This is a genomic window from Vibrio iocasae (assembly GCF_042245395.1).
GTDB lineage: Bacteria > Pseudomonadota > Gammaproteobacteria > Enterobacterales > Vibrionaceae > Vibrio > Vibrio iocasae.
In genome coordinates, this window is sequence record NZ_CP145311.1 from 286,736 (window position 1) to 402,078 (window position 115,343).

Consider the following 115,343-nt stretch of genomic DNA (forward strand, 5'->3'; position numbering starts at 1 on the left):
CCATCTAGTGGATCCATTAGTACGACATATTTTGCGTTTTTGTTGAGCTCCTTGTTAAACGCAACAGCTTCATCTTCTTCTTCACTGGCAACACCACAAACTTGATCTCGGGCTTCCAAAGCAGCTTTAAACTTGTCGTTAGCGTATACGTCCAGTTTTTGCTGTTCTTCACCCTGAATGTTCTCGCCACCAACTGCTCCAGTGATATCCGCAAGTCCGGCCTTGTTGATTTCACGGTTTACAATCTTTGCAGCAAGTCGAATAGAAGCTAATAATGATGATAATTCACCGCTTGCGTGCGGGAATTCACTTTGTTTCTCTACAATAAATTCGCCGAGGGTGCGAAATTCAGACATCTTATATCCTTAACATTTTCTGATTTAGGTAGGAATTCGTTACAATAGAAAAAACAGGAAAGAATAGTTATTAGAGTGTTTTTTGATGTAACCCTTTCAATTGTATGGGATACGATTTTTTACGAGTAACGAAGTAATTCATTAACATTCAAATATTTTTACAAGATGATCACTTTTTTTGAAGCAACGAGTCATAGTATTGCGTATTTTAAGTGATCTTGGTCACTCTAATGGGCATAAGCAGGAAAATTTAATGCATATTCATATCTTAGGTATTTGCGGCACTTTTATGGGTGGCGCAGCGATTCTAGCGCGTCAGCTGGGACATAAAGTGACCGGTTCCGATCTTAATGTTTATCCCCCAATGAGTACTTTGTTGGAGTCTCAGGGTATTGAAATTATCGCTGGGTTTGACACTTCCCAGCTTGAGCCCAAACCAGATCTAGTTGTTATCGGCAATGCAATGAGCCGGGGCAATCCATGTGTTGAGTACGTATTGAACAACAACCTTAAATACACTTCGGGACCGCAGTGGTTGCAAGAATTTTTGCTCCATGATCGTTGGGTTCTGGCGGTATCAGGTACCCATGGGAAAACGACGACTGCAAGTATGCTTTCATGGGTATTGGAAGATTGCGGATACGCACCGGGCTTTTTGGTTGGTGGCGTGTTGGGTAACTTTGGTGTATCGGCTCGCCTTGGCGATAGTATGTTTTTTGTTGTAGAGGCGGATGAGTACGACAGTGCCTTCTTTGATAAGCGTTCTAAGTTTGTCCACTACCACCCAAGGACTTTGGTGATGAACAACCTTGAGTTCGACCACGCAGACATTTTTGATGATCTTGCTGCAATTAAAAAACAGTTTCACCACTTGGTAAGAACTGTTCCCGGTAATGGTCGGATTTTTGCTCCTAAGTCGGAAACCGCGCTTCAGGAAGTGCTAGATATGGGGTGCTGGAGTGAACTTGAGTTCTCTGGCCCAGAGCAGGATTGGGATACGAAAAAGATTCAGAAAGATGGCAGTCATTTCGAAGTGTACTTTAAAGGAGAGCTAGTTGGACAGGTTCAGTGGAACCTGGTTGGCGATCACAATGTAAGCAACGCTTTAATGGCAATAGCCGCAGCAAGACACGTCGGTGTTACACCTGACTTAGCCTGTGAAGCTTTGGGTAAGTTTATCAACACTAAACGCAGATTAGAGCTAAAAGGTGAGGTTAACGAGGTTGCTGTTTACGACGATTTTGCTCACCATCCCACAGCGATTGATCTCACTCTAGGTGGGTTACGTAATAAGGTTGAAGATAAGAAAATCATTGCCGTCCTTGAACCAAGATCAGCGACTATGAAGATGGGTGTTCACAAGGAGACATTAGCAAACTCTCTGGTGAAAGCAGACTCTGTATACCTATACCAACCAGACAACATAAAATGGGATGTCAAAGAGGTTGCCGGACATTGTTCACAACCTTCATACGTGAGTGACGATATCAATGTATTGGTTGAGAAAATTGTCGAAGAATCAAAGCCGGGTGACCAGATTTTGGTTATGAGTAATGGTGGATTTGAAGGTATTCACGGTAAGTTGCTAGGCAAGCTTAAGGAAAAATAATGAGCCACCATGATAAGTCCATTACCCTTGCATTTACTGGTGCATCTGGCGCTCCATACGGGCTTCGCTTACTCGAATGTCTTATCAAAGCTGAGTATAAGGTATTTCTGTTAGTTTCTTCTGCTGCTCGTGTTGTGCTTGCAACAGAGCATGACCTTAAGTTGCCAGCAAGTCCTGACAAAATGAAACAGACTTTGGTCGATTATCTAGGTTGTGAACCTGACTTATTGCAGGTATGTGGTAAAGAGGACTGGTTTTCACCCGTCGCATCCGGTAGTGCTGCACCTAAACAAATGGTTGTATGTCCATGTTCAACCGGAAGTGTTGCGGCAATTGCGCATGGTATGTCGGACAACCTGATTGAGCGCGCTGCTGACGTTGTTATGAAGGAACGCGGGCAATTGCTTCTGGTAGTAAGAGAGACCCCATTTTCTACCTTGCATCTGGAAAACATGCATAAGCTATCCCAGATGGGGGTCACTATCATGCCAGCAGCCCCTGGTTTTTATCACCAGCCAGAATCTATTGAAGACTTAGTGGACTTTATGGTCGCGAGAATTCTGGATCATCTAAACATCGAGCAAGGATTAGTGCCTAGATGGGGATATGACCAAAGGTTGTAAACATTTGGTGACATCACTCTCTGGTGGATTGATTGAAATCAGATTACAATTCGAAACTCTTATGTGTTGCTATCAACACATAAGTTGTACTCAACGGGGTGCTAAGCGAAATATATAAGTGAGGCTGAGAAAATTACCCGTAGACCTGAACCAGATAATACTGGCGTAGGAATTGAGCATGAATCCTATCAAGTTTTCCGCTTTATCCTGTGCCGCTCATAAAGGAGAGCGCTCGGTGAAATACACTATTTCTGCTTTGGCTTTAGCCATGTCATTTTCAGCTTTAGCGGCTGACAACACACTTACCGTTTATACATATGACTCGTTTGCGGCTGATTGGGGCCCAGGGCCAAAAATCGAAAAAGCATTCGAAGATAAGTGTGGATGCAACCTAGAGTTTGTCGCTTTGGATGATGGTGTATCAATACTCAACCGCCTTCGCCTTGAAGGTTCGAGCAGCAAAGCAGATATCATTCTTGGACTCGACACCAATTTGATGGCAGAAGCAAAGAAGAGTGGTTTGCTGACTGAGCATATCGTCGATACCAAAGTAGTAAACCTACCAAACGGTTGGGCTGATACAACATTTGTACCATTCGATTACGGTTACTTTGCCTTTATCTACAACAAAGAAAAACTTCAAAATCCGCCAACAAGTTTGAAAGAGCTGGTGGAAGAGCGAGATGATCTTACGGTTATCTACCAGGACCCTCGTACGTCAACACCAGGACAAGGTTTGATGTTATGGATGAAGTCTGTTTATGGTGACGATGTTAAACAGGCCTGGAAGCAACTAGACAAAAAGAAAGTGACGGTTACAAAAGGTTGGTCTGAAGCTTACTCAATGTTCCTTGAGGGAGAGTCTGATTTGGTTCTGTCTTATACCACTTCTCCTGCGTATCACATGATTGCAGAGGGTGATAACAAATATGCGTCAGCGAATTTTTCTGAAGGCCATTATATGCAGGTAGAAGTTGCTGCTAAGGTGAAAGGCTCAAAAAATGAAGCGCTGGCCGACCAGTTTATGAGCTTTATTCTGAGTGAAGAGTTCCAGTCTGTTATTCCTACCGGAAACTGGATGTACCCAGTAACCAATGTTGCTCAGCCTGAAGGTTTTGAATCATTAAACGTACCAGTTAAATCTTTAGAATTTGCGCCTGAAAAAGTGGCTGAAAACCGTAAAGCATGGATTCGTGAGTGGCAGACTGCTGCGGTAGAGTAGAAATAACAAGATGCAGAAAGCACCTAAAACGGGCCTGATTGTTGGTCTTATCATTCTGGCTTTTGTGTTTTCTGCATTGTCGGCTCTTATCACCTATGCTCCATCATTAAATCTGAGTCAGATTTTTTCTGACTCTTATTACCGACATGTCACCCGTTTTAGCTTCTATCAGGCCACGCTTTCTACTTTACTGAGCGTGTTGTTTGCCATTCCTGTTGCTCATGCTATTTTTCGACGAAATTTCCCCGGTAAGAACATGCTGCTCAGGCTGTTTGCATCTACCTTGGTTCTTCCAGTGTTAGTAGGGGTGTTTGGCATTGTCGCTATCTACGGAAATAGCGGACTATTAGCTGATTGGTTTCAGTGGTTTGATGCCAAGCTGCCTTTTTCTATTTATGGTCTGGGGGGCATTTTACTTGCGCATGTGTTCTTTAATCTCCCTTATGCGGCCCGATTATTTATCCAGTCTTTGGAGAGTATTCCACTAGAGCAACATAAGCTTTGCGCGCACTTAGGGATGAGTCACTGGGACAAGTTTAAATGGGTTGAATGGCCAAGAATAAAGCAGCAGCTACCACAGGTTTGTGGGTTGGTGTTTATGCTTTGCTTTACCAGTTTTGCCACCGTAATGGCGCTTGGTGGAGGACCTGTATCAACCACAATTGAAGTCGCGATTTATCAGGCGATAAAATTTGATTTCGACCTGCAAGCAGGAGCCATACTCGCTATCTGGCAAATGCTGATATGTACCATTCTGTATTTGATGGTGCATCGCTTGTCGAAAACAGAGAAAGTATCCTCAAGTTACAGAAACAATCGTGCATTGATGATTAGGGATCATTGGAAGTCCAGAGTATGGGACTGGTTCTGGATTGGGATGTCGATGTTATTGGTGCTTCCGCCAATGTTGATGGTTGTACTTAGCGGGATGAACCAAAAGTTAGTTGTGGTGTTTTCTGATTTTAGGTTTTGGGACGCACTAAGAAATTCAGTCACCATTGCTGGTTTATCCAGCACCATTGCTCTGATGGCGGGGATAGCGCTACTTTTAACAAGTCGTGCCTGGCGGAGTAATGGGAAGGGTAGGTTATCGGACAGACTTGAGTTTGTCGGCATGATTATTCTTGTGACTCCTGGGCTAGTTATCAGCTCAGGTGTATTTTTGTTGCTGAGGGATATAGGAAATGTGTTCAGTTATGCAATCTATATCGTCATTGCAGTTAACAGCCTGATGGCGTTGCCTTATGTGATTAAAACCCTTGCTCAACCTATGTTGCATATTTCTCAACAATATCAAGTGCTTTGTTCGAGCCTCGGCATGAGTGGGTGGCAACGATTATGGTTGGTCGAAGGCAAAGCGCTTAGAAAGCCTTTGTCTCATGCTTTTGCTCTGGGCTTTATGGTCTCAATCGGTGATATCAGTGCAATTGCTCTGTTTGGCAGTCAGGATTTTCGTACGCTTCCACTTTACCTATATCAGCTAATGGGAAGTTATCAGATGGAAGCGGCTGCTGTTGTTTCCTTATGTCTTCTTGGCTTAAGCCTAGGATCATTCACGCTGATTGAAAAACTGTTTCGGAGAGCTTCTGATGCTTAAAATTAAAGATGTGCAATACCGATATCATCAGTCGACTTTTCACTTTGATACGATTGTTCGGCCTGGCTCTATTACAGCCATCATGGGGCCTAGCGGTGCAGGGAAGTCTACTTTGTTGGCTTTAATTGCTGGTTTTATTACTCCGTTGAATGGTGAGATATCTGTGAATGGGGAAAGCATATTAGCTCTGGAACCGTATGAGAGACCATTTTCTATGTTGTTTCAGGAGCACAATCTGTTTAGTCACTTGACGGTGCGAGAGAACATTAGCCTGGGCTTACATCCTGGGCTCAGGCTGAGTGAAGCTCAAAAATTGCAAGTAGAGCAGGCAGCGGAACAGGTTGGAATCAAAGAGCTTCTAGATAGGTTGCCCGAACAGTTATCCGGAGGGCAAAAACAGCGCATAGCCTTAGCTCGATGTTTTGTTCAACCACATCCTATCTGGCTGCTTGATGAGCCGTTTTCTGCTTTGGATCCGGTTCTTCGCTCCGAGATGCTGGCATTGGTAAAAGTTTTGGCTAAAGAACGTGGAATTACTGTGTTGATGGTAACTCATCATATTAGTGATACGAGAGCAATCGCTAGTGACTATCTGTTTATCGATGATTACAAACTGCAGTTGAATGAGCCAGTAGAGAAACTAGGCATTCAGCACCCTCATCAGGGGCTTCAGGCATTTGTTAAGGCGGCAGAGTAAAAGGCTATAAGCCCTTTACTCTTCGTCATTTTCTAGTGAATAGTAATTTCTGATATTTGATACCAGCCATCAGCTTCCTGACCAAAGTTGGCCAGCTGTATTACAGCATCTCCAAATCTGTTTAACATTGCGACCTGAATTTTATATTCACCAGTCGCTAAGGACTTGGGAACGTACATACTGGTATTCAGTTTATGGCTTCCAGGTAACCACTTGGTGATATCTTGAGTTAATTTCTGGAAGACAACAGTATCTCCCTGATCATCTACAATACGATATGTCAGTATGTATGGGTGATAAACAGGTGCAACTCCTTCGTTTAACCAGTTGGTTCTAATGTTAAAAGTGGTCCCTGCATGAACAGAGCTTGGGTGCGTCATAGATTCAACCCTGAAGCGATAGCCCATCTTTTCTAGGGCATCGTCCAGCAAGTCTCTATATTTAGCTGGTATCTTACTGGATTTTAAATTGATTGAACTTGTATGTTGTTCAAGCGCCCAGTCAAGGGAGCGCTTTACCTCTTCCCGGGTATAGTTATTAGTTGTATCCCAAACTTGCATGTCATAGCAGATTTCCATAGAAATCGGGGCTGTTTTCCATGCGTCAGGGAAGTCAGGGTTTTGTTGTGTCGCAAGATTTATACGGTATGGGTAATCATGATCCATATGACTCCAGGTTTCGGAGAAATTTCTCCAGTCACCCCAGCAGTCAGCTCGCCAACCCGCTCCTTTAGATGTTGCATATGAGAGTGCCTCATATCCACTGATTAACATGATCTTAGGTGTTTCGGGGAACGCTTTGAAATGCAAATCGACATATTCATTTTGTACTTCATCACTGTATGCTTGCTCTATGTTTTCTATAGAAGAAAAATTGCTTTGATGCCACTCTCCCCAGGAACCGACCATACCAATGTCTACATAAGCGATATTAGGGTTACCATCATATCTTTCTCCAAATATATTTAATAGTTTTTCTACATAATATAAATAGGTTTTATCAGATATATCTGGAACAAATGTTTTTTTATTATTTACCCAATCACCTTTTATTCCTTTATTTATTAACCAGTCTGGGATCTTGCTTCCACTCCATGGTTCGTCTTGCGTCATAAATCTAAATGCTACCTGAACCGGCCAGTCTTTATCTTCGATTTCTTTTATTTTCGCATCAATTAACTCGAAGTTATATTGCCCTTCTTCTGGCTCTACATCGTTCCAATAAAAACGAACGTAATTTATTCCACCTTCCGGGTACTCTTCGTTTGTATGGGTTGAACCGAATCCACTGTGAAACTCTTCTATACCAATGCCCGGATTTACTATAACACCAGAAAACGGCACTGGATGTACCGTGGTTAACTCTTGTGCACTTATAAAGCCAGAGACTAACATTAATGAAAGAGGTATTTTATTTAATTTAAATTTTTTATTCATGATAATTCCCTTCTGAACAATGAAGGTATATTACATGATATTAAATTATTTTTTCTTTAAACCAATCCCATAAACCGAGAGAGTAATTATCAAAAATGTCGACCCCTGCGGCAGATTTAATTAAATACGTTATTATAAATAAACCGACAGTGAGAGAACCAAGAGATATTATCGTCAATAAAATAAAAAATATTATGGATATAATAGAGTTTTTATATTGATGCCGGTAATCTTTTCCGAACAACAAAACATAATAATACCTTTTATTAAAAATCGATATTGTATTTCTTATATCAACTTTATGTGTTCTTGATACTGCTAATGAAAGCACCGCTTCATCAATATGCTTTTTTTGCTCTGCCGTCAGACTATCTGCGACCTGTTCATCCAGTGCTGAGTTAAACCGGCCCAGATAGTAGCTTCCGGCTTTGGAAGCTACTCTGCTGGAGTTGTGCTTAGGTGCGGTTAGTTTTTCAGACATTTTTTATAAACCTGAATTGTCTGAGTTGCTATTTTTTCCCAGTCATAGCGCTGAAGAAATGAAGAATAGTCTGCTTCAAGAATGTCTACTCTCTTGCAAAGCTTCTCTGATAACTCATCTACATTACCTGTTTGATAATAAATATCAGAGTCCAAACCAATTTCACTGTTTGCCGGAATATCGCTGACAACGCAAGGAAGAGAGTAGGAGAGAGCCTCAAGCAACGATATTGGCAGCCCTTCATGATAAGAGCTCATTGCATACAATCGGGCCTGAGAGAAAACCGCTTGTAACTCGTCTCCTGACAAGAAGCCTGTCATGACAACCCCTTTGGTTTTTTGGGCCATCGCTTTAAGTTTTTGGCTGTACTCTGTTTCGTGGTCGGCATCGCCAGCGATAACAAGTGGGTACTCAATTCCACTTTTCTCATAAGCTTTAATGAGGTCATGGAAGCCCTTCTCTTCAACTAAGCGGCCAACGGCAACAATGTACTTCTTGCTTTCCAGATTAAACTTCATCATTGCATTATCAATAACTGACTGTTGAAGCTTTTTGGGCTCAAGAACGCCGTTGTATATTAAATTTGCATCGTGTCGGTTATACATTCTTTTAATTGAAGAGTTTATAACGTCTGAAATAACAATGACTTCAGTGGCGTATTTTACCGCAAACTTTTCACCGAGCTTTAGGATTGTTTTCGCCGCTTTTCCCCATTTTTGGCGGTCATAATCGGGACCATGATGAGTGAAAACAACTTTTTTACCCAGCAGGCGAAGTAGTGGTACAACCAAACCTGGCCCGATAGCATGGACATGCACTATCTGAGAACCATCAAACAGAGTCTTAAAGGAAGCTAGTGTGGAGTGGATGATAGCTTCCAGTGATTTTTTCTTTGGAGCCCAGACTGTCTTAGTCTTCACTCCTTTGTACACCGATTCGTCATACTCAACATAAGGAGAACGCGCGATTACGGTAATATCACTTTCTGATTGTTTTTTAATTTCTGGATATAAGTTCTGGCAGTGAGTTTCTACACCACCAAGAACATCAGGAATACCTCGGGTACCCAGTACAGTGATTTGCTTGTTTTTCATTGTGTTATTCCTCAAGCAACTTTTTGTATAGCTCAATAAGGGCTTCTTTGTGCTTGGTTAGAGAGTACTTTTGGAGGAAGCGGTTTCTGGCATTTTTGCCCATCTCATAGGAAGCGTTTTCTGTAGAAGCCATAAGATCCAATTTCTCAGCAAGATCTGCAGGATTTGCTGCCTCAAATAGGTATCCGTCTACTCCGTCTCTGATTTGTTCTGGTATGCCACCAATTCGTGAACCGATAACAGGTTTGCTGTAAGAGAGAGCCTCAAGTACAGACATAGAGCAGTTTTCACTCCACTCGGAAGGAACAACCACAGCCTTTGCACCTTTAATTAGGTTGATTAGCGCTTCACCACTCTGAAAGCCATAAAGCTGGGCATTCGGGTAGTTTTCTTTGATCTCATCAAACAAAGGGCCAGCTCCGACAATTTTTAGCTCCGCAGGCTGTGTCATGAGCTTATGAGCTTTTGCGAGTGTATGGACACCTTTTACATCGGAAAGACGACCAAGGTACAAGAAGTAACCTTCATCAGTAATGCCTTCGCTGGAAACGTCTTCTTCAACACCGTTAACAATGACTTCAATTCTGGCATTCGTGAGCTTTTGCTTGATGAGATTCCCCAGGAATGCACTAGGAGCGACAATGGCATCCAGATAGGAGTAGTTTTTAGTAAATTGCTGAAAGAGCGCTTCAGCAGTCAGAAGGGCACTTTTAGCCAGAGACCCTTCCTGACAACGGTATTTTGTCGCATTCAGGAACGAACCATGCAGACACTTTTCACATGTTTGCCCATCTCTGTACATGGTGTAGTTAGGGCAAACGATTTTTGAGTCATGAGCCGTTAGTACGGTTTTACAACCAAACTTCTTGGCCACTTTGATGACAGATGGCGTCAGCTGGTGATAGATGTTATGAAAATGCACAATGTCAGGTTTTTCTTGCTCTAAAAGAGCCTGCATCTTCTTACATGCTTCGCTGTTGTGGATAAAGTTAATTGCCGTTTTCAGAGCGGATAACTTCGAGCTATCTGTATGATAGTCGACGTTTTCCACAAAGAAACCTGCATAATCAGAGGCGAAATTTTTTTCGTGTGCCATAGAAAATTCAATGGTCTCGAAGCCTGCTGACTTCAGCATCTCCTTTTCCTGAAAATAAACTGTCTCTGCTCCTCCTTTCATGAAGAAGAACTTGTTTACCTGAAGTATTTTCATTGTCAGCCTTACCTTTCAATAACTTTGTTGTCTGGCGCTTCGAATGGATTTTTTACTGGCTTGCAGAGGCCTCTAAGTAATCCTGCAGAGATAGCACTTAGATTGACGACACTTAAAAAACCGTCACGTATTGAGCGGTTAGTAATGGTCTTTAACGTCAAAAACGCAGCGAGTGGAATTAGAGTTAAACCGATAACTCCTGAGTCCAGCGTTAGAATGCTCGCAGCTAAACACAGCAGATAGATTGCAAAGATAACTTCGTTCTTTACTGTCTTTAACGCGTGCGTAAAGTGGCTCGTACCAAGAGAGCCTTTCAGGAGCTCACCAGTACCAAACAAATAGCCACTTCTCCAGCGGTGTCTTAGCAGGGCAAAGGTCGATAAGTTATGTGTTGAATGGTGGTGATAGGGTACTGCCAAACGATGAAGTTTGTAGCCTGAGTTTAACAAGCGCATACCCAGCTCTGCTTCCTCGTATGAATGCAGGTTGCGGTTTGTCAGGTAACCAATTTCATCAATGGCAGATTTACGGTATAGACCACCACACCCGAGATGATCGCAGTCACCTAACGGGAAAATCTGACTCATGCGTTGCTTGCGTGAACGGAACTCATAGTTGGCAGGTTCATCCATCTCAACAAGTCCGGCAACGCCCGCGTACTGACGGTTCTCCTGCATAAACTCCACAGCGTTGTCGATAAAACCTTCTGCCAGCTGCATGTCACCATCCAGAAGAAGTAGATAGTCACCTTCACTATGTAGGTAGCCAAGTTGGTGACCAACACCACAGCAGCGTTCTCTACCATTGGTAAGTGTCACTACGGTAGCGCCATTCTCAAGAGCAATCTCCTGAGTTTTGTCCGTTGATAAGCTGTCTGCAACAATGATCTTATGCGGGTACGCGCCAATCTGCTTTTGAATGCTCTGTATTGTTGCTGCAATACCCTCTTCTTCGTTAAAGGTCTTTATAATTGCTGAGATAAAAGGTCTATCATTCATGTGTTACTTACCTAAATGTGTCAAAATCGTTCTGCGAATAACCAGGCCGCCTCCCATGCAGAAATAGAACAGGTACTGCAGGCCGGATACCCGCACTAATATCGGGCTGTAAGGAATACTAAGCAGACATGTAAGAAGGAATGCCCTGAATGCTGGCTGCATAGCGATAAACTGAAGTTCTTCTTTGCTAAGCTTTGAACGGTCAAGTGCCGGGAATGGTTTCGTAATACGAAATACGTAAAGTATTGCTAAGATGTACAACGTAATTCCAACAGAGCCCGTTTCCCAAAGCAGAACGCCAGTTGATGTGGAGTCAAGCTCCAGATTAAACCAAGAAGCCAGGTAGCCTATGGTTTCACCACCATCATTGGTTGAGTTCAGGCCGTATCCGAAGAGTTCCCCAGCAATACCATGAAGGTCACTGTTCTCAAGCCAGAAGAAGATAGTGGTCATTCGGCCTAGCTGGCCGCCATCCATGATGTAGTTAGGATCGAATATGTAATCGATAGAGCCCCAGAAGATGACAAATGGACTTTTTGTTGGGTCGGTGTAAAAGTCAGATGTATTCATATAGATCAAACCTAATATGTATACAGCTAATACAACCAGTAGTAGAGACGAACCTGCAATAAGAAGCATGGTTTTGAAGCTGTAACTCTTCATTCCTTTCAGGTAGCTCTTAGATAACCAAGTGAACGCTAGTATGAATGGTGATATCAAGATTACGAATTTCACTTCTGCCAAGATGCATACTACAAAAGCTGAAATGACATGAGCATACAGAGAGCCTTTGGAACAGACTCCATGTTTATAGTCAGAGAGTTTGAGCAGGGCGACTAGCAGAGCGAACATCCCTAAAGCAGCACCATTACCGCCACCAAGCTGTTCACCACCGAACGTACCTACAACGGAGTCCCATTTCTCAAAGTCGCCCATAATAGCGACTCGTTTTGGAAGAACGATGAAAATCTGATGGGCTAGTGCAGGAACCTGAGCGTAATAAATGGCGTAAAATATTTGAGAACTGCGAAACAGTTGGTTTTCGTTTACAAAACCAGTGATCATGCAATAGGTCAGGATTGCCAGGCAGAATGTATTCTTATATCCGATAAGTGTCGTTGTGATACCGCTTTGGAGAACTGTTGTTGCGATAGCGAGAACAACACCGCCGACCAATAACAAAAGAACAATCCATTCTTGTGTATCCAGAGGTCTGGTTCTGTAACGAACTTGCATGGTGTGAAAACCAAGCATTAGGAAGGCCAGAATACATGGTAGCCAGAAAAAACCGTTAATCCCCGTCAGATACTGCGCCATACCGCAGATGACTAGGTTCATAATGGTGGTAAAAGTAAGGTAGTGCCCGGTGTTTAACATGATTTATCTTTTGCTAAGTTGTCTGCCAGTTTGTTCATACGGTGGTAAATAAACAGATACCGGATGAAGGAAAGCAGCGCGTATGTCATTACGGAAGCTGAGTAATCAAGGTGCCAGTAAGGCAGAGCTGCAAATGCGATTAAAACAATCGCTAATTGTTCAACCTGAATACGGAGAAAATATTTAGGATCACCAAATACCAGTTCGATAACGGTTAATGGTGATATCGCTAGCGCGATAAACATATATGGCAGCATATAGCGAGAGGTCGGAATAGAACTTTGCCACTCTTCGCTAAAAAACTGATTCATTACTAGAGGGTAAAAGACAAGTATGCCCACTACTGCCAAAAGAGCTAATGCAAGCAGTAGTTTGCGCGTTTTTTTGTACTCGTCCAGATTAAAACGGTTGTTTCGAAAGTCCAGAGACCATCGTGAAAATATCGAGTTTCTAACGGCATTCCCTACAATATTGACAGGGGAAAGACAGAACCTTGTTACGACAGCAAAGTAGCCAGCTGTCAGAGAGGAAAACCAAAGATTAACCAAAATAGTTGGAAGGTTAGCACTGGCCATTGCCAGCACTTCTGCGCTTCCAACTTTTGTTATATGAGCCTTGTTCTGCAGAAAAAATTCGCAATTACTTCGGTAAGAGAACAAGCCCGGGGATAAGTTTGACAACTTAACTGAATACAATATCCAAGATGTCGCATTGATTAAAAGCACAACGGCCCATACCCAGTAGAAGGTTTCCTCACTATTGGTAATGATTAGAGAACCAACTACGACAACAGATACAGACATTCTCTGGCAAGCCAGATGTATTACCTTCTCATCACGAAGTAATAAGTTCTCTGAGATGAGCAGTAATCCATAAGCCAGTGTTAAGGCGTATATAAAACCGAAAGATAGATCAAATCCAAGCGAGACTACCAAAGCAAATGGCAGACTCACTATGGCGCTTTGCAAACAGCAATAAACAATATTTTGATATAGCTGTGATTCTTCCTGCTTTGGAAGCAGGAAGTGCGTAGCATATGTGCAGATTTGAGAACCAATTAAGGCAATACTATAGATGAGAGCATATGTTCCCACCTCTGCCATGCCATACTTATTGGAGATTAGCCAGATAGCTCCCGCTCCAATGAGCTGGGAGATAACTGAAGAGCCCGCAATAGTGGTTGTGCTTTTAACCAGACTCATTACTTAGCTGCGCTTCGATTGAGCAGATTTGCTATCTGCTGTAATTAGCTTTTTAGTGCCAGCTTGCAGATAACGAAGGCCTTCTTCGCTCTCTAGGTTTTTATCTTCAACCTGGTTTACAACACCACCAATAACACCTGTACCCGCTAGTTCTAGCTTGTCCATCATCGAAAGGATGTCGTTTGCTGTTGAACCGTCGGCTTTCGCAACAACCATTACTGCATCAATCTTCTGAGCAACCAGCTGTGCATCTTTTGAGTGCTTGCATGAAGGAAGATTAAAGACAACCTGTTCATAACGAGCTGAGAGGCTTTCAATCAGGGCTTCAAACTTCTTCGATGAGATAACGGAAAGAGGAGAAACTGCTTTTGAACCTCTTGGATAAAAATCTAGGTTTCCAAGAGAAACGGCCGCTTCCTCAATAGCACAATCAGAAATGCAAATATCTGAAATGCCTTTTGCTGATGGCTGCACTAGCTTGTTGCTAAGTGATTCACCACTACGGAAGTTCAGGTCAACCAACGCAGTTTTTCTGTGCTGGCTAAAGGAATGCGCCAACAAATAACTGATGGTTTTTCTACCTTCACTGTCTTCAGCTGAAACAACACCTAATGTTCTGGATGGCTGTTTTTGGTCTAGCATTATGGCAGTACGGATGCCGTGAATCATTTCTGCATAATTGTCGATGCCAAATACTGCTTTTCTGAACTGTTCGATAGGTAAGTTCTTAAGTTCTTTCTCTTTTCTGAACTCCCCAAGAGCTCTAATACCCGTGTATTTCTCAAGCTCCTTCATCGAGTGAATTTTGCTGTTTGTCGCTGCTCGGATGATGAAAACCAGACAAGTTATGATGCTTACAAGCACAGCAATCATGATCATCAGGAAGACACGGTTTGGCTTTAATGGCTTATCTGCCGGTACCGCTTCATCATAGATAATCGCATTTGTTTTCTCATAGTTAAGGCTTAGCTGCTGCTCTTTTGTTCGTACATAAAGCGTCTTGTATAAGGTTTCCATTTGCTCTAAATCCATTTGAAGGTCGTAATATTTGTCCTTCTTGGAAGCTAGTTTATGAAAATCTTTTTTATGCTCGTCGATAAGGGCTTTATATTGAGCTTCTTCATTTCTTGCTGCTGTATAACGTTTTTGAACGGTTTCCATTAGCTCTTCAAATAGCTGCTCAGTCTGCTCGTTAATCGCTTTGATTTGAGAGTTCGCCTGCTGAATTTTCTGATGTTTTGGACCGTATCGTTTTTCTAGCTCATACAGATCACGCTTCGACTGTGTTAGTGAGCTACGTAGATCTTTTAACTGAGCATTATCCGCAAACATTGGTAGAGTAATGATCTCTTCCAGGCTGCTGCCACGGTATGTCATCGCTTCATTGTATTCAGCTGCCGCTGAGATTTTCTTTGCTTTAGCTTCTGCATAGCTACGTGTTAGCAGGGCAAGCTGCTCTGTTTCGTAACCATCAACACCGTTGAATGTAAGCATGTTTTCTTCTTTAAGAAGCTTTTGAATTTCTCTTTGCTTCTCAAGAATCTGCTCTTTTAGCTCTTTGTTCTGCTCTTCGTTCCACTCTTTTGCCGCAGCGGTTTTTTCCATGCGTTTTTGCACGCCAATATCGATATAAGAGTTGGCAATACTGTTTGCTATATCTGCCGCAAGTTCCGCATCTTTGTTTTCATACGTGATAAGCATTAACTGAGTTTTTCGAACACCAGTTACTGTCAGATTTTCACGAATGTATCTGATTGCACTTGATAACTTGTTTTGCTCAGTGTGATCTTCCGGAGCGACAGACAAGCCTGCATCAGTGCGTGCTTTTACGCCGTTAAATTCAGGATTCTCATCAAGCTTTAGCTTCTTGATAGTGTCACTTAATACACTTCTTGACTGAGCAAGCTCGTATTGAGTTGTGTAATATTCTTCTTGTGTTGAATCCAGTTTTTCAACTTGACTCAATGGTGTGATGTTGTCTTCCGTTGCCTCAATTAACACACTCGCTGTTGAGGAGTAAACATCGGTGATGTTACTTACAACCGGATACATGCCGCCGGTTACTACAGCTACAATGAAGAGTATTTTTAGCCAGTGCTTTTTGAGCTCTTTGGTGTATTGACTAATGTCTACCTTGCTTTCAAGCCTATCTTTATTATTTAAAATTATGCCAGTCATATTAGAAAAAACTCTGTTCTACAATAATGGTGTCGCCAGGATTAATTGGGAAAGTAAGTTCAACATCTTGAATAACTTCCAGTGAGCCAGACTGTTGGACGTTAATGTCTCGACTTGCTCGATCAGTAAAGCCACCAGCCATAGCAATGGCTTTTTGCACGTTCATTCCCGGTTGGTATTCAAAGCCATTAGGGGTCGAAACTTCGCCTAAAATGAAAAACTTTCTGAAGTTGGAAATAGCAACGGTAACCATAGGATTCACAAGATAATCTCCGTCTAACTTCTGTTCGATTTCTTGTTCAATTTCCGATGGTGTTCGACCTTTAAGTTGTAGGTTTCCGATATATGGATAGCTAATGGCACCGGTAGAATTAAGTGTTACATCCATACTTAAATCTGGTTCACCAAATACGGTTATTCTGACGATGTCGCCTCCGCTTAGGTGATAGGTGTTTTTTATCTCTTCCGTGTTTTTATTATTTTGAGGATTGCTGGCACTTTGTGTCTGCTGTCCTGTCGTGGTTGAATGTTGTTCCGTTGCTTGCGCGCTGGCGGTGGAAAGCACACCTATGGTGAGCAATATGCTGATTAGTATTTTTTTCATCTAAATCTGTACCTTTGCAGTAAGGACTAGTTTCGATTGGTCATAACCTAATTGGGTGATTGGGTTATGGGTTTCACTGATGTAAAAGTTGTCGTACTCGTGGTTTGAATCCTCTGTTAACGTCAGATACTGAAGGGAGAAATTTACAGAAGGACGCAGGTCGTAACTCAACGTCAGGCTTAGCTGGTTGCTGCTGTCCTCTCTGTCGGAATCTTGTTTTTTATGCTTCTCCAGGATGTACTCGTATCCCGCTAATGTAGAGAAACGATCACCACCCCAGTAATGCTGCCAGTTAATACCAGCAGATGTTTTTAGAGTGTATTCACCACCGACGCTTGCATCGTCTATAACCTGAGATGTTGTTGCTCTCCAGATGGAGTAGTCTTCTGGCTCCCAGATTAAGTTTGCATCCCAGTTGAAACCATCAAATGAATCTGCGTTTTCGAGGTTGATAAATGTCTTGTGTAACCAGCTTATGTTTCCGTCAAGAGATACGGTTGAACTCAGATTGCTCTTAATACCCATGCGAAGATAGTATTCGTATGTGTCTTTTTCTGAGTTCGCTTTATACATGATGTGATGACGGATCAGGCTGTAGCGAAACGTTGTGTCTGACGAATAGTTGTCAGAGATGCCCACACTTAAAGTAGAGGAGGCCCACTCTTCACCTTTAAGGTAGTCAATAAAGTCCGGTGTGCTGGTATTCGAGGCAACAGAGTCTAAATCACGAAACGTCATGTCTCGATAGCTCCAACCCATTTCCAGGGCTCCACGGCTATTTAATGCGCCATACTTGTAGTTCAACGAACCGACGGTCGATTCCGTCAATAGAGCTTCCTCTACACCGTAGTACTCCAACTGTTCATTGGATAAATCGCCAGTACTGTCGTCACCACGCACTTCGTGATCCCAGGATTGACTCAGATTGAGTTCAAGTTGGTGCCTAGTCCCAAAACGCCATAGGTTCTCAGAACTAATCTTATGGTCCTGATAGGAATCTTCAGCACTGGATTCGTACTCTTTGAAGTCGCCCGAGTAGGAGAGTGAATAAACATCATCATTAAATTGAGACTGCATTCGAAACTCAGGTGATACGGAATAGAAATTACTATTGATCGCATCATCTGGGTTTGATTGCAGTGTAATGTTTTCTTCGTGGCCATAATCTGCACCCACGCTCATTAGATACTCCATACCTAAAGGACCGGAATGCACTTTAGGTTGAGTATCTGCGTAGACTACTGGTGCAGATATACTGGCAATTAGCAATATAGGGATTGCATTACCGACTGGCTTAGTATGCTTGCTCACTCACAAATCCTTTGAATACTGTCAGGAAAATAATTTTTAGGTCAAGCCACAGGCTCCAGTTCTGTAGATACATGATGTCGTACTGAACTCGCTTTTCCATCTTGTCTACAGTGTCGGTTTCACCTCGGTAACCATTGATTTGTGCCCAGCCAGTAATACCTGGCTTCACTTTGTGGCGAATCATGTAGTTATCTACGATTTTTCGGTACTGTTCGTTATGGGCTACTGCGTGAGGGCGGGGGCCTACAATGGACATTGAACCTTGAACGACGTTGAAAAACTGTGGTAGTTCATCAAGAGAGGTTCTTCTGATAAATGAACCAAATGCCGTAACTCTTGGGTCATTCTTTGTTGCCTGAACAACGGTATCCGTGTTCTCCATTACTTTCATGGAGCGGAATTTCCAGACTTTGATTTTTTTGCCACCAAGGCCATATCTGTCTTGCTTAAACAGAATAGGACCTGGAGAGCTCAGTTTTACACCTGTAGCGACAAAAAGTAGCAAAGGTGAGATCAGAGTAATGATCACTGAGCCAATAATAATGTCTTCAATACGTTTAGTGACTTTCTTAAACCCTGAAAACGGAGAAGCAAAGATACTGAACGTACTTAGGTTACCAATATTACTGATCTGAGAAATACCCAAGCGGTGTGTAGATAAATCAGGAACTAAGTAAGTATCCACTGTTGTGTCTGATAGCATTAGCAGAGAAGAGCCAACTCTATCCAAAGCATTAAACGGGATGGCTACATACACTGCATCTATTTCTTCATTGTGTATGTCTTGTAGCAGTTGCTTTGAACAGCCTTTAAATTCTGACTTTGTCAGGTAACCAAATCGGTTTTTTGCTCTGTCATCATAGAAATAAACGGTCGTATTCAGGTTTGAATATTCACGAAGAATTTCTCTCTCTACATTGATGCCAGCAGGAGTCATCCCAAGAATAGCAATCTTCTTTTGGCTTTTAGTCATTTTACCAACACAGACAGTTAGCCATGCAGCCAAAGGACGGTAGGCAAAAATAGTTGCCATTGCCACGAATAACCATGAGTAAGTTAGTGTCGGAAACAGAGCTCTGATTTCAGAACCTTGCATATGGTTGAAAGGCACTCTTGTAACTTCAATGAATACGACAGTCATTAAAACTGTTGCCATAAACTTCAGGGCAGTATTACTTAATTTGTGTCGTAGTTTCTGCTGGTATAGTCCTGTGTATTCACCACAAACCATAAATACAACAGAGGTTAGGAAAGCACTGCCAAAGTCTATGGCAGTTTCTTCTTTTCCAAGAAGTTCAAGAATCAGGCTAAGACTCAGATTTATAGTAAGAAAGTCGAGAACTTTCATCAGGCCGCCATAGCCATTATCTGCTAATTTAAATATTTTCTTATTCATTTAGTTCTTAATTTGAGTGGACCGGATGGGAAATATTTAGCTATCAATTAATGCATAGGCTGAAATTTGGGGTGCAGTATAGCGGTATAAAAACTGGTTTGAATTGCACTTATTTTTCCTTGCAAAAAAATAACGTTCCTTACAGGGTGTTGTTGCAAATCAGACGAGAATTTTACTTTTTTAGATTGAGGTCATACTTTTGGTGATACTTTTGAATGGATCCTACAAAACTCATAACTTATTGAGGGGGCAGTATTTACCCCCTCAACATAGTCCTCAGAGATTTTCTTCAGCAAACTCAGCAAGACGGCTACGTACAACTCCGTTAAGGTGTATGTTAGCGCTGCCTTCAAAGTTCTTGAAACGTTCTACCATATAGGTAAGACCTGAAGTGACAGGGGTAAGATAAGGTGAGTCTATTTGCGCCAGATTTCCTGAGCAGACAATCTTGGTACCTTCACCACAGCGGGTAATGATTGTTTTGATCTGAGAAGCAGTCAGATTTTGACATTCATCCAAAAGAACAAAGGCATTCTGGATAGAGCGACCGCGCATAAAATTGATCGACTTAAACTGAATGTTGGCTTTTTCGCAAATGTATTTAAGTGAGCCTTCGGTGCAGTGATCGTTTTTATGCAGGGCCTCCAGAGTATCAGTGACAGCCGCCAGCCACGGCAACATTTTTTCTTCCTCTGTCCCTGGAAGAAAACCGATAGACTCTCCGATATCAGGTGTGTTTCTGGTAACAATGATTTTGTCGAACATACTCTTTTCGATACTTTGTTCCAGAGCACATGCCATCGCTAACAATGTTTTACCACTACCAGCAGCCCCAGTCAGAATAACCAGATCGATACCGGGATCTAATAGGGCATCTATTGCCATTCCCTGATAGACATTTTTAGGACGAATATCCCATGCTTGTCGGTGCATGAGTCGCTCTCGGCTGAGATCTTTGATTGTTACCTTACTATTTTCTATCGCATCGATACGACCAGCAAAGTCAGTATCCTCGTCTACAACGTATTGATTGATGAAAGTCGGCTCCAGAGTTTCATCATCTATGGTGTGGTAAGTTCTTCCTCCTATGTTTTTGCTTTCCACGCGGTTGACGTTTTTCCAAAAATCGCCCTCGTAGGTGTGAAAGCCTTTTGTCAGGTATTGAACATCATCAATGAGTTGATCTGTACGGTAATCTTCAACAAAGCGTACTCCGGCTCCTTTGGCACGCAGTCGCATGTTAATGTCTTTGGTGACGAGAACGACCTCTCGTGGTGATCGCTTGTTCTGAATGTAGAGAACAGCGTTTAAGATTCGATTGTCGCCAGCTTTGTCCGCAAAAGCTTTTACGGTTTCCTGAAGTTCGAAATCAGCAAGAATAGAAATGCTCCCAGTTGCTTCTTTGTCCTTGCTAAATGGAATCCCTTCAGAGATTTGATCTGGTGTTGCGTCGCGGAAGATATCCTCGAGACCACGAATCGCGACACGAGCATCGCGGGCAACGTCGCGTTTACTGTCTTTGATTCTGTCGAGCTCTTCGAGGACGGTCATAGGGATGACCACGTCATGTTCTTGAAATGAGTATATTGCTAAAGGTTCGTGAAGAAGGATATTGGTATCCAATACAAAGATTTTCCGATCGGTATCGCCCATAAGCGTCTCCTTATCCACCGAGTGGTGGCTAGCCTGCAAAACAATGTTTGTAAGCTCGTAGCTGGAATTTTGACGCTGAAGTAGCGGTTAATTCAGCTACTTACTCCAAACTCTGTTTGATACCAAATCCAAGCATATTTTGTGCCTGATATTCAGAGCGTTCTCAATATGTTGGACTTAATATCATTATAGATACAAAAGCTCTTCAGGATCTAGAAATCGCATACTAAGTTTACAGTTTGATTTCAGTTGCATTTAGGAAGAAAAAAAGCCTAAAACCAGTCGATTTGGTCGTGACCTGTGTCACGGCTTCGAGTAATATTAGCGCCCATTTCTGGTACCCGAAGCTTTGCGAATAAAAGGTACCTATATACACGCTAGAATTTAGAGACGAAAGTCGACTCCAACAAAGAGGTTAGTCAATATATGACATTTGCTTTGGGCCAGCGCTGGATCAGCGATACAGAAAGCGATTTAGGTTTAGGTACATTGGTTGAAATCGATGTAAGAACAGTAACTTTTATGTTCCCTGCCTCAGAAGAAAACAGGGTTTATGCAAGAGCTGATGCACCTGTTACCAGAGTGGTATTTAATGTTGGAGATACGGTTGAGAGTCAGGAAGGCTGGTCGCTTAAAGTCGAAGAAGTTTTAGAAGAGAATGGTTTGCTAACCTATGTCGGCACTCGCCTGGATACTGAAGAAGCTGGTGTCGTTCTGAGGGAAATCTTTTTAAGTCATCAAATCCGTTTTAATAAACCTCAGGATAAGTTATTTGCCGGTCAGGTGGATCGCATGGATAACTTTGTGCTTCGTTATCGTGCGCTGACGAACCAATTTGAACAGCATAAGAGCCCGATGCGTGGCCTATGTGGTATGCGTGCAGGATTGATCCCTCATCAGCTATTTATTGCCCATGAAGTAGGTCGCCGCTTTGCTCCACGCGTGTTGCTGGCTGATGAAGTAGGTTTAGGTAAAACCATTGAAGCGGGCATGATTATCCATCAACAGGTACTTTCTGGTCGTGCTGAGCGTGTTCTTATCGTTGTACCTGAAACGCTACAGCATCAGTGGCTGGTGGAGATGATGAGAAGATTTAACCTTCACTTCTCTATCTTTGATGAAGAGCGTTGCGTGGAAGCCTATGCGGAAGCTGATAACCCATTTGACACCGCACAGTATGTACTTTGTTCACTGGACTTTATTACGAAGAGCAAGAAGCGCTTTGAGCAGGTGATTGAAGGTGACTGGGATCTTCTGGTTGTCGATGAAGCGCATCACCTTGAGTGGAGTCAGGATAAGCCAAGTCGTCAGTATCAGGTTGTTGAGGGGCTTGCAGAAAGAACGCCTGGTGTATTACTGCTAACAGCAACACCAGAGCAGTTGGGCCATGAAAGCCACTTTGCGCGTCTTCGCCTGCTAGATTCAGACCGTTTCTATGATTACTCTGAGTTTGTAAAAGAAGAGCAACAGTATGCACCCGTTGCCGATGCGGTGAGTACACTGCTCTCTGGTGAGAAACTGGCTGACGATGCCAAGAATCAGATTACTGAGTTGTTGTCTGAGCAAGACGTCGAACCTCTGTTTCGAATCATCGAAGGCGAAGTGGCTGATGACGAAAAAGCGAAAGCGCGTCACGAGTTAATTGATAACCTGATGGATCGTCACGGTACCGGTCGGGTACTTTTCAGAAACACCCGTGCTGCAATATCAGGTTTCCCTAAGCGTAATGTTCACCTATTGCCGATGGATATTCCTAAGCAGTATGAAACGTCAATGCGTGTTGCTGGTATGATTGGCGGTAAGATGCCTCCGCAAGCTCGCGCAATGAAGATGCTTTATCCGGAAGAAATCTTCCAGGAGTTTGAAGGTGATGCTGGTAGTTGGTGGCAGTTTGATTCTCGAGTTGACTGGTTGATTGAGAAGGTACAAGAAAAGCGCTCTGAAAAAATCTTAGTTATCGCTTCTCGTGCTTCAACCGCACTTCAGCTAGAGCAGGCACTCCGTGAGCGTGAAGGTATTCGAGCAACAGTATTCCACGAAGGTATGTCGATTATAGAGCGTGACAAAGCCGCGGCTTACTTTGCTCAGGAAGAAGGCGGAGCTCAGGTGCTTATCTGTTCTGAAATTGGTTCTGAAGGGCGCAATTTCCAGTTTGCCAACCAGTTGGTGATGTTCGACTTACCATTCAACCCAGACCTGCTTGAGCAGCGTATTGGTCGTCTGGATCGAATTGGCCAGCAGAGAGATATCGATATCCATGTTCCATACCTGAAAGGTACTTCTCAGGCAATTCTTGCGCGCTGGTATGAAGAGGGCTTGCAAGCATTCTCTGAAACCTGCCCAACCGGACGAGCGGTATACGATAAGTTCTCGGATGAACTGATCGAAATGCTGGCATCGGTTGATGAAGCTAACCTTAATGACATTATCGATGAGTCTAAGAAACTAAATCTGGAGCTTAAGTCTAAGCTGGAGCAGGGGCGTGACCGTCTGCTTGAAATGCACTCTAATGGTGGTGAAGAAGCTCAGAAGATCGTTGAGCAAATCGCGTCAACAGATGGGGATACTAATCTGGTGACCTTTGCTCTTAGCCTGTTCGATACTATTGGTCTGAATCAGGATGATAAGGGTGACAACGCACTTATAGTCACGCCGTCTGAGCGTATGATGGTGCCGAGCTATCCTGGTCTTCCGTATGAAGGTGCGACTATCACATTTGATAGGGATACTGCGCTATCGCGAGAAGATATGAACTTCATTAGCTGGGAACACCCGATGATTCAGGGTGGTATTGACTTGCTAATGAGTGAAGGTGTTGGTACGTCTGCAGTTTCTCTTCTTAAGAATAAAGCACTTCCTGTAGGAACGATTCTTCTTGAACTAGTCTACGTTGTTGATGCTCAGGCGCCAAAGCGGAGTGGTATCAGCCGCTACCTTCCTAAAACGCCAATTCGTCTGATGATGGACGCTCGTGGTAATGATCTTTCATCTCAGGTTGAGTTTGAGAGTTTCAACCGTCAGCTAAGCCCCGTTAACAGGCATATTGCCAGCAAGTTGGTTAGCTCAGTTCAGGGGGATGTTCATAAGTTGATTGATTCTGCTGAGAAGTTAGTGGTTGATAAGGTCGAAGCGGTTCGCAATCGGGCTCAGACGGGAATGTCAGAAAGTCTGAATAGCGAACTTGAGCGTTTGCAGGCCTTGAAAGCGGTTAACCCGAACATTCGTGATGAAGAGATTCAGGCAATTGATGACCAGATTAAAGAGCTGACGGGCTATATCTCGAAAGCTCAGGTTCAGCTGGACTCTTTACGCTTAATTGTTGTTTCGCACAACTAATGGCATTACTGGAATATAATCCACCGCAAGGCCCGCTTGATATTGTTTACCAGGATGCGCATATCCTGGTAACCAACAAACCAGCGGGTTTGTTGTCTGTGCCGGGCCGCGCTATAGAGCATTTTGAAAGTCAGTGGAGTCGAGTGCGAGAACAGTTTCCTGAAGCTGAGGTTGTTCATCGTCTGGATATGGCGACGTCTGGTTTAATGTTGTTCTCTCTTAACAAATCTGCAGAACGTCATCTTAAAAAGCAGTTCCAATACAGATTGACCCACAAAGTTTACTATGCACGTGTGTGGGGAAGTGTTGAGAGTGACGAAGGCACTATCGATCTTCCGCTTATCTGTGACTGGCCTAATCGTCCACGACAGATAGTTTGCTATGAGAATGGAAAGCACGCGGTCACCCGATATCAGGTTGTACAGCGTGAAGAAAAAACAACCTTAGTCAGACTGCTGCCAGTGACAGGTCGTTCCCATCAGTTAAGGGTGCATATGCTGGAAATGGGGCATCCGATTGTTGGTGATGAGTTCTATGCACACGAAGAAGCTAAAAACTTTTCCGACAGGCTACAATTGCACTCGGCCGAACTGAGTTTCTATCACCCAGAAAGCAATAAGCTTTGCGCTCAGTTTGTACCTTGTGAGTTTTACAGGGAAGCAACACCTCAGATCGAGGTGTATTTTGTTATTCCGGAAGAACTTCCGGACTATAAGAATCTGCCAAAGTCGTAAGCACTTAATGCTTTACGACTTTGGAACCGTGCGACAAAGATAATCTTACCCTTGCGGCTTTATCACCATCACATTCACCGGTGAGTTCTGCACGACTTTACTAGCGACAGAGCCCAATACTACCTTGTCTACTTTAGAACGTTTGTGACTAGGCATGATGATTAGATCAGCGCCAAGCTTCGCAGCGTGTTCAAGAATGGTTGCATAAGGCTTACCTTCAGCAACATGACATTTGAATATAACATCGTCATCAATATGCTGATCAGCGAAGTTCTGAAGCTGTCGTTTTACGTCTTGCTTCATTTGGCGCGCAGCATCTTTTGGAAAGTATGTTGCTACCATAGACATATGAATTCCAGGAAGTACGTTGAGCAGGTGTACTTCTGCATTAGAATGTTTAGCTAGCCACACTGCTTGTGCAACTGCTTTGTCTGAAAAGCCTTTATCATTCAAATCAACTGGAACAAGGATCTGTTTGTACATATTCGTAACTCTTAATTGATTAGGTTGGGCTTAAAGCCACTATATCCCTTTCCGGTTGTAATTCTGGTGTCGGAGTATTTAACACCGACACCAGATACAACTACGCGCTTAGCTCATCCTTACGAGCACGTCTTCTCTGATTTAATCCTAGACCAAGAAGCAGTAAGAAGGCAGGGACAAATACCCATTCTTTCATAGGACGATCTGCTGGCAGTACAACCCATTGGATTTCCCAGTCAAAATCAACGCCAGATGATTCTGCAGGACTGCCAAACTCAACCATATCTACAATCATTTTACCGTCGTTCTCTGTCAGCATCAGACCCATTGAAGAGATACGGTCTTCTGCAGACTCCGCATTGTCTTCAAACGGAAGACGGACGGTTTTTTCGATGAACTTACCTTCCAGGTTTTCACCTGCTACTCTTAGTTCAAGTGATTGTCCCACAGGAAGTTTTTCAGTAACTTGAGCTATCTCAACTCCCGGATAAAGATCCTTAGCCGGATAGATCATATCCCACCAGAAACCAGGTCTGAAGAAGGTGAAAGTTAGTACCAGAAGTAGCACGGTTTCCCACCACTTATTCTTAGTCAGCCACCAACCTTGTGTTGCAGCAGAGAAGATCAACATTGCAGCTGTTGCAGAGATGACCGTCAGGCATAGGTGCCACCAGGTATCAATACCCATCATCAGAAGCTGAGTATTGAAAATAAACATAAATGGCAGTATCGCTGTACGTATATCGTAAGTGAAACCCTGAATACCGGTACGGATTGGATCTGATTTAGCAATCGCTGCTGCAGCAAATGCAGCAAGACCTACCGGTGGCGTATCATCCGCCAGAATACCGAAGTAGAACACGAACAGATGTACGGCAATTAGAGGGATGATTAGCCCGTGAGCCGCACCTAAGGTTACGATTACCGGAGCCATCAGTGTTGATACAACGATATAGTTTGCTGTGGTTGGCAGGCCCATACCCAGAACAAGACTGATTACAGCAGTGAACAGAAGCATAAGTATAATGCTGCCGCCTGATATAAACTCAACAAAGTCTGTCATAACCAGACCGATACCTGTAAGCGTTACAACACCGACAACGGTACCAGCAGCAGCGGTAGCAACACCGATACCTATCATGTTGCGTGCGCCAGATACCAGGCTCTCAGAAAGATCGACAAGACCTTCTCTTGCTGCCTCTTTTAGATCGCCTTCTTTAGAGAACAACGCGATCAGTGGACGTTGAGTCAACAGGATAAAGATCATGAATACCGTTGCCCAGAACGCAGACAGACCCGGAGAGAAGCGCTCAACTGTCAGACACCAAACCAGAACTACGATTGGAAGTAAGAAATGCAGACCAGATTTAATGGTTGGCCCTGCATCAGGAACCTCTGAGAGCTCCTCATCAATCGACATATGCGCATGCTCCTGATATGCCGCAGAGATACGTACTAGTCCGACATAAGACAATAATAGAGCAACAGTCACAATAGGAGTTGCAGCTGCACCGAAGACACCTTTAGTCCAACCAACACCGTAGTATACGATAGCGCTTAGTACACAAAGACCCACGATCGTACCTACAAAAGAAGTCATGCTTTGCAGGATAGTTGGATTGTGGCGACGAGGAAGCCCCTTCATCCCTGCTTTCGTCGCTTCAAGGTGAACGATGTAAAGCAGAGCAACGTAAGAGATAAGTGCTGGGAGTAGTGCGGCCTTGATTACCTCTACGTAAGAGATACCTACGTATTCAACCATCAGGAATGCAGCGGCACCCATGATTGGTGGCGTTAGCTGACCATTGGTTGAAGCTGCTACTTCTACAGCACCAGCTTTAGTTCCTGGGAAGCCAACACGCTTCATCAACGGAATAGTGAAGGTACCGGTTGTTACTACGTTTGCAATGGATGAACCAGATACAAGACCGGACAGGCCCGATGCAACAACTGCAGCTTTTGCCGGACCACCACGCATATGACCAAGAAGCGAGAATGCTACTTTAATGAAGTAAGCACCAGCTCCGGCTCTATCCAACATTGCACCGAACAGTACAAACAAGAATACGAAAGAGGTTGATACACCAAGTGCTACACCAAATACCCCTTCTGTTGTTAGCCACAGGTGTGACATTGCCTTATTCAGGCTGGCACCTTTGTGAGCGATAACATCTGGCATATATGGGCCAGCAAACGTGTAGGTCAGGAACACGGCCGCCACCACCATAAGAGGGGGACCTAATGCACGGCGAGTCGCTTCAAGAAGAAGCACCATACCTGTTACAGCTGCAACAATATCAAATGTTGTCGGTGCACCGGAGCGGCCCGCAAGTTCGGTGTAAAAAATGTAGATATAGGCAGCAGAGAAACTGCCCGCTAGCGCCAAAACCCAATCGACCAATGGTACTCGGTCTCTAGGAGAGTGAGCCATTGCCGGATAGGCAGTGAAAGCAAGAAAGATTGCAAATGTCAGATGAATTGCACGTGCTTCAGTGTCATTTAGTACGCCAAAGTTAAAAATAAACGGCAGTGGTGACGCGTACCAAAGTTGAAATAATGACCAGCAAAGCGGCACAAACCACAGCATTTTGCCCGGTATACCCGAAGGGTTACGAGCGCCCGTGTCTGATTGTGCCACCATTTCTTGCACATCTGGAGACGGTGTGTTTGTCTTCGTCATGTACTTTATCCTTATTATTGATGGTCTGTCTAAAGAGTAGGAAGTTGGCTATGTAATTAACCACCAATTCTCTAATTTTAGTCATAGATAGAAAAGGTGTTTAATTTTTGAGCTTAAAAATGGCTAGTACGCAGAATTTTATTTTGCAAAACAGCCAATTGCCCGAGCCTAAAATAGTTTTTTGAAAGTATAAAAATTGATAAGGAGGCAATCGCCTCCTTAAATTACTTAGTTGTTACTGAAGTCAGTTACTTAAGCAATCCTACTTCTTTATAGTATTTCTCTGCACCTGGGTGTAGAGGAATTGAGAGACCAGCTTTAACCATATCTTCCTTCTTCAGATTTTTGAAAGCAGGGTGCAGGCGCTTGAAAGTGTCAAAGTTTTCAAACACAGCTTTAGCTACGTTATAAGCAACATCTTCTGAAACATCAGTTGTTGTTACCATAGTCGCAGCGACACCAAAGCTATTCACATCAGAATCGGTACCGCGATAAGTACCAGCAGGAAGTGTGCTGAATGCATAGTATGGTTTGCCAGAAACAATGCTATCAATTTCAGGACCTGTTGCGGATACTAGTTTAGCATCGCAAGAAGTCGTTGCTTCTTTGATAGAACCGTTTGGATGACCAACCATGTAGATGAATGCATCAATTTTGTTGTCACACAGCGCTTGTGAGCGCTCCGACCCTTTAAGCTCAGATGCTAGCTTGAAACTATCCTTAGTCCAGCCCATCGCATCCATAACGACACCCATTGTTGCGCGATCACCTGAACCAGGGTTACCGATATTTACGCGTTTACCTTCAAGGTCTTTAACGCCTTCGATTCCCGAGTCAGCACGAACAATGATGTTGAAAGGTTCGGTGTGAAGAGAGAACATAGCTCGTAGTTTTTTGTACGGGCCTTGTTCAGAGAACTTACTTGTACCGTTGTATCCGTGGAACTGCCAGTCAGACTGGACAACACCAAAATCCAGCTCATTAGCACGAATGGTGTTTACGTTGTAGATAGAACCACCAGTTGATTCTACAGAACAACGAATATTGTGTTCCTTACGGCTTTTGTTCACTAGCTTACAGATCGCACCACCAGTTGGGTAGTAAACCCCAGTGACCGAACCTGTACCGATAGTAATGAATTCCTGAGCTTGAACTGCACCTGCACTCATTACAGCAGCGGCAATTGCGCTAGCCTGGACAAGTTTTCTTAATGCCATGAATTTTCCTTCCTTATTCATTATTAAGCTCCCTCCCATTGATTATTTGAGAGAGGAGTTTCCTTTTGGAAACGGCATCTTTTTCAATCCATATGTTGAAAAAGTGGCGGAATAATACCAAATATTTGATGAAAAATTAGATTTTTGACTATCGATTCAGGTGTGTTATCTGTGCCACAAAAGGATAGTGATAGGGTTGCTTCATTATAAATAAAATAAAATCAGCAACTTAAGTTGCTGATTTAAAATTGCAATAAGAATCCCATTAATGTGATATTCATCACAATACAAAAGTGCATTTAAGATTACGTATTGTAAATCGTACTAGTATCAGCCTGCGTATTCGAATAGTGCGCAAACTGATTCATATAATTGTTTGGTTGTTACGTTTAAAGTTGGTGTTATAAAAATGGTGTCATCACCAGCAACAACACCTAAGATGCCTTCGGATTTACCTAGTGAATCCAGAAGACGGGCGATAAGTTGGGCTGCTCCAGGGCCTGTATGAATAACGACAATGGCATTGTTATGGTCAATATCCATTACTAGCTCTCTTAGAGGGCTTGAAGTCGTTGGGACACCAAGTTCGACAGGTAAACAGTAAACCATTTCCATTTTGGCATTTCGTGTTCTTACTGCCCCAAACTTAGTTAGCATTCGGGAAACTTTAGACTGGTTGATATTTTCAAAGCCTTCGTGTTTGAGCGCGTCAACGATCTCTCCCTGAGAACCGAATCTCTCTTCTTTGAGAATGGCTTTAAAGGCTCTTACTAAATTATCTTGTTTGTCATTATTACGCATAGTTCATTTTGTGTGCAGTAACGGAAGAAGGGCATTTTCTCACAATTCTGCGAATTTCAGCAAACGTACAACCGAAAAATGCAGCTATTGTCACTATAACTATAGTCGGATTAGTGTGTAATAGTTCCATAGTTAACTCTTTGTATAGATTAAAATATCAATACGACTTTTGTCGTTATTGGAGCGGGTGTTGCGCAAAGTCGCAAAGCTGAAGTTAAATAATTGTAATCAATTTATGAATGATTTAGTTTGCAACATACGCTGATTAAAAAGAATTCGAACCCTACGTGAAACAATTTTTTAATTTAATTATAAATTCTTAAGGAGAACTACTATGAAAGTAGCTGTAATTGGTGCCGCGGGCGGTATTGGACAAGCTCTGGCACTTTTGCTCAAGAACCGCTTACCTGCTGGCTCTGATCTTGCGCTTTACGACATCGCTCCAGTAACTCCGGGCGTGGCAAAAGATCTAAGTCATATCCCAACACCTGTCTCTATAGAAGGTTTTGCTGGTGAAGATCCAACACCTGCGCTTGAAGGTGCAGACGTTGTTCTAATCTCTGCTGGTGTTGCACGTAAACCTGGTATGGATCGTGCGGATCTTTTCAACGTCAATGCTGGAATCGTTAAATCTCTGGCTGAAAAAATTGCGGTATCTTGCCCTAAAGCTCTGGTTGGTATCATTACTAACCCAGTAAATACAACAGTGCCGATCGCGGCTGAAGTTCTTAAAAAAGCGGGCGTTTATGATAAGCGTCGTCTGTTTGGTGTAACAACATTGGATGTTATCCGTTCAGAAACTTTTGTTGCTGAACTGAAAGACAAAGATCCAGGTGATGTTCGCGTACCTGTAATTGGTGGTCACTCTGGTGTTACTATCCTTCCTCTTCTATCACAAGTTAAAGACGTAGAGTTTACAGATGAAGAAATAGCGGCACTTACAGATCGTATTCAGAATGCGGGTACAGAAGTAGTTAAAGCGAAAGCGGGTGGTGGCTCAGCAACTCTATCTATGGGTCAGGCTGCTTGCCGCTTTGGTATGGCACTTGTTAAAGCACTTAATGGTGAAGAAGGCGTTGTTGAGTGTGCGTATGTAGAAGGTGATGGTGAACATGCTCGCTTCTTCGCACAGCCAGTTAAGCTAGGTAAAGAAGGTGTTGAAGAAGTTCTTAGCTATGGTGCGCTAAGTGACTTTGAGAAGTCTGCACTGGACGGTATGCTTGAGACACTAAACGGTGATATCAAAATTGGTGAAGAGTTTGTATAAACTCTTAGACAATATATAAGAGAACGGCAGCCAGATGGCTGCCGTTTTGTTTGTACAATAGTTAAAGTTACTTACTTCTTTTTACCGCAAGGTGCGCCAGAGCCACAAGTGCTTCTTTATATTCTGAGTCTGGAAGTATATCTAGTTCAGCAATTGCTTTGTCTGCTTCCTTGTTTGCAAGTTCTGTAGTGTACTCAAGTGAGCCAGTCTCTTTCATGGCAGCCATAATGTCATCTAAACGCTCCATACCGTTAGATTGCTCTATGGCTTCTTTAATCATAGCCGCCTGTTGCTCATTACCATTCCACATTGCATATAGAAGAGGGAGTGTTGGTTTACCTTCTGCAAGATCATCACCGACGTTTTTACCCATCTCTTTACCGTCAGCGGTATAGTCCATCACATCGTCAATGAGCTGGAATGCAGTACCCAGGTATTTACCATAGTTTTGCATTGCCGTTTCGATTTCCTGAGGAGCTTCGACCAGAATCGCCCCAATTTGGGTTGCAGCTTCAAACAGGCGAGCAGTTTTTGAATAGATCACCTGCATATAGCTTTCTTCAGTAGTGTCAGGATCATTACAGTTCATCAATTGCTGAACTTCACCTTCAGAGATCACGTTAACTGCTTCGCTCATCAAAGAAAGGATCTTTAATGATCCTAGACTGGTCATCATCTGGAAAGAGCGGGTGTAAATGTAGTCTCCAACCAGAATACTTGCTGCATTACCAAAGGCAGCATTAGCCGTTTCTTTTCCGCGGCGCATATCAGATTCATCAACTACATCGTCGTGTAGCAGAGTAGCTGTGTGAATGAACTCAATAAACGCTGCTGCTGTCGTATGGTTTTCACCCTGGTAACCAAGTGCTTTAGCAGAAAGAACAGCCAGAAGGGGTCTCAGGCGCTTTCCGCCACCACTAACTATATAGAATCCCAATTGATTGATTAAACTCACCTCAGAGTTGAGCTGAGCAAGGATGGTTTCGTTCACTTTTGCCATGTCATTGGCAGTGAGGGCTTGGATAGCTTTAAAATCCATGGTACTTCCGGCAGAGATAAGGCCCAATAAGGCATATAGGTTTTAATTTATTGACGAATAATACACTAAAAAACATTGATTAATGCAAGATTCGTAGGCATGATCCTCCCACTTTTCGTTGGCGATTACCTTTTCGCCAATTTTTTAAAAATATGGCTTGTCATAGAGTGTTCATTCGCGTAGAATCTGCGCCCTATTGATGATTAGTTTAGCGCACACCCACATTGCTCATAAATGCAAATAGGCTGTGCGGAAAAAGCGGAGTAAAAAATGTACGCTGTTTTCCAATCTGGTGGTAAACAACACCGTGTAAGCGAAGGTCAAACTCTTCGTTTAGAGAAATTAGACGTTGAAACTGGCGCAACAGTTGAGTTCGATAAAGTACTTATGATTGCTAACGGCGAAGAAATCGCTGTTGGTGCACCTCTTGTAGAGGGCGGTAAAGTAACTGCGGAAGTAGTTAAGCACGGTCGTGGCGATAAAGTTAAGATCGTTAAGTTCCGTCGTCGTAAGCACTCACGTAAGCAACAAGGCCACCGTCAGTGGTTCACTGAAGTGAAAATCACTGGCATCAGCGCTTAATATAGTTAGGAGAGTTTAACAATGGCACACAAAAAAGCTGGCGGTTCTACTCGTAACGGTCGTGATTCAGAAAGTAAACGTCTTGGTGTAAAGCGTTTCGGTGGCGAATCAGTTCTTGCGGGTAACATCATCGTTCGTCAACGTGGTACTAAGTTCCACGCTGGTACTAACGTTGGTATCGGTAAAGACCACACTCTTTTCGCTCTATCTGACGGTAAAGTGAAGTTCGAGGTTAAAGGTCCTAAGAACCGTAAATTTGTAAGCATCGAAGCTGAATAATTTTAGTTTCTAGCTGAATTCAAAAGCCCTGCCGATTCGGCGGGGTTTTTTATTTATAGCGAACACAAAGAAAGTAACCTCTTTCTCTAAATAGAAGAGTTACTCTCTTTGTGTTCAATAGAGCAGATAAGCATTGGATCTTAGGTGATCGATCTGATTGATATATGGATCTGCTAAAATGAATACCAGTAAGGTATTCGCACCAATGCGGAGTAAGAAATGAAATTTGTAGATGAAGCGGTAGTAAAAGTAGACGCGGGTGATGGCGGCAACGGGGTTGTCAGCTTCTGGCGAGAAAAGTTTGTTGCTAAAGGTGGCCCGGATGGTGGCGACGGTGGCGATGGCGGTGACGTTTATATCGAAGCTGATGAGAACCTAAATACGTTGATCGACTACCGCTTTCAGCGTTTCTACAATGCTGAGCGCGGTGAGAATGGCCGTGGCGGTAACTGTACTGGTAAGCGTGGTAAAGACAAAGTACTGAAAGTACCTGTTGGTACTCGAGCGGTCGATATTCACACCAATGAAATCGTTGCTGAAGTTGCTGAACATGGCAAAAAAGTGATGGTTGCTAAAGGTGGCTGGCACGGACTTGGTAACACTCGATTCAAGTCATCAGTAAACCGAGCACCTCGTCAGAAGACGATGGGTACCAAAGGTGAAGTGCGTGAACTTCGTCTAGAGCTGCTGCTTCTTGCTGATGTTGGTATGTTGGGTCTGCCAAATGCAGGTAAATCTACATTTATTCGCGCGGTTTCCGCTGCAAAACCAAAAGTAGCCGATTATCCGTTTACCACTCTTATTCCGAGCCTTGGTGTAGTTAGTGTTGTTCCAGAAAAAAGCTTTGTAGTAGCAGATATTCCTGGCTTGATTGAAGGTGCCGCAGATGGTGCTGGACTAGGTATCCGCTTCCTTAAGCACCTTGAGCGTTGCCGAGTTCTTCTGCATATGATCGACATTCTGCCAATTGATGGTAGCGATCCTGTTCAGAACGCATTGACCATTATTGATGAGTTAGAGCAGTACAGCGATAAAGTCGCAGCTAAGCCAAGATGGTTGATCTTCAACAAAGTTGATCTCATGCCTGAAGAAGAAGCTAACGAGAAGATCCAGGAGATTCTTGATGCGCTAGGCTGGGAAGATCGTTACTTTAAGATCTCTGCTGTAAACAAAAACGGTACCAAAGAGCTTTGTTATCAGCTAGCTGACTTTATGGAGTCACTGCCTAAAGAAGTTGTCGAAGAGTCAGAAGACGAGAAAGTGGACTTCAAGTGGGACGACTATCATAAAGATGCAATGTCAGGTAAAAATGTTGTTACCGATGATGACTGGGATGACGACGATTGGGATGATGATGAAGATGACGGACACGTTATCTATGTTAGAGATTAATCTTGTCTCAAATTAAATAAATTTTAAAAACCACAACATTTGTTGTGGTTTTTTTGTCTGAATCATTTTTCATTGGCTATTTTTGTAGCAAACTATACGGATTGTGATAGGCGGGCTATAGGTGTGGCGTGGAAAGTAAACAACGGGCAGTTTCTCGATTAATAGCGCAAGCTGGGCAAATGCTTCTGGCTCATGGAGCTGAAAGCACGCTAGTGGGCGATATAATGCGACGGATGGGTAGAGCGAGCGGTGCTGATGAGGTTGAAGTATCTCTTACAGCAAACTCAATTGTTGTAACAACTTTCTTTGATGAAAAGTGTATGACGACAACCAGGCAAGCACCTGATCGCGGAATCAATATGAGGGTAATTACTCAGATTCAAAGGATTTGCATTATGATGGAAAAGGGAGTGCTGAACTATTCTCTGGCTCATGAGCGGCTTAAGAACATAAGTCCGGACCGTTATAACCGCTGGCTTGTAGTCGTTATGATTGGTCTGTCGTGTGCTTCATTTAGTCATCTTGCAGGAGGGGATTGGGCGATATTCGCTGTCACCTTTATTGCATCAGCCGTAGGTATGATCGTCCGTCAGGAAATAGGTCACCGACACTTCAATCCACTCTTAAATTTTGCGGTTACTGCTTTTGTTACCACTGTCGTCTCAGCTCAGGCAGTCGTATTTGAGTTAGGCAATCAACCTTTTATAGCTATGGCTTCTTCTGTTTTGATGCTTGTTCCCGGTTTTCCTTTAATTAATTCGGTTGCTGATATGGTGAAAGGCTATATCAATATGGGGCTCGCCCGATTTGTAATGGCGAGTATGCTTACATTTGCTACCTGCTTGGGCATCGTTGGGGCAATGATGTTTGTCGGTGTTTGGGGGTGGGTCGGATAATGGATCTATTACTTGGTTTATTAAATGATATGTTTTTCGCGGCTATCCCTGCAGTTGGTTTTGCACTTGTTTTTAATGTTCCACAAAAAGCACTGAAGTTTTGTGCAATCCTAGGAGCTTTAGGCCACGGTAGCCGTTATCTGATGATGCAGTATGGAATTCCTATTGAATGGGCTACTTTTATAGCAGCAACAATTGTGGGAATGATAGGGGTTCACTGGTCACATAAATTTTTGGCACATCCAAAAGTATTCACCGTCGCAGCTCTCATTCCGATGGTGCCGGGCGTGTTTGCTTTCAAAGCCATGATAGCTTTAGTAGAGATCAATCACGTAGGTTTCTCTCCCGATCTTCTCGCGTTACTAATGGAAAACTTTCTGAAGGCGATATTTATTATTGCGGGATTGGCTGTTGGCCTAGCGATGCCAGGGTTACTTTTTTATCGCAGAAAGCCGGTGGTATAACTATAGGCTTGGTGTGATTGGGTGGAGCCGGGTGGTTCTGAGCAAAAAGGAATGTAGGGTATGCTCGAAGGAATGAACATGCCCCGCAGTGAGTTGCTTCAGCGCAATGAGTAATTCTAAGGCGGTTCATGGAATAGAGTATTCCCAGTATGCCTTAGAGCAAGAACATTAATTTATCGACTAAGAATCGAAATCTACACTCTTTCCAAAACAACAAAGTGCATATCAAACTTATTCTTCTCGTCAGCCTGATAATCTTCGGTATAGGTGCACTTCCAGCCAGAGTCTCCCCATTCCGGGAATTGGGTATCCCCATCAATATCGGCTTCGATAAAGGTTAAATACAGTTTATCTGCTTTAGGAAGGCAGCGTTCGTAAATTGAGCCACCACCAATAATCATCAGCTCATCACAGTCGCCAGCAACCTCTATAGCAGCATCAATCGAGGTTACTGTTGTCACGCCCTCTATCTTAAGGTCACTATCACGGCTTACAACAATATTCAGCCTACCCGGAAGTGGGCGGCCTATAGACTCATAAGTCTTTCGACCCATTACCACAGGTTTACCCATAGTCTGTTTTTTGAACCAGACAAAATCGGCTGGTAGGAGCCATGGCATCTGGTTATCTTCACCGATGACTCTTTTACTGTCTTTTGATGGATATAGATTTTGGGATTTATCGACTTTACCACCATGTGCCATCGCGGCAATCATACTAATTTTCACTAAAATAAAACCTTGTTAGTGGGACTTAAAATTTAATTGGTTATTGCTTTCTGATAGAAGTATTTCTTATCTTCCCAGCGAATCATGGTGAGTTTGCCACCCCATACACAACCAGTGTCTAAACCTATTACACCGTTAAACTTACCACCATTGAGTGCGGCCCAATGACCGAACAATACTGTCTTTGGTAGCTTTATGCGTTTTTTTACTTTGAACCAAGGGGTAAGTTCGTTTTCATCCATCTGTTCTGGTGGTTGTTTGCAAAACATATCCAGTCGACCGTTTGGATAGCAGAATCTCATTCTCGTGTATGCATTAATGATATATCGATATCTTTCGATACCTTTTAAATCATCACTCCATAAATCCGGAGTGTTTTCATACATCTCCTCAACCAGCCATTGCCAGTTGTCACTTTTTAAAATGCTTTCTACTTCCCGGGCAGCATCTCTTGCTACAGATAAATCCCATTGAGGGGAAATACCTGCATGGCACATTACAAACTCATCATGCTCAGCTAACAGTGGCTGTTGCCTTAGCCAATGGAGAAGTTCATCTCGATCTGGTGCAGAAAAAATAGGAAGAGTTTTATCTTTCTTTTTTGCGGGGTGAACACCTAAAGATACCGCCAGAAGGTGAAGGTCATGGTTACCCAGAACTACTTGAGCAGAAGTGCCGAGTGATTTTATAAATCTTAGCGTTTCAAGAGACTTCGGACCTCTTGCTACCAAATCACCAGCAAGCCAGAGCGTATCATTATGATGATCAAAATCGGCTTTAGTCAGCAACTGTTCTAACTCGTCAAAACAGCCCTGAATATCACCTACAACGTAGTTTGCCACTAGCTACTTATCCGTTAGTTTAGAATATTAGGAACGGCAAGCCTAAAAGGCTCAATTTCAACAATAAACTCTTTTTGACTCTCATCGTGCATGATGTACTGCCCCTGCATTACACCAACAGGCGTCTCTATAGCGGTACCACTAGTGTAGGTGTACTCGTCATTACCCTGAATGAAAGGTTGTTCACCAACGACACCGTCGCCTTCTACTGTTAGTTGCTTTCCATTGGAATCAGTAATTAGCCAACGACGGCCTCTTAACTGTACGGTTTGATTGCTGAGATTTTTAATCGTAATTACATACGCAAATACATAGCGCTTAAGATCAGGTTGAGATTGATCCGCTATGTATTTGGTGTGTACCTGACATTTGATACAAGGTTGTGTTACATCCATGTCTACCTCATATATCAGATTGAACTTTAGTGGTTTTTATCCAGCCAGTTTGCCATATCTACGAACTGCTTAAGCGTTAGGTTTTCTGGACGCATTCCCGGATTAATATCCAATTCTTCCAGTACTTCTGAGCTTAGCAGGCTCTTGTAGCAGTTACGAACAGTTTTTCTGCGTTGGTTAAATCCTTCACGGCATACTCTGTCCAGCCATTTCAAGCTTGTTGTTGGGTATGGAATCTCTTCATAAGGAGCCAATCTTACAACAGCAGAGTCCACTTTTGGTGGCGGAACAAACGCTGTTGGTGGTACTTCAAGCACAGGAACAACTTTACAGAAATACTGAGCCATTACTGTCAGACGGCCGTAAGCCTTAGTTCCCGGACCTGCTGCCAGACGGTTTACCACCTCTTTTTGCAGCATAAAGTGCATGTCCTGAATATCTTTATGAAATTCAAACAGGTGGAACATTAATGGAGTTGAAATGTTGTATGGCAGGTTACCAAAGATGCGTAGCTTGTTGTTTGGCTTTACCAGTTGAGTAAAGTCAAAGCGCATAGCATCGCCTTCGTGGATAGTCAGTTTGTCAGCAAGCTCAGGATGGTTTCTCAGACGCTCTGCAAGGTCACGATCCAGCTCAATAACGGTGAACTTGTCTGTTTCTCTGCCTACTGGCTCTGTCAGTGCGCCAAGACCTGGGCCAATCTCTACAAGATTTTGGCCTGGACGAGGGTTAATTGCTGATACGATCCCATCGATAATATATGGGTCGTTCAGAAAGTTCTGACCAAAACGTTTACGCGCTTTGTGCCCTAAGTGGACATCATTTCTCATTTTTTTTCTCTACTAATTCGATTGCGTATCGCAAAGCTGTCTGGAAACTTCCTGTATCGGCTACTCCTTTACCTGCCAGAGCAAGGGCGGTTCCGTGATCGACAGATGTTCGGATAAATGGCAGGCCCAGCGTTATATTTACGGAACGGCCAAATCCTTTGTACTTTAGTACTGGCAGTACCTGATCATGGTACATACCGAGGACAGCATCAGCGTCTTCTAAATACTTTTCATTAAAAATGGTATCTGCTGGCAGTGGGCCAATCAGATTCATTTCGTCACTTTCCTTTAGTCTTTCAAGTGTCGGAGTGATGGTATCCATCTCTTCACTGCCAAGGCAGCCATCTTCACCTGCATGTGGGTTCAGGCCACATACATATATTTTAGGTGCTTTTATTGCGAACTTGGTGACTAAATCGTGATGAAGGATGCGGATTATACTCTCTAGTCGCTCTTCTGTAACGGCTTTTGATACATCCGCCAAAGGAATATGCGTAGTAACCAGCGCAGTTCGCAGCCCTTCAGTAGCAAGCATCATAACTACAAGAGGCGTATTTGATTTCTCTGCGAAGAATTCTGTATGGCCGCTAAAAGGCACTCCAGCGCGATTGATTATGCCTTTGTGGACAGGCCCTGTAACGACAGCATCAAATTCAGAGTTCATACAGCCTAGAGTGGCTCGCTCTAGTGTTTTCAACACGTAAAGGCCGTTATTCTCATTTAGTTGCCCTGCAACTACTTGTTCTTCAACAGAAATGTGTTCAACAATTAAAGTTCCGGCTTTTTGTGGAGTTGGATTAGATGTAGAGTCGTAATCTTGCAGTGTAACGTTTATTCCCAAAACAGATGCTCTTTGCTCAAGCATCTGTTTGTCTGCGCATACCACAATCTCGTGCAGCCAGTCCTGTTGAGACAGAGCTAAAACCAGATCGGGTCCAACTCCAGAAGGCTCACCTGCAGTAACGATAATTCGTTTAATTGCTTGCTTCATCTTCAGCTTCATCCTGATTCAGAGTTTCGACAAAAGCACTGGCTCTTATTTCTTGAATCCATGCTGATGCTTCTTCGTTGAACTTGCGATTAAACAGAATTCGGTAGGCTTTATTGTTGAGAGCAGAGTCTGTTCTATCAACTTCTCTCTTTTCCATGATTTCAACAACATGCCAGCCGTGAACCGTTTTGAATGGCTGGCTAATTTGACCAACAGGTAAAGTTTCTAGCTGGTGCTTAAACTCAGGTACATAGATATCCGGAGTTTGGAAACCTAGTTCACCATTCTGAGCTGCAGAGCCAGGATCCTGGCTGTGTTGTGCTGCTAGCTCTCCAAATTTAGCTTCGCCGTCCTGAATTTGTTGAATGTATTCATTCAGTAACTTCTGAGCACCTTCGTCACTCATGATGACAGACGTCTTAATAAGAATATGGCGAGCATTTACTTCAGTAACAGCCACGGTTTCCAGGCCTTTTACGTCTGCGATTTTAAGTATATGAAAACCAACACCACTTCGGAAAGGTCCGATAATGGCGTCTTTACCCTGAGTAGAAATCTGGTCGGCAAATACAGTCGGCATTTCTTCTTTGCGCATCCAACCCCAGTTACCACCTTCAAGTGCTTTAGGGCCTTTTGAGTAGGTGTAAGCCATGGTACTGAATTCTTCACCAGCAGCAAGTTTTTCAACGAGCTCTTTAGCCTGTATTTCTAGCTCTTTCTTATCCGTACTGTCATCAAACCTCAGTTGAATATGCTGAATATTGTATTGAACAGAAGCGTTGGTCTCTTCTGCGAGGTTTTTAGCCAGAGTTTCAACTTCAGCAGGTAGTATGTTGATTCTTCTTCTTACAAGTGCATTTCGTGCTTCAGATATTTCTATCTCTTGTCTGATTTGTTCGCGAAAACCTTCGTAGCTGATTCCTTCAGCCTGGAGGGAGCTTCTAAGCTGCTCTACTGTTTTGCCCTGGTCTTTTGCAATATCTTCTATTGCTTGATTTAGGCGGTTATCGTCTATTCGAACACCTAATTTTTCAGCTTCCTGAAGCTGTATTTTATCTGTAACCAGTTTTTCGATTACTTGCTCATATAGTACATCTTCTTCAGGTAACGGCTGATTAGCATTGTTTGCATTAGCACGTAGGGTTTTGATTGTGTTGTCGATATCACTTTGCAAGATAACACCGTTGTTAACTACAACAACAACGCGATCCAGTTCTACCGGCTTAGCATTTAGCTGAAAAGTTGATGAGGCTAATGTAAGGCCAATAAGTGCGTGTTTCCACATTTTCATTCAATAATTCCAATTCTTCGGGCATTCAAATTTCTTGGTTGCCCTTTTCTCTATTTAGTTGTTCAGGTAGAAAGGTCGGCCATAGCCAAGAGAGCTTCCAGCATCATCAATTTCAGCCAAGCCAGAACCCGCGCCGATAGTGGTGCCGAATCCTGTTATACCGAAGTTTACACTGAACTTATTCTCGTAAGTGACCTCAGAGCCTACGTTACCAACACCGTTAGACCATTTCTCTAGCTGGTCACTATAGGTGAAACTGATATACCAGCAGTCGCTGGTATAGTTTAATCTTGCCAACCACTCCAGATGGACGCTTTCCGTCATATCGTAGAAATACTGACCATACAGATTCCACTTTCGGCCAAGTTGGTAGCTGGAAATAAAGCCGAGCTGGGAAATACCATCTTTGGTATAGGTATTGTTGTCAGTTACATAGTTTGAAGCGTTGTTGTTAATGTAGTCGATACTTACATATCGATAGTTAAGCTGAGTGAAACCAGCTCCATATCTGTATTCAAGTGTACTATTTGCCAACTGGAAGTCACTTGAGCTGACATCGTATTGAATACCACCATGATAGAAGTAGGTATCATCATAGTTAAAGTCTGTTTCGACTGCCCAGGCAGAGTATGTAGATGATGTATCTGAATTCTGCGGGTCATCAAAGTAGTGCGAGTTAAGATAGATAATCTGACCAAAGGAAATGTTCATTCTTTCCCGGTATTCATCATCGAAGAAGCGAGATGTAGCACCATAGCTAAACTGATTTGCAGGTGCTATATAGTCGACACTACTATAGCTTTGATCTCTGAACAAACCGTGATAATCCATCTGTAGACGTGTTGTATCATATTTTTGATAAATATTGTCTTGATTTACTTTTGGAATATACAGGTACTGGATTTGAGGCTCTAATGTCTGTACATAATTATCCAGAAGAGTAGTCTCTCGTTCCAAGTTAAGGTTACCGTGAAGTCTCACTTTAGGTATTGCTCTTGATACCTCATCTTCGAGCTTTTCATTTCCTTCTTGAGCGAGAATGGTGCTGTTTAAATCCTGCTGATAATAAGCATACATAAGCTTGGCTTCTGAAGTGAAGCTACCCCATGTCGTCGCTAGCGGAAGTGCTAGTCCTGGCTCTATATAAACACGCGTAGCGGAAGGATCTACCTTCGAGTCTGTTTCGAAGCGACTAACATGGCTTACCAGATTGAAGTCTAAAGAGTTGTAGAATGCAGGTGCATAGTAGTTAAATGCGACCTGAGGCATTAGACGGTACGGTGTTGATCCCGCAGATAGTACCTGAAAGTCCTTGACTTTTACTGTGGTATCCCACGCTTTTGAACGATAGGAAACCTGACCTGATTGTAAAAGCTGTCCATCTTCTCGCTCACCGATGCTTGAGTCGAGGTCAGAAAAATAAGCGATATCACTTACTCTGGAATAATCCACCTCTAGTTTCCAGGCTTCTTGGATTATTGCTGAATGGTCCCAGTTGACCCCCCAACGGTCTTCGTATTGAGGGTATAGTTTATCTTCTTGCAAGTATTCAAAATGAACATTACCGCGCCCAAAGTCAGTTAGATAGCGGAATCGTGAGTCAAGTTGAGTACCTCTCTTTTCCATATAGTTAAACGTGGTTTTTAGGTCGTAGTTTGGTGCCAAGTTCCAGTAAATTGGAACTTGCGTACTAAAACCATTTTTTGAGTCTAGGGAAATGCCTGGGTAGAGAAAGCCGGTTTTACGAGTATCACCGATTGGTATTGTTAAATAAGGCAGATAAAAAACGGGTACGTGGGCAATCTCTACTCTTGGGTTATAAAGTGTAGCCTCTTCGGTTTCCTGATCTATTTCTATATCTGTTGCCTTTATACGCCACGCATTATTACCTTCCGGACAAGATGTTATCGAGCCATCTTCAAGCTCGTAATAGCGCGCACCAGATTTATTGATTATTTTGGCATCACCACGACCAGCTTCACACAAAAATTGATAATCAGTCTCTTCTAGTACTGCTTCATCTGTGTTGAGGTCGGTTGTAGCTTTATTCGAAATGGTCTTAATCTGTCCATCGGCATACACTACATTACCTTCGGCAACGACAATATTGTCCTGCTGATGATAGTCAACACGATCGGCGTTAATCCGCTTATTTCCTTGAGTAACAACTACATCACCGTTGTAGGTAGCCTTTCCCCCATTAATACCTTCTAGGGAGTCTGCTTCAATGTGAACGGGTAATTCTTTTTGTTCATTACTTGATTGTTCTGATATCAGGCATTGATCTGGTGAGGGCATTTCCTGCACACTAGTACCTTCGGTTGTATTGGTACTCGCATCCTCAGTTGTTTCGGCAAATGCTGTCGGCAAAAATAGTGCTGCGTAGATCGATGTAGCTAATAAAGTGCGTGGGAAATGTGACATCCAGTTTTACTATCCTGTGTAACTTTATTATTTCGGTTAGTTTATTGACCGAAGTTCGAATAAAACGTTCCCTATCATAAAGGAATTACGCTTTAGTACATAATTAAAATCGGGTTTGAGAGCACAAATAATGTATGTCTTCGGCAAGATCTTAGGTATTTTTTTCGGTTTTCTGTTTGGTGGTCCATTTGGCGCCTTGTTTGGACTTTTTCTTGGACATCAGTTTGATAAGGCTCGTCGACTGAGTCAGGCTGGTTTTAGAGCTAGCTCTGCATTTTCTGGTGGGCCAAATCAGGCAGAGCGCCAGGCTGAGTTTTTTAAAGCTGGTTTTGCGGTCATGGGGCATGTCGCTAAGGCTAAAGGACAGGTTACTAAGCAAGAAATTCAGTTAGCATCCACAATGATGGATCGCATGCGTCTTCATGGAGCGCAAAGGAAGGCGGCTCAGGATGCTTTCCGCGAAGGTAAATCATCAGATTTTCCGCTTGAATCTGTACTGGATAAGGTTCGAATTTCGGCAGCGGACCGACATGACTTACTGCAGTTCTTTTTAGAGTTACAGATTTCAGCAGCCTTTGCGGATGGCGAACTGCATCCAGCAGAAAGAAATATGCTGCATACGATTGCTCAGGGGTTAGGTTTCTCTTCTCAACAGCTGGAACAAAGGCTTAGAATGCAGGAAGCTGCATTCAGGTTCCAGCAAGGTGGTGGCTTTGGCAACGGTTCTGGTGGGCAGCAAGGTCACGGCGGTTGGCATCAGGCGAGTCAGCGCGATCATTTAGCAGATGCCTATAAAGTGCTTGGTGTTGAGGAAAGTGCAGATAGTCGCGCAGTGAAAAAGGCCTATCGTAAGCTTATGAATGAGCACCATCCGGATAAATTGATGGCGAAAGGCCTGCCACCAGAGATGATGGAAGTTGCCAAAGAAAAGGCTCAGGAAATCCAGTCAGCTTACGATCTAATCAAGAAAGAGAAAGGATTCAAATAATCTGAATCCCACTCCAACTCAAGGAGTAAGCTCATTACTCCTTGAGTTCATTTAGAGACCAGTCATAGCCATATTTGATCTTTCCTAAGTTAGTAGGCAGTTCACTGCGGTACTTACGTAGGTGTTTAATCAAGTCAGACTCATTTCCAAAGTCAGCAATAAACCAGTCGTAAATTGATGAAAGTTGCGTGGTTTTACCTGAAATACTTACGCCCTTAGAGCTATTGATGAAGCTTGTAGCGGCTTGTTCTAAAAGGCTTTCTGTATTGTCTGAGGTAAATGCCTGAGATTGAAGGTTAGGGCATCCTAGGCTAGCGCAGTTAACCGCATAGTGAGTACGTGGGTCATTCCATATTGGTCTTAGAATTCTGTGCTCAATATCATTCAGGGTCAATTCATTACCATTTACAGTGACAACTTCATCCCCCCAAGGCCCAAAGCTAAACAACCCACCTAGCTTAGTAATCGACTTAACTGGGTAGTTCTCTAAAATTAGGTCAACAGTTATCGTGTTATAGAGGTTTACCCAGTAAGCATACTGTTCAGCTTTATTGTAAGTTAGAGGATCCTGAGAACTTAAGACTTTGATATAGCCCTTTAGCTTTTGATGATCTGCTTTGGAGACATCAGCATAACGAACTAATGCATTTTCACCCTTGATGACTAAGTAGCTGTCCAGAAAACCCTGCCAGTCAGCATGAGATATCTGTTTTGAGTTAGCTTCATTAGATGTGTTCCAATAAGCCCATAACTCAGATTTTGGAGCTGAAAATGATGAGAAGGATATTAACGAAATTAGTAAGGTAAAGATAAACTTCATAAGAGTTCCACTGCCGAATTAGTTCACTATTTATCAGACCTGACTGCTATAATAAATCTTTCATTGGAAAAGAAAAAAGCTTCGGAATTTACCCCGAAGCTTTCATACTCGCCTAACGCCTAACGCCTAACGCCTAACGCCTAACGCCTAACGCCTAACGCCTAACGCCTAACGCCTACTTCATAAACGCAGGAATCTTACTCTCGTATTCTGCGATCTTGTCTTCATGCTGAAGAGTCAGGCCAATGTTATCCAGACCTTCAAGCAGACAGTGGCGACGGAACTCATCAATTTCAAATGAGTACTCTTTACCGTTTGCAGTTACTTTCATCGCTTCCAAATCAACTTTAATTTCAGCGCCTTCAGTTGCTTGAACAAAGGTAAAGATTTCATCCACTTCAGCTTCTGTCAGCTTTACAGGTACCATCTGATTATTGATGGAGTTACCGTAGAAGATGTCCGCAAAGCTTGGCGCAATCATCACACGGATACCGTAGTCAGCCAGTGCCCACGGAGCGTGCTCACGAGATGAACCACAACCAAAGTTTTCACGAGCAAGAAGAATAGAAGCACCCTGATAGCGAGCTTCATTCATTACGAACTCTGGATTTGGTTGCTCGCCAGCGTCATCCAGGAAGCGCCAATCATGGAACAGGTGCTTACCAAAGCCCACTCGTGTCACTTTCTGCAGAAACTGCTTCGGAATAATTGCATCTGTATCAACGTTTGCTGCGTCCAGAGGAACAACTAAGCCTGTATGTTGTTTAAAACCGCTCATTTCTGTTCTCTCCTTATGCGTCCAGTTCACGGATATCGACAAAGTGACCTGCAACCGCTGCAGCTGCAGCCATCGCCGGGCTTACCAGATGGGTACGACCATCGCGGCCCTGACGGCCTTCAAAGTTACGGTTACTTGTTGAAGCACAACGCTCCTGTGGGCCAAGGCGATCGTTGTTCATCGCAAGACACATAGAACAGCCCGGAAGACGCCACTCAAAACCCGCTTCAATAAAGATCTTATCCAGACCTTCTTCTTCCGCTTGTGCTTTAACCTGCTCAGAGCCCGGTACGATAAGAGCCTGAACATGCTCTGCCACTTTACGGCCTTTCGCTACTTCCGCAGCAGCACGCATATCTTCTATACGAGAGTTAGTACAAGAGCCCACAAAGACTTTATCTACTTTGTAGTCAGTCAGAGATTTGCCCGCTTCAAGCCCCATATAAGCCAGCGCCTTTTCTGCAGACGCTTTTTCTACCGGATCAGAGAAAGACTCTGGGGATGGAATTGGTGTATCAACTGCGATTACCTGGCCTGGGTTAGTTCCCCATGTAACCTGTGGTTTGATATCAGCCGCCTCAAGAGTAACAACAGTATCGAACTCAGCACCGTCGTCAGTTTTCAGTGATGACCAGTACTCAACAGCGTCATCCCAGTCAGTGCCTGTTGGTGCAAACTTGCGACCCTTAATGTAGTCAAAGGTAGTCTGGTCAGGAGCAATAAGACCTGCTTTCGCACCCATCTCAATCGCCATATTACAAACCGTCATACGGCCTTCCATCGTCAGGTCAGTAATGGCTTCACCACAGAACTCAACGACATGACCAGTACCGCCTGCAGCCGTTGTTTTACCAATAATTGCCAGAACGATATCTTTAGCTGTGACACCTTCAGCTACTTTGCCTTTGACTTCGATCTTCATGGTTTTAGCGCGAGGCTGTTTAAGGGTCTGAGTTGCCATAACGTGTTCAACTTCAGAAGTACCGATACCAAACGCCAGAGAACCAAATGCTCCATGAGTTGCGGTATGAGAGTCGCCACAAACAATGGTCATACCCGGAAGGGTAATACCCAGTTCAGGACCCATTACGTGCACGATGCCCTGATACTTATGGTTGATGTCGTAAAGCGTTACACCGAAATCCATACAGTTCTTAATCAGTGTCTGCATCTGGATACGAGCCATTTCACCAGCATCGTTGATATCTTTTGTGGTGGTGGATACGTTGTGGTCCATCGTCGCGAAGGTTTTGCCAAGCTGGCGTACCTTACGGCCTTTTTCACGCAGACCATCAAACGCCTGAGGAGAAGTGACCTCATGCACAAGTTGACGGTCGATATAAAGTATCGGGTTTTCGCCCTCCGCTGCTACTACAACGTGAGCATCATAAACTTTTTCGTATAGTGTTTTTGACATTGCTAACCGGGGAGCCTCTAAGTGCTCCCTCGCTCCTTGTTATATTATTCCGCTACGTATTGTGCGATCTTATCGCCCATCTCTGAAGTTGAAAGTGCTGGTTTGTCGCCAGCAAGATCACCCGTCAGTTCGCCTGCTGCAAGTGCTTTACTAACTGCTGCTTCGATATCCTGAGCAGCTTCTTCCTCGCCCAAGCTATAGCGTAGCATTAGTGCTGCAGAAAGGATCTGTGCAACCGGGTTTGCGATGTTTTTACCAGCGATATCCGGTGCAGAACCACCTGCTGGCTCATACAGACCAAACTTGCTTTCGTTCAGGCTTGCTGAAGGTAGCATGCCCATTGAGCCAGTGATCATTGCACACTCATCAGAGATGATGTCACCAAAGATGTTTGAACAAAGCATGACATCAAACTGTGCAGGATCTTTGATTAGCTGCATAGTTGCGTTGTCGATATACATGTGTGATAACTCGACATCCGGGTAGTCTTTAGCGATTTCTTCAACCACTTCGCGCCACAGGATAGAACTCTGAAGTACGTTCGCTTTATCAATAGAGCATACTTTCTTGCGACGAAGGCGAGCAGATTCAAACGCAATCTTAGCAATACGTTCGATCTCGTAACGGTGATACACCTCGGTATCAAACGCTTTTTCATTTGCGCCTTCACCTTCACGGCCTTTTGGCTGGCCAAAGTAGATACCACCTGTTAGTTCACGAACAACAACAATGTCGAAACCTTTTCCAGAGATATCTGCACGTAATGGTGAAAATGCTTCAAGGCCAGAGTGAATCTGTGCCGGACGAAGGTTACAGAAAAGCTGGAAGTGTTTACGCAGAGGAAGCAGGGCACCACGCTCTGGCTGATCATTTGGTGGAAGGTGTTCCCACTTAGGTCCACCTACTGAGCCAAATAATACAGCGTCTGCTTCTTCACAACCTTTTACTGTGCTCTCTGGCAAAGGGCAACCGTGGTTATCAATAGCAACACCGCCAACATCGTGTTCTTCACGGGAGAAAGAAATATCGTATTTTTTCTCGATTGCATCCAGCACTTTATGTGCTTGTTGCATTACTTCCGGACCGATACCGTCACCCGGTAGAACTGCAATTTTGTACTCTTTGCCTGCCATTATTGTTTATTCCCTGTATTTTTAAGTTGTCTGTTAATTGTTGTGTCTGTATTTGCTTTCCGATAGTTGCCATAGCAACTATCGGAGATATGTAGTTAAACAGTTTGAACTTCTTGTTTTGCCTGTTTTATTTCTGCTATCTGATCTGCACGATGGATACTATTAATTACATGCAGAAGTGCACGGCCGGAAGCCTCAATGATATCGGTTGAGATACCGGTTCCGTGATATTTGCGGCCTTTATAGTTGGCAATAATATCTGCCTGACCCAGGCCATCTTCACCTTCACCTTTTGCAGTAAGGTCAAACTTATCCAGTACGATATCGTAGCCTGTTAGGCGGTAAATTGCCTGATAAAGCGCATCAACCGGACCGTTACCAACAGCCGCTTCGCACTTCTCAATGTCACCACACTGAAGTTTGATGGTTGTTGTTGCCATTACGCTACCCGCCTGAGAGCTGAAGTAGTTAAGCTTGTAGTGATCATCTTCTTCACGAAGATTAGCGAAGAACATTAGTGATTCAAGATCGTAGTCGAATACCTGACCTTTACGGTCCGCAAGTTTTAGGAATTCAGTGTATAGAGTATCCAAATCGTACTCTTCTTCCTTATAACCCATTCGATCCATATGGCTCTTCACCGCGGCACGACCAGAGCGGCTGGTTAGGTTAAGAACCTGATTCTGAAGACCAATAGACTCGGGAGTCATAATCTCGTAGGTGTTTTTGTTTTTCAACATACCATCCTGGTGAATGCCAGAAGAGTGGCTAAATGCGTTCGCACCTACAATTGCTTTGTTTGCCTGAACCGGCATATTACATAGCTGACTAACTAGCTTACTGGTACGGTGAATCTCATCGTGTTTAAGGCCAGTATTTACACCCATGAACTCTGAACGAGTTTTGATAATCATGGCTACTTCTTCAAGTGAACAGTTACCTGCTCGCTCACCGATACCGTTAATAGTACCTTCTACCTGACGTGCACCTGCTTGAACTGCAGCAATTGAGTTAGCAACCGACATGCCTAAGTCATCATGACAATGAACCGAGATAATGGCTTTATCGATATTTGGAACACGGTTAAATAGCTGTTCGATAATGCCACCAAACTCGCTTGGGATTGTGTAGCCAACTGTATCCGGGATATTTACCGTGGTTGCACCCGCATCAATAGCAGCTTCAACCATACGACATAGATTATCGATTGGAGTACGGCCAGCATCTTCGCATGAAAATTCAACATCATCGGTATAGTTACGCGCACGCTTAACTGCCTGTACACCCATCTCAATGACATCATCATAGCTACGGCGAAGCTTGTCCTGTACATGGATAGTAGATGTAGAGATAAAGGTGTGAATTCGGAATGCTTCTGCAACTTTAAGAGACTCAGCGGCAACATCGATGTCTTTGGCAACTGCGCGGGAAAGTGCACAGATACGGCTATCTTTAATATGCTTCGCAATGGTTTGAACTGATTCAAAATCACCTGGCGATGAAACAGGAAAACCGGCTTCGATGACATCAACGCCCAGACGTTCTAGAGCATATGCGATCTGTAATTTTTCTTTTACTGTCAAGCTTGCTGATAGCGCTTGTTCGCCATCACGTAATGTGGTGTCGAATATAATGACTTGATCGTTCATATTAGCTTCCTTTTCCTGTCCTGCGTTGTGCTTGTATGTCATGTTGTGTTGTTAATTTAGGTATAAAAAAACCCGCTTTAAGCGGGTTTCGTAAATTCTTTTGTGGTGTTTTTCTTCCACAACCTACCCGCGCGATATTTTCACGATAAGGAGGAGGTTAAGGAGTGTTGAAAAACGTGTTGTCATTTTTAGTTTATCTAATCGTTCCACAAATTGATGTTCAATTAGTACCGCACTCACATACATGCGTCAAGCACAAAGTTGATTTTTTATGCAAATTACTTCCTGAGTACTACAGTGAAAGATAATTAATCAAATGGTTAAATATCGATTAATTATTCGGCTGTAGTATCTACAATAGTAGAACTATAATTAATCAGTTGATTAATTCAGAGGTTTTTCATGGTAAGAAAAGCGGGCAGGCCGAACGAGAAAACGGAGGCCAGAGAACAGCTTATCGTTAGTGCAAGAGAGCTGTTTGTAGTATTGCCTTACGAAAAGGTATCTACTCGAATGATTGCTCAAAAGGCGAGCGTCAATGCTGCAATGATTCGTTACTACTTTGGTAATAAAGAGGGACTGTTTGAAACCATGATTCGGGAAACGGTTGAGCCAGTTGCGCAACAGATCAAACGTTTTTCTGACAGTGACAATATTGGTGGCCTAGGCGAGGTAATGAAAGCTTACTATCAAACGATGGGTAAGATTCCGCAGTTTCCTAGACTGATAGCGCAGATAATGAATATGTCGCCCTCTGATACCCAAAGAAGATTACTTGAGAAAATCATTCGTGAGATTTCTCACCCAGTCGACGCCATGATTTCGGAAAGATTACAGAAAAATGGAATTATCCATAAAGACTTTGACCCTCAGCTATGTGGTTTTAGTTTTAAAAGCCTGATGATTTTTCCTTTTTTAGCTCCTCCTGCCATGATGAAACTGCAAGGTATTGAAATAAATGAAGATTTCTTAGAGCGTTTATTTGAGCATAACATGAAGCTACTTTCTCACGGCTTTTTTACTAGTGAGCAAAATGTCCATACCGGAGATAATAATGAGTATTAAACGAGGCCTTCTTTTCTTTCCCGTTTTGGCCGTCGGAATCGCGATATTAGTTTTTGCTGTTAAGACAAAGCCGGATTTGCCTGCTAAACCAGCGGTAGACAGGGCCAGGCTTGTGGAAACTATGGTTATGGAACAGCAAAAGGTAGCTCCGTTAGCCATTGGTTACGGAAAGGTGACTCCTAAATTTGAATGGAAGGCGATTGCAGAGGTATCAGGGAAGGTAATTTACCGTAATCCTGCTTTGGAAAAAGGGCGGGTATTACCTGCTGGTACCGAGATTTTGAAAATCGATCCTTTGGATTACGAGCTTAAGCTTGCACAGGCTGAAGCGGATTTGAACTCCAGTAAAACCCAGCTGGCGAAGCTTAATCTGGAAGAAAAAAATACCAAGAATACGCTCCAAATTGAGAAGAACCGACTTGTTATCAGTAAGAAAGAATTTGAGCGAAAGCAGAATCTAAAAAATAAAGGCCTCACCTCTCAGTCTGATGTGGATCAGCAACAACAATCTTACCTGTCTCAACAAAAGCTAGTTCAGGAGTTGCAAAACCAGATATCTCTCTATCCGGATGAGAGAAAAGTATCTGAAGCTCAGGTCGCAGTGAACTTGTCAAAAGTTGCGGAAGCAAAACGCTCTCTGGATAAAACCTCGATAGTGCTTCCTTTACAGATGAGAATTTCCGAAGTGAGTGTTGAAGAAAATCAGGTTGTAAACCTTCAGCAGACCATGGTTGAAGCGCATCGTACTGATGTGATGGAAGTCGATGCCCAGCTTTCTATTCATGATATGCGAATGATTGGTGCCAGTTTGGAGAATTTCGCTAAGAATGAAGACGGAATTATTAGCCCTGAGTTGAGCAGTATTGTCGCTACTATTGAACTTTCCAGCGGTAACCTGAAAGCAAGTTGGCCAGCAAAAGTCGCTCGTATCAGTGATACCGTTGACGCCAATCAGGCAACAGCCGGCATCATTCTGGAAATCGATCAGGACTACAACGCTCTGACTCCAGAAAACTCAACACCACTGGTTAACGGCATGTTTGTGAAAGCCAGAGTGGAAGGCTATGCCAAGTCAAATTGGATTATTCCGGAGCGCGCATTACATGGCTCAAAAATATACATTATGAATGAAGAGCAAAAGCTAGAGATCCTGTATGTAGAGGTGTTGTTCCGCAGAGATAACCAGGTCGTTATCCGTGGTGATATTGAAGCGGGTGATAAGCTGATTCTTAATGATCTTCTGCCTGCTATTGAAGGTATGCAGCTTAGAAATGGTGCTAGTGTAGTGGCCGAGGAGGATGCGGCATGATTCGCTTCTTCGCAAAGCACCCGACAGCAGCCAACCTGATGATGCTGGCTCTGTTTGTGGTGGGTTTGTCGGCATTGCCGACGCTTAAACGGGAAACCTTTCCCGAGTTTGATCCTCCTTACATCATGGCGGGTATTACCTATCCTGGTGCGTCACCATTAGAAGTGGAAGAGAGCCTTTGTGTTCGCTTAGAAGATGCTGTGGATGGACTTTCTGATATTGAAGAGACCCGCTGTGAGGCGATAGAAGGTTCCGCTCGTCTGGTTCTTAAGCTGACCGAATCTGCGGATATGGGACGCATGCTGATCGATGTTCAGACTCAAATCGATGCGATTCAGGACTTCCCGGATGAGATCGAGTCCCCGGTTGTTCAGGAGCTAGATATGAACGAACCGGTAGTGGATATCGCTATTACCGCGGATTTGTCATGGCCTGAACTGAAAGCCTATGCGGAGCAACTGAAGCGCACATTAAAGCTGGATTATGGTGTCTCTCTAGTCGATGTCGGCGGATTTTCGGATCATCAGTACCGAATAGAGCTTAACACTTTAGCTATGCGCCAACTCGGGGTGAGCATCAGTGACATTGCTAGTCAGATAGGCAATCAGAACATCAAGCTGCCAAGTGGCAATGTTGAAACTCCAGACAAGAACTTTCTGATTCGTTTTGATGAAAGACGAATTACCCCCGAGGCATTGGAAGATATTGTTGTTGGTTCTGGCACCAATGGATCCGTCATTCGTTTAAAGGACATTGCCACCATCACCGATCGCTTTGAATTGGATGAGCAGAAGATTCTGTTTGATGGTAAGCCTTCAGCGATTCTGAAAATCAGTAAAAACAAAGAAGATGATGCGCTAAGAGTTAAAGATCAGGTTGTTCAGTTTCTTGAAGACCAGCGTGCGATAGCACCGGATGGTGTCAAGATGGAGATGACTAACGATCTCTCATCTGTTCTCTGGGATCGCCTGACCATGATGGTGCGCAACGGCTGGCAGGGTATTATTCTGGTGTTTGCAACCATGTGGCTGTTCTTCAGCTTTCGTTACTCGTTCTGGGTTGCGGCTGGCCTGCCGGTAGCATTTCTTGGTGGTATGTTCCTGATGGCAAACCTTGGTCTGTCGATCAACATCATGAGTCTGGTGGGCTTGCTGATGGCTATTGGTATCATGATGGATGACGCCATAGTGATAGCCGAATCCATTGCTGCCCATATAGATCGGGGGCATAAAGTTGATGATGCGGTGATCAAAGGGGTGAAGAAGGTACTCCCAGGTGTGACTTCATCTTTCCTTACTACGGTTTGTATTTTTGGCAGCCTGATGTTCCTGGACGGGCAGATGGGTGCAGTGCTGAAGGTTGTTCCTCAGGTTCTGATTCTGGTGCTTTCTCTCAGCTTGATTGAGGCTTTCCTAATCCTGCCGAACCACCTTTCTCATTCTCTGCATAAAGCGAAGAAAGAGAAGGAGCCAATGAAGTTTAAGAAAAAGCTTCTTGATGGGTTTGAGAACTTTCGTAATACCAAACTAGTCAATGCGGTCGATAAGGTAGTTAAGTATCGTTACGCCTTTATCGGTTTTGTTCTGGCGACTTTATTAAGTTCGATTGCGCTTATCGCTGGTGGTGCGGTGAAGTTTGTACCTTTCCCTGAGTTAGATGGTGATATCGCTGAGGCTAGAATTATTTTGCCTCCGGGCTCATCACTTAGCCAGACAGAGATGGTCGTTGACCATATCGTTGCCTCTGCTGAAAGACTAAATGAGAAGTGGTCTGAAGAGGTTGAAGGTGGTGTTAATCTTGTTCAGCACATCACTAGTAGCTTTAATGCTAACGCCGATGCAGATGAATCCGGACCGCACCTGGCGACGGTTCGCCTTGACTTGCTTGGCGCTGAAAGCCGGAACACGTTAATCGATGAGTTTGTTGACGCCTGGCGTGAAGATGTGGGTGAGTTGGCTCTTCCACTCTCTTTGGTATTTAAACAGCCAACTTTAGGACCTGGCGGCAGGGATATAGAAATCCGAGCACGTCATGATGATTTAGCAGAGTTGAAGGGTGCTGCTACGGATATTCAGAGCTACCTGAACAGTTTTGCTGGCGTACATGGCGTAATGGATGATATGCGAATGGGTAAAGAGGAGATTCTTATTAAGCTTCGCCCAGGTGCAGAGACCTATGGTGTGAATGGACAGATGATTGCCAGCCAGTTGCGAGCGGCATTCTATGGTCAGACAGCGGATGAGATTCAGGTTGGTGTCGAAAATATCAAGATTGAAGTGAAGCTGGAAAAAGCGGAAGCAGGTGACCTGCAAGAGCTGGCTAACTTCCCAATTATGATGAAGGATGGCAGCCAGATACCTCTTGCAACGCTGGCAAGTTTCGATTTTCAGCGCAACTATGTACGTATCAATCGAATAGAAGGCGTACGTACGATTAGTATTTATGGTGATGTCGACAATAAGATTGTCAGCTCAACAGAAATCATTAATAAGTTCCGGAATGAGAAAGCACCTGAGCTAACTAAGAAGTACCCAGGCCTAAGGTTTGATTTTGAAGGGCAGGCAAAAGATAGTGCGGATACCGCATCGTCAATGCAAAAAGGCTTCTTGCTTGGTTTGTTCGGTGTGTACATGATTCTTAGTTTCCAGTTCCGCAGTTATCTGGAGCCGTTTGTGGTTATGTTGGCAATCCCGTTGGCATTTATTGGTGTTATCTGGGGACACTTTATTCTGGGACACTCGTTGAGTATGCCAAGTATGATGGGCTTTGTTTCTCTGGCCGGGGTTGTGGTCAACGACTCGATACTGTTGGTGCAATATATACGGCACCATGTAGACGAAGGGGATAATGTTCATGACTCTGTGGTTAAGGCTAGCCGGGAGCGATTCCGAGCAGTATTTCTGACATCGATGACAACCGCAGCAGGCTTGTTGCCATTGCTTTCAGAAACCAGTTTGCAGGCTCAGGTTATCCAGCCGCTGGTTATTTCGATAGTGTTTGGTATCTTCGCGTCGACCTTGCTGGTTCTGTTTATGATCCCTTCAGCTTATGCCATCCTGGCTGACTGGGGGTTAGTACATAAACATGTTGAAGAGTGGGATGGTGAGTAGGTAATCCATCTAACTTTAACTCTCTGCTAAAGCGAGGCCTATGTGCTTCGCTTTATTATTTCATATTCGAAATTCTGACTTTCTATATTTGCAATTAACCTTTTATTAACATTCTTCTATCCTAGATGGATAACAAGGAAGCTTAACGAAGGTAAGTATGAAAGCAGTAGCAAAACTAACACCAGAGCAGGCCGCTCAATGGATAGAAGATGGCGATGCGGTAATGCTTGGTGGCTTTATTGGCAGTGTAGTACCTGAAGCTATCGAAAGAGCGCTTGGAGAAAGATACGAACAATCCAAATCACCCAAAGATCTCACACTGATATTTGCCGCAGGGCAAGGTGACGGTAAGGACAAAGCCGTTAATCACCTGGCTCAGGAAGGTCTGGTTAGCCGGGTGATAGGCGGCCACTGGGGGCTTGTTCCCAAATTACAGAAACTGGCCGTTGAAGAGAAACTAACAGGCTATAACCTTCCTCAAGGTATTATTTCTCATTTGCTTAGAGACACCGCGGCAGGTAAGCCTGGTACATTTTCTAAAGTCGGGATAGGGACTTTCATTGATCCAAGAGTTGAAGGTGGAAAGATTAACTCATCTACAGAGGAAGAGTGGGTAGAGCTGCTTGATCTTAAAGGAGAGGAGTTCCTTTTCTATAAAAGACTACCGCTTGATGTTGCTATTCTGCGAGGCACTACTGCGGATGAAAATGGCAACATCACTATGGAAGATGAGTGCCTAATCGTTGAAAGCTTAGCTGCGGCACAAGCTGCTAAAAATCAGAACGGAAAAGTCATTGTTCAGGTAAAGCGAGTGGTTCCGGCTGGAGAGCTAGATCCTCATGCAGTTAAGATTCCCGGGATTTTTGTTGATGCTGTAGTTGTCTGTGAACACGAAAAAGAACATATGCAGACCTTTGCCAGCCAGATGAATCCTGCGTTTGTGGGAAGAGCTGAATCAGAAAAAGATCAGAAAAAATCAGAACAAGTAATCGAAGAAAAGCTAGATGCTAAGAGCATTATTGCTCGTCGAGCTGCAATGGAACTCAAGTCTGGATCAATCCTCAACCTTGGGATTGGTGCTCCGGAATATATCGCGAAAGTCGCAAAAGACGCAGGCATAATCGATCAGTTTACTTTAACGGTAGAACCTGGCGCAGTAGGCGGTGCCCCTGCTGGTGGGCTCGATTTTGGAGCTTCTTACAACCCACAGGCAATCATCAGTCAGGATCAGATGTTTGATTTCTATGATGGTGGAGGTATCGATCAGGCATTCCTTGGTCTTGCTCAATGTGATCAAAAAGGGGATATCAATGTGTCCCGCTTTGGTAGTCGCATTGCCGGATGTGGTGGTTTTATCAATATTACTCAGAACGCAAAACAGGTTTTCTTCTGTGGCACCTTTACAGCCAAGGGCTTACAGATTCAGGCTGAAAATGGAGAGCTCATTATCCTGAATGAGGGGCAGCAACAGAAGTTTATCGAGCATGTGGAACAGATTACATTCAGTGCCGAACAAGCAGTAAGAAGTAGTAAAAAAGTACTCTATATTACCGAAAGGGCAGTTTTCTCTCTAAATCAAAAAGGCCTTACTCTTGAAGAAATCGCCCCAGGAACTGATCTCGAAGCTGATGTCCTTGGGCAGATGGCCTTTCGACCCTTTATTAGCCCCAATCTAAAACAGATGGATGCTGAGATCTTTCAGCCGGACTTCCAGTTAACAATCAGAACTTAAGGAAAAGAATAATGAACTCTACAAAACCCGTCGCCATTGTTACCGGAGCTGCCCGAGGTATAGGGCAGGAAATTTGTCAGAAACTATTGGATGATAATTTTCAGGTTATTGGTCTGGATATTTCCCCAGCAGAGTGGAGTAATTCAGATAGCTTTTCCAGTTATCAGGTAAACCTGTGTGATAAAGAGGCGGTTGCTGAAGTAGTTAACATAATATCCGAAGAGTTTCAGAGCGTGGATGTGCTGGTTAACAATGCCGGAATTACTAGAGATGCCATGTTAGGTGATATGTTGGAGCAAGAGTGGGATGCGGTGATTGATATCAACTTGAAAGCGGTATTCTTGCTTACTCAAAAGGTTTCAGCACTTATGTTAAAGCAGGGTAGTGGCAGCATTATTAATATCTCTTCAATCGTTGGCACCGATGGAAATATTGGTCAGAGTAACTACGGAGCCAGTAAAGGCGGTGTAATTACCATGAGTAAAGGCTGGGCAAAAGAGCTGGCTCGTAAAGGTGCTCAGATTCGGGTTAACTGCGTTGCCCCCGGCTTTATTGCAACCGAGATGACGAAAGATCTGCCTGAGAAAGTGATTGGATATATGGAATCAAAAACACCGTTAGGTCGGATGGGGACACCGGAAGATATTGCAGAAGGCGTAGCATTTCTGGCATCAGATAAGAGTAAGTTTATTACTGGTCAGGTGTTGAAGATCGATGGTGGGCTGGTGTTGTAGGAATGACTGCCTATTAAAAGCGAGAAAGAGGACGTTTGTCCTCTTTCTATTTAGTTTCAAATATTCACTTATCCGTACGCCACACTTGGGAACCAGAGTACTAGTTGAGGCCAGGCTATCAGACACACAAGTGCAATAAGCTGAATGATAATGAACGGGATAACCCCTCTATATATATCCTTCAGTGCCACACCTTCCGGACAAACCCCTTTTAGATAGAAGAGTGCGAAGCCTACTGGTGGAGTTAAGAAGCTGGTTTGTAGCGCCATGGCTACCAACATAACGAACCATACAAGGCTCGGGTTATCTACTACGCCATGTCCATCTAACTCGATACCTAAGCTGCTTACTACCGGAGCAAGAAGTGGCAGAGCGATAAGGGTAATTTCAATCCAGTCAAGGAAGAAGCCAAGTAAGAACACGATTAGCAGAATGAAAGCGATGATTCCGTATGGGCCAAACGGTAGGCCGCTTAGGAAGGATTCAATCAGCTCGTCACCGCCCAACTCACGCAGTACTAATGCAAAGCAGGAAGCCCCCAGGAAGATCATAAAGATATAGGCAGTTGTTCCGTACGATGCTAGCAGCACTTCTTTTAGAACTTTAAAGTTCAGCTTTCGGTTGTAGGCAGCAAGCATAGTCGCACCCATAGCGCCAATACCGGATGCTTCCGTTGGTGTTGCGATACCTGCGAAAATAGAACCCAGTACAACGAAAATCAAAATAACCGTTGGAGTAATATCCTTGAACACCTGAAAGATCAGGCTCCAGTCTACAGGCTGAACATCATCGGGCACTGGTGCTTTCTCTGGATTCAACTTACCTACGATCAGGATGTAAGTTATATAGAGAGAACCAAGTAGTAAGCCCGGAAGAATCGCTCCCATAAACAGGTCACCAACCGACAGGCCCAACTGGTCAGCCATAATTACCAGCATGATTGATGGAGGTAAAAGGATACCCAGAGTACCTGCTGATGCGACTGTACCTAGTGCTAACGGTAGATGATAACCCTGACGCATCATGGTTGGCAGTGACATAACAGTAAGCAGAACCACCGACGCACCGATAATACCAGTAGAGGCTGCGAGGATAATACCGATAGCCATAACAGTCACAGCAAGGCCACCGTGAATCTTACCGAACAGTGCCTGCATAGAAGCCATTAGCTTTTCAGCGATACCTGATTTATCCAGCATATTCCCCATAAAGATAAACATAGGGAGCGCAACCAGAATCCAGTTATCCATGATCTTGTAGATTCGGTTAACGACCAAACCAAGGCTGGTGTAATCAAGCCCGGTAAAGGTATCCAGATAGATATCGGCAAAGTAACCGACAGCAGCAAAAATAACGCCTATTCCGCCCAGTACATAAGCCACCGGAATACCAGTAAACAGCAGCAGAATAAAAGAGCCAAACATGGCGATAACAATCCACTCATTAGCTTCCATGAGATGCTCCTTTTGCAATTGTCTCTGTGCACCTTAGAATTCGTGCGATCAGTGAGAGAAGTAACAGTGAAAAGCTCACCGGGATTACACTCTTAATTAGCCAGCGGTAAGGCAGGCCAGATGGAGAGGATGAACTTTCGTTTACCCTCCATGACTCATAGGCAAAGTCATAAGAGTGCAGAATTACGATGATGACAAAAGGTGCGGCAAGAAACAGTATGCCTATCATGTCGATGATGGCCTTCTTTCTTTCGCTGAAATTGTGGTAGAACAGGTCAACTCGTACATGAAGGTTCGATATTTGCGCATAGGCAGTACCAAACATTACTGCTGTTGCGTACAAATGCCATTGCAGCTCTTCCAGAGCAATCTGCCCGTTGGAAAAGACTTTTCTTAGAATTACCTGAATAATAATTACCGCGACCAGCGCCAGGTTTGTCCAGGCAAACACTTTGCTGATGGCAGTGATAAAGTTCTCTATACGAAGATAGAAAGGAACAGAGGGAGGTGAAGATACAACCTTGTTCATGGGCTCCTCCTGGAGAAATGCCAACCCTTGGGGAGGTGTAGTAAGGGCCGGCATTGTTTATTTTGGCTAAGTTATAGAATTACTGGCGTGTTGCTCGAGGCAGGAATGCATTCGCTTCCCAAAGTGAGTAGCCTTTACGGAACTCACTCAGGTCTTTCCAAACCTTGTTAAAGAACGGGTCTGAAGATGTTTTCTCGTCAACAACTTCTAACCATGTCGTTTCGAACAGATTCAGCATTTCGTCGTTCCAGTAGCGAATCTCTACGCCGTTTTCTTTCGCTTTCTGCATTGCGCTAAACTGCATCGCTTCACCTTCGGCAATCGAGTAAGTCATTGTTGCCATACAGGTTGTTTCAATTGCGGTCTGCTGAGTATCATCCATCTTGTTCCAGGTATCTTTGTTGATTAGCAGCTCGAAGACAGTTGATTGCTGGTGCCAGCCAGGGAAGTAGTTGTACTTAACAACCTTGTGGAAACCTAAACGCTGGTCGATTGCTGGCTGAGAGAACTCAGATGCGTCGATTGCACCTTTCTCAAGAGCACCGAAGATTTCACCGCCAGGAAGCTGAACTGTACCAACACCCAGTTTCTCCATCACAGATGCACCCAGACCGAAGAAGCGCATGTTCAGGCCTTTCAGATCTTCTGGCTTCTCAATTGGCTTCTTAAACCAGCCCGAGGTCTCTGGAGAGATAATTGCACATGGCAGCACTTTTACGTTGTAGCCACCTTGATCGTACATTTCCTGATAAAGCTTCAGACCGTTACCAAAGTATAACCAGGCCATATATTCACCTGCTTCAGGTCCAAAAGGTACAGCAGAAAAAAGTGCTGAAGCAGGAAGTTTGCCTTGCCAGTAACCGGCAGTAGCGTAACCAGAGTTCACTTTACCGGTAGATACAGCATCAAGAATTTCAGCTGGGTTCACCAGTTTGCCCGGCTCATAGATCTTCATCTTGATTGTGCCACCTGAGGTTGCAGTGATGTGGTCTGCATACCACTTAATCGGTGTACCAAGTGCAGGAAGGTGAGTACCGAATGCAACCGGGGTTTTTAGCAAAATTTTGCTAGCTGCATTTGCACTTACAGTAAAACCCGTTGATGCTAGAGCAATAGCGGTTGCGAGGGCGACTTTCTTGAAATTCATCTTGTTCTCCTTATCAGGAATATCCTTGTTTCACGTTTAGAAATGTGAACATCATGTGGTAATTATTGTTAATGTGATGTTACATTTGAGCTTAAGTTTAGAATGGTTGTTTCTAAGGCTCTATTGGGATAACTGCGCAAATTTAGTCGGTATTTTGTGCAGTTTTTGCGGAGGTTTGTCCGTATTACTACGTACTCGTCTTTGAAGTTATGGCGGTGAAGTTATGGGATTTGTCAGTAACAGAAAGCTAAAAATTAACATTATTTTGCTTTCTATCGTTCCCCTTGTTTTAGTTGTAACCATTGTCGCTAGCATATTGTTTAGTCAGGCAAAACAGCTGGTGGCGGAAGAAGTTCATCTGACCCGAAGCAATATAATGGCGGCAAAAAAACAAGAGCTGAGACAGTATGTAGAGTTGGCTGTAAAAAGTATTGAGCGTGATTACAACGATCCGACGTTAGATGAAGCGACTGCGAAGCAATTAGTTGTCGAAAAATTGAGCCGGCTCACATATGGAAGCGACGGATATTTCTTTGCCTACACTTGGGAGGGGGATGCATTAGTACTGCCTTACCAAAAAGAACGAGTTGGGAAAAACTGGTGGGAGGTAGAAGATTTCCATGGAAAAAAACTGCTTCAGGAACTGATTCGGGTAAGTCGTGAAGGTGGCGGGTTTGTTGATTATTTTTGGCACAAACCTTCTCGGCAGGAACCACTCCCCAAGTTAAGCTACGCTATCTCTTTAGACAAGTGGGAGTGGATGGTTGGAACCGGTATTTATCTGGATGATGTTGAACGTCAGATGGATCATATGCAGAACGGTTTTGATAAAAACGTCGGCAAGAGTACCTCAGCACTTTTTGTTGTGGTGTTTATTGCTGTATCCGTGATTGCCGGGCTTGGTGCCTCTCTGAATATGAATGTTCGCAGGTTGGCAAACCAGCAACTTAGTTTGCTAAACCAACAGATTATTGATTCTCAGGAAAATGAAAGAAGACGAGTATCCAGAGAGCTTCATGATGGAGTGAACCAGCTACTGGTCGCAGCAAAATATCGTCTTGATAACCTCACAAAAGAAGAAGATGAAACCAAAAAGGAGCAGGAGCTCACAGCCAGTAAGAGCGCGATGGAGCATGCTATTGTAGAACTAAGGCGGATCTCCCGGGATCTCAGGCCTCCTCAGTTAGATGATCTTGGGTTGGTTGCTGGGATCGAAGCTTATATCAATGAGCTTAGAAGTCGAACCGAGATGGAACTGATCTTCGAGCACAATATTGATGGTATTGCGATGTTACCGGAAGTTGAAACCACACTCTACAGAGTGGTTCAGGAGTCCTTGCACAACGTAGAAAAACATGCCGATGCTCAGGGCGTTGATGTGATCCTTCAGCGAGAAGGACGAATGGTGATATTGACGGTTAGCGATGACGGTAAAGGAATTTCACCACAACTATTGAAAACAAAAAACGGACGTACGCCACTACTTGAGCATATGGGGCTTCAAAATATGCGTGAACGAATACAGGCTATTGGTGGTGAGTTTAAAGTCTCTAGTTCGGAAGGTGAGGGAACGGAAGTGAGAGTAAGTCTGAATATGGAGTTTATATGATTAGCTTGGTGTTGGCGGATGATCACCGCCTGATGCAGGACGGGCTGAAGTCCAGACTAGAAAGGGAAGACAACTTTGAGATCATAAAATGTGTTGGAACAGGTACAGAAGCATTTGAGGTTACACAAACTTTAAAGCCGGATGTTCTGTTACTAGATATCAACATGCCAGGTTTGAATGGTATTGAGGTACTGGAAAAGCTTAAAAAAGAGGGCTCTGAGACTTCAGTCATTATGCTTTCCATGCATGATACAAAAGAGTATGTCATTCGCTCAATGAAGTCTGGTGCTAAAGGTTATGTTCTAAAAGATGTCGGTTCTGACGAGTTGGTGATGGCCATTAATCAGGTTGCAGAGGGTCGTTCGTACTTGAGTTCTCAGGCTTCAGATAAGTTGTTGGAGCAGTTTAATGAAGAACCGGAACAGAAAGACGAGACCTTATCTAAGCGTGAGTCGGATGTACTAAAAGCTATCGTTAATGGTTACTGTAATAAGGATATTGCAAACTCTCTGCATATAAGTGTTCGTACCGTTGAAACTCATCGACTACGTATAAAGAAGAAGTTGGGTGCAACATCGACCGCAGGCCTGGTGAAACTGGCACTTGAAAAAGGACTGGTCCACTAAGGTATGACAGGAAACCTGCTTTCAAGCCGTCAGCCCATTTTGGATAAAATGCTTTTCTACTGCACGGTGATCAAAGAGGGCTCTTTCAGAGAGGCCTCTATCAAACAGGGGATATCCCCGGCGGCGGGAAGTCGTTGGGTAAAAGAGTTGGAAGAAATTCTATCTGTTGAACTGATAAAGCGCAGTACCCGTCAGCTTGTTCCTACACAAGCTGGCAAGTTACTCTATGAGCGTTTTTCTCCATTAATCTCTGATATCGATACACTTTGTGAAGAGGTTCAGAATCTGGCTGAAGAGCAGCAGGGGGAAATACGTCTTTCATCGACACCGCTATTCGCCCGGCAATACCTGACAAAAATTGTCGCGGACTATATGAAGTTGCACCCTAAAGTAAACTTCAAAATCTTTATAGAGGCAGGTGAGTTTGATCCCTTAAATATTGATTTCGCATTTCGTGCTGAGGCAACCTTTGAAGGAGGCAAACCAGAAGATTCACTGTTGATCAGGAAACGCATGCTTAGTGAACCCCTTTACCTATGTGCATCACCACATTACTTAAGTGAAGCTGGAACACCTGATACCCCTGAAGCGCTGAGTGAACATAGGTGTTTGTATGCCAGTACCCTGCTTGGAGGCAGTCGTTGGTGTTTTTATCAGAATAACGAACCAACAATAGTGACTATCAAAGAGAGTATCGAGTGCGATAACAGCGAAATGTTGAAAGATCTTGCGTTGCAAAGTGCTGGGATTGCTTATCTCCCTCAGTCATTGGTTGAAGCTGAGTTAACGAATAAAGAGTTAATACATGTAATGCCTGACTACCAATGTGCTACTTTTGACATCTATGCCTACTATAGGCCTAGAAGCCCAATGCCTGAAAGGTGTAGCCGATTTAAAGAGTTTTTGTTTGACCGCATCCTCATCATGCAATAACACTCAAAAACAGAACTTCATTTCACCAAACTTAGATAAAACTGTAACCAATTATCAAACTGAGCGTCACCTTGCTGTCATTTGAATACACTAAATTTTAGGAGTGTCTGTACATAAGCAACAAGGAGTCTATGATGCGTATAGAGCCAATCGTTAAATTTGATTTAGCATTCTCGCTATTTTGCTTATCACACAAATTCAATAATCAGGTAGCTCGGGTTAGCAAAGCTGTATCACATACCGGAGACGGACATCTTTATGCCGTTATCGGCTTGCTTGCATGGATGTTTGATCCCATCGCAGGTGGATTATTTCTGGCTACTGGCCTTATGGCATTTTCGGTAGAGCTTCCCATTTACTGGGTAACCAAAAATAGCTTTCGTCGTCGTCGCCCACAAGAGTTATCCGCTTGCTTAACATCTTTTATCACACCTTCTGATAGATACAGCCTTCCATCTGGCCACACAGCCGCTGCGTTTGTGATGGCAACTTTGATAGGACACTTCTATCCGGATGCCTATTTGGGCTCTGTCCTTTGGGCAAGCTTAATAGGAACTGCACGAATTCTGCTTGGGGTACATTTCTTGACGGATGTGGTGATTGGTGCCGCTTTAGGTATCGGAAGCGCGACAGCTGCTATCTCAATTATCGGAGCATGACGAGTTTGAAAATACTTTATGGTGTACAAGGAACGGGCAATGGTCATACTGCCCGTGCCAGAGCGATGGCCTTTGCTCTGAAAAGCCGCAATGTAGAGGTCGATTTTCTGTTTAGTGGCCGTGATGAATCCAAGTACTTTTCTATGGAAGCTTTTGGTGACTATCAGACACGTAGTGGACTGACTTTTATTACTGAACAGGGAAAGGTGAACTACGCCAAATCTGCTGTTAGTAATAATCTTTTCAAAATGCACAGAGAGGTCAGAGAGCTTGATCTTTCAAGGTACGATTTGGTTCTTAATGACTTTGAACCTATATCTGCATGGGCAGCAAAGCAACAAAAAGTACCTTGCATCGGCATAAGCCACCAAAACGCTTTTCGTTTTAAGGTTCCCAAGAAGGGAGAAGGCTGGCTAGATCAGAGCATCATCAAACACTTTGCACCCGCAGACGTATTAATTGGTTTGCACTGGTACCACTTTGGGCAGCCTATTCTCCCCCCCATAGTGCACACTAATGCTAATCATAAAGAGAGCATAGATGCATTTGCTCTTGTCTACCTGCCGTTTGAAAGTGTTGAGGAAATCACTACGCTTCTTTTGAGGTTTATGAATCAGAAATTTATCTGCTATCACCCAGAGATTACACAAGAGCAGAAGATGGAAAATATTCACCTAAAGCCACTTTGTCATAGTAACTTTCAGCGCGACTTACATCGATGTCAGGGTGTTATCGCTAATGGTGGTTTTGAGCTTCCTTCTGAATCTCTTACTTTGGGTAAAAAGCTACTGCTTAAACCGCTAGTTGGACAGTTTGAGCAAGAGAGCAATGTCGCCACACTAGAAACGCTTGGTTTGGCGCACTCAATGGAGCATCTTGATCCGACCGCATTAAGAAAATGGTTAGATGAGCAAGGTGCAGAAAGAGTGAATTATCCGGACGTTGCCGGTCATATATCGGATTGGATTCTGAAAGGTGACTGGGAAGATCAAAAGGAGCTATGGAAATCACTTTGGTCTAAAGTCGATTTTCCAAGCTATGCCATCACTAATGACTTAGAATTTGTCGTTTAATCATCTTACTCAAAACAGAAAAGCTGTTCGCTTTTTAACCTTCCTTTCTGGGCGATACATTTAGCTCAAAAATATTCATAATACATATACTGTACGGATGTGCAGTTAAAATAAGTATATTAAATACTTATGTCTTTACTGAAAAATATAAATTTTTGACGTTTATATTTTTTTAGAAGTCGTTTTAATTGCATGTTTTGTATGAGTTTTCTGAATTTATATGTAAAACGTGCTAATTATTTATAAAACTTATTGATGTGTGTGGGGGAATTGATGGATAGTTAGCTCAAGCCGAATTTATCGGACAAATAAAACAAACTATCAGGTTGCTATTCCGTGACATACAGTCACACATAATTGGACAAAAATACCGCAAATCAGGAGGGGGGTCCTGAGGTTTTTCTTGTCCTCCTACAGTATTTTGTCCCAGATTAACGATGACACGAGGCGCATCAATGTTGAATAAAAATGAATTGAATAGTGCAGCGACAGCTTATCGAATGGAATCGACACTTCGCGGAGTAGACTTAAACTTACTGACTGTATTTGATGCAGTTATGCAAGAGCAGAACATTACACGAGCTGCTCACAATCTTGGAATGTCACAGCCGGCAGTAAGTAACGCTGTATCTCGCTTGAAAGTGATGTTCAACGACGAACTATTTATGCGTCACGGTCGTGGTATCCAGCCAACTCAGCGTGCACGCCAGTTGTTTGGTCCTATTCGTCAAGCTCTACAGCTTGTTCGTAACGAACTACCATCTTCAATCTTCACTCCAGAAACTTCAAATCGTCTGTTTAAGCTAGCGATTTGCAGCCCATGTGACGTGAGATTCGCTCCTAAGATCCTGTCTGGTATCGGTGAAACTGCGCCAAACATTCAGCTTCATATGGACGCAGATTTCGACCTGAACCTATCTGAAAAGATGCGTTACCAGGAAGTTGATTTTGTTATTGATTACGCTCGTTTCGAGCAACCAGGTTTCTCAAGCACAGAAATCTTCAGTGATGAGCTTGTTGTTGTTGCATCTGCATCACACCCACGCATTGGTGACAGCATTTCTGAAAAAGAACTGCTAACTGAAAAGCATGCGAAACTGTCTAAAATGAACGGTATGCGTAGCTTCTCTGAGCAAGCTTATCGCGATATCGACGTACAGGCTGCATACAAAGGTACTAGCCTGAGCAATATTCTATATGTTGTAAGCCAGTCAGAGCTAATTACGGTTGCTCCACGTTGGTTGGTAGAGAACATGCCACAGTATGATCAGTTGAAAGTACTGAGCTTCCCATTAGCAAATAAACGTATCAGCGGCTTCCTGAGCTGGCACGAGTCTAGCGAAAAAGACAAAGGCCATATCTGGATGCGCGATCAGCTGATGATGATTTGTGGTGAAGCAGTAGCGTCTACTCAACGCTAATTCAACAGCTTAAAACTAATAAACTAAAACACCAATAAGCATTGAGATTATTGGTGTTTTTTTGTTTATTCAGTTTGCTGATATATATATTAGCCAAATCGGCTAGAGGGCACATTTTTGGAAATTTAATTCTTTTGGCGTGACTTCCCCGGTTGCCTTTTCTATTGCCAACTGTACACTTGAACGCCAAATTAGCTTACATGTGTAAGCCAAAGGTAAGAAGATGGCCAATTTAGACTTTCATATTGTTACAAGAATCAGAGATCAGGTTGCCCGTGGTGGAGAGCGTACCGCACTTCGTCACAAAGTTAATAATGCATGGAAGAGCATTAGCTGGAAGCAATTTGGTGAAAAGCTAGACGCACTGTCGCTAGCACTTTTGGCTCAGGGATTGAAAGCTCAGGATAAGGTAGGTATATACTCGAATAATATGCCGCGATGGACAATTGCCGATGTAGCTGCATTGCAGGTCCGTTGTATTACCGTTCCAATCTATCCAACCAACACTGCTGATCAAGCAGCATACATCACCCAAAATGCAGATGTAAAAGTCCTATTTGTTGGTGAGCAACCTCAATTTGATGCAGCAATAAGCACATTTGATCAGTGTGAAAAACTTGAATTGATTGTCGCGATGTCAGATGACATCGACCTGAAGAATCATCCTGCTGCGATGTCTTGGGATACCTTTATTGCTAAAGGTGAGCACGAGTACCAGAGTCAGTTTGAAGAGCGCTTAAAGAGTGCTGATATGGATGATCTGTTCACCCTAATCTATACATCGGGGACAACGGGTCAGCCTAAAGGTGTCATGCTGGATTATCGAAATATAGGTACTCAGTGTGAAAGCCACGATAAAAGCATGACTGTCACACCTGAAGATGTTTCTCTCGCATTCTTACCGCTTTCACATGTTTATGAGCGAGCATGGACATTTTATGTTCTCTATAAAGGGGCGACCAACTGCTACCTGCAAGACACCATGCAGGTAAGAGATGCGTTGGGTGAAATCAAACCTACTGTGATGTGTGCGGTACCGCGCTTCTACGAAAAAATCTTTTCAGCTATCCATGAAAAAGTACAGCGAGCACCATTTCAGAGAAAGATGGTGTTTACCTGGGCTGTGAACATGGGAGCAAGAGTCGCAGCCTGCAAGCAAGAAGGTCGCGAACCTTCCTGGCTGTTGAAGAAGAGCTATAAAGTTGCAGATAAAGTTGTACTGAATAAGCTAAGAGAGCTTCTTGGTGGCAGAATCAACTTTATGCCATGTGGTGGTGCTAAATTGGATGCGACGATAGGACGATTCTTCCATGCGATTGGTATCAACGTAAAGCTTGGCTACGGAATGACAGAAACGACAGCAACGGTTTCTTGCTGGCGGGACAATGTATTCAACCCTGATTCAATAGGTACTCTGATCCCTGGGGCAGAAGTTAAAATTGGGGAAAACAGTGAGATTCTGGTTCGTGGTCCAATGGTTATGCGTGGCTACTATAAAATGCCAGAAGAAACGGAGAAGGCCTTTGATGAACAAGGTTTCCTTAAAACGGGTGATGCTGGCGAATTTGATGCTGATGGCAACCTGTTTATAACCGACCGTATTAAAGAGTTGATGAAAACCTCTGGTGGTAAATACATCGCACCACAGGTTGTTGAAGGTGCTATTGGTAAAGACCACTTCATCGAGCAGATTGCCGTAATTGCTGATACTCGTAAGTTTGTGTCGGCTCTGATTGTTCCAAGTTATGAAGCACTTGAAGAGTATGCCAAAGAACTGAACATTAAGTACCAAGATCGACTTGAACTGCTTAAGAACAGTCAAATCGTCGAAATGCTGGATAAGCGTGTTGAAGAGTTACAGAAAGATCTTGCTAAGTTTGAACAGGTGAAAAAATTCACATTGCTTCCAAAGGCATTCTCAATGGATAAAGGTGAGTTAACACCTACTCAGAAGCTTCGCCGTAAAGTCATCAATGAACGTTATGAAGATGAAATCGAAGAGATGTATTCTGAGAAAAATACCAAGAAGTAAAATCAATCTAAAAATGTGACTGAAAGCCCGTTAATCCTTAGTGTTTGACGGGCTTTTTAATAACAATCCAATCAGTTGAATATCATTTATTCTGCTATCAGAAATTTAACAGAATATATCTCTGTATAAAAAGCGAGCTGTAGAAGTTAGTCTTTTTTTTAAATTCCCTCTTGATTTAAATTCGGTAAAGCTGGAAATTAGAGTGAAAACACAAGGGTATCCCTTGTGTTGGTCATGAACATATCGCTATTAGAACACGTTTAAGCTGTACCTCTGTTCCTGCTTTATAGCGGTATTTTTTAGGCTACGAATAAGCCCTAACATGAAATACGACAATCTGGATAGTAGGCTGCAAAGGCTAATAGCCATACCTGGCTCTATTAGGCTTGATTGTGCGTATTAAGGAGACAAATCAATGGAAATGTTATCCGGTGCGGATATGGTTGTTCGCTCTTTGATCGACGAAGGCGTTGAACACATCTTTGGCTACCCTGGTGGCTCAGTTCTAGACATCTACGATGCTCTACATGAAAAAAGCGATATTGAACACGTATTAGTTCGCCATGAACAGGCTGCTGTCCATATGGCGGATGGTTATGCTCGAGCTACGGGTCAAACAGGTGTTGTACTTGTTACATCTGGTCCGGGTGCTACCAATGCGATTACTGGTATTGCAACGGCTTACATGGATTCAGCACCGATGGTGGTGCTATCTGGTCAGGTACCAGGAACACTTATCGGTAACGATGCTTTTCAGGAATGTGACATGGTCGGGATCTCTCGCCCAGTGGTAAAACACAGTTTTCTTGTAACCGATCCTCAAACGATCCCTGAAATTATTAAAAAAGCTTTCTATCTTGCTTCGACAGGTCGTCCGGGCCCTGTTGTTGTCGACTTGCCTAAAGACATGCTTAATCCACTGGTTACCTTCCCATATGAGTATCCAGAATCAATTAAGATGCGCTCATATAATCCAACAACTTCTGGTCATAAAGGGCAGATCAAAAAAGGCCTGAAGACGCTTTTGGAAGCTAAAAAGCCAGTACTTTACGTTGGTGGTGGTGCAATCATTTCAGAGTGCCACGAACAAATTATATCACTGGCAGAAAAACTCAATATTCCGGTGATTAATACCCTGATGGGGTTAGGTGCCTTCCCAGGCACACATAAGAATAACCTTGGCATGTTGGGTATGCATGGTACCTATGAAGCCAACATGGCAATGCATAACTCGGATCTGATCTTTGGTATTGGTGTTCGCTTTGACGACAGGACAACAAACAATGTCGAAAAATACTGTCCAAACGCTAAGATCATGCATATCGATATCGATCCATCTTCTATCTCGAAAACAGTTCGTGCCGATCTTCCGATTGTAGGCTCTGCTGAAGTCGTCCTTGATGCCATGCTTAAGCTATTGGAAGAACAGAATAGTACAAATGACCACGAAGCCATTGAGCAGTGGTGGAAAGAGATCAACGTATGGCAGGAGCGCAAGTGTCTGAGCTACGATACCTCTTCTGATCGTATTAAACCTCAAGAGGTTATCGAAACACTTTACAAAGTGACAAATGGCGATGCTTATGTTGCTTCTGATGTTGGTCAGCACCAGATGTTTGCCGCATTGTATTACCCGTTTGATAAGCCGCGCCGTTGGATTAACTCTGGTGGTCTGGGAACTATGGGCTTTGGTTTACCTGCTGCAATGGGCATCAAATTTGCGATGCCGCAGGAAGAGGTAGTGGTAGTTACTGGTGATGGTAGTATCCAAATGAATATTCAGGAGCTATCAACTGCGATGCAGTACGATATTCCAGTTAAAATCATCAACCTTAACAACCGTTTCCTGGGCATGGTTAAGCAGTGGCAGGACATGATTTACCAAGGACGTCACTCCCATTCTTACATGGACTCTGTTCCTGATTTTGCTGCTATTGCAGAAGCTTATGGCCACGTGGGCATCCGAATCTCTTCGAAGGATGAGTTAGAATCCGGTCTTGAAAAAGCATTGAATATGAAAGACAAGCTGGTGTTTGTTGATATCAATGTTGACGAGACAGAGCACGTTTATCCAATGCAGATAAAAGGCGAGGGTATGGACAAAATGTGGCTAAGCAAAACGGAGAGAACCTAATGAGACATATTATTTCACTACTATTAGAAAACCAGCCAGGCTCTCTTTCTCGTGTTGTAGGTCTGTTTTCTCAGCGTGGTTACAACATTGAATCCCTGACGGTATCACCAACCGATGATGAAACCCTCTCTCGTCTAAATATCACGACCGAGAGTGATGACATGGTGTTAGAGCAGATCGAGAAACAACTGAACAAACTTATCGATGTTCTAAAGGTTCAGGAAGTGACTGAACTTCCGCATATCGAGCGTGAACTCATGTTGGTAAAAGTGAAAGCGGGTGGACATACTCGTGAGGAAGTTAAGCGCCTATCTGATATCTTCCGGGGCCAGATCGTTGATGTTACTTCGTCGCTGTACACTATTCAGCTAACGGGTAGCAGTGGCAAACTTGATGCGTTTATTACCTCCGTTTCCGATGTTACGGATGTCATAGAAGTCGCACGAAGTGGAGTTGTTGGCATAGTCCGCGGTGATAGAGCCTTAAAGGCATAACGAAAAATCCAGCGAATACTAAAAGAGGCATTTAATAGTGCCTCTTTTTTTGTTTGGTTTAAACTCAGGTAATTTGAGTAAATTCTGCCTTTCTTTGGATTCGTGTTATTAGAACAAGTAGAAGATCTCCTAAATGAGATGTCTATTATTTATGCTTTTACATTTTTTTTGGTAGAATGTCTCACTTTTGCGGCAGTGTTCATTTAATTCTTTGGAGAGACAGAGTTGAAAAAGCGTTGGATAAGCTATGTGGTAGCGACCTGGCTTGCTCTGTCTGCCGGGGTCTTATTCTTATCTCATCAAAAGTACCAATCGGTATATCAAAGCCAGATAGCTAGCCTTACGGAAAAAAGTGAGCTTCAGCTCGAGTTTTTGGAGCGTGAACTTTTCTCATTTGAGCAGCAAATCTTATCAACACTCAGGTTGTTGTCAAAAAGTTACGCATTGAACAGCTATGCCGAAAATCCAAATGAGATTGATCGAAGACAGATTCAACAGATGTGGCGATCTGTTCTAGGTTACCATCGTGCTTTCAGGCAAATCAGGTTTGTAGACATCTCAGGCGATGAGCTGATTAAAGTACACCTATCTTCCGGAAAGGGTATTGCAGCGAAGAAAGAGTATAAAAACATCGGTAAAACCGATTACTTTCATTATGCAAAGACGCTTAAGTACAGAACTATTGGTAGCGCAGAAATAGAGCTTGAGCAATATTCGGATAATCCAATTCAAAGGGTGATCTATCCTTTTGACATTATGGGAAAGCGCTCAGGCTATATCATCATAGATTTAAGCTTTTGGCATTCAGGACAGTTGTTTGAATTAGGGACGTCATCGACTTTCCCTTCCCAGATAATTACCGACAATGGTGATTATGTTGTACATCCAAATCCAGAAGTCCTGTTCGGCTTTCAACTCCAATCCCGAGAGAAGTTTAACTTCCAAAATACTAACCCAGATTTGTGGAAGGTGATGAATGCCAAAAGAGAAGGAAGTGAAGTTGATGGTGAGAACCTCTTTATCTTCAAAGAACTTTCTTTGAGCAAGCTTGGTCATATGTATTCGCTTATCGAGATTTCTGAGCAGCAAATTGATGAGTTGTTAGTAGAAGACTTCAAAGTGATATACGGGCAAGCAATTGTATTTATTTTTATGCTTATTGCTGTGTTGATGCCTACTTCTTCTCTGCTATACACAATGAGAAAAAGAAACTTTGATAGTAAATTGGCTCTGGCTGCACTCAATGGTATGTCGGCAGTACTTATTTGCGATAAGAAGTTTCTTATCCAGAAGGTAAACCACGAGTTCGAAAACATTACGGGTTACACCGAAAGACAGATTAAATACGGTAGTGTGAAAAAGTTGTTCTTTGACAGAAAGGAATCAACTAAGTGGTTTAGTATTTGGGAGAGCGTTTCTAGTGAGCAGTTCTGGGAAGGAGAGCTGAATATTCAGGGCTGTTCAGGTACAGAACTGACGACAATTACCCGTATTCAGGCCGTATATGACAGCAACTCCAAGGTGGAGAACTATATTATCTCTGTTGTAGATATCACGGAAAGAAAGGTACTTGAAGAGCAGTTAAGATACTTAAGTGAGCGCGATAGCCTTACTCAGCTCTGGAATCGCAGAAAGTTTGAGGTTGAACTTCGAAGTCAAACGGAGCTTTGTGCAAGATACCCTCAAAATCATATAGGTTGCCTTGCGTTAGTCGATATTGACCATTTTAAACGTATTAATGATCAAAAAGGTCATGATGAAGGTGACCGTGTTATCAATAGAGTTGGTGCAATTCTTACTAGCTCAACCAGAAGAACAGACTTTGTTGCCAGAATTGGTGGCGAAGAGTTTGCTATCTTAATGCCTCATACCAACCTCGAAGAAGCTGAAACCGTGCTAGAAAGGATGCGTGTCGCTGTTGAGCGAGACGAATCTGCTGAAGTAACGATAAGTATCGGCTATACAAAACTGAACTCTGACAGTACGGATTCGTATAAATGTGCGGACATTGCGCTTTATGAGTCTAAGTCATTGGGAAGAAATAGAACCTCGCTCTGTCACAGCATAAATGACTCAGTATCGGCTTAAAAAAACAGCATTAGACTAAAGTATAACCTTATTTTGTGCTTGAGCTATAATTGCAAATGAGTAAACTGAGTGTTTTGTAAACAACTCCCAGTTAGCTTATCTAGGAAGAATCGCGGAATCCCGTGTTTTATTAAGGAAATCATACAGTCTGGGTACATGAGGCAATCGTATGTTAACGCAATCACTAGTGAGGCTTACCGTCGGAAGTCTAGTAATACTTGGTATCAAACTTTCTGCAATTTACTTTTTGCCAATGGTATTACTGCTAAACACACACCATAAAGAATTCTTTGGATGGTAAGGAAAAATCGGAGCAAATGCTCCGATTTTTTTATATCTGAATTCAGTGTGTTGAGCTACACACGAATTAGACCTTAGTCTAACGAGCGTACCTCTTATGCGGCTAATGGAAGCAAGCATTCCCAGTAAGTCTTTATATTTGGCAATAAAAAAGGAGAACCGAAGTTCTCCTTTTTAGTATCTAAAATACGACGTCTTATAGTACGTGTACAGATGCAGTGTTAGTTGTACCAGAAGCAACTAGAGCACCAGATACCATCACTACGATATCGCCTTTCTTACCAAGACCAGTTTCAAGAGCAAGTGCTTTACCGCTTGTGTAGAAGCCGTCAGTGTTTTCGAACTCTTCAACAACGATAGGACGAACGCCTTTAGTTAGAGCTAGCTGAGCAGCAGTCTTTTGGTTAGAAGTTAGTGCAAGGATGTTTGCAGTTGGGAAGTACTTACGGATAGAACGCGCAGACTTACCACCTTCAGTTGCAACAACGATTAGTGGAGCAGCTAGTTTCTCAGAAGTATCTACAGCACCTTTACATACTGCTTCAGTGATACGCAGACGTGGGCTATCCAGACGGTCGCCTAGCTCAGCTTTAAGAGCAGCGTCAGTACGGTTAGCGATCTGAGCCATGATAGTTACTGCTTCTACTGGGTACTTACCTTTAGCAGTTTCACCAGAAAGCATTACTGCGTCAGTACCATCCATGATTGCGTTCGCAACGTCACCCGCTTCAGCACGAGTTGGACGTGGGTTCTTGATCATAGAGTCAAGCATCTGAGTTGCAGTGATAACCATTTTACGTGCACGGTTACACTTCTCGATCATCATCTTCTGAGCGAAGATTACTTCTTCAGCTGGGATTTCAACACCTAGGTCACCACGAGCAACCATGATACCGTCAGAAAGTTCTAGGATTTCGTCAAAGTTATCAACGCCTTCCTGGTTTTCGATCTTAGAGATGATGTGGATGTCAGAACCACCGTTCGCATCTAGAAGCTCACGGATTTCTTTAACGTCAGCCGCTTTACGGATGAAAGATGCAGCAACGAAGTCAACGCCTTGCTCACAACCGAACTTAAGGTCAGCTTTGTCTTTCTCAGAAAGCGCTGGAAGCTGAACAGATACGCCAGGAAGGTTAACACCTTTGTTTTCGCCTAGTGCACCGTTGTTAAGAACTTTACACTTAACTTCAGTTTCAGTAGTAGAGATAACTTCCATTTCGATTAGGCCGTCATCTACAAGGATAGTGTTGCCAGCTGTAAGGTCAGCAGCAAAACCAGCGTAAGTTACAGCAACAACGTCTTTGTTACCTACAACAGAAGCGTCTGTTGTGAAAGTGAATTCTTGACCAGCTACTAGATCAACGTCATCACCGTTTTCTAGTTTGATAGTACGGATTTCAGGGCCCTTAGTATCCAGAAGAATAGCTAGCTCTTTCTGCTGCTCGCTCATTACTTCACGGAAGTTAGCGATACGAGTACCGTGCTCGTCGAAATCGCCGTGTGAGAAGTTCAGGCGCATTACATTCATGCCTGCGTTTACTAGTTCACGTAGCTTCTCAACAGATTCAGTTTTAGGGCCAATCGTACATACGATTTTGGTCTTTTTCATGGAAAATACTCTCCGGTAAGTATAGTTACAGTTTTAAATTCAGTTAATTCAGGAGTAAGTACATAAGAAAGAAAATGACAACATTTTTTTAGTTCATTTTCTGTTCATTACCCGAGGAGGCAACTTCCTGAATTTATATCAATTAATATGGCAAACCCAGTTTCACATTGGTTGGGTGTGCAGTTTACATCTCAAATGCAAATACAACACTTTCAATATTATCAGTGAAAGATTGCAAAAAAATAACGACTAATTCTGTAATTTTTTTTCTTTTCGGCGCGAATTCTATCACTGAATCTGACCAAGATCACTTCTCAGAATTGTTTTAGGACAAGGTTTTTGCTCAAAATATTTAATTTTTGCTTCAAAAAAAATAGACATGCAGGTTACGAACTGAATATAATCCCTTTCGTTTCGTAATTTATAAGTTTCGATTAATGACCAAAAGAAATACACAGCTACGTCGTCATATGATTTCAAAGCTCGTTGATGAGGTAGGGGAGGTAAGCGTTGAAGAGCTTGCTCAGCGATTTGAAACCTCCGAAGTAACCATTCGCAAAGATCTTGCCTCTCTCGAGACTAATGGCCTATTGTTAAGAAGGTATGGTGGCGCTATATCTGTGCCAAAAGAAGTGATGACGGAAGGTTTATCTGAACAAGTTTCGGAACGAAAGTTAAACATTGCGAAGTGTGCGGCGGAACTGATAAAAGACCATAATCGCATTATTATCGATAGCGGTAGTACTACAGGAGCTCTGATTCCTCGTATGAATGATAAGCATGGTCTGGTTGTCATGACAAACTCTCTTTATGTCGCTAATACCTTGAAAGAATTGGAAAATGAGCCGACTCTTCTGATGACTGGCGGAACATGGGATAACCGTTCGGAGTCATTTCAAGGGCAGGTTGCAGAGTCAGTACTTAGATCTTACGACTTTGATCAGCTGTTTGTTGGTGCTGATGGTGTCGACATTACCCGAGGTACAACAACATTTAATGAGATGACTGGATTAAGTAACGTGATGGCCGAAGTGTCTCGTGAAGTCATTGTCATGATTGAATCCGACAAAGTCGGAAGAAAAATACCAAATTTAGAGTTGTCCTGGGAAAAAGTAGACATTCTGGTGACAGACGCAATGTTGTCTGATGAGCAGACAAAGCAAATCGAATCTCACGATGTTCGTGTTTTACGGGCATCTGCATAATTAAACGTACAGCTGCTTTCCTTAATTAACGTGTTGCTTGTGACGTCGGAAAGAAGCAGAAAATAAAAATGGAGAAACACATATGTGTGGAATCGTAGGTGCAGTAGCACAACGTGATGTGGCTGAAATCTTAGTTGAAGGTCTTCGTCGCCTTGAGTATCGCGGATATGACTCAGCTGGTGTTGCAGTTGTAGATGCTGAAAACAACCTTACCCGTGTTCGCCGCCTGGGCAAAGTTCAGGAACTGGCAGATGCTGTAGAAGCTGAAAAGGTAACGGGTGGTACAGGTATCGCACATACTCGCTGGGCGACACACGGTGAACCGTCAGAAGCAAATGCTCACCCACATATGTCTGGTGATATTGCAGTTGTACACAATGGTATTATTGAAAACTACGAAGAACTGCGTGAAGTACTGAAAGAGCGCGGTTATGTATTCGAATCAGAAACAGACACAGAAGTAATTGCTCACCTAGTAGAGTGGGAGTACCGCACTTCAGATACTCTTATCGAAGCTCTGCATAAAACAGCCGCTCAACTTGAAGGTGCATACGGTACAGTAATTGTTGATCGTAAAGACCCTGAGCGTCTGGTTGTTGCTCGTTCTGGTAGCCCAATCGTTGTTGGTTATGGTGTTGGCGAAAACTTCCTGGCTTCTGATCAACTGGCTCTGCTTAGCGTGACTCGCCGTTTCAGCTACTTGGAAGAAGGTGACGTGGCTGAAATTACACGTCGTGAAGTTAACATTCTTGATGTTAACGGAAACCCTGTTGAGCGTGAAATTATTGAATCAACGGTTGAACTCGATGCTGGTACAAAAGCTGGTTACCGTCACTTTATGCAAAAAGAGATCTTTGAGCAGCCGACTTCTATGAAGAACGTTATGGAAGGTCGCGTAACCAATGACAGTGTTATTACCGAAAGCATTGGTGTAAATGCTGTAGAAATTCTTTCTAAAGTAGAGCATGTTCAGATTATTGCGTGTGGTACTTCTTATAACTCTGGTATGGCTGCTCGCTACTGGTTTGAAGATATTGCTGGCGTAAGTTGTGATGTAGAGATTGCTTCTGAGTTCCGTTACCGTAACTTTGTAACTCGTCCAAACAGCCTTCTTATTACACTATCTCAGTCTGGTGAAACAGCAGATACTCTAGCAGCACTGCGTATTGCTAAAGAGAAAGGTTACATGTCAGCAATGACAATCTGTAACGTATCGGGCTCTTCTATGGTACGTGAGTCTGATATTGCGTTCATGACTCGCGCTGGTACAGAGATTGGTGTTGCATCGACTAAGGCATTCACAACCCAGCTAACAGCAATGCTGATGCTAGTTACAGCGATCGGTAAACACCAAGGCCGTGTAGATGCAGCTAAAGAAGCTGAAATCGTGAAAGAGATTCACGCTCTACCTGTTTACATGGAAAGTGCGTTGGCATACGACAAAGAGATCGAAACATTGGCGGAAGACTTTGCAGATAAGCAGCACGCAATGTTCCTTGGTCGTGGTGAGTACTATCCAATTGCAATGGAAGCTGCACTTAAGATGAAAGAGATCTCTTACATCCACGCAGAAGCATACGCAGCAGGTGAACTTAAGCACGGACCTTTGGCTCTGATTGATGCCGATATGCCAGTTGTTGTGATTGCACCAACTAACGATCTGCTTGAGAAGCTTAAGTCGAACGTTGAAGAAGTTCGTGCACGTGGCGGCTTACTCTATGTATTCGCTGGTGAGAATGCAGGCTTTGAAAGCGATGAGAATATGAAAGTGATCAAGATGCCTCCAGTAAGTGAAATCATTGCTCCTATCTTCTATACAGTTCCAACACAGCTGCTTGCTTACCATGTGGCGCTTATTAAAGGTACTGACGTAGACCAGCCTCGTAACCTTGCAAAAGCGGTAACGGTGGAGTAATAAGTCTCTTTGGACTAAAAATATTTGTCGAAAGACATTAAAGATTGATAGTTCTTAACCTCCTGTTGAGTTTGACTTAGCAGGAGGTTTTTTATGTGCGCACAGTAGAACAAAAATAGAGCCGCTATTGCGACTCTATTTAGTGTTTCTCAGCTTAGTTGTACTTGATGCGGTAGCTTTCAAGCTTGATGTTGCCAGGGTTACTTGGTGCGACGTGGTAGTTAATATATTCCTGGTCAATCTCAACTACATGCCAGAAGTTAGATGTTTCCATTTTTTCGTCGACAGGCTTATTAACAGGCTTTTGGCTGAAAATCTCTGTCCACTTCTCAGGGTTCATATCAGCAGGAGTTTTACCTTTAATGCTGCTACTCAGCACCTTAAAGCGATTAACACTGTCTTTATTGTATTCCCAATAAGCTGCTGGCAAATCGGTCATATCCACTTTTTTCCCTGTCAGGCCTAAGTCAGCTTTGTAACTAGAGCTAAGATCGTTGTTTACGCGAGCAACGTTAGCAGAAACCATTTGATTTCCATCCATCTTAAACTCAACAACTTTGTTTGCTGACACTTCAAATGCGCGAGTACCGGTATAGTCGGTTAGTGTGTAAGTCAATCCCTCTGCAGGCTTAATGCTATTCAAGAACTTAATACCATTATCTACTGAACCAGACTCAAGCAGCTTGCGGTAAACAAATATCTGAGAAAGTCCGTCCATGCTATGCTCTAGCTGGAACTTAGAGTGTGGGCTGAAAGTATGTGCCGCTCCCTTTGTAGCATAAATACCGTGACCACCGACCATGCCAGCAAACGCGGTCATAAGGATGACTGAGCCGTCTTCATTGACATGCTTGATAAGACTCTGTGAGCCCTCCATAGCACGGATCCAATCTAGTGTGTAACCAACAGACGCCTTGTTGTCTCCCCACACTGAAGCGTGTGAACAATGGCCAGGGATAGCTCTGCTATGTAGTTCCTTTTCCATAGCAAGCATTGGGTCAACACCTGTCATATCTTCAATTACCCAAAACATTGCATCGTATGATGTTGCGTTCCAGGCAAATATGTCTTCAAACGAAAGGCCTGAACCATCAGCAATTCCTTTCATTTCTTCTACCAGATCTGGCACTTCTCTCTCTGCGGTTTTTAGTAAGCCAGTGTTGTTGAAAATGTGTTTGTGAAAATCTGCATATGTTAATTCAGTACCTAGCTTACTAAGAAGGTTGCTAACCATGTCATACTTAAAACGGTTTACAGCATGACGAATTACCTTGCGAAGCTCTCTGCCATGCTGATAGCCGCGTTCGTAACTTGTGCCTGATACTTCAACGGTGAAAAACTCAGATGTGTCGTTTGAAATGCTTATCTGTTGCTCTATTGATGAAGTATTAGCGGAAGCAGCGTTAGAAACAAGAGCACCAGAGGCACTGAGAGCTACAAGCGATGCAAGGATGGTTTTCTTCATAGTATTTCCCTTTGATTGACCGAACTAAAAAATTAGCTTTTATGAAATCGTGACTATAAACATTAGACCTAGACTATAAAGCTGGCAACGATTTGCATAAGCTGCGTTGCTGATACATGCAAAACAATCAGCCATTGTGAACTGAGCCGAAAAAATTGGTTCTTTCCAGTTTTCAGACCCAGATTGGGGAGCGGTAAAGTATCTTCGTTTGTAAGGCTCAATATTATGTTCAAATTCGGAATAGTATAATTTAACTACTAATCGATTTTTGAATGGTTGACGGCTCAGTGATCGGATGGCAGACCTGATAAAGTCTAGCCGTTTTTAATTTTGAACAGCTCTTCTTGTTCTTCTGGAGTATATAAGTTACAGGTTTTACACATTGCTTTACCTGCTATCTTATATTTCAGACAGCAGGTTTCTCTACGAATAAATAACTTCTGGAAGTTTTCGTTATGAACCTTTTTAATCTGGTTCAGCTTATGACCGTTACGGATAATCTTGTCTGACAGTTGCGCTTGCCACTCTTGCATCGCTCCTACGTCAAACTCACTTTCTACATATGTAGGAGCAAGTTTGGTGAAAGCTAAACTGCATGCATATAAGGTGTTTCCCCAGAAAACACGGTTGCCAACTTTTTGCTCCTTAAAGTGGGGGAGAAGTGGCTCTGCGATTGCTTTAATCACTTCTACTAACCTTGAGTCCAGCTCATCTTGGTTGCGAACAGTAATGGCTTTAGGATTATCTGGATTGGTATCAAGAGTGTAGAATTCGGGGTTCTCACTAGCGTAGGCAGTTTTAACTCTATGGGCATCATCAATGGATAGAGATAGGTCAGCAAGGGAGAGCTTTGGTACCTTGTTGAACACTACCCTGTGAGCGGTCAGAGAAGTAAACACGCTGGCGTTAAATGTTTTCTGCCACACGGATGAGGCTACTGGTGTTTTAGTTTTCTGAAGCTTTGCAAAACTATTGATAGTTTTTGAGAAATGATTTTCGAACCACAGCAGTGCATTGGCACCTTCAACTGTGTTGGAATAATTAAGCCGGAAAAATGCATTGTGGGTATTCAGCCATTGTTGCTGCTCTTTTATACTCATTGCATTGGTGTTCTCAGGCAGAGTCAGCAAGCTTTTAAACTGTTGTTGAATATTGTCCATTAGCTTAACGCCTCATGGGTATTCTCATGAACGTAGGAGTGTGGCAGGCAGTAGGTTTTTTTGTTTATGGTTTCCATAACACCGTTAACTTTAAAGACAGAGCGCAATGTGCCTTTGGTTAGTACTTCTGATGGTGCTCCTTGTTTTACGATACGGCCTTGCTGCATCAGAACAAGCTCGTCACAAAATTGAACAGCCTGACTAAGCTCATGTAATACATACACAATGGTTAGCCCCTTGTTAAGGTTTAAATCTCGTAATACTTCCAGTAGTTCTAACTGGTGGCCTAGATCGAGGTAACTTGTCGGTTCATCGAGTAACAGCCACTTTGCTTCTTGCGCTAAGCACATAGCTAGCCAAACTCGCTGTCTTTCTCCTCCGGAAAGTGAGTTGACGATTCGCTTCTCATAGCCTTGAAGTCCGACAGAGTACAGAGACTCTCTAATAATTCTTACATCATCTAAGCTGTTTTTTTTATGCCAGCTTTTGTGTGCTACGCGTCCTAATGAAACTAATTGCTCAACCAATACACCTTCCGGGGCTTTTGGGTGTTGGGGAAGAATGGCCATCTGTCTTGCTTGTTCTTTTAGTTTCCATTTACTAAGTGGTTTCCCTTTGAATATCACCTCACCGGATTTAGCTTTTACTGAGCCAGTAAGTGTTTTCATCAATGTACTCTTCCCGCATCCGTTCGGACCTATAAAGGCGCTGACTTTCCCTTCTTTCAATGAAATATCAATACCGTTTAATATCACCTTGTTCTGGTATCCGGAGACAAGGTTGTGACCATGAAGTCCAGCTGAATCAGTTAACACTATGTGTGTCTCCTTAATAGCATGAGGAAGAAAGGTACACCTATCAGAGCTGTAACTACCCCTGCCGGGACTTCTGTTGGATAAAGAAGAGAGCGAGACAGATGATCGGAGAATGTAAGAAATAGTCCACCCAAGAGAATGGTCAGACTTAATGAGCTACCGGTTTGGTGGTTACAAAGCAGCCTTGCTGCGTGCGGAATGATTAAGCCAATAAAGCCAATGGGCCCAACCATCGAGACAGCGGATGCAGTGATTAGCGTACTGCCCGTCAGTAGCAGTAACCGTAGGGAAGTGCCTTTTAGTCCAACGCCTCTGAGTATCGAGTCTTCATAACTTACCCATTTAAGAGGAAGGTAAGCAAAAGCAATAAAAACGAATGAAAAGACAAAGCACGGAAAAATATAACTAACGTGCTCCCACCCTCTGCCGTAGAGTCCTCCTGCCATCCACTGTAATGCCAAATCAATTCTACCTTGACCGATAGTAAAAATAAGAGCTGAAGAGAGAGCACTAAGAATTGCAGTGACTGCAACACCAGTGAGAAGCGTGAGAGATAAGTTTCCTTTTAGGCTTGAAAGTAGCACTGGTACCGTACTGATCAAACCTCCGCACATAGAGAAAAGTATAAGTGACTTGTTGGTATCGATTTGCCAACCAAACCAATTGGGCAGCAATAACGCACATACGGCTCCGAGAGAGGCTCCCGCATTGATCCCGAGTACGCCACTATCAGCTAATGGGTTTTTTAATGCAGTTTGCAGTATATAACCGGAACAAGACAGCATAGCTCCTGCCATTAAGGCTAAAACAAGGCGCGGTGCTGTTAATGACCAGAAAGGGTGATAAGTACCATCGTTAAAGAAATGCTTCCCTGATTCGATGATTTCTGGTGTGACTGCTAATGCAACACCCGTTAAGAGGAGAAGTGCTACAGCTAAGATTGAAATATGAGTACGCATCACGTTTGAATCGCCTAAAGCCTTTTCAAGATTAAATAAAGAAACCAGGGAGCGCCGCAAAGTGCTGTCAGTACACCTATGGGTATCTCTAACGGCATGAGTAGTGTTCTTGCGAGCAAGTCTGACAACAAAAGCAAAGTTGCTCCAATAACTGCTGAGTCATAAATACCTAGCTTCAACATTCTTGCGATATGTGGTGATACAAGACCAATAAAACCCACAGGACCAAAAGCGCCAACTGCCGCTGCGGTTAGCATTACAGAAGTAAGACCGAACACGACCCTGTGTTTATTGAGGTGAATCCCCAAACCATGGGCGACAGTATCATCTAACAACAAATAGGCTTGTTGTTGCCTTGTTATAATCAGAAAAGCTAGAAGAGGAATAGTAATTAGAACTAAAGGCCAGAATACGCTCCATTGAGCTCCTGCGTTACTCCCTGTCAGCCAGAAAAACAGGGATTCGCTGTCCATGCCATCTGAAAGAAGAATAAAGGTCACCATTGCCTGACAAAAAGCACTAACTGAAATACCTGCAAGTATCAGTCGAACTGGAGTAATTCCATGATTCCAGCTAATACTCAAAGTGATGATTCCTCCCGCTAATCCTCCTAAAACACCCCAGAATAACGAAGGTAAAGGAAGCCCTACCACAAAAGAGGTTAGTACACTTAAAGATGCACCTGACATTACTCCGGTGAGGTTTGGAGAGGCGAGGGGGTTGCGAACAATATTCTGGGTAAGGTATCCGGCAATAGAAAGAGCTGCGCCACCAACCGCTGCAATCAATGTTCTGGGTAAGCGAAGCTCCCAGAACACTATATACTTGCTGGCGTCAGATTCAGTAAACGCAACTTGTACGAGATCAGATAAATCGTATTGATATACCCCTGACATCAATGATGTGAGTAGTGAAAGTAGCAAGACGACGAGGCATAAAAGCCGTAGAACTTTGCGGTTGAAAACTGCACTATCGGTCAGAGTTCTTGCTTCTAACATAATAATGCTCGGTTTAGTTTGTGAAGAGTCGGTGCACTGAATAAATCAGGATAAGCTTTGTGTGCTATATCCATGGAAACCCAGATTCTGGAGTATGGTCCTTCCGGCTCGCGCCAGTGTCCCCCTACTTTGTATACTCTGTTGTTCTTAACAGCAGAAAGGCTATCCCATACGTTTGTCTTGGTGTATTGAGCTTCTGAACCCTCATACATGAAAATAATATCCGGGTTCAACTTCACCAGCCACTCAAGTCCAACCTGTCCGGAAAAGGGCATTTTTGAAGAGTAAGGGGATGCTCCTGCAACATTTTTTATGTTTAGCTCATTCATTAGACCTACGGTCATATAGTGTGAGTAGTAGGCTCTCGGTGTGATTCCTGCACTGGTAAGAAATACCCCACTCAGACTTTTATTACCGATTTTTTCTTTCATGGTTTGAAGTGAATTTACAAAGCATTTGTTTATTTGCTTGCCTTGTTCATGTTGACCAATTAGATCCGAAGATTTCTGCACAGCTTCAAAGCTATCTCCGAGAGTTATTAGGTCGAATCCGACAGTAGGGGAGATTTCTTCATATCGCTTAGAGTGTGGTTCAACCATACGACGCAAGCCTATTACGATATCTGGCTTAGAGCGATATAACGCTTCGAAGTTTGTCTGAGAGCGTGGTCCTAATTGGTCGGTGTATTTTAGCTCTGGCAAATAGTCAGGAATACCACCTGGATAGGTGGACATGGCGACAGGGTGGAACCCAAGCGCTAAGGTTAACTCAGCCCCAAAAATAGATACGCTGGCAATACGTGGTGCCTTTTTCTGAATTGTAAAATGTGTATTGCCAAGGTCATCTATAACCGTATTTTGTACGGTCTTCGGTCGCGCATAAGCCAATGAGAAAGTTGTTAATAAAGTTAGTGCAAATGCAATGTAACGATAATTTCTATAAATCATTGCTGACCGAGTAATGCGAATTATTGGCATTATCATTAATTTGTGGTGTGCTAGACTACCACGCCGTTAAATCATCGCCAATATAACTGTATTTATTGCTCTGGTGATTCGCACAACATGCTTATTTTTCTCCCACTTTTTAACGCTTAAGGTTAGTGTTTTGAATATTTCTAAATTGAATATCGCCATTTTAAGTGCGGTATCTTTTTTTCCATCTCTTGCAGTGGCTCAAGACTCGAAAACAGAAAACGACATGGAGACAGTTGTCGTTACAGCTAGTCGTTCTCAACAGAAACTGAATGATGTACCTCGTTCGGTAACTGTTATTGATCAGAACCAGATCAACACTCTGATGAATGAGAGCCGTAACATCAATGATGTCCTTTCAATGCTAGTTCCAGGGATGGGGACGTCAATTCACGGTAATCTGAGTAGCAAAGGTCAGAATCAGATTCGTGGCCGTCGCGTACTGTTAATGATTGATGGTGTCGCTCAGAACAACAGTTTTCTGGATTTTGGTCAGGAGATGTCTTCAATCGACCCTCAGAATATCGAACGTATTGAAGTTATACGTGGCGGTTCAGCTGTCTACGGGCTCGGCGCTCAAGGGGGCATTATCAATGTCATTACCAAAACACCAATGGCGGGTGAAACTCAGTACAGAACCAAGGTAGGGATGAATGGTCAGGAGTTTGGTAGCGATTCGCTAAGCTGGAATGTGTATCAGGAAATGCAGGGTGGTGATGAAACCAACCAGTGGCGATTAGGACTTGGCTACGATCAGCGTGGTGGCAGCTTTGATGCAAATGGAGACAGGCTACCTTCGGTAAACAATGCTGATGATATGGACAATCTGAACGTTAATGGTGTCTGGAACCACAATTTCGATGCGGATCGCTCATTGACATTCACTTTTGGCGTTAGAAATATTAGTGATAACGATGGCTGGTGTGCGACTGGTGGTGATCCTGAGAATGGCACCTTAGCTCAGGCTGAACATTGTGGTTCGGGTTACAACAATGGGGTTGCCGGAAAGGTAGATGCAGATGGTGATCTGGCAGAGCCAAATGATGTTTCCCGTACCTTTGCGAATTACTCACTTCGTTATCAGGATCTTGATTTTAGTCTGGGTATGCTGGATGTGACTGGTTACTGGATGATGCAAGATACAGAGACATTCACTCTTAAGATGATTGACAAGACACATCCGGACAAACCAACTTATTATGGTCATAACGAAACTGATTTTGATCGCTATGGTGTGAAGATTAATATCGCAAGCAGCCTGAGTTGGGCGGATGTAACCTGGGGTTTGGATGTTGAACAGCAAACCTTTAAGCAACCAAACAATATTGGTTATGTGAATAACACGCCTGATGTGGACCAGTTCGCTATTGCACCGTTTGGTCAATTTGTTAGTTATCTGACAGACGATACTTCGCTCTCTTACGGTGCTAGATATGAGTATGTTCAGCTAAGTGTCGATGACTTCACTGTAGGCAATACACATAATAACGCTGGCAATCAGGTTCAGGGTGGTGAGCCATCGTTTGATGAGATGTTGTTTAACATTGGTGTGACTCATTATCTGACTTATGATCATCAGTTATTTGCTTCCTTTGCTCAAGGAATGTCAACCAACGAAGCTTTGCGTGATATTCGTGATGGCGACAGCTCTACCGTCGATGGTGCTATTCAGCCCATTAAAACAGATAACTATGAAGTAGGTGTTCGTGGATTGGTAGGTGCTTCTGACTACTCTGTCGCTATGTTTTATAGTGAGTCAGATTTAGGCTCAACGCTCAACCTGAATGAGGATGGTTCCGCTCTGGAAAGTACGCGAGCGCCAGAAAGGGTTTGGGGAGCAGAAGCGACATTAGGCTTTAGCCTTTCGGATAATCTGCGAAACGACAATACAGTGTCCTGGCAGGAAGGTGAGCGCAAGTTGGATGGTTCTTCCGGCTGGGAGCCGCTTGATGGAACCCGAATTGCACCTCTGAAGGTGACTTCTGCCTGGACTTATAACACTCAAGGTTTTGGGCGCTATAGCTTGAATATGCTCTATTCTGGTGAGCGTGACAAATCGGATGAAATCACAAAAGGAGCTGATGGAGCAGTAGATAGCTTCTTTACTGCCAATGTAGGTGCCAACTACGATCTTTCTGTTGGTACATTGAATGTTTCTATCGAGAACTTGTTCAATGAGGAATATATGACGCCATATGCACAAGCGGATGCAAATGCATCAAGATATTATAATGCTCCGGGCCGTCGCTTTTATGTGAGTTATGAGGTCAAGTACTGAGCTAAGTAGTTATGTATGAGATACTTTTTACGGTGGAGTAAACAGATATCTAACTAAGTTCACATATCGGGCTAAATCTGCTTTAAATATCTAACAACTAAGCGGATTATCGAATGTACAGGCAGATGTGGTGGAATTGGTAGACACGCTAGCTTCAGGTGCTAGTGGCCTCACGGCCGTGGGAGTTCAAGTCTCCCCATCTGCACCAGTTTGACTCGGTAGAGTACGGAAAGCCCGCTTAGTTATCTAAGCGGGCTTTCTTGTGTATGCTGTTAGGACTCGCTTTCAATAACGGAATGATAAGAGAGATATTTCTGGCTCTCTTCTGATCCCATATAACGCCCTAGCGTTTTTTGAGGTACCTTCTTCAGGTTCACCACTATCAGCCCGTCTAACGCATCATTAAACGCAGGGTCTACGTTAAAGCAAACCAGTTTTCCGTTTAAACCAAGGTACTGACGCAGAAGAACCGGAACACCTTTTCCTTTGTCTACACGTGCAATGACACGAGATAACAATTGAAGGTCACCTAGAGCCGTCAATAAGCTCGTATTCCATGAAGACTGCTTAGCTTTAAGAGGGTTGGATGCAGTTACGCATTTTGCACTTTCCACATCATAGTGGTGTAGCGTCATGGTTTCGGCCAGAAGTTGACGAGCCTCATGGCTGTAATCGTTACTGATACTAACCGGACCAAACAGGTGAGTATATTGTGGGTTCCTGTGAACAAAGGTGGCAATACCTTTCCAAAGCAATAGCAGTGCGCTCATGCTTCGCTGATATTTTTCACCAATGACAGAGCGTCCCATCTCGATCGCCTTGCCATTGTTCATTCTGTTTAAAAAGCGTTGGTCATAGTTAAATAAGGTTCTTGAGTAGAGCCCATCTAACTGTTGCTCCTGAAGAATGCTATCAACCAGCCCCAGGCGATATGCGCCTACCAGTTGTTGATTCTCTCTGTCCCAGACAAACAGGTGTCTGTAGTACTTGTCAAAGTCATCGATATCGAGAGCGAGACCAGTACCTTCTCCTACCTGACGGAAGTTCAGCTCGCGAAGTCGGCCTATCTCGTGCATCAGTGCTGGAATCTTTTCTGATGTCGTGCAGTAAACTTCAAAGTCTCCACTTGAAAGCAAATGGTCGTCTTCTGGTAATGAATCTATATCGGCTAACAAGGTATCGAGTGGAAGCGCCCCTGCTACTGGTTCCGAGTTATCGCCGCCATTTTCAGTTTGAACAACCTGACTCACATCGCGATTTAACAGGTAAGTGTTCAGACGAAGATAATTGACCAGCTTATTGTCATCAAGGTTGTTCACTTCCTTGTATTTGATTTGGTCACCAATAGCGATGGAGATAGTATCCTGCTTTTTGTTAAGCAGTTCTCGTCCCAACATCAGAGTACGAAGAAGGGGGTGAATTTTACCTGCCATGTAGAAATGCTTGGAGTTCATACCATTGATGAACATTGGCACAGTAACCGCTTTGTTCTTGCGAATAAGGGAACTAACCGAACGGCTCCACTCTTTGTCCTCAAGCTTTTTGGCCTTGCTATCGACCATTTGTGATACTTCTCCGGCTGGGAACATGAGAAGTAATCCACCGTTGGCAAGGTGCTTATTGCATGCACGTAGGGCTCGCATATTTGCCCTGGCAGCATCTTGGGTCTCAAATACATCAACGCCAATGAACAACTCATCTAGTTCGGGAACGGTTTTAAGGTATTGGTTAGCGAGGATCTGAATATCGCTACGTACCGAGAGTAGCATCTCCGCGAGAATGACACCTTCAACACACCCAAGCGGATGGTTTGCAACCACGACGGTTGCTCCTTTCTCCGGAATTGAGTCCATTGAGCCGTGCATAACCTGATAATCGATACCAAGAACTTCTAAGGTAAACCGGAGGAACTCTTGTGTGTTACACCCAGCAGGGCGCTGAGCATAAAACTTATCTAATGTACTAAGTCCGGTTGCCCATTCTGCGAATGATTCCCCGATACCAAATGGTGTTTTCCTTGGAAGGCGAAATGGACTGACAGTCTCCATAGCTTGCTACCTCAATATTCACTGTATTTCAGCGTATGCTATGAAGAATAGGTTGCAAACAAGCGTCAGTAAAATGAGAAAATGGTGACACCTTAGTTACATTCAGATGTCACTCAGAATACTTAGCTTATTCATTGCTAACTGTTCGCGACTCTTTTCTTTCTAGCATATACCTTGGGATATTTTTTGCGTAAGTAGAGCTGTTCAACGGTCATGCGTTTAAATGAAACGCCTTTGGTAAGTTTGATTATTACTTCTAAGTCATCTTGCCTCAGAATTTCACCTTCAATCGACAGAGTTTCACTATCGTGAAAGCTTATTTTTCCTGAAACAGTTAAGCCGATTGCTACAGGATTCTGGCTTAAGAAAACAATTCTCAGTCCCTGTTCTGAAATCTCACAAACATGATACTTCTTGTCCATCAGTGTGATTACGGGTCGGTCATTCCTTGGATAACGTAACCTGTAATACTGACGTCTTTGTTCGTGATTTTCCTGCTGCATATAACGTAATAGTCCTTGAAATATTTAGGATGAAAATACTATCACTGTTATCGGCATGCTTCTAATAATGATTAGAAAGAAATAATAAAGTTCTTACTTTTATCTACCTTTGTAACCTTGTGCTGCTGCTTACTTCTATCCAGACCCGAAGGTATAGGAAAAACTTTCACAACAGGGCTAAATAAAAAGAGGCCTGATTTTCATCAGACCTCTTGAGAGTATATTGAGCTGCTAAGAATTAAAGTGCAGCGATTGTTGCTTTTTGCTCTTCCAGCTTAGTCAGAGTCTCTTTGTAACCTTCAAGCTTTTCACGCTCTTTAGCGACAACAGCTTCTGGTGCTTTGGCTACAAAACCTTCGTTGCTTAGCTTGCCTTCGATTCGCTTGATTTCACCATGCGTCTTCTTCACTTCACCTTCAAGGCGAGCAAGTTCAGCGTCTTTATCGATAAGACCTGCCATTGGGATCATCAGTTCAGATTTACCAACCAGTGCTGTAGCACAAGCTGGTGTTTCTTCGTCAGCAGCAAGAACACGTACGCTCTCTAGCTTAGCCAGAGAAACAAGAACTTGTTTGTTCGCTTCAAGGCGAGCAGCATCAGCTTCGTCAGATGCTTTTAACATGACTTCCAGAGGTTTACCTGGATTGATGTCGTACTCTGCGCGCAGGTTACGGATACTTGAGATGAAGCCCTTCACCCACTCGATATCAGCTACAACTGCTTCGTCGTAAGATGCTTCATCAAACTGAGGCAGCGCCTGAGTCATGATGGTTTCACCTTCAACGCCTGCAAGACCTTTAACACTCTGCCAGATAGACTCAGTGATGTAAGGAATTACCGGATGCGCAAGACGAAGTGTTTTCTCAAGTACAGTAATCAGAGTATGACGAGTTGCACGCTGCTGTGCTTCGTTGCCTTTCCAAAGTACTGGTTTAGTTAGCTCAAGGTACCAGTCACAGAACTGGTTCCAGATAAACTCATAAATGGTGTTAGCGGCCATATCTAAACGGTAGTTGTCGATATGTGCGTTGAACTCTTTCGCTGCGATCTGGAATTGAGATTCAATCCACTTGTCTGCTAGTGAGAACTCCATCTCACCACCTTGAAGGCCACAATCCTGCTCTTCTGTATTCATCAGCACGTAACGGCTTGCGTTCCATAGCTTGTTACAGAAGTTACGGTAACCTTCCAGACGCTTCATATCCCAGTTGATGTCACGACCTGTAGATGCCATAGCCGCAAGAGTGAAACGAAGTGCGTCAGTACCGTATGCTTCGATACCGTTTTCGAATGTCTTACGAGTGTTCTTTTCGATCTTCTTCGCTAGTTGAGGCTGCATCATGTTACCAGTGCGCTTCTCAACCAGAGACTCAAGATCGATACCATCGATCATATCGATTGGGTCAAGTACGTTACCCTTCGACTTAGACATCTTGTCACCGTTCTCATCACGGATAAGACCAGTAACGTAAACCGTCTTGAACGGAACCTGAGGTTTGCCGTTTTCATCTTTGATGAAGTGCATGGTCATCATGATCATGCGAGCAACCCAGAAGAAGATGATGTCAAAACCAGTAACCAGAACATCAGATGGGTGGAACATCTTCATATCTTCTGTATCTGCTGGCCAGCCCTGAGTAGAGAAAGTCCAAAGCGCAGATGAGAACCATGTATCCAGTACGTCATCATCCTGACGAAGAACGACAACAGGAGCAAGGTTGTTCTTTTCACGAACTTCTTCTTCAGTGCGACCTACATAAACGTTGCCGTCGTTGTCGTACCATGCCGGGATGCGGTGACCCCACCAAAGCTGACGAGAGATACACCAGTCTTGAATGTCACGCATCCAGGAGAAGTACATGTTTTCGTACTGCTTAGGAACGAACTGGATTTCACCATCTTCAACCGCTTTCGTTGCTGTTTCAGCAAGCGGTGCAGCGCGTACATACCACTGGTCAGTTAGCATTGGTTCGATAACCACGCCACCACGGTCGCCGTAAGGAACTGTTAGGTCGTGATCTTTGATTTCATCCAGAAGACCAAGCTCTTCAAACTCAGCAACAACCAGTTTACGTGCAGCGAAACGCTCAACACCGTGGTATTTTGCAGGAAGCTCTGTACTGTAAACATCAGAAGCTTCACCGTTGGTGTTATAAACTTCTGCTGCGTCCAGGATTTCACCGTTGAACGTCAGGATGTTGATCATCGGTAGCTGGTGGCGCTTACCAACTTCGTAGTCGTTGAAGTCATGCGCGGGAGTGATCTTCACACAACCAGTACCTTTCTCCATATCCGCGTGTTCGTCACCCACGATAGGGATGCGACGGTCAACGATAGGAAGAATAATTTCTTTACCGATAAGATCTTTGTAACGTGGATCTTCTGGGTTTACCGCAACACCAGTATCGCCAAGCATAGTTTCAGGACGAGTGGTTGCTACGATAATGTAATCTTTACCTTCCGCAGTTTTCGCACCATCAGCAAGAGGGTAGCGGAAGTGCCACATGTGGCCTTTCTTATCTTTGTTTTCAACTTCAAGGTCAGAGATCGCAGTGTGAAGTTTTGGATCCCAGTTAACCAGACGCTTACCACGGTAGATAAGATCTTCTTCGAAAAGTCGAACGAAAACTTCTTTAACTGCGTCAGAAAGACCGTCATCCATAGTGAAGCGCTCACGCTCCCAGTCTACAGATGCGCCAAGACGACGAAGCTGTTGAGTGATTGTGCCGCCAGACTGACCTTTCCATTCCCAGATCTTGTCGATGAAAGCTTCACGACCGTAGTCGTGTTTAGTTTTGCCTTCTTCTGCAGCAATCTTACGCTCAACAACCATTTGAGTTGCGATACCTGCGTGGTCAGTACCAACCTGCCAAAGGGTGTTTTTACCCTTCATTCGCTCACAACGAATCAGCGTATCCATGATAGTGTCCTGGAATGCGTGACCCATGTGCAGGCTACCTGTGACGTTCGGTGGCGGGATCATGATGCTGTATGATTCTTTAGAGGTGTCACCGTGTGGCTTGAAGTAGCCTTTCTCTTCCCAGTTCTGGTATAGAGATTGCTCAATTGATTGTGGGTTATATGTCTTTTCCATGGCGTTCTTAATGGATACTTTTCGTTGATTTTTAAACTAGATAAACCGTATAGGTAAATTTCCTCTTCTTTCTCTTAACTGAGGAGAAGGACGTTACCTATACGGTTAGTATTAAATTTGGTGTTCAATATCGATGGTTTGCATCTGAAAACCAGCCTGACGGTATAGTTTATACCTTTCACGAGCCAGTTGCTTCGCTTTTTCATCGCAAGGCACGAAGTCTACCACTTGTGCAGAGGTTCGGGCAAAGATTGTCTCATCTTTAGACAAATTTATTATGATTTGTCGGTTCCAGCTTGGCTTAAGCTTGCTATAACCAATTTCAAGTTGAGTGCCGTTTTTTGGTCCTTCACCCACAAGATTATGGGGGAGGAACTGAGCACCTGAAAGCTGCCAGAGTTTATCATCCCACCTTTCTGCTTCTTGCTTATCACCTGCGTTTAGGTACAGCTTTGCTCCCTGAGAAACAAAGTGCTTTATCAGAAACAGAACGTAGTCCTCAAAGCCTTGTTCTTTGCTCTGGGGAGAGTCGGGTTTGATGATATAGAAAGTGGCGGTAGGCATGGTGTGATACTTAACTCGTTCCCACGCTCCTGCGTGGTAACGCATACCGTAGTCGAACTAGCGCGTATGCGTTAAATTTAGCTCAAGGTATGCATTCCCACGGAGACCGTGGGAACGAGACGAGTCTCCTGCCGGAGCAGGAATGACGATAAACTTGCTTTTTACTCTTCTATTTCCTGACCGCTGCGATTTAGCAGGAACTGAACCAGCATAGATACAGGACGACCAGTCGAGCCTTTTGCTTTACCAGACTTCCATGCAGTACCTGCGATATCTACGTGTGCCCAGTGATACTTCTTAGCAAAACGAGACAAGAAGCAACCCGCAGTAATAGTACCGCCCGGACGACCACCGATGTTTTGCATATCCGCGAATGGGCTTGCTAACTGTTCCTGATATTCGTCAGCCATTGGCAGACGCCATGCACGGTCACCCGCTTGTTCAGAGGCGTTTACGAGCTCATGAGCTAGCGGGTTGTGGTTAGATACCAGACCGCTGATGTGATGACCTAATGCAATAACACAAGCACCTGTCAGAGTTGCCACATCAACGACGCACTCTGGCTCGTAACGCTCTACGTAAGTTAACGCATCACAAAGTACAAGACGACCTTCAGCGTCCGTGTTTAGTACTTCAACAGTCTGACCAGACATGGTTGTTAATATGTCACCCGGACGATACGCGTTGCTTCCAGGCATGTTTTCACAGCCTGCAAGGATTGCTACTACATTGATTGGCAGATTCAGTTTTGCCAATGCTTTCATGGTTCCGAAAACAGATGCCGCACCACACATGTCGTACTTCATCTCGTCCATGCCTTCGCCCGGCTTAAGGGAAATACCGCCAGAATCGAATGTCAGTCCTTTACCAACCAGGACAATCGGTTTAGCTTCAGAATCTGGGCTACCTTTGTACTCCATTACCGACATCATGGATTCATTCTTAGAACCACGACCTACGGCAAGATAAGAGGTCATACCCAGCTTTTCCATTTCCTCTTCACCGATGATTTTGGTTGTCACCGTTTCAAAATCATCCGCAAGGCGACGCGCCTGAGACGCAAGGTAAGCAGGGTTAGCTACGTTTGGTGGCATATTGCCTAAATCTTTTGAAGCACGAACACCCGACGCTACAGCAAGGCCATGAGCAATGGCTTTTTCACCAAGGTTGAGTTCGCGACGAGTAGGAACGTTAAATACCAGCTTGCGAAGAGGGCGACGAGTTTCCGGCTTATTGCTCTTAAATTGATCAAATGTGTAGAGCCCATCTTTTGTGGATTCTACTGCCTGACGAACTTTCCAGTATGTGTCACGGCCTTTAACGTGAAGTTCAGTCAGGAAGCAAACAGCCTCCATAGAACCCGTTTCATTTAGTGTACTGATAGTTTTCTGGATAATTTCTTTGTACTGACGCTCACCAAGCTCGCGTTCTTTACCACAGCCAACCAGCAATACTCGCTCAGATAGTACACCCGGTACCTGATGCAATAGCAGCATCTGACCTGGTTTACCTTCTAAATCACCGCGGCGCAGTAGTGAGCTGATATAGCCGTCACTAATTTTATCCAACTGTTCCGCCACTGGAGATAGACGTCGCGGCTCAAACACACCAACGACAATACATGCACTGCGCTGTTTCTCCGGACTGCCACTTTTTACACTAAACTCCATGCGTACTCCTACATCGTGAAGACAAATAGAACTAAATGTTAGATAATCAGAAATTAATACGTAAAATTCTATAGAATGACTCTGAACCTAATATCTAACATTTAGTCGAAAAATTAATAAAATAAAAGGTTCACCGAGAAATTATAGTGATTAGACTAAAAAAACAAGTTTTGTACAGGTACTTTTAGCGTGATTATTGTCAGATATTTGACCCGCGAGACAATCAAGAGCCAGTTCGCCATATTTTTTGTGCTCTTTCTGATATTTATTAGTCAGAAATTCATCAGTGTTTTAGCCGATGCCTCCGACGGCGATATTCCAGCGAGTCTTATTCTTTCTATTGTTGGTTTAAACATGCCAGCGATGGGTTTGCTCATGTTGCCACTGAGTTTATATATCGGAATTTTGGTGACTTTTGGTCGTTTATATGCGGAAAGTGAAATAACCGTAATGAACGCCACCGGGATCGGAAACAAGTTTTTGATTCAGGCAGCGCTTTACCTTGCAGTTATTACGGCTTCAGTCGCTGCGTTTAACTCACTATGGCTTGCTCCATGGGCTCAGGATAAAGAAGCTCAGTTGATAGAAGAAGTTGCATCCGACAACAGTGTTGAATTGCTGCAGAAAGGGCAATTCCAGAGAACACCTGACGGTAGCGCTGTAGTCTTTATCGACGATGTAGATGGTAAAAATCTTGATAGTGTATTTGTGGCTCAAATAGTGCCAAAAGACTCACTAAGACCGAGTGTTGCGCTTTCTAAGACTGGCGTCGTAAAAGAGTTGACCGATGGTCGTCAGGTGCTAACACTTCAGGATGGTTCCAGATATGAAGGTGTCCCTTTCCGCGTAGACTACATGGTCACTCATTTTGAAGAGTATGATGCGTTAATTGGTCAGCGAGAAGTGAAGAGAAAAGGACGTGACTGGGAAGCGAGACCAACCATTGATCTTATTGGTAATCCGGATTTGAAAGCGAATGCGGAGCTGCACTGGCGCATATCTTTAATTATCTGTATACCAATGCTGACCATGTTAGTGGTACCGCTGTCTGCCGTTAACCCTCGTCAGGGACGATTTGCGAAAATGGGACCCGCTATTCTACTTTATCTGGCTTATTTCTTGTCGCTGAGTGCGATGAAGTCCGCTATGGAAGATGGCTCTATTCCACCTCATATCGGAATGTGGCCTATTAATACTGCGTTGTTGCTATCGGGCATAATAATGAACTCACTAGATAGTGTGGCTGTCCGTAAGTTCAAAGATAAAATCAGACAAAGAAAACTAAGCAAGAAGGTAGCGTAAAGCATGTTTAAAATTCTGGATCTCTATATCGGCAGAACCATTATCGCTACCAGTTCGCTTGTACTTGCTACGCTCGTTGGTCTTTCCGGTATCATCAAATATGTTGAGCAGCTAAGAAAAGTTGGTCGCGGTACTTACGATTTGTTACAAGCTCTTTATTTTGTACTACTTTCTGTTCCACGTGATATTGAAATGTTCTTCCCAATGGCTGCTTTGCTTGGTGCGCTAATTGGGCTTGGTATGTTGGCTGCAAGCTCTGAACTGACCGTTATGCAGGCGGCTGGATATTCCAAGTTGGATATTGGTTTGTCAGTACTTAAAACCGCAGTACCGCTAATGTTGATTGTTATGGCATTAGGACAGTGGGGAGCTCCTCAGGCACAGAAGATGGCCAGGGAACTGCGTGCTTTTTCGGTATCTGGTGGCCAAATTGTATCTGTTCGAAGTGGTGTTTGGGCGCGAGATGCAAGCGACTTTATCTTCATCGGAAGAGTTGATGATGACAACCTAACGGCAGTTAACTTGTGGCGTTTTAATGAAGATAAGAAGTTAAGCCAGGTTATTTATGCGGCTACCGCTGACTACATCAGTGACAATCGATGGCAGATGAACGACGTTCAGGTTACCAACATGGAGAACGAAGTTGAAGTCTCAAAAGTGACCCAGAAAACCTATGAATGGGATACATCTTTGGCTCCGGATAAACTCGCTGTCGTAACGGTGAAACCGGAAGAGTTGGCATTAAGTGGGCTGTATGACTATGTAAACTATCTGAAGGCCTCAGAGCAGGATGCATCACGCTATGAACTGGCATTTTGGCGTAAGCTAACTCAGCCCCTTTCTGTTGCCGTGATGATGTTGATGGCGCTCTCTTTTGTATTTGGTCCACTGCGTAGTGTGACTATGGGAGCTAGGATACTTTCTGGTGTAATTGCTGGGTTTACCTTCTACATATCCAGTGAGTTCTTTGGGCCGTTGAGCTTAGTATATAAGATTCCGCCTTATATAGGCGCAATCGCTCCTAGTATACTGTTCCTCATGGTGGCGATAATGTTACTAAGAAGAAAACTATAGATAAATGAAAGGGGAAGCATTGCTTCCCCTTTCTTTATTTATCTCGACTCTCTTTCAAACCAATTACTTTCCTTATGGATTTACTGGCCTAAAGAGCAAACTCTGGTTGTCTGGTCTATCCACTTAAATAGCACATGAGCTAGTTAATGAAATATTGATCGTGTCTATATTTTTGCTTTTTACCATGCACTATACTGCGCGTGTTTTTTATACAACTATCCGCACAACATTCTTCTAATAATAAAGAGATAACCTATGCAATTTAAGTCTATTCAGACACAAATAAGTGTCTATATGTTCGTATGTTCTCTTCTGATATCTGTTGCTCTGGTAGGAAGCGCTCTTAGTAACTCTGCTGATGTTCAGCAACTGACAGAAGAGAAGTCAGGTGAGCTACTGATTGATATGGTAAAAAAGGATTTAATTTCAGAGGTCAACACAACTTCATCAGTCGTACATGATCAGCTAAATGAAGTACTCAACAAAGCACGCACACTTTCATCCACTTTCAGCACAATAAAAAAAGAGCTAGATGAAGGGCAAATTGATGCGAAAGAATCTCGCAAAGTCATGACGCGTATGCTGAAAGATATGACGGAAACAAACCCGGACTACATTGGTTTTGCTTCTGGTTGGAAACCTAACAGCCTAGGTTCCGATACGCTGTTTAAAGCCGCTGGTGGGCACGATGGACAAGGCCGATTTGTTCCATATTGGAACAGAGACTCAAAGGGCATCTCTCTGGCATTAATGGAGGGGTATGAAGATAGCAGTCGAAACAGTAATGGGGATAGAGTAGGTGAGTACTATCTATGTCCTATGGAGACCAAGAAAGACTGCATTCTAAATCCTTATGTCTACTCTATTAATGGGCAAGATACACTGATGACGACGATTTCTTCACCCGTTGTGGTGGGTGGAGAAGCGCTGGGTATCGTGGCCATTGATGTTTCAATTAATGTGCTTAGTGATCTTGCTAACGAGATCAGTTCACACTTATTTGATGGCGCAGGTGAAGTGTTCATTATTAGCCAGAATGGCTATATCGCAGGGCATAGCGCTGGTAAAGGTATTGGTCAGCCTCTAAATAACAACGATATTTCACGATTGCTGAACAGCAATGGAAGTAAGCTTGAACTTGGCAATGAGAACATTATTGTTACTGCTCCTGTAAGCTTTAAGAGTTCAACTGCTCAGTGGCAGGTTGCAATTGTCGTACCTACTAGCCTGGTTTATCAAGATATAGAACAACTGGCTAACAGCATTGAGTCTGCAAACACTGACGCCAGAAATATGCAGATTATTCTTTCTGTTTTGATCACTGCTGTGTCAGTCATACTAGCTTTCTTCCTGGCTGGAAAAATTACTAAACCAATTCGCAAAACGGTTGATGTGTTGAACATGGTCGCTGAAGGAGATTTAACACAACGTCTGCATATAAACACTAAGGACGAAACGCGTTCATTGGCAGATGCTTGTAATACTTTCCTAGATAAAACTCAGCCTTTGATCAGCGCGGTATCTGATTGCTCTAGTGATTTAAGTCATTCAGCTCAGATGACTCTGAATAGCTCAGTGAACACTCGCCAACAAATGGAAGAACAGCAGTCAGGCTTGGAACAACTGGCCACTGCTACCGAAGAGATGGCCGCGACAGCTGAAGAGGTTGCAGGTATTGCGAACAGAGCGTCATCTGCCACAGATGATGGTAAAAATGCCGCTCAGGAAGGTCAGAATGTTATCTTCGAATTAGGCACGGTTACACAGGATTTGGATCAAAATATCGCGGATACGTCGAAAGTCATTAGTCAGCTAAACGAGCAGAGCAATCAGGTTCGCGCTGTATTGGATGTTATACAGGGAATTGCAGAGCAAACAAACTTACTTGCTCTTAATGCTGCAATAGAAGCTGCGCGTGCTGGAGAACAAGGGCGAGGGTTTGCTGTTGTAGCAGATGAAGTTCGTTCCTTGGCTCAAAGAACGTCTGAATCTACGGGTGAAATAGAGAATATCATTCAAAGTCTTCAACAGAGTGCACAGTCGGCTGTTGGCGCAATGGAGAGCAGTCAATCCAGTGTTGCAACAGGTGTTGAGCAGGTAGAGAAAGCGAATAATACCTTATTGAGTATTCTTGATAGCATGGATCAGATCCATCAATTGAATATTCAGGTTGCAGCCGCCGCTGCTCAGCAAAGCACAGTATCTAAGGATATTAGTGCAGGAGTTACGGATATTAATACTGTCGCAGGCTCGGTAGCTCAAGATACTCAGGCAACAGAGCAAAGTAGCCACCAGTTGAATGGTATTTCAGAAAGCCTAAGTAAGCATGTTGGACAATTTAAGGTGTAGTTGATTGAGCCAAACTAAATACTACAGACTGATATAAACCAAAGGAGCTGAAAAGCTCCTTTGTCATTCATTGGCATCAAGGCATTCCGGGTGAGCTATCCAATCGTTAACTCTAGTTGTGTTTTCTATTAGCCATTTTTCGGCAGCATCGCGAACAGACAACTTTTCTACATCAGTAAGATAAGCCGCATAGCTCAGATCTTCTGCATCCATGACAAAAGATTTTGTAATGGCTAAAGCACAAGGGGATTTCTCTTTCAATGAGCTGGACACTACTGATTTGATCCACCCTGTCTTAGGATTGTCGCAATCCCAAGGGCGATGTGGATTGACTCCCCAGGATGCGTCTGTTTCACATCTTTCATCAAAATCCGGAAGTTCCACAAACTCTCCATCATATACTTGCCATATCCAGTTGGGAGACCAGTTGAAAATGAGTATGGGTTTGTTTTGCTCCATTGACTCAATAATTTTCTTATTTATTTCTTGCGTATTTTCAAGTTGAGTTACCTGAAATGGTAGTTCAAAGGCTCGCATTTTTGCTTGTTCTGGTTTATCCCATGGCCCAGCATAATATGTTTCAGTACCACTGGCGTCCGTAAATACACCGGGACAATTTGCCAAAGCTTTCCAGGAGGGTAATCCCGGACAAAGCTTTTTTGCGAATAATGGGTACCACCATCCCTCTCTGGAAGTCAGGTTATGTTCAGCAGCGACTTCAGCGCGATTCATCTCAAGCATAGTTTTCAGCGGCTTACTCATAGAGCCTTCCCATACTTCTACTTGAATATCTGCTTTTCCAGCATTCAGGTAGAACCATTGTCCGGATGAGGAGCCCTCAAATAATTCGCTTTCAATATTCTGACGTTTAAATAGTAAATCCAGTACATGGGTTAATACTTGCTGGCTAGACCAATTGAGCTCAAGCAAAGTGACAGTTTTAGGGAAGGCAGAAAAAGAAGTGACCAGAGATAAGAGCACTAAAATTTTCTTTACTACGTGAGTCGTATTTTTATTCGCTAGGCTGTGTTTTTGTCGTAAATGATGTAGTAACACAAGCGCCCCCATTCAGTAACACTAATTTCTAGTATAGTGTCCAAGTTTCATAAACTTCGGTCTTGAACTTAATAATTTCCCAATAAATTTATGCCTATGCTGGTTCGTCTACTACACCTATAAGGGGGGAACAAGACACTTACATGCTCATCGAAAATTATTCAGGGAGCACAACGACTTCAGTTTTTGCCCACATATCGTGGAAGCCACGCTTTTTCGGATCAATAGGTACGGTTAGGTTTGCTAATCCGAAGATAGATGTCCCAATTCGAATTAATGCCTGTGTGGGAGTGATGGTGGTTCCATCTGGCTTTTGAACTCGTAGCTTCCAGGCGCGCATTCCGACGGTCTGTCCTGCTCTGGTCCAGAAATAAACAAAGAACCCAACCCAAATAACACCTAGGTAAAGAGTAAATACATGACTGAAGATAGGGTGTTTAGTGAGCATATCGCTGGCATCGGTGTATGGAGCATAGTTCAACAGGCCCGCTGCGACTAACGCTTCTAAAACCGCAATTACCACACCTGCTGCCATCATTTCTATTGCTGCGATAACCAGTCCATCATATATGAGAGCGGCAAATCGTCGGGTCATTCCTGCTTTTGGGTACTCAATTTTTGTTTTCATATTTTTGGGCGACTTAGTATTTAGTAATTATTTATTTTGCAACAGAATACCTAATATCAATAAATATGGCTAACACAACGGATTTTGAATCCGTCGCCTCAATTCTGGACAATTAAGCAGCAACTAACTCACAAATAAAAGTTTTCTTCTTGCACCGCTTGGTTTCATCCGTATAATGCATCGAACAAATTGTGCCGGTGTGGTGAAATTGGTATACACGACGGATTCAAAATCCGTTGCCTTCGGGCGTGGCGGTTCAAGTCCGCCCACCGGTACCACTATTTAAACAACAAAGCCTCGACGAAAGTCGGGGCTTTGTTGTTTCTAGGCTTCTTAGAACGTACTTATCGTATTCTGACTGACATCCGTAAAGGCTTTAAAGCCAACGTCAATTTCTAGTAAAAAAGCCGAGAGTTTTACCACTCTCGGCTTTTTTCAGTCGCGGACAAAGTACTTTTGGATTATAGTCGCGCCACTAGATATTCCCATTCATTTATCATTCGGATAACACAGATGCAATCATTTGAAATAGCTATATTTTTACAGTTTTTTCTTGGCCTGGTCGCAGCAGTGAACCCTGTAGGTATCATGCCAATATTCGTCTCTCTGACTAACCATATGACAGTGGAAGAAAAGCGAAAAGTCGCGATGGTAGCAAATGTGTCAGTTGCTGCTTTTCTTACGGTGTCTTTGCTTGCAGGGCAGGTGCTTTTAGACATGTTCAGCATATCCCTGGATTCATTCCGAGTGGCTGGTGGCTTGTTGCTGCTTAGTATCGCTTTCACCATGATGAGCGGTAAGTTAGGTGAAGAAAAACAGAACAAACAGGAAAAATCAGAGTATGTCAGCCGCGAACAAGTTGGCGTCGTACCTCTTGCGATGCCATTGATGGCCGGTCCCGGCGCGATCAGCTCAACGATTGTATATGGTTCACGTTATCCAGGTATGTTCGATACACTAGGAATTATCGTTACCATTGTTCTATTTTGCTTGTGTTCATGGATTCTGTTCCGTTCTGCCCCTCTCATTGTGCGCTTTTTAGGGCAAACCGGTATCAACGTAATCACCCGAATTATGGGTTTGATTCTAGGTGCACTAGGCGTGGAGTTTATTGCCAACGGATTACGTAGCTTGTTCCCTGGACTGGCTTAAACAGGCAACCAACAAATAGCATTGTCACAAATCGGGCTTCAAAATATAGAATGTATTCTTTGATTGTGGCCTTACTTTTGGCGAAATATAAGAGGTGATATTGATATTATCTATATCACCTTTTTTAGTACCTATTTCTGTTCTGTCTGGTTAGTAATTAAACTGGAAAAAGAAAATATGGAAATAGGACTCCAATGTGAAAAAATGGCTATTGAGTGCGACGACTGTCGGACTATTATCTGCATGCAGTACTCAAACTGTTCCCACCGATACATTTTTGTTTGAAGGTCGCGATAGTTATCAGCTGGTTGCCGCTGATGTATTCCGATTAAGAAAAGCTTACCCAGAATACAACTTAACTAAGTCACTCAGACCTCTATACAAAAATCGTTATTACTCAGAACCTGACTTCAAAGCTGCGTTATCTGAGAGCCTCAAATTACCTTTAAATGATGAACTCTATGTTGAGTTAAAACGAAATGCGTTAGTTGATGCGCAAAAAGTTCAGCTCAAAGTTCTGTCAGATAAGGCGGTGCAGGTTAAGTTTGGTCACTCAGATAGCATTGAACTTTCTGAAATGCTGGATACCAGTGCGTTTCAGTTGCCTGTAAATATTTCGGCGGATGGAAATAAAATCGCAACCGGAGAAATGGAAGTTATTGTTGCGGAAAATACCTTGTGTGTTTCAGTTTCCACAGCTCAGGGAGCGTTAATAAATAAGATATGCCCTGAGTCCAACAATACTTTTTCACTCTCAACGGATGTTAAATACCAATATAGTGGATTGGGGCAAGAGTTTCAGAATCCAGGTGTGATAGATGGGACATGGAACGGGAAGGTTCGTCATTCCGGAAACCGTATGGAAGGATTCAATCACGGAGCTACTGGTAACACGATGTTTCCTGTTCTCTATGCAACAAACACCTCAGCCACTGACTTTGCCATATATCTGGATAACAAGTACTCAACAGAATGGGATTTTACTAAAAGTGACGCTCACATAAACTCAGTTAAAGGGGATAGCAATCTGATTGTGATGCTGGCGGATGAACAGGCTGAGCTGCGTGAAAAGTACATGCAGTTGACAGGTAAACCACTTGTTCCTCCCCGTAAGATGTTTGGATTGTGGCTTTCGGAATATGGTTTTGATAACTGGCAGGAGATGGACGATAAGCTAAATACTTTGAAAAGTCAGAATTTCCCTATCGATGGCGTCGTCATGGATCTTCAGTGGTTTGGTAATGTACAAGGCGGTGATCCAAACAGTCAGATGGGAACATTGACCTGGGATAAAAAGAATTTTCCTGAACCAGAACAGAAGATAGCTAATCTGAAAAAAGACGGTATTGGCATGATGCTCATTGAAGAAAGTTATGTCAGTTCCGGACTGGAAGAACACCGTGAGCTCGAGAAGCGAGGTTATCTAGCCAAAGATCCTGAAACTGGAAAAGCGATCAATACCAATCCTTCTGGTGGTGGTAATTGGTGGGGTAAAGGTGGAATGATCGACTGGAGCAACCCGGAAGTAGGTGAGTTCTGGCATGAATGGAAACGGAAACCCCTGGTCGAGATGGGAGTGATTGGGCATTGGACTGATCTGGGTGAGCCAGAAATGTATAACCCTAAGTCTGTTTATTTTAACGACCAACCTCATAACGAAATCCACAATGTTTTTAACTACCGCTGGCTTGAGAGCATTTATGAGGGATATCAGAGAAATGAAACTGCAACACGCCCATTTATGATGAGCCGTTCAGGTACTACAGGTATACAGAAGTTTGGTGCATCAATGTGGTCGGCAGATATTGGCTCGAATCTTTCTAGCCTTGCTACCCATGCAGGACAGCAGACGAACATGATGCTTTCTGGTATTGATTACTATGGCTCTGATATCGGAGGTTTTCATCGGAAAGGGCTGGTAGCGATAGGGGAAAGGAAAAAGGTCGTCTTGAAAGAGACATATACCCAGTGGTTCGCATACAGTTCAATGTTTGATGTTCCGGTAAGGCCGCACACTGAAAACCTGTGTAATTGCAAAGAAACTGCACCAGATCGAGTTGGTGATTTGCTCAGTAACAGAGCAAATATCGAGCTGCGTTATCAGATGATTCCATACCTATACTCACTGGCTCATGTTGCCCATTTAGAGGGAAAGCCTCTCTTTCCTAGCTTAGCTTACACCTATCCCAAAGATGATAGGGCGCTTGCTCAGCATCATCAGAAGATGATTGGATCATCATTAATGAGTGTTGCTGTTGCGCAGCTCGGTCAAACGACAACAGAGGCATACTTTCCGGAGGGAAACTGGTTTGATTTCCGCACAGGAGAGAAACTCAACCTTTCTGAGACAAGACATGCGAAGGATCTTCCTTTGTATCAAGACGGTTTGTTTGAACTGCCATTGTTTGCTGTTGAAGGTGCCATTATTCCATTCAATCCGGAAACGACGGGCAATATGAGTAGTGATGTCCCGGATACTTTGGCGGTCAAAGTTTTTGGTTTAGCTGAAAGCAATGAGTTTACTCTGTATGAAGATGACGGGGCTACGAATCGTTATCTTGATGGGGAAGTCAGAAAAACGAGATTTGAAACAAACCACTCTGGCTCAAAAGCTAATATGACGCTCTCAACTCATGGAAGCTATCAGAATGCGAAGGATAAACGGGATCTTCTTATTGATTGGTTTATCGGTGACAGGGAAGTTGAAGAGGTATTGCTGGATGGTGTGGAATTAAGTAGTTGGGAGCAACTGGATGGGAAAATATCGATCTCAGTGGCTGATCTTAACCTTCTAAAATCACACAGGTTTACCTTAAAACTCAAAGAATAATCTTATCACTGTTTATGATAAACACCTTACGCCAGCATTGAACTGCTGGCGTTTTTTTAGTTTTTACATCACTCATGCAAACAAATTTAAAGCGCTTTAAATTTGTTTGCGCATACTGTCTTTCTGGTCACACTTTATACTATTTATTATTGATAGGCAGTGGTTTGAGTTATAAATTTAAAGCGCTTTAAATTTTACTGAAAATACTATGACAACATTATCAGAAGTATCTAAACATCTTGGATTATCAATGGCGACGGTTAGTCGTGCTTTGAATGGCTACCCTGAAGTCAATGCGAAGACGCGCCAGAGAGTTCTGGATGCGGCGGAAGAGTTGGGGTATCGACCAAACAGCGTTGCTCAGAAACTGGCGACAGGAAAATCAAAAATGGTTGGCATTATGCTGCAATCGCCAGATGAACTGGTTTGTGCACCGACCTTCTTAAAGGAGCTATCCAACATTAGTAATCACCTTGGTGTGAAAGGTTATGACTTGCTCATCAACTCCTCTCTGCAGGGGAACAATCTACAGGCATTAAAAAACTTTGTATCTAAGAGCTCTGTCGATGGTTTGATAATTAAAGCCCCTGAAGTTAATGACGAAAGGATCAGCTTCTTACTAGATAAAGGAGTTCCGTTTGTTGTGCATGGGCATGATATGAGTGAGCAAAATTATGCTTACTACGATATTGATAATGCTTCTGTTGCTAAGCAAGCAGTGAGCTTTCTGCATCAGCTAGGTCATGAGAAAATCGCCTTTATCAATTCCGACGAAAAACAGGCTTTCGCTAAAACCAGAAGCGAAGCATTTAACAACAAGGTGCTTGCTCTTAATCTGAATCCTGCACAATGTGAGATTTTCCACTGCTCGCCTGAGGTTAAAGCAGGGCACGATTTGGCTGTCGAGTTACTTAACGGTGATGACAAACCTACCGCGTGCATTTGTTCTAGCAGTAAGGTTGCTTATGGTGTGTATATGGCCGCTGGTGAACTAGGCCTTGAGATAGGTAAAGACCTATCTGTTATCGCCCATGACGATGGTATTAGCCACTTTGAAACTCGCGAGTTTAATCCACCTTTGACGGTAACACATTCACCGCTTACAGACTCTAGCGAGCCAATCGCAGATGCAATTATCAAGCTGATTTCTGGTGTTAGTCCTTCAGATCTAAAAATCGTATCACCGGTAGATTTGATCGTCCGAGAGTCTACCGGAAAACCAAATACCAAATACTAAATAACATTGAGGAGAATCCGCATGGATTGTTTTAACCATCCTGAGTGGACGAAAGATAAAAATATCTACGAAGTGAACTTGCGCCAGTATACCGAAGAAGGAACCATCAAAGCCTTTATGGAGCACCTTCCTCGTTTAAAGTCGATGGGGGTCGATATCCTTTGGCTTATGCCAATTCACCCTGTTGGTGAGAAGAATCGTAAAGGAACTTTGGGTAGTCAGTATGCCGCTAAAGATTATATGGGGCTAGATCCATCTCTAGGTGAGAAATCTGATTTAAAAATACTGGTCGATAAAGTACATGAGATGGGTATGTACCTGATCATTGACTGGGTTGCGAACCATACTGGATGGGATAATGTTTGGGTAGATGAACACCCGGATTGGTATCAGAGAAATGAACAGGGTGAGTTGTTCCCTTATACCTATGTTGATAGCAAGAAAACCGAATACTGGACGGATGTTATTGGCCTGAACTACGAGAACCAGGACCTTTGGCAGGGTATGACTGATGCAATGGCATATTGGGTTCGTGAGTTCGATATAGATGGTTTCCGCTGCGATGTGGCAGGACTTGTTCCAACACCATTCTGGGAGTTTGCAACAGAGCAACTTCACCAGATTAAGCACCTGTTTATGTTGGCCGAATGGTCTGCACCAGATCTTCATGATAAAGCTTTCGATATGACCTACGACTGGGGTTTCTACGAATTAATGGGAGAAATCGTCAAAGGTGACAAATCAGTATCAGATATTCCTAAATACTTAGATAGTCTGTTTTCCGAGTATCCAAAAGATGCTTACCGCATGGTATTTACAACAAACCATGACAAAAATAGTTGGGAAGCGAGTGATGAGGAATACTTTGGTAAGGCATTCAAAGCTTTCTCTGTACTTGCTGCGACCTTATACGGTATGCCTCTGATATACAGTGGTCAGGAATCGTATCTGGATAAGCGTGTCGAGTTTTTTGAAAAAGATTCTATTAACTGGAAAGAGTTTGAGCTTCAGTCGTTCTATACAGAACTGTTAAAACTCAAACATGAAAACCCTGCTCTATGGAATGGTACATACGGTGCTATGCCGGTGTTCAGGGATACAGAAAACCCATATGTAATCAGCTTTGTTCGAGAGAAAGAGAACAACAGCGTTGAGGTTACTATCAACTTATCAGGTGAAACTCAGCAATATAAAACCCTACACTCAAATGCTGAAGCAAACCTGGAACCATATCAATACGTAATTAATAGCTAGTACTAACTGAAACAAAAGGTCTGAAATATGAAGAAACTAAGTCTAATGAGCTTAGGGGTCGCTTTCGCCCTGAATTCTGTCAATGTTGCCGCATTTAGTGATGATCAGATTACGATCTGGATGCCTCTGGACAAAGGCCAGAAGGGCATGACCTACGCAGTAGAAAAATTTGAAGAAGACACAGGTATCAAGGTAAAAGTTGAATTTCCAGAGAGTCTGGAAGAGCGTTTTGTACAAGTAGCTTCTGTTGGTAAAGGCCCGGATATTATGGTTTTTGCACATGATCGCTTTGGTGGTTATGCAGAAGCGGGTTTGGTTCGTGAGGTAACACCAGCAGATAGCTTTAAGCAACAGTTTGAGGCGTTTTCATGGGATGCTGCGAGCTACAAAGGTAAGACTTATGGCTATCCTATTGCGGCTGAGTCTGTATCTCTGATTTACAACAAAGACCTGGTAAAAGAGCCTCTTAAAAACTGGGAAGACGTATTTGCTTTGGACAAAAAGCTTGCTAAGGAAGGCAAGAAAGCGATCGCTTGGGATGTGAAAACTCCTTACTTTACACACCCTCTATACTCAAGCGATGGCGCTTATGTTTTCGAGCTTGGAGCCAATGGCTTTAACCCTGAGAAAACAGGTGTAAATACACCTGAAGCCAAAAACACAATGACCTTCCTGAAGAGAATCATTGATGAAGGTGTGATGTCACCTGATATGGACTATGCTCATGCAGAAACTGCGTTTAACAAAGGGCAGGTAGCGATGACCGTAAATGGTCCATGGTCTTGGGCGAACATCGAGAAAATGGGTATTAACTACGGAGTTGCTGAGCTTCCTAAGTTTGATGGTAAAGCATCTCGCCCATTTGTAGGTATTCTGATGGCTGGTATTAACACTGCCTCTCCAAATACTGATATCGCGCAGGAGTTTATTGAGAACTACCTGCTGTCTATCGACTCATTACGTTACATGAACAGCCAGGTACCAATTGGTGTTCCTGCGCTGAAAGCCTTCTCGAAAGAGCTGGATAGCGATCCGCGTATTCATGCATCTCTGGTAAACGCACAAAACGGTGACATTATGCCGAATATCCCACAAATGATGGGTTACTGGCACGGACTGGGAGCGGCGATTACCAACGTTATAGAGGGACGTCAAACGGTAGACGAATCTCTGGTAGATTTAGAAAAACGTGTGTTAGCACAATAAAATCATCCCCTTATGGGGAACAGGAAAAATCATGATAGTGAAAACAATTAAAGATATGCAGGCATCTGCATTGGGTTTTGGTTGCTGGGCAATGGGCGGTACCTGGAATAACGTTTCAGATAAAGAGTCCATCGATGCTGTGCATGCTGCTATTGAGCATGGATTTAACTTCTTTGATGTGGCTCCTGTATATGGTCTTGGGCACGCTGAAACGGTGTTGGGGCAAGCTCTTCAGGGTATTGACCGTACAAAAGTTATTATTGCAACTAAGTGCGGTTTGCCTTGGGACAAAGACAACAACGTGACGAATAACCTGACGGCAAAAGGGATATTTCAGGAAGTAGAGGAGTCATTAACTCGTCTGCAAACTGAGTATATCGACCTTTATCAGGTTCACTGGCCGGATCCTAATACGCCAATCGCAGAAACGGCTGATGCATTAGCAGAGTTAAAACGTCAGGGAAAAATTCGTCATGTCGGTGTATCTAACTACTCGTTAGATATGACCAGAGAGATGATGAAAGGTGTTGAAGTTGCAACATTCCAGGGGCTATACAACCTTCTGGAGCAAAACCCGACTCACTATCATAATATTCCGTTGCAGTACCGGGCTCGCGAAGAAGCGCTTCCTTTCTGTAAAGAGCATGATATGAAGTATCTGCCGTACTCGCCACTCATGCAGGGATTACTTGCTGGTGTTTTAAAACGCACGGGCAACTGGGATGAGAAAGACGATCGCAGTAATAACCCTAAACTTAACGGTGAAGCGTTTGAACCATACTTCAACTGTGTCGAAGAGCTGAAAGTTCTGGCGAAAGAAGCCAATATTCCTCTTGCTCATCTGGCTATCCATTGGCTGGTGGCGCAAGAAGAAGTTGGCCCTGTTATCGCTGGTGCGCATAAGGTTGAGCAAGTTCAGAAAAATGCTGAGTTCATTGACTCAACAGCAAGCATAGAACTGCTTCAGCGTGCAGAAGCAATTGTAGAAAAATGGAACCTTAAGTAGTTTTTATCCTTCAGCCCCAACTTTTTGACAAATTGTTGGGGTATTACTCCCTTATTTCCTTACAAAATGTGATTACAGCATGTAACTCTGTATGCTTTTCGCTGTATTATTTTTCAACCCCCTAGTGTAAAAACGATTATTTAGCTGATTTAAGGCTTTTCCTGATAATCAGTAAGGCAGTTATTTCTGCCATTAAGCCATTTTGGATTGTAAGTAAGAAGAAATTTGAGGGACTTAAATGAATATAGTCTGGGCAACAAGTGAGGCTGCACCATACGCTAAGACTGGCGGATTGGCGGACGTGTCATACTCATTACCATATGCGCTGGCCGAAAACGGGCACAATGTATCGGTGTTCATGCCGTACTACCCACAAGTTATGGGTGACAAGTGTAAGGACACAGAAGTAGTTTACGAATTACTGGGCGTTCCATTCGGAGACGGAAGAGAAGAGTGGGGTAGCATTCGCCGCCACAAAGTAAGTGAAAACCTGTCTTTCTATTTCATCGTTAACGACAAATATTATGACCGACCTAAATTATATGACTGGGGCGGTAGTGAATACTCAGACAATGCTGAGCGCTTTATTTTCTTAAGCCGTGCCATTATGCAGGCTGTATTAGCGCTTAAAATTGATGTCGATGTATTGCATTCGAATGACTGGCATACTGCGTTATGTAATGTTTATTTGAAGAGTTCTCTATACAACCAATACAGTAACTTCAGTAAAGCTAAGTCGATTATGACGATTCATAACATCGGCTATCAGGGTGTGTTCAACAAATCGAACCTATACTGGACAGGCCTTGGCTGGGATTACTTCAACTTCCATTGTCTTGAGTACTATGATCAGCTTAACTTCCTGAAAGCAGGAGTTGAGATGGCAGATATGGTGACAACGGTTAGTCCAACTTATGCCATGGAAATTCTATCTCCTGAGTATGGATTTAGCCTGGAGCACTCACTACAGCACAGAGCTGTTCAAGGTAAGCTGCGCGGTATTCTTAACGGCATTGATATCAATGAGTGGAACCCAGAAACGGATCCGCTTCTTCCTCACAACTATTCTCATACTGATTTGTCTGGCAAAGCTTTATGTAAAGAAGAGTTGCAGAAAGAGTTTGGTTTGACTATCAGAGCTGATGTTCCTGTGTATGGTGTCGTTTCAAGACTGGCGACTCAAAAAGGACTCGATGTATTTATTGATTGTATTGATGAAATGCTCCGTGAAGATGACGTTCAAGTCGTTGTCGTGGGTTCTGGTGAGAAGTGGCAAGAAGAAGCTCTTGCGCATTACACCAAAGCGTATCCGGGTAAGTTTGGTAGTTTTATTGGCTATAGCAACAAGTTAGCGCACCTGGTAGAAGCAGGTTCTGACTTCTTTATCATGCCTTCACGCTATGAGCCATGCGGGCTGAACCAAATGTACAGTATGAGATACGGCACTATCCCTATTGTTCGTTCTACAGGTGGACTGGAAGATACGGTAGTAAACTATTCTGCGAAGGATATTAATAAAGCAACAGGCTTTAAGTTCTACGATCTGTATCCAGCAGCACTGCGTGATACATTGAGATGGGCGGCATCTATTTATCGCAATGACAAACCAGCCATTCAAAATATGGTGGTTAATGGTATGACTACAGACTTTTCATGGCATCACACTGCTGTGGAATATGAAGAGCTTTATCAGCACGCAAATACGAAGTTCTAAATTTAGTCATCGCAAATTACTCTCTTCAAAGGTCACTTTATGTGGCCTTTTTTAGTTGTCCAATTAAAATTTAACCCAGGAGTATTAACATAAAACTAAATTCTATATGTCTGATATTTATGCATTAATTTGTATTGATATTAATTTATATTTATTTGTTATCTTTCTTCCTTCAATTCCGGTAGTTTCTGTTTGATTAAATAATAAACAATAAAAAGGCAAAGGTTGCCGTCTAATAAACGTTTTAGATATCTTGCGAAAGGAGTTGGTTATGCTTGTATATGCTGGTGAAAGATTATGCCGGGGGACTTATTTATGCAGTACTTGTCGAATAGCGATTACTATTGATTCACGTAGTAGTATTTTACCGAGTTGCCCATGTTGTGAGTCGTTAGAGTTTATCGTTAAAAAGTCCACTCTTGCACCAACATTAATAACAGAACAAATCACCCCAGAATTCATGTCCTCTACAAAACTCTCGCTATAACTCTCTCCAAATTCTTTGCAGAATAAAAAAGCCAATCATGGGGGTGATTGGCTTAAATCTAACAAACAAAACAAAACGTCATTTGGCTAGGAACCCCGTTAAACAATTAAGTCTTAGGGGTTACTTAAAGGCTAGTACCTAATTGAAATATTGCAATTTAAGTCATCGATTTGTTTGATTTTTTTGTTTGATTTTCAGTAATCACATAGCTCTACTGGAATTTAGATCTCAAAAGTAAGATAAACCTGAAAATATTCTTCATATAATCTAATGCGTAATACTTAGTTAACAGATACATGTGGTAAATATGTATAGTCTGATTTCAAAAGGTGGCTAAGTACCTTTTCAGAAATAAGCACATACTCATAAATATAAAAAGGATTTGTTATGAAGAAAGTAGTTGTTGCCGTTTCATCCCTCCTTGCTTTATCTCCACTTGCAGTGAATGCAGAAGTCTACCTTGGTGGTAAGTTAGGTAACTCATGGTTGGATGATGCATGTCTTGTTGGTTCTCCATGTGACGACAGTAGTTTTGGTGGTGGTATCTACGGAGGCTATAACTTTACGGACAACTTTGGCCTGGAGGCTGGGTTTGATCGTCTTGGTAGCTTTGAATCAAACTTTGCTGGCCCAAAGACTTTAGACGATAAAATTACTGCTCTGTCGTTGGCGCCAAAATTTACTTTACCGTTGGATGATCTGTCACTGTTCGCGAAACTGGGTGCAGCAAAAGTAGACTACGACTCAATTGATGATGTTGTTTTCTTGGGAGCACTTGGTGCGGAGTACGCATTTTCGAGTGACTGGGCTGCGCGATTAGAGTACCAGCGACTCAATGATATTGATGACTCTTTTGTTGATGGCATGGACATAGACTCAATATTCCTAGGGCTTACTTATACATTCGGAGCGAAGAAAGAAGCGGCTCCAGCAGCCATTGTGGCGGAAGAAGTAGAACCTAAACCGTATGAAGAAGAAGTGGTTGAAGAGCCTTTACCGGTAGCTGAAGAGCCAGTACCTGTTCCGGAAACTAAGCTATTCCAGGAGTTCGGTGTTGAGTTGTTCGATCATGACAGCTTTGAACTTGCTGAAGGTAGTGCTCAATATTTTAATTGGCTAGTCGGTGTAATGAAGAAATACCCACAAGCGGAAGCTGAAATTGTTGGTCATACGGATTCAAGAGGCTCAGAAGAGTACAATCAGGTACTTTCAGAGAAGCGCGCACAATCGGTTGCTGATTACCTTGTTTCTCAAGGCATTGAAGAGTCTAGATTGACAGTTGTCGGTGCGGGTGAATCACAGCCAAAAGCATCGAATGATACGGCTGAAGGTAGAATGGAAAACCGTCGTGTTGAAGTCACGATAGATGAGTTTGAAATCAAAGAGTAATTGTTCACATCACAAGAGGCTCAATACCTGAGCCTCTTTTTATATCTCCCTCTCTTTAGAGTTATTTCCCTAATGTTATAAATGTTGTAAATAATATTGATCAGGATCATTTGATCGTGTGAATGTTTATTTAATGTTATTTAAATGTGACTTATTGCTCTGCCGAAGCTTACACATATCCGTTAGAATTTTTCTTAGTAAATATTCACAGGGGAGGTGTTGAATGTTTTCTACTGGCGATAAACCAGGAAAAGGTTCTTATGTATGTGAGAAGTGCCGGATAGCTGTCGAACTGGATGACGATAGTAAGGTTCTACCGTATTGTCCATGTTGTGAAGCTCGTGACTTTCTTACCAAGAGTTGGGATCAAAAGGATAGCTAATTTTTATTGGTTAATCCGGTAGCTATGTAAAGCCTCGAATTTTCGAGGCTTTTTTTGTTTGCTAGAATAGT

91 protein-coding genes, 2 tRNA genes and 1 riboswitch (1 of these 94 cut by a window edge) are annotated in these 115,343 nt (G+C 43.3%); of the genes, 46 read left to right on the top strand and 47 right to left on the bottom strand.

The features are described from left to right. Positions 1-356: the 5' portion of a class 1 fructose-bisphosphatase gene (gene fbp, locus SNR28_RS10920; RefSeq protein WP_375752399.1), read on the bottom strand. Its footprint begins 661 nt before the window's first position; only the first 356 of its 1,017 coding nucleotides appear in the window; the start codon lies at positions 354-356; its stop codon lies beyond the left edge, outside the window. A 253-nt stretch (positions 357-609) separates the two neighbouring features. Between fbp and mpl the strand changes: the two genes are divergently transcribed. The 5 genes from mpl (at position 610) to thiQ (ending at position 6,104) form a co-directional block, all read left to right on the top strand. Further along, on the top strand, positions 610-1,965 hold the full coding sequence (gene mpl / locus SNR28_RS10925; protein ID WP_375752400.1) for a UDP-N-acetylmuramate:L-alanyl-gamma-D-glutamyl-meso-diaminopimelate ligase: 1,356 nt from the start codon (positions 610-612) through the stop codon (positions 1,963-1,965). Further along, positions 1,965-2,588, top strand: a complete 624-nt coding sequence (locus SNR28_RS10930) for a flavin prenyltransferase UbiX (RefSeq protein ID WP_375752401.1) — start codon at positions 1,965-1,967, stop codon at positions 2,586-2,588. Before mpl ends, SNR28_RS10930 begins: the two co-directional genes overlap by 1 nt. Positions 2,589-2,672: 84 nt before the next feature. Continuing rightward, positions 2,673-2,777: riboswitch (TPP riboswitch) on the top strand. Positions 2,778-2,856: 79 nt separating this feature from the next. Next, the gene (gene thiB, locus SNR28_RS10935; RefSeq protein WP_375754070.1) at positions 2,857-3,810 is read left to right on the top strand and encodes a thiamine ABC transporter substrate binding subunit; all 954 of its coding nucleotides are present in this window, start codon (positions 2,857-2,859) and stop codon (positions 3,808-3,810) included. A gap of 10 nt (positions 3,811-3,820) precedes the next feature. Beyond that, complete coding sequence (gene thiP / locus SNR28_RS10940) at positions 3,821-5,407, top strand: thiamine/thiamine pyrophosphate ABC transporter permease ThiP (RefSeq protein WP_375752402.1); 1,587 nt, start codon at positions 3,821-3,823, stop codon at positions 5,405-5,407. Then, positions 5,400-6,104: a thiamine ABC transporter ATP-binding protein gene (gene thiQ, locus SNR28_RS10945; RefSeq protein WP_375752403.1), complete on the top strand. Its 705-nt coding sequence runs from the start codon at positions 5,400-5,402 to the stop codon at positions 6,102-6,104. The genes thiP and thiQ overlap by 8 nt, the downstream gene beginning before the upstream one ends. 32 nt (positions 6,105-6,136) lie before the next feature. On the opposite strand, the gene SNR28_RS10950 is transcribed toward thiQ, so the two are convergent. From SNR28_RS10950 to SNR28_RS11005, 12 genes are all read right to left on the bottom strand, one after another. Then, positions 6,137-7,540: a DUF4832 domain-containing protein gene (locus SNR28_RS10950; RefSeq protein WP_375752404.1), complete on the bottom strand. Its 1,404-nt coding sequence runs from the start codon at positions 7,538-7,540 to the stop codon at positions 6,137-6,139. A gap of 40 nt (positions 7,541-7,580) precedes the next feature. Continuing rightward, positions 7,581-8,021 (bottom strand): hypothetical protein, encoded by a 441-nt coding sequence (locus SNR28_RS10955; RefSeq protein WP_375752405.1) that lies wholly within the window; start codon positions 8,019-8,021, stop codon positions 7,581-7,583. Continuing rightward, positions 8,006-9,115, bottom strand: coding sequence for a glycosyltransferase family 4 protein (locus tag SNR28_RS10960; protein ID WP_375752407.1), 1,110 nt, complete (start codon positions 9,113-9,115; stop codon positions 8,006-8,008). Before SNR28_RS10960 ends, SNR28_RS10955 begins: the two co-directional genes overlap by 16 nt. Positions 9,116-9,119: 4 nt before the next feature. Continuing rightward, the gene (locus tag SNR28_RS10965; protein ID WP_375752409.1) at positions 9,120-10,325 is read right to left on the bottom strand and encodes a glycosyltransferase family 4 protein; all 1,206 of its coding nucleotides are present in this window, start codon (positions 10,323-10,325) and stop codon (positions 9,120-9,122) included. Between the two features lie 8 nt (positions 10,326-10,333). After that, complete coding sequence (locus SNR28_RS10970; RefSeq protein ID WP_375752410.1) at positions 10,334-11,323, bottom strand: glycosyltransferase; 990 nt, start codon at positions 11,321-11,323, stop codon at positions 10,334-10,336. Between the two features lie 3 nt (positions 11,324-11,326). Continuing rightward, entirely contained in the window at positions 11,327-12,700 is a 1,374-nt protein-coding gene (locus SNR28_RS10975) for a capsular biosynthesis protein (protein ID WP_375752412.1), read from the bottom strand. Further along, positions 12,694-13,902, bottom strand: a complete 1,209-nt coding sequence (locus tag SNR28_RS10980) for a lipopolysaccharide biosynthesis protein (RefSeq protein ID WP_375752414.1) — start codon at positions 13,900-13,902, stop codon at positions 12,694-12,696. The genes SNR28_RS10975 and SNR28_RS10980 overlap by 7 nt, the downstream gene beginning before the upstream one ends. Before the next feature lie 3 nt (positions 13,903-13,905). Continuing rightward, on the bottom strand, positions 13,906-16,080 hold the full coding sequence (locus tag SNR28_RS10985; protein WP_375752415.1) for a GumC family protein: 2,175 nt from the start codon (positions 16,078-16,080) through the stop codon (positions 13,906-13,908). A gap of 1 nt (position 16,081) precedes the next feature. After that, positions 16,082-16,684 (bottom strand): polysaccharide biosynthesis/export family protein, encoded by a 603-nt coding sequence (locus SNR28_RS10990; RefSeq protein WP_375752416.1) that lies wholly within the window; start codon positions 16,682-16,684, stop codon positions 16,082-16,084. Further along, positions 16,685-17,995 (bottom strand): outer membrane beta-barrel protein, encoded by a 1,311-nt coding sequence (locus tag SNR28_RS10995; protein ID WP_375752417.1) that lies wholly within the window; start codon positions 17,993-17,995, stop codon positions 16,685-16,687. It abuts the gene before it with no gap. Next, on the bottom strand, positions 17,979-19,391 hold the full coding sequence (locus SNR28_RS11000) for an undecaprenyl-phosphate glucose phosphotransferase (RefSeq protein WP_375752418.1): 1,413 nt from the start codon (positions 19,389-19,391) through the stop codon (positions 17,979-17,981). Before SNR28_RS11000 ends, SNR28_RS10995 begins: the two co-directional genes overlap by 17 nt. Positions 19,392-19,667: 276 nt before the next feature. After that, a complete protein-coding gene (locus SNR28_RS11005; RefSeq protein ID WP_375752419.1) occupies positions 19,668-21,044 on the bottom strand; it encodes a PhoH family protein in 1,377 nt (458 codons plus the stop codon). Positions 21,045-21,470: 426 nt separating this feature from the next. Between SNR28_RS11005 and rapA the strand changes: the two genes are divergently transcribed. Then, the gene (gene rapA / locus SNR28_RS11010) at positions 21,471-24,380 is read left to right on the top strand and encodes an RNA polymerase-associated protein RapA (RefSeq protein WP_375752420.1); all 2,910 of its coding nucleotides are present in this window, start codon (positions 21,471-21,473) and stop codon (positions 24,378-24,380) included. Then, positions 24,380-25,114: an RluA family pseudouridine synthase gene (locus SNR28_RS11015; protein WP_375752421.1), complete on the top strand. Its 735-nt coding sequence runs from the start codon at positions 24,380-24,382 to the stop codon at positions 25,112-25,114. The genes rapA and SNR28_RS11015 overlap by 1 nt, the downstream gene beginning before the upstream one ends. Positions 25,115-25,159: 45 nt before the next feature. On the opposite strand, the gene SNR28_RS11020 is transcribed toward SNR28_RS11015, so the two are convergent. From SNR28_RS11020 to argR, 4 genes are all read right to left on the bottom strand, one after another. Then, positions 25,160-25,597 carry a universal stress protein gene (locus tag SNR28_RS11020; RefSeq protein ID WP_375752423.1) on the bottom strand — a complete coding sequence of 146 codons (438 nt, stop codon included), beginning with the start codon at positions 25,595-25,597 and terminating at the stop codon, positions 25,160-25,162. Positions 25,598-25,697: 100 nt separating this feature from the next. Next, the gene (locus SNR28_RS11025) at positions 25,698-28,277 is read right to left on the bottom strand and encodes a TRAP transporter permease (protein WP_375752424.1); all 2,580 of its coding nucleotides are present in this window, start codon (positions 28,275-28,277) and stop codon (positions 25,698-25,700) included. A gap of 248 nt (positions 28,278-28,525) precedes the next feature. Continuing rightward, positions 28,526-29,494: a TAXI family TRAP transporter solute-binding subunit gene (locus tag SNR28_RS11030; RefSeq protein ID WP_375752425.1), complete on the bottom strand. Its 969-nt coding sequence runs from the start codon at positions 29,492-29,494 to the stop codon at positions 28,526-28,528. Between the two features lie 330 nt (positions 29,495-29,824). Then, positions 29,825-30,295, bottom strand: a complete 471-nt coding sequence (gene argR / locus SNR28_RS11035; protein WP_375752426.1) for a transcriptional regulator ArgR — start codon at positions 30,293-30,295, stop codon at positions 29,825-29,827. Positions 30,296-30,629: 334 nt separating this feature from the next. On the opposite strand from argR, the gene mdh reads away from it, so the two are divergent. Next, the gene (mdh, locus tag SNR28_RS11040; protein ID WP_375752427.1) at positions 30,630-31,562 is read left to right on the top strand and encodes a malate dehydrogenase; all 933 of its coding nucleotides are present in this window, start codon (positions 30,630-30,632) and stop codon (positions 31,560-31,562) included. Between the two features lie 67 nt (positions 31,563-31,629). Here the strand turns inward: mdh and ispB are convergent, their stop codons facing one another. Beyond that, positions 31,630-32,601 (bottom strand): octaprenyl diphosphate synthase, encoded by a 972-nt coding sequence (ispB, locus tag SNR28_RS11045; protein WP_375752428.1) that lies wholly within the window; start codon positions 32,599-32,601, stop codon positions 31,630-31,632. Positions 32,602-32,871: 270 nt separating this feature from the next. Between ispB and rplU the strand changes: the two genes are divergently transcribed. From rplU to SNR28_RS11070, 5 genes are all read left to right on the top strand, one after another. Further along, a complete protein-coding gene (gene rplU / locus SNR28_RS11050) occupies positions 32,872-33,183 on the top strand; it encodes a 50S ribosomal protein L21 (protein ID WP_277825492.1) in 312 nt (103 codons plus the stop codon). Positions 33,184-33,204: 21 nt separating this feature from the next. Then, positions 33,205-33,462, top strand: a complete 258-nt coding sequence (rpmA, locus tag SNR28_RS11055; RefSeq protein ID WP_014205843.1) for a 50S ribosomal protein L27 — start codon at positions 33,205-33,207, stop codon at positions 33,460-33,462. Positions 33,463-33,681: 219 nt separating this feature from the next. Then, the gene (gene cgtA / locus SNR28_RS11060; protein ID WP_375752429.1) at positions 33,682-34,854 is read left to right on the top strand and encodes an Obg family GTPase CgtA; all 1,173 of its coding nucleotides are present in this window, start codon (positions 33,682-33,684) and stop codon (positions 34,852-34,854) included. A 128-nt stretch (positions 34,855-34,982) separates the two neighbouring features. Further along, positions 34,983-35,750 carry a threonine/serine exporter family protein gene (locus SNR28_RS11065; protein WP_375752430.1) on the top strand — a complete coding sequence of 256 codons (768 nt, stop codon included), beginning with the start codon at positions 34,983-34,985 and terminating at the stop codon, positions 35,748-35,750. Beyond that, a complete protein-coding gene (locus SNR28_RS11070) occupies positions 35,750-36,214 on the top strand; it encodes a threonine/serine exporter family protein (protein WP_375752432.1) in 465 nt (154 codons plus the stop codon). Before SNR28_RS11065 ends, SNR28_RS11070 begins: the two co-directional genes overlap by 1 nt. A 194-nt stretch (positions 36,215-36,408) precedes the next feature. Here SNR28_RS11070 and folA read toward each other — a convergent pair whose 3' ends face one another. Genes folA through lptD form a run of 7 tightly spaced genes read right to left on the bottom strand, consistent with a single transcriptional unit; the run spans position 36,409 to position 43,715 of the window. Further along, positions 36,409-36,942, bottom strand: coding sequence for a type 3 dihydrofolate reductase (gene folA / locus SNR28_RS11075; protein ID WP_375752433.1), 534 nt, complete (start codon positions 36,940-36,942; stop codon positions 36,409-36,411). A 32-nt stretch (positions 36,943-36,974) separates the two neighbouring features. Further along, positions 36,975-37,784, bottom strand: coding sequence for a bis(5'-nucleosyl)-tetraphosphatase (symmetrical) ApaH (gene apaH, locus SNR28_RS11080; protein ID WP_375752434.1), 810 nt, complete (start codon positions 37,782-37,784; stop codon positions 36,975-36,977). Between the two features lie 14 nt (positions 37,785-37,798). Continuing rightward, the gene (apaG, locus tag SNR28_RS11085; RefSeq protein ID WP_375752435.1) at positions 37,799-38,179 is read right to left on the bottom strand and encodes a Co2+/Mg2+ efflux protein ApaG; all 381 of its coding nucleotides are present in this window, start codon (positions 38,177-38,179) and stop codon (positions 37,799-37,801) included. Positions 38,180-38,205: 26 nt separating this feature from the next. After that, positions 38,206-39,009, bottom strand: a complete 804-nt coding sequence (gene rsmA / locus SNR28_RS11090; RefSeq protein WP_375752436.1) for a 16S rRNA (adenine(1518)-N(6)/adenine(1519)-N(6))-dimethyltransferase RsmA — start codon at positions 39,007-39,009, stop codon at positions 38,206-38,208. Further along, positions 38,999-40,000, bottom strand: coding sequence for a 4-hydroxythreonine-4-phosphate dehydrogenase PdxA (gene pdxA, locus SNR28_RS11095; RefSeq protein WP_375752438.1), 1,002 nt, complete (start codon positions 39,998-40,000; stop codon positions 38,999-39,001). Before pdxA ends, rsmA begins: the two co-directional genes overlap by 11 nt. Then, positions 39,984-41,291: a peptidylprolyl isomerase SurA gene (gene surA / locus SNR28_RS11100; protein WP_375752440.1), complete on the bottom strand. Its 1,308-nt coding sequence runs from the start codon at positions 41,289-41,291 to the stop codon at positions 39,984-39,986. The genes pdxA and surA overlap by 17 nt, the downstream gene beginning before the upstream one ends. Positions 41,292-41,345: 54 nt before the next feature. Beyond that, complete coding sequence (gene lptD / locus SNR28_RS11105; protein ID WP_375752441.1) at positions 41,346-43,715, bottom strand: LPS assembly protein LptD; 2,370 nt, start codon at positions 43,713-43,715, stop codon at positions 41,346-41,348. Positions 43,716-43,845: 130 nt separating this feature from the next. Between lptD and djlA the strand changes: the two genes are divergently transcribed. Then, entirely contained in the window at positions 43,846-44,703 is an 858-nt protein-coding gene (gene djlA, locus SNR28_RS11110) for a co-chaperone DjlA (RefSeq protein ID WP_375752443.1), read from the top strand. Positions 44,704-44,737: 34 nt separating this feature from the next. Here the strand turns inward: djlA and SNR28_RS11115 are convergent, their stop codons facing one another. From SNR28_RS11115 to leuA, 5 genes are all read right to left on the bottom strand, one after another. Continuing rightward, positions 44,738-45,523 carry a DUF547 domain-containing protein gene (locus tag SNR28_RS11115; RefSeq protein ID WP_375752444.1) on the bottom strand — a complete coding sequence of 262 codons (786 nt, stop codon included), beginning with the start codon at positions 45,521-45,523 and terminating at the stop codon, positions 44,738-44,740. Between the two features lie 175 nt (positions 45,524-45,698). Further along, on the bottom strand, positions 45,699-46,301 hold the full coding sequence (gene leuD, locus SNR28_RS11120; protein ID WP_375752445.1) for a 3-isopropylmalate dehydratase small subunit: 603 nt from the start codon (positions 46,299-46,301) through the stop codon (positions 45,699-45,701). Positions 46,302-46,314: 13 nt separating this feature from the next. Then, positions 46,315-47,718, bottom strand: a complete 1,404-nt coding sequence (leuC, locus tag SNR28_RS11125; RefSeq protein ID WP_375752446.1) for a 3-isopropylmalate dehydratase large subunit — start codon at positions 47,716-47,718, stop codon at positions 46,315-46,317. Positions 47,719-47,762: 44 nt separating this feature from the next. Beyond that, positions 47,763-48,851 carry a 3-isopropylmalate dehydrogenase gene (gene leuB, locus SNR28_RS11130; RefSeq protein WP_375752447.1) on the bottom strand — a complete coding sequence of 363 codons (1,089 nt, stop codon included), beginning with the start codon at positions 48,849-48,851 and terminating at the stop codon, positions 47,763-47,765. A gap of 95 nt (positions 48,852-48,946) precedes the next feature. Then, positions 48,947-50,500 carry a 2-isopropylmalate synthase gene (gene leuA, locus SNR28_RS11135; protein WP_375752448.1) on the bottom strand — a complete coding sequence of 518 codons (1,554 nt, stop codon included), beginning with the start codon at positions 50,498-50,500 and terminating at the stop codon, positions 48,947-48,949. 402 nt (positions 50,501-50,902) lie between these two features. On the opposite strand from leuA, the gene SNR28_RS11140 reads away from it, so the two are divergent. From SNR28_RS11140 to fabG, 5 genes are all read left to right on the top strand, one after another. Beyond that, complete coding sequence (locus SNR28_RS11140) at positions 50,903-51,565, top strand: TetR/AcrR family transcriptional regulator (RefSeq protein WP_375752449.1); 663 nt, start codon at positions 50,903-50,905, stop codon at positions 51,563-51,565. Then, the gene (locus SNR28_RS11145) at positions 51,555-52,874 is read left to right on the top strand and encodes an efflux RND transporter periplasmic adaptor subunit (protein WP_375752451.1); all 1,320 of its coding nucleotides are present in this window, start codon (positions 51,555-51,557) and stop codon (positions 52,872-52,874) included. Before SNR28_RS11140 ends, SNR28_RS11145 begins: the two co-directional genes overlap by 11 nt. Then, positions 52,871-55,984 carry an efflux RND transporter permease subunit gene (locus SNR28_RS11150; protein ID WP_375752452.1) on the top strand — a complete coding sequence of 1,038 codons (3,114 nt, stop codon included), beginning with the start codon at positions 52,871-52,873 and terminating at the stop codon, positions 55,982-55,984. Before SNR28_RS11145 ends, SNR28_RS11150 begins: the two co-directional genes overlap by 4 nt. A gap of 157 nt (positions 55,985-56,141) precedes the next feature. After that, positions 56,142-57,716 carry an acyl CoA:acetate/3-ketoacid CoA transferase gene (locus tag SNR28_RS11155; RefSeq protein ID WP_375752453.1) on the top strand — a complete coding sequence of 525 codons (1,575 nt, stop codon included), beginning with the start codon at positions 56,142-56,144 and terminating at the stop codon, positions 57,714-57,716. A gap of 11 nt (positions 57,717-57,727) precedes the next feature. After that, entirely contained in the window at positions 57,728-58,450 is a 723-nt protein-coding gene (gene fabG / locus SNR28_RS11160) for a 3-oxoacyl-ACP reductase FabG (protein ID WP_375752455.1), read from the top strand. 68 nt (positions 58,451-58,518) lie between these two features. Here the strand turns inward: fabG and SNR28_RS11165 are convergent, their stop codons facing one another. From SNR28_RS11165 to SNR28_RS11175, 3 genes are all read right to left on the bottom strand, one after another. Beyond that, complete coding sequence (locus tag SNR28_RS11165; protein WP_375752456.1) at positions 58,519-59,904, bottom strand: TRAP transporter large permease subunit; 1,386 nt, start codon at positions 59,902-59,904, stop codon at positions 58,519-58,521. After that, positions 59,894-60,433: a TRAP transporter small permease subunit gene (locus tag SNR28_RS11170; protein ID WP_375752457.1), complete on the bottom strand. Its 540-nt coding sequence runs from the start codon at positions 60,431-60,433 to the stop codon at positions 59,894-59,896. The genes SNR28_RS11165 and SNR28_RS11170 overlap by 11 nt, the downstream gene beginning before the upstream one ends. 79 nt (positions 60,434-60,512) lie before the next feature. Further along, positions 60,513-61,580, bottom strand: coding sequence for a TRAP transporter substrate-binding protein (locus tag SNR28_RS11175; protein WP_375752458.1), 1,068 nt, complete (start codon positions 61,578-61,580; stop codon positions 60,513-60,515). A 223-nt stretch (positions 61,581-61,803) separates the two neighbouring features. Here SNR28_RS11175 and SNR28_RS11180 point away from each other — a divergent pair, with 223 nt between their 5' ends. The 10 genes from SNR28_RS11180 to SNR28_RS11225 all read left to right on the top strand — a co-directional run bounded on the left by SNR28_RS11180 (position 61,804) and on the right by SNR28_RS11225 (position 74,649). Further along, a complete protein-coding gene (locus SNR28_RS11180) occupies positions 61,804-63,189 on the top strand; it encodes a cache domain-containing protein (RefSeq protein ID WP_375752459.1) in 1,386 nt (461 codons plus the stop codon). Continuing rightward, a complete protein-coding gene (locus SNR28_RS11185; protein ID WP_375752460.1) occupies positions 63,186-63,815 on the top strand; it encodes a response regulator in 630 nt (209 codons plus the stop codon). Before SNR28_RS11180 ends, SNR28_RS11185 begins: the two co-directional genes overlap by 4 nt. A 3-nt stretch (positions 63,816-63,818) precedes the next feature. Then, entirely contained in the window at positions 63,819-64,748 is a 930-nt protein-coding gene (locus SNR28_RS11190) for a LysR family transcriptional regulator (RefSeq protein ID WP_375752461.1), read from the top strand. 131 nt (positions 64,749-64,879) lie between these two features. Beyond that, positions 64,880-65,407, top strand: a complete 528-nt coding sequence (locus SNR28_RS11195; RefSeq protein ID WP_375752463.1) for a phosphatase PAP2 family protein — start codon at positions 64,880-64,882, stop codon at positions 65,405-65,407. A gap of 5 nt (positions 65,408-65,412) precedes the next feature. Further along, a complete protein-coding gene (locus tag SNR28_RS11200; RefSeq protein WP_375752465.1) occupies positions 65,413-66,480 on the top strand; it encodes an MJ1255/VC2487 family glycosyltransferase in 1,068 nt (355 codons plus the stop codon). A 455-nt stretch (positions 66,481-66,935) separates the two neighbouring features. Further along, positions 66,936-67,901, top strand: coding sequence for a transcriptional regulator LeuO (gene leuO, locus SNR28_RS11205; protein ID WP_375752467.1), 966 nt, complete (start codon positions 66,936-66,938; stop codon positions 67,899-67,901). 223 nt (positions 67,902-68,124) lie between these two features. After that, positions 68,125-69,933 (top strand): AMP-dependent synthetase/ligase, encoded by a 1,809-nt coding sequence (locus SNR28_RS11210; RefSeq protein ID WP_375752468.1) that lies wholly within the window; start codon positions 68,125-68,127, stop codon positions 69,931-69,933. Between the two features lie 415 nt (positions 69,934-70,348). Further along, entirely contained in the window at positions 70,349-72,067 is a 1,719-nt protein-coding gene (locus tag SNR28_RS11215) for an acetolactate synthase 3 large subunit (protein WP_375752469.1), read from the top strand. After that, complete coding sequence (gene ilvN, locus SNR28_RS11220) at positions 72,067-72,561, top strand: acetolactate synthase small subunit (RefSeq protein ID WP_375752470.1); 495 nt, start codon at positions 72,067-72,069, stop codon at positions 72,559-72,561. The genes SNR28_RS11215 and ilvN overlap by 1 nt, the downstream gene beginning before the upstream one ends. A gap of 225 nt (positions 72,562-72,786) precedes the next feature. Further along, positions 72,787-74,649, top strand: coding sequence for a GGDEF domain-containing protein (locus SNR28_RS11225; RefSeq protein WP_375752471.1), 1,863 nt, complete (start codon positions 72,787-72,789; stop codon positions 74,647-74,649). Positions 74,650-75,145: 496 nt separating this feature from the next. Here the strand turns inward: SNR28_RS11225 and pykF are convergent, their stop codons facing one another. Continuing rightward, positions 75,146-76,558, bottom strand: coding sequence for a pyruvate kinase PykF (gene pykF, locus SNR28_RS11230; RefSeq protein WP_375752472.1), 1,413 nt, complete (start codon positions 76,556-76,558; stop codon positions 75,146-75,148). A gap of 437 nt (positions 76,559-76,995) precedes the next feature. Between pykF and SNR28_RS11235 the strand changes: the two genes are divergently transcribed. Both SNR28_RS11235 and glmS read left to right on the top strand, forming a co-directional pair. Next, positions 76,996-77,763 carry a DeoR/GlpR family DNA-binding transcription regulator gene (locus tag SNR28_RS11235; RefSeq protein WP_375752473.1) on the top strand — a complete coding sequence of 256 codons (768 nt, stop codon included), beginning with the start codon at positions 76,996-76,998 and terminating at the stop codon, positions 77,761-77,763. A gap of 82 nt (positions 77,764-77,845) precedes the next feature. Then, complete coding sequence (glmS, locus tag SNR28_RS11240) at positions 77,846-79,678, top strand: glutamine--fructose-6-phosphate transaminase (isomerizing) (protein ID WP_375752474.1); 1,833 nt, start codon at positions 77,846-77,848, stop codon at positions 79,676-79,678. Between the two features lie 154 nt (positions 79,679-79,832). Here glmS and SNR28_RS11245 read toward each other — a convergent pair whose 3' ends face one another. The 6 genes from SNR28_RS11245 to SNR28_RS11270 all read right to left on the bottom strand — a co-directional run bounded on the left by SNR28_RS11245 (position 79,833) and on the right by SNR28_RS11270 (position 86,022). Then, the gene (locus tag SNR28_RS11245; protein ID WP_375752475.1) at positions 79,833-81,143 is read right to left on the bottom strand and encodes a C45 family autoproteolytic acyltransferase/hydolase; all 1,311 of its coding nucleotides are present in this window, start codon (positions 81,141-81,143) and stop codon (positions 79,833-79,835) included. A gap of 314 nt (positions 81,144-81,457) precedes the next feature. Further along, positions 81,458-82,303, bottom strand: a complete 846-nt coding sequence (locus SNR28_RS11250) for a (2Fe-2S)-binding protein (protein ID WP_375752477.1) — start codon at positions 82,301-82,303, stop codon at positions 81,458-81,460. After that, the gene (locus SNR28_RS11255) at positions 82,303-83,118 is read right to left on the bottom strand and encodes an ABC transporter ATP-binding protein (RefSeq protein WP_375752478.1); all 816 of its coding nucleotides are present in this window, start codon (positions 83,116-83,118) and stop codon (positions 82,303-82,305) included. Before SNR28_RS11255 ends, SNR28_RS11250 begins: the two co-directional genes overlap by 1 nt. Continuing rightward, positions 83,118-84,077, bottom strand: a complete 960-nt coding sequence (locus SNR28_RS11260) for a FecCD family ABC transporter permease (protein WP_375752480.1) — start codon at positions 84,075-84,077, stop codon at positions 83,118-83,120. Before SNR28_RS11260 ends, SNR28_RS11255 begins: the two co-directional genes overlap by 1 nt. Positions 84,078-84,091: 14 nt before the next feature. Beyond that, positions 84,092-85,075 carry a FecCD family ABC transporter permease gene (locus SNR28_RS11265; RefSeq protein ID WP_375752482.1) on the bottom strand — a complete coding sequence of 328 codons (984 nt, stop codon included), beginning with the start codon at positions 85,073-85,075 and terminating at the stop codon, positions 84,092-84,094. After that, positions 85,069-86,022 (bottom strand): ABC transporter substrate-binding protein, encoded by a 954-nt coding sequence (locus SNR28_RS11270; protein WP_375752483.1) that lies wholly within the window; start codon positions 86,020-86,022, stop codon positions 85,069-85,071. The genes SNR28_RS11265 and SNR28_RS11270 overlap by 7 nt, the downstream gene beginning before the upstream one ends. 160 nt (positions 86,023-86,182) lie before the next feature. Here SNR28_RS11270 and SNR28_RS11275 point away from each other — a divergent pair, with 160 nt between their 5' ends. Continuing rightward, entirely contained in the window at positions 86,183-88,327 is a 2,145-nt protein-coding gene (locus tag SNR28_RS11275) for a TonB-dependent receptor (protein WP_375752485.1), read from the top strand. A 121-nt stretch (positions 88,328-88,448) separates the two neighbouring features. Next, a tRNA-Leu gene (locus tag SNR28_RS11280) sits at positions 88,449-88,535 on the top strand. Between the two features lie 64 nt (positions 88,536-88,599). On the opposite strand, the gene SNR28_RS11285 is transcribed toward SNR28_RS11280, so the two are convergent. The 5 genes from SNR28_RS11285 to pepA form a co-directional block, all read right to left on the bottom strand. Next, entirely contained in the window at positions 88,600-90,375 is a 1,776-nt protein-coding gene (locus tag SNR28_RS11285; RefSeq protein WP_375752486.1) for a lysophospholipid acyltransferase family protein, read from the bottom strand. 137 nt (positions 90,376-90,512) lie between these two features. Further along, positions 90,513-90,878: a PilZ domain-containing protein gene (locus SNR28_RS11290; RefSeq protein ID WP_375752488.1), complete on the bottom strand. Its 366-nt coding sequence runs from the start codon at positions 90,876-90,878 to the stop codon at positions 90,513-90,515. 238 nt (positions 90,879-91,116) lie between these two features. Further along, positions 91,117-93,972 (bottom strand): valine--tRNA ligase, encoded by a 2,856-nt coding sequence (locus SNR28_RS11295; protein WP_375752490.1) that lies wholly within the window; start codon positions 93,970-93,972, stop codon positions 91,117-91,119. A 111-nt stretch (positions 93,973-94,083) separates the two neighbouring features. Next, a complete protein-coding gene (locus SNR28_RS11300; protein ID WP_375754071.1) occupies positions 94,084-94,536 on the bottom strand; it encodes a DNA polymerase III subunit chi in 453 nt (150 codons plus the stop codon). A 161-nt stretch (positions 94,537-94,697) separates the two neighbouring features. After that, the gene (gene pepA, locus SNR28_RS11305) at positions 94,698-96,206 is read right to left on the bottom strand and encodes a leucyl aminopeptidase (protein WP_375752492.1); all 1,509 of its coding nucleotides are present in this window, start codon (positions 96,204-96,206) and stop codon (positions 94,698-94,700) included. Between the two features lie 189 nt (positions 96,207-96,395). Between pepA and lptF the strand changes: the two genes are divergently transcribed. From lptF to SNR28_RS11320, 3 genes are all read left to right on the top strand, one after another. After that, the gene (gene lptF / locus SNR28_RS11310) at positions 96,396-97,508 is read left to right on the top strand and encodes an LPS export ABC transporter permease LptF (protein ID WP_375752494.1); all 1,113 of its coding nucleotides are present in this window, start codon (positions 96,396-96,398) and stop codon (positions 97,506-97,508) included. Positions 97,509-97,511: 3 nt separating this feature from the next. After that, a complete protein-coding gene (gene lptG / locus SNR28_RS11315; protein WP_375752496.1) occupies positions 97,512-98,582 on the top strand; it encodes an LPS export ABC transporter permease LptG in 1,071 nt (356 codons plus the stop codon). 255 nt (positions 98,583-98,837) lie between these two features. Next, positions 98,838-100,931: a methyl-accepting chemotaxis protein gene (locus SNR28_RS11320; RefSeq protein WP_375752498.1), complete on the top strand. Its 2,094-nt coding sequence runs from the start codon at positions 98,838-98,840 to the stop codon at positions 100,929-100,931. Between the two features lie 63 nt (positions 100,932-100,994). Here SNR28_RS11320 and SNR28_RS11325 read toward each other — a convergent pair whose 3' ends face one another. Further along, the gene (locus SNR28_RS11325; protein WP_375752500.1) at positions 100,995-101,912 is read right to left on the bottom strand and encodes a glycine betaine ABC transporter substrate-binding protein; all 918 of its coding nucleotides are present in this window, start codon (positions 101,910-101,912) and stop codon (positions 100,995-100,997) included. Between the two features lie 232 nt (positions 101,913-102,144). After that, positions 102,145-102,615: an RDD family protein gene (locus SNR28_RS11330; protein ID WP_375752502.1), complete on the bottom strand. Its 471-nt coding sequence runs from the start codon at positions 102,613-102,615 to the stop codon at positions 102,145-102,147. A 193-nt stretch (positions 102,616-102,808) separates the two neighbouring features. Here SNR28_RS11330 and SNR28_RS11335 point away from each other — a divergent pair. The 10 genes from SNR28_RS11335 (at position 102,809) to SNR28_RS11380 (ending at position 115,272) form a co-directional block, all read left to right on the top strand. Continuing rightward, positions 102,809-102,893 (top strand) — tRNA-Leu (locus SNR28_RS11335). Between the two features lie 235 nt (positions 102,894-103,128). Then, positions 103,129-103,767, top strand: coding sequence for a YchE family NAAT transporter (locus SNR28_RS11340; protein WP_375752504.1), 639 nt, complete (start codon positions 103,129-103,131; stop codon positions 103,765-103,767). 196 nt (positions 103,768-103,963) lie between these two features. Continuing rightward, positions 103,964-106,597 carry a TIM-barrel domain-containing protein gene (locus tag SNR28_RS11345; RefSeq protein ID WP_375752506.1) on the top strand — a complete coding sequence of 878 codons (2,634 nt, stop codon included), beginning with the start codon at positions 103,964-103,966 and terminating at the stop codon, positions 106,595-106,597. A gap of 208 nt (positions 106,598-106,805) precedes the next feature. Continuing rightward, complete coding sequence (locus SNR28_RS11350; protein ID WP_375752508.1) at positions 106,806-107,834, top strand: substrate-binding domain-containing protein; 1,029 nt, start codon at positions 106,806-106,808, stop codon at positions 107,832-107,834. 21 nt (positions 107,835-107,855) lie between these two features. Next, positions 107,856-109,088 carry an alpha-amylase family glycosyl hydrolase gene (locus tag SNR28_RS11355; RefSeq protein WP_375752509.1) on the top strand — a complete coding sequence of 411 codons (1,233 nt, stop codon included), beginning with the start codon at positions 107,856-107,858 and terminating at the stop codon, positions 109,086-109,088. Between the two features lie 27 nt (positions 109,089-109,115). After that, on the top strand, positions 109,116-110,294 hold the full coding sequence (malE, locus tag SNR28_RS11360) for a maltose/maltodextrin ABC transporter substrate-binding protein MalE (RefSeq protein WP_375752511.1): 1,179 nt from the start codon (positions 109,116-109,118) through the stop codon (positions 110,292-110,294). 31 nt (positions 110,295-110,325) lie between these two features. Further along, positions 110,326-111,300 carry an aldo/keto reductase gene (locus SNR28_RS11365; protein WP_375752513.1) on the top strand — a complete coding sequence of 325 codons (975 nt, stop codon included), beginning with the start codon at positions 110,326-110,328 and terminating at the stop codon, positions 111,298-111,300. Positions 111,301-111,538: 238 nt separating this feature from the next. Next, the gene (gene glgA / locus SNR28_RS11370; protein WP_375752514.1) at positions 111,539-113,014 is read left to right on the top strand and encodes a glycogen synthase GlgA; all 1,476 of its coding nucleotides are present in this window, start codon (positions 111,539-111,541) and stop codon (positions 113,012-113,014) included. Positions 113,015-113,888: 874 nt separating this feature from the next. Next, complete coding sequence (locus tag SNR28_RS11375; protein ID WP_375752516.1) at positions 113,889-114,890, top strand: outer membrane beta-barrel protein; 1,002 nt, start codon at positions 113,889-113,891, stop codon at positions 114,888-114,890. 223 nt (positions 114,891-115,113) lie between these two features. Then, positions 115,114-115,272: a hypothetical protein gene (locus SNR28_RS11380; protein ID WP_375752518.1), complete on the top strand. Its 159-nt coding sequence runs from the start codon at positions 115,114-115,116 to the stop codon at positions 115,270-115,272. Positions 115,273-115,343 lie beyond the last annotated feature (71 nt).

Excerpts from the sequence above, each read along its gene's own strand:
- SNR28_RS11175 (WP_375752458.1), bottom strand. The coding sequence starts at position 61,580 with ATGAATTTCAAGAAAGTCGCCCTCGCAACCGCTATTGCTCTAGCATCA.
- SNR28_RS11290 (WP_375752488.1), bottom strand. The coding sequence starts at position 90,878 with ATGCAGCAGGAAAATCACGAACAAAGACGTCAGTATTACAGGTTACGT.
- SNR28_RS11215 (WP_375752469.1), top strand. The coding sequence starts at position 70,349 with ATGGAAATGTTATCCGGTGCGGATATGGTTGTTCGCTCTTTGATCGAC.
- lptG (WP_375752496.1), top strand. The coding sequence starts at position 97,512 with ATGTTTAAAATTCTGGATCTCTATATCGGCAGAACCATTATCGCTACC.
- SNR28_RS11005 (WP_375752419.1), bottom strand. The coding sequence starts at position 21,044 with ATGGGCGATACCGATCGGAAAATCTTTGTATTGGATACCAATATCCTT.
- SNR28_RS11375 (WP_375752516.1), top strand. The coding sequence starts at position 113,889 with ATGAAGAAAGTAGTTGTTGCCGTTTCATCCCTCCTTGCTTTATCTCCA.
- pepA (WP_375752492.1), bottom strand. The coding sequence starts at position 96,206 with ATGGAGTTTAGTGTAAAAAGTGGCAGTCCGGAGAAACAGCGCAGTGCA.
- SNR28_RS11150 (WP_375752452.1), top strand. The coding sequence starts at position 52,871 with ATGATTCGCTTCTTCGCAAAGCACCCGACAGCAGCCAACCTGATGATG.
- SNR28_RS11185 (WP_375752460.1), top strand. The coding sequence starts at position 63,186 with ATGATTAGCTTGGTGTTGGCGGATGATCACCGCCTGATGCAGGACGGG.
- SNR28_RS11030 (WP_375752425.1), bottom strand. The coding sequence starts at position 29,494 with ATGGCATTAAGAAAACTTGTCCAGGCTAGCGCAATTGCCGCTGCTGTA.
- leuO (WP_375752467.1), top strand. The coding sequence starts at position 66,936 with ATGTTGAATAAAAATGAATTGAATAGTGCAGCGACAGCTTATCGAATG.
- SNR28_RS11020 (WP_375752423.1), bottom strand. The coding sequence starts at position 25,597 with ATGTACAAACAGATCCTTGTTCCAGTTGATTTGAATGATAAAGGCTTT.
- leuC (WP_375752446.1), bottom strand. The coding sequence starts at position 47,718 with ATGTCAAAAACACTATACGAAAAAGTTTATGATGCTCACGTTGTAGTA.
- rsmA (WP_375752436.1), bottom strand. The coding sequence starts at position 39,009 with ATGAGAAATGATGTCCACTTAGGGCACAAAGCGCGTAAACGTTTTGGT.
- SNR28_RS11115 (WP_375752444.1), bottom strand. The coding sequence starts at position 45,523 with ATGAAGTTTATCTTTACCTTACTAATTTCGTTAATATCCTTCTCATCA.
- SNR28_RS11195 (WP_375752463.1), top strand. The coding sequence starts at position 64,880 with ATGATGCGTATAGAGCCAATCGTTAAATTTGATTTAGCATTCTCGCTA.
- lptD (WP_375752441.1), bottom strand. The coding sequence starts at position 43,715 with ATGTCACATTTCCCACGCACTTTATTAGCTACATCGATCTACGCAGCA.
- leuB (WP_375752447.1), bottom strand. The coding sequence starts at position 48,851 with ATGGCAGGCAAAGAGTACAAAATTGCAGTTCTACCGGGTGACGGTATC.
- argR (WP_375752426.1), bottom strand. The coding sequence starts at position 30,295 with ATGCGTAATAATGACAAACAAGATAATTTAGTAAGAGCCTTTAAAGCC.
- SNR28_RS11270 (WP_375752483.1), bottom strand. The coding sequence starts at position 86,022 with ATGATTTATAGAAATTATCGTTACATTGCATTTGCACTAACTTTATTA.
- SNR28_RS11350 (WP_375752508.1), top strand. The coding sequence starts at position 106,806 with ATGACAACATTATCAGAAGTATCTAAACATCTTGGATTATCAATGGCG.
- cgtA (WP_375752429.1), top strand. The coding sequence starts at position 33,682 with ATGAAATTTGTAGATGAAGCGGTAGTAAAAGTAGACGCGGGTGATGGC.
- SNR28_RS11260 (WP_375752480.1), bottom strand. The coding sequence starts at position 84,077 with ATGCGTACTCATATTTCAATCTTAGCTGTAGCACTTCTCCTCTTAACG.
- SNR28_RS11015 (WP_375752421.1), top strand. The coding sequence starts at position 24,380 with ATGGCATTACTGGAATATAATCCACCGCAAGGCCCGCTTGATATTGTT.
- SNR28_RS11165 (WP_375752456.1), bottom strand. The coding sequence starts at position 59,904 with ATGGAAGCTAATGAGTGGATTGTTATCGCCATGTTTGGCTCTTTTATT.
- glgA (WP_375752514.1), top strand. The coding sequence starts at position 111,539 with ATGAATATAGTCTGGGCAACAAGTGAGGCTGCACCATACGCTAAGACT.
- SNR28_RS11250 (WP_375752477.1), bottom strand. The coding sequence starts at position 82,303 with ATGGACAATATTCAACAACAGTTTAAAAGCTTGCTGACTCTGCCTGAG.
- glmS (WP_375752474.1), top strand. The coding sequence starts at position 77,846 with ATGTGTGGAATCGTAGGTGCAGTAGCACAACGTGATGTGGCTGAAATC.
- SNR28_RS11355 (WP_375752509.1), top strand. The coding sequence starts at position 107,856 with ATGGATTGTTTTAACCATCCTGAGTGGACGAAAGATAAAAATATCTAC.
- SNR28_RS11170 (WP_375752457.1), bottom strand. The coding sequence starts at position 60,433 with ATGAACAAGGTTGTATCTTCACCTCCCTCTGTTCCTTTCTATCTTCGT.
- SNR28_RS10950 (WP_375752404.1), bottom strand. The coding sequence starts at position 7,540 with ATGAATAAAAAATTTAAATTAAATAAAATACCTCTTTCATTAATGTTA.
- SNR28_RS11340 (WP_375752504.1), top strand. The coding sequence starts at position 103,129 with ATGCAATCATTTGAAATAGCTATATTTTTACAGTTTTTTCTTGGCCTG.
- SNR28_RS11210 (WP_375752468.1), top strand. The coding sequence starts at position 68,125 with ATGGCCAATTTAGACTTTCATATTGTTACAAGAATCAGAGATCAGGTT.
- SNR28_RS11330 (WP_375752502.1), bottom strand. The coding sequence starts at position 102,615 with ATGAAAACAAAAATTGAGTACCCAAAAGCAGGAATGACCCGACGATTT.
- SNR28_RS10990 (WP_375752416.1), bottom strand. The coding sequence starts at position 16,684 with ATGAAAAAAATACTAATCAGCATATTGCTCACCATAGGTGTGCTTTCC.
- SNR28_RS11140 (WP_375752449.1), top strand. The coding sequence starts at position 50,903 with ATGGTAAGAAAAGCGGGCAGGCCGAACGAGAAAACGGAGGCCAGAGAA.
- malE (WP_375752511.1), top strand. The coding sequence starts at position 109,116 with ATGAAGAAACTAAGTCTAATGAGCTTAGGGGTCGCTTTCGCCCTGAAT.
- SNR28_RS10955 (WP_375752405.1), bottom strand. The coding sequence starts at position 8,021 with ATGTCTGAAAAACTAACCGCACCTAAGCACAACTCCAGCAGAGTAGCT.
- djlA (WP_375752443.1), top strand. The coding sequence starts at position 43,846 with ATGTATGTCTTCGGCAAGATCTTAGGTATTTTTTTCGGTTTTCTGTTT.
- SNR28_RS10985 (WP_375752415.1), bottom strand. The coding sequence starts at position 16,080 with ATGACTGGCATAATTTTAAATAATAAAGATAGGCTTGAAAGCAAGGTA.
- SNR28_RS11235 (WP_375752473.1), top strand. The coding sequence starts at position 76,996 with ATGACCAAAAGAAATACACAGCTACGTCGTCATATGATTTCAAAGCTC.
- SNR28_RS11180 (WP_375752459.1), top strand. The coding sequence starts at position 61,804 with ATGGGATTTGTCAGTAACAGAAAGCTAAAAATTAACATTATTTTGCTT.
- SNR28_RS10930 (WP_375752401.1), top strand. The coding sequence starts at position 1,965 with ATGAGCCACCATGATAAGTCCATTACCCTTGCATTTACTGGTGCATCT.
- pdxA (WP_375752438.1), bottom strand. The coding sequence starts at position 40,000 with ATGAAGCAAGCAATTAAACGAATTATCGTTACTGCAGGTGAGCCTTCT.
- rpmA (WP_014205843.1), top strand. The coding sequence starts at position 33,205 with ATGGCACACAAAAAAGCTGGCGGTTCTACTCGTAACGGTCGTGATTCA.
- SNR28_RS11245 (WP_375752475.1), bottom strand. The coding sequence starts at position 81,143 with ATGAAGAAAACCATCCTTGCATCGCTTGTAGCTCTCAGTGCCTCTGGT.
- SNR28_RS10980 (WP_375752414.1), bottom strand. The coding sequence starts at position 13,902 with ATGAGTCTGGTTAAAAGCACAACCACTATTGCGGGCTCTTCAGTTATC.
- SNR28_RS10970 (WP_375752410.1), bottom strand. The coding sequence starts at position 11,323 with ATGAATGATAGACCTTTTATCTCAGCAATTATAAAGACCTTTAACGAA.
- SNR28_RS11300 (WP_375754071.1), bottom strand. The coding sequence starts at position 94,536 with ATGCCTACCGCCACTTTCTATATCATCAAACCCGACTCTCCCCAGAGC.
- leuD (WP_375752445.1), bottom strand. The coding sequence starts at position 46,301 with ATGAGCGGTTTTAAACAACATACAGGCTTAGTTGTTCCTCTGGACGCA.
- thiP (WP_375752402.1), top strand. The coding sequence starts at position 3,821 with ATGCAGAAAGCACCTAAAACGGGCCTGATTGTTGGTCTTATCATTCTG.
- SNR28_RS11380 (WP_375752518.1), top strand. The coding sequence starts at position 115,114 with ATGTTTTCTACTGGCGATAAACCAGGAAAAGGTTCTTATGTATGTGAG.
- pykF (WP_375752472.1), bottom strand. The coding sequence starts at position 76,558 with ATGAAAAAGACCAAAATCGTATGTACGATTGGCCCTAAAACTGAATCT.
- SNR28_RS11155 (WP_375752453.1), top strand. The coding sequence starts at position 56,142 with ATGAAAGCAGTAGCAAAACTAACACCAGAGCAGGCCGCTCAATGGATA.
- fabG (WP_375752455.1), top strand. The coding sequence starts at position 57,728 with ATGAACTCTACAAAACCCGTCGCCATTGTTACCGGAGCTGCCCGAGGT.
- SNR28_RS11145 (WP_375752451.1), top strand. The coding sequence starts at position 51,555 with ATGAGTATTAAACGAGGCCTTCTTTTCTTTCCCGTTTTGGCCGTCGGA.
- SNR28_RS11265 (WP_375752482.1), bottom strand. The coding sequence starts at position 85,075 with ATGTTAGAAGCAAGAACTCTGACCGATAGTGCAGTTTTCAACCGCAAA.
- thiB (WP_375754070.1), top strand. The coding sequence starts at position 2,857 with ATGTCATTTTCAGCTTTAGCGGCTGACAACACACTTACCGTTTATACA.
- SNR28_RS11295 (WP_375752490.1), bottom strand. The coding sequence starts at position 93,972 with ATGGAAAAGACATATAACCCACAATCAATTGAGCAATCTCTATACCAG.
- SNR28_RS10975 (WP_375752412.1), bottom strand. The coding sequence starts at position 12,700 with ATGTTAAACACCGGGCACTACCTTACTTTTACCACCATTATGAACCTA.
- SNR28_RS11070 (WP_375752432.1), top strand. The coding sequence starts at position 35,750 with ATGGATCTATTACTTGGTTTATTAAATGATATGTTTTTCGCGGCTATC.
- surA (WP_375752440.1), bottom strand. The coding sequence starts at position 41,291 with ATGAAAATGTGGAAACACGCACTTATTGGCCTTACATTAGCCTCATCA.
- SNR28_RS11320 (WP_375752498.1), top strand. The coding sequence starts at position 98,838 with ATGCAATTTAAGTCTATTCAGACACAAATAAGTGTCTATATGTTCGTA.
- ilvN (WP_375752470.1), top strand. The coding sequence starts at position 72,067 with ATGAGACATATTATTTCACTACTATTAGAAAACCAGCCAGGCTCTCTT.
- rapA (WP_375752420.1), top strand. The coding sequence starts at position 21,471 with ATGACATTTGCTTTGGGCCAGCGCTGGATCAGCGATACAGAAAGCGAT.
- SNR28_RS10965 (WP_375752409.1), bottom strand. The coding sequence starts at position 10,325 with ATGAAAATACTTCAGGTAAACAAGTTCTTCTTCATGAAAGGAGGAGCA.
- mdh (WP_375752427.1), top strand. The coding sequence starts at position 30,630 with ATGAAAGTAGCTGTAATTGGTGCCGCGGGCGGTATTGGACAAGCTCTG.
- SNR28_RS11025 (WP_375752424.1), bottom strand. The coding sequence starts at position 28,277 with ATGACGAAGACAAACACACCGTCTCCAGATGTGCAAGAAATGGTGGCA.
- SNR28_RS11365 (WP_375752513.1), top strand. The coding sequence starts at position 110,326 with ATGATAGTGAAAACAATTAAAGATATGCAGGCATCTGCATTGGGTTTT.
- mpl (WP_375752400.1), top strand. The coding sequence starts at position 610 with ATGCATATTCATATCTTAGGTATTTGCGGCACTTTTATGGGTGGCGCA.
- thiQ (WP_375752403.1), top strand. The coding sequence starts at position 5,400 with ATGCTTAAAATTAAAGATGTGCAATACCGATATCATCAGTCGACTTTT.
- SNR28_RS11285 (WP_375752486.1), bottom strand. The coding sequence starts at position 90,375 with ATGGAGACTGTCAGTCCATTTCGCCTTCCAAGGAAAACACCATTTGGT.
- SNR28_RS10960 (WP_375752407.1), bottom strand. The coding sequence starts at position 9,115 with ATGAAAAACAAGCAAATCACTGTACTGGGTACCCGAGGTATTCCTGAT.
- rplU (WP_277825492.1), top strand. The coding sequence starts at position 32,872 with ATGTACGCTGTTTTCCAATCTGGTGGTAAACAACACCGTGTAAGCGAA.
- ispB (WP_375752428.1), bottom strand. The coding sequence starts at position 32,601 with ATGGATTTTAAAGCTATCCAAGCCCTCACTGCCAATGACATGGCAAAA.
- leuA (WP_375752448.1), bottom strand. The coding sequence starts at position 50,500 with ATGAACGATCAAGTCATTATATTCGACACCACATTACGTGATGGCGAA.
- apaG (WP_375752435.1), bottom strand. The coding sequence starts at position 38,179 with ATGGATGTAACACAACCTTGTATCAAATGTCAGGTACACACCAAATAC.
- SNR28_RS11190 (WP_375752461.1), top strand. The coding sequence starts at position 63,819 with ATGACAGGAAACCTGCTTTCAAGCCGTCAGCCCATTTTGGATAAAATG.
- SNR28_RS11000 (WP_375752418.1), bottom strand. The coding sequence starts at position 19,391 with ATGAATAAGAAAATATTTAAATTAGCAGATAATGGCTATGGCGGCCTG.